This window comes from Rhodoferax sp. (assembly GCF_030653815.1).
Taxonomy (GTDB): domain Bacteria; phylum Pseudomonadota; class Gammaproteobacteria; order Burkholderiales; family Burkholderiaceae_C; genus Rhodoferax.
Map to the genome: position 1 here is coordinate 1 of NZ_JAURYQ010000029.1, position 113,418 is coordinate 113,418.

106 protein-coding genes and 1 tRNA gene (1 of these 107 only partly in view) are annotated in these 113,418 nt (G+C 60.9%); 47 read left to right on the forward strand and 60 right to left on the reverse strand.

Translation table 11 applies throughout. From position 1 onward, the window contains the following. Positions 1-90 precede the first annotated feature (90 nt). The 4 genes from Q7U49_RS09835 to Q7U49_RS09850 all read left to right on the forward strand — a co-directional run bounded on the left by Q7U49_RS09835 (position 91) and on the right by Q7U49_RS09850 (position 3,258). Positions 91-1,125, forward strand: coding sequence for a porin (locus Q7U49_RS09835; protein ID WP_304764091.1), 1,035 nt, complete (start codon positions 91-93; stop codon positions 1,123-1,125). Between the two features lie 289 nt (positions 1,126-1,414). Further along, positions 1,415-2,413 (forward strand): porin, encoded by a 999-nt coding sequence (locus tag Q7U49_RS09840; protein WP_304764092.1) that lies wholly within the window; start codon positions 1,415-1,417, stop codon positions 2,411-2,413. A 291-nt stretch (positions 2,414-2,704) separates the two neighbouring features. Beyond that, positions 2,705-2,983 (forward strand): coiled-coil domain-containing protein, encoded by a 279-nt coding sequence (locus tag Q7U49_RS09845; protein ID WP_304764093.1) that lies wholly within the window; start codon positions 2,705-2,707, stop codon positions 2,981-2,983. Further along, positions 2,980-3,258 carry a HigA family addiction module antitoxin gene (locus Q7U49_RS09850; protein WP_304764094.1) on the forward strand — a complete coding sequence of 93 codons (279 nt, stop codon included), beginning with the start codon at positions 2,980-2,982 and terminating at the stop codon, positions 3,256-3,258. Before Q7U49_RS09845 ends, Q7U49_RS09850 begins: the two co-directional genes overlap by 4 nt. A gap of 109 nt (positions 3,259-3,367) precedes the next feature. Here Q7U49_RS09850 and Q7U49_RS09855 read toward each other — a convergent pair whose 3' ends face one another. The 4 genes from Q7U49_RS09855 to Q7U49_RS09870 are packed head-to-tail and all read right to left on the reverse strand — an operon-like array spanning position 3,368 to position 6,449. Beyond that, positions 3,368-4,612, reverse strand: a complete 1,245-nt coding sequence (locus Q7U49_RS09855) for a multidrug effflux MFS transporter (protein WP_304764095.1) — start codon at positions 4,610-4,612, stop codon at positions 3,368-3,370. 8 nt (positions 4,613-4,620) lie between these two features. Beyond that, on the reverse strand, positions 4,621-5,097 hold the full coding sequence (locus tag Q7U49_RS09860) for a CopD family protein (RefSeq protein WP_304764096.1): 477 nt from the start codon (positions 5,095-5,097) through the stop codon (positions 4,621-4,623). 51 nt (positions 5,098-5,148) lie between these two features. Further along, the gene (locus Q7U49_RS09865; protein ID WP_304764097.1) at positions 5,149-5,478 is read right to left on the reverse strand and encodes a hypothetical protein; all 330 of its coding nucleotides are present in this window, start codon (positions 5,476-5,478) and stop codon (positions 5,149-5,151) included. Then, the gene (locus Q7U49_RS09870; protein ID WP_304764098.1) at positions 5,433-6,449 is read right to left on the reverse strand and encodes a hypothetical protein; all 1,017 of its coding nucleotides are present in this window, start codon (positions 6,447-6,449) and stop codon (positions 5,433-5,435) included. Before Q7U49_RS09870 ends, Q7U49_RS09865 begins: the two co-directional genes overlap by 46 nt. 245 nt (positions 6,450-6,694) lie before the next feature. Here Q7U49_RS09870 and groES point away from each other — a divergent pair, with 245 nt between their 5' ends. Both groES and groL read left to right on the forward strand, forming a co-directional pair. Further along, a complete protein-coding gene (gene groES, locus Q7U49_RS09875; RefSeq protein WP_296159662.1) occupies positions 6,695-6,985 on the forward strand; it encodes a co-chaperone GroES in 291 nt (96 codons plus the stop codon). 27 nt (positions 6,986-7,012) lie between these two features. Further along, on the forward strand, positions 7,013-8,665 hold the full coding sequence (gene groL / locus Q7U49_RS09880) for a chaperonin GroEL (protein WP_304764099.1): 1,653 nt from the start codon (positions 7,013-7,015) through the stop codon (positions 8,663-8,665). A gap of 66 nt (positions 8,666-8,731) precedes the next feature. Here the strand turns inward: groL and Q7U49_RS09885 are convergent, their stop codons facing one another. The 3 genes from Q7U49_RS09885 to tal are packed head-to-tail and all read right to left on the reverse strand — an operon-like array spanning position 8,732 to position 11,946. Then, positions 8,732-9,382 carry an HAD family phosphatase gene (locus Q7U49_RS09885; RefSeq protein ID WP_304764100.1) on the reverse strand — a complete coding sequence of 217 codons (651 nt, stop codon included), beginning with the start codon at positions 9,380-9,382 and terminating at the stop codon, positions 8,732-8,734. Between the two features lie 3 nt (positions 9,383-9,385). Beyond that, positions 9,386-10,954 carry a glucose-6-phosphate isomerase gene (gene pgi / locus Q7U49_RS09890; protein WP_304764101.1) on the reverse strand — a complete coding sequence of 523 codons (1,569 nt, stop codon included), beginning with the start codon at positions 10,952-10,954 and terminating at the stop codon, positions 9,386-9,388. Positions 10,955-10,998: 44 nt separating this feature from the next. After that, a complete protein-coding gene (tal, locus tag Q7U49_RS09895) occupies positions 10,999-11,946 on the reverse strand; it encodes a transaldolase (RefSeq protein WP_304764102.1) in 948 nt (315 codons plus the stop codon). 132 nt (positions 11,947-12,078) lie between these two features. Between tal and zwf the strand changes: the two genes are divergently transcribed. From zwf to Q7U49_RS09910, 3 genes are all read left to right on the forward strand, one after another. Further along, positions 12,079-13,533, forward strand: coding sequence for a glucose-6-phosphate dehydrogenase (zwf, locus tag Q7U49_RS09900; protein ID WP_304764103.1), 1,455 nt, complete (start codon positions 12,079-12,081; stop codon positions 13,531-13,533). Further along, positions 13,527-14,375, forward strand: coding sequence for a MurR/RpiR family transcriptional regulator (locus Q7U49_RS09905; RefSeq protein ID WP_304764104.1), 849 nt, complete (start codon positions 13,527-13,529; stop codon positions 14,373-14,375). Before zwf ends, Q7U49_RS09905 begins: the two co-directional genes overlap by 7 nt. 147 nt (positions 14,376-14,522) lie before the next feature. Then, entirely contained in the window at positions 14,523-15,446 is a 924-nt protein-coding gene (locus Q7U49_RS09910; protein WP_304764192.1) for a LysR family transcriptional regulator, read from the forward strand. An 11-nt stretch (positions 15,447-15,457) separates the two neighbouring features. On the opposite strand, the gene Q7U49_RS09915 is transcribed toward Q7U49_RS09910, so the two are convergent. The 18 genes from Q7U49_RS09915 to hpf form a co-directional block, all read right to left on the reverse strand. Beyond that, positions 15,458-16,927, reverse strand: a complete 1,470-nt coding sequence (locus tag Q7U49_RS09915; protein WP_304764105.1) for a HAMP domain-containing sensor histidine kinase — start codon at positions 16,925-16,927, stop codon at positions 15,458-15,460. Next, positions 16,924-17,586 carry a response regulator transcription factor gene (locus Q7U49_RS09920; protein WP_304764106.1) on the reverse strand — a complete coding sequence of 221 codons (663 nt, stop codon included), beginning with the start codon at positions 17,584-17,586 and terminating at the stop codon, positions 16,924-16,926. Before Q7U49_RS09920 ends, Q7U49_RS09915 begins: the two co-directional genes overlap by 4 nt. 24 nt (positions 17,587-17,610) lie before the next feature. Then, positions 17,611-18,258 carry a tetratricopeptide repeat protein gene (locus tag Q7U49_RS09925; protein WP_304764107.1) on the reverse strand — a complete coding sequence of 216 codons (648 nt, stop codon included), beginning with the start codon at positions 18,256-18,258 and terminating at the stop codon, positions 17,611-17,613. A 16-nt stretch (positions 18,259-18,274) separates the two neighbouring features. Further along, positions 18,275-19,066, reverse strand: coding sequence for an SDR family oxidoreductase (locus Q7U49_RS09930; RefSeq protein ID WP_304764108.1), 792 nt, complete (start codon positions 19,064-19,066; stop codon positions 18,275-18,277). Between the two features lie 10 nt (positions 19,067-19,076). After that, complete coding sequence (locus Q7U49_RS09935) at positions 19,077-19,730, reverse strand: TenA family transcriptional regulator (protein ID WP_304764109.1); 654 nt, start codon at positions 19,728-19,730, stop codon at positions 19,077-19,079. A gap of 13 nt (positions 19,731-19,743) precedes the next feature. After that, complete coding sequence (locus tag Q7U49_RS09940) at positions 19,744-21,198, reverse strand: AMP-binding protein (protein WP_304764110.1); 1,455 nt, start codon at positions 21,196-21,198, stop codon at positions 19,744-19,746. Further along, on the reverse strand, positions 21,188-21,844 hold the full coding sequence (locus Q7U49_RS09945; RefSeq protein ID WP_304764111.1) for a thermostable hemolysin: 657 nt from the start codon (positions 21,842-21,844) through the stop codon (positions 21,188-21,190). Before Q7U49_RS09945 ends, Q7U49_RS09940 begins: the two co-directional genes overlap by 11 nt. 120 nt (positions 21,845-21,964) lie before the next feature. Then, positions 21,965-22,204, reverse strand: coding sequence for a PsiF family protein (locus Q7U49_RS09950; RefSeq protein WP_322306537.1), 240 nt, complete (start codon positions 22,202-22,204; stop codon positions 21,965-21,967). A 98-nt stretch (positions 22,205-22,302) separates the two neighbouring features. After that, on the reverse strand, positions 22,303-23,370 hold the full coding sequence (holA, locus tag Q7U49_RS09955; RefSeq protein WP_304764112.1) for a DNA polymerase III subunit delta: 1,068 nt from the start codon (positions 23,368-23,370) through the stop codon (positions 22,303-22,305). A gap of 9 nt (positions 23,371-23,379) precedes the next feature. Continuing rightward, positions 23,380-23,922, reverse strand: coding sequence for an LPS assembly lipoprotein LptE (gene lptE / locus Q7U49_RS09960; RefSeq protein ID WP_304764113.1), 543 nt, complete (start codon positions 23,920-23,922; stop codon positions 23,380-23,382). A 9-nt stretch (positions 23,923-23,931) separates the two neighbouring features. Then, entirely contained in the window at positions 23,932-26,631 is a 2,700-nt protein-coding gene (leuS, locus tag Q7U49_RS09965) for a leucine--tRNA ligase (protein WP_304764114.1), read from the reverse strand. A gap of 54 nt (positions 26,632-26,685) precedes the next feature. Beyond that, a complete protein-coding gene (locus Q7U49_RS09970) occupies positions 26,686-27,117 on the reverse strand; it encodes a biopolymer transporter ExbD (protein WP_304764115.1) in 432 nt (143 codons plus the stop codon). 8 nt (positions 27,118-27,125) lie between these two features. Then, positions 27,126-27,776: a MotA/TolQ/ExbB proton channel family protein gene (locus tag Q7U49_RS09975; RefSeq protein ID WP_304764116.1), complete on the reverse strand. Its 651-nt coding sequence runs from the start codon at positions 27,774-27,776 to the stop codon at positions 27,126-27,128. Continuing rightward, the gene (gene dapB / locus Q7U49_RS09980; protein ID WP_304764117.1) at positions 27,773-28,588 is read right to left on the reverse strand and encodes a 4-hydroxy-tetrahydrodipicolinate reductase; all 816 of its coding nucleotides are present in this window, start codon (positions 28,586-28,588) and stop codon (positions 27,773-27,775) included. Before dapB ends, Q7U49_RS09975 begins: the two co-directional genes overlap by 4 nt. An 8-nt stretch (positions 28,589-28,596) precedes the next feature. Next, positions 28,597-29,136, reverse strand: a complete 540-nt coding sequence (locus Q7U49_RS09985; protein ID WP_304764118.1) for an outer membrane protein assembly factor BamE — start codon at positions 29,134-29,136, stop codon at positions 28,597-28,599. Positions 29,137-29,224: 88 nt separating this feature from the next. Further along, the gene (gene hprK / locus Q7U49_RS09990; protein ID WP_304764119.1) at positions 29,225-30,175 is read right to left on the reverse strand and encodes an HPr(Ser) kinase/phosphatase; all 951 of its coding nucleotides are present in this window, start codon (positions 30,173-30,175) and stop codon (positions 29,225-29,227) included. Between the two features lie 45 nt (positions 30,176-30,220). Continuing rightward, positions 30,221-30,679 carry a PTS sugar transporter subunit IIA gene (locus Q7U49_RS09995; RefSeq protein ID WP_304764120.1) on the reverse strand — a complete coding sequence of 153 codons (459 nt, stop codon included), beginning with the start codon at positions 30,677-30,679 and terminating at the stop codon, positions 30,221-30,223. An 80-nt stretch (positions 30,680-30,759) separates the two neighbouring features. Then, positions 30,760-31,089, reverse strand: coding sequence for a ribosome hibernation-promoting factor, HPF/YfiA family (hpf, locus tag Q7U49_RS10000; protein WP_304764121.1), 330 nt, complete (start codon positions 31,087-31,089; stop codon positions 30,760-30,762). Positions 31,090-31,393: 304 nt separating this feature from the next. On the opposite strand from hpf, the gene corA reads away from it, so the two are divergent. After that, entirely contained in the window at positions 31,394-32,380 is a 987-nt protein-coding gene (gene corA / locus Q7U49_RS10005) for a magnesium/cobalt transporter CorA (protein ID WP_304764122.1), read from the forward strand. On the opposite strand, the gene Q7U49_RS10010 is transcribed toward corA, so the two are convergent. The 4 genes from Q7U49_RS10010 to Q7U49_RS10025 all read right to left on the reverse strand — a co-directional run bounded on the left by Q7U49_RS10010 (position 32,381) and on the right by Q7U49_RS10025 (position 38,126). Then, positions 32,381-33,139, reverse strand: coding sequence for a 5'-methylthioadenosine/adenosylhomocysteine nucleosidase (locus tag Q7U49_RS10010; protein WP_304764123.1), 759 nt, complete (start codon positions 33,137-33,139; stop codon positions 32,381-32,383). It lies immediately after the preceding gene. Between the two features lie 21 nt (positions 33,140-33,160). Next, complete coding sequence (locus tag Q7U49_RS10015; RefSeq protein WP_304764124.1) at positions 33,161-34,834, reverse strand: long-chain-fatty-acid--CoA ligase; 1,674 nt, start codon at positions 34,832-34,834, stop codon at positions 33,161-33,163. A 166-nt stretch (positions 34,835-35,000) separates the two neighbouring features. Further along, complete coding sequence (pntB, locus tag Q7U49_RS10020) at positions 35,001-36,443, reverse strand: Re/Si-specific NAD(P)(+) transhydrogenase subunit beta (protein WP_304764125.1); 1,443 nt, start codon at positions 36,441-36,443, stop codon at positions 35,001-35,003. 18 nt (positions 36,444-36,461) lie between these two features. Further along, positions 36,462-38,126, reverse strand: a complete 1,665-nt coding sequence (locus tag Q7U49_RS10025) for a Re/Si-specific NAD(P)(+) transhydrogenase subunit alpha (protein ID WP_304764126.1) — start codon at positions 38,124-38,126, stop codon at positions 36,462-36,464. 162 nt (positions 38,127-38,288) lie between these two features. Here Q7U49_RS10025 and Q7U49_RS10030 point away from each other — a divergent pair, with 162 nt between their 5' ends. Next, positions 38,289-38,807, forward strand: a complete 519-nt coding sequence (locus Q7U49_RS10030) for an NUDIX hydrolase (RefSeq protein ID WP_304764127.1) — start codon at positions 38,289-38,291, stop codon at positions 38,805-38,807. After that, positions 38,804-39,928, forward strand: a complete 1,125-nt coding sequence (mnmA, locus tag Q7U49_RS10035) for a tRNA 2-thiouridine(34) synthase MnmA (protein WP_304764128.1) — start codon at positions 38,804-38,806, stop codon at positions 39,926-39,928. Before Q7U49_RS10030 ends, mnmA begins: the two co-directional genes overlap by 4 nt. Here the strand turns inward: mnmA and Q7U49_RS10040 are convergent. From Q7U49_RS10040 to Q7U49_RS10060, 5 genes are read right to left on the reverse strand one after another with little or no spacing between them, the layout of a single operon-like run. Continuing rightward, on the reverse strand, positions 39,925-40,215 hold the full coding sequence (locus Q7U49_RS10040) for a metal-sensing transcriptional repressor (RefSeq protein ID WP_304764129.1): 291 nt from the start codon (positions 40,213-40,215) through the stop codon (positions 39,925-39,927). The genes mnmA and Q7U49_RS10040 overlap by 4 nt on opposite strands. 29 nt (positions 40,216-40,244) lie before the next feature. Beyond that, the gene (locus Q7U49_RS10045) at positions 40,245-40,469 is read right to left on the reverse strand and encodes a DUF2892 domain-containing protein (protein ID WP_304764130.1); all 225 of its coding nucleotides are present in this window, start codon (positions 40,467-40,469) and stop codon (positions 40,245-40,247) included. A gap of 17 nt (positions 40,470-40,486) precedes the next feature. Continuing rightward, a complete protein-coding gene (locus tag Q7U49_RS10050) occupies positions 40,487-41,773 on the reverse strand; it encodes an NAD(P)/FAD-dependent oxidoreductase (RefSeq protein ID WP_304764131.1) in 1,287 nt (428 codons plus the stop codon). A 24-nt stretch (positions 41,774-41,797) separates the two neighbouring features. Continuing rightward, on the reverse strand, positions 41,798-45,076 hold the full coding sequence (locus Q7U49_RS10055) for an efflux RND transporter permease subunit (protein ID WP_370653991.1): 3,279 nt from the start codon (positions 45,074-45,076) through the stop codon (positions 41,798-41,800). A gap of 7 nt (positions 45,077-45,083) precedes the next feature. After that, complete coding sequence (locus Q7U49_RS10060; RefSeq protein WP_304764133.1) at positions 45,084-46,181, reverse strand: efflux RND transporter periplasmic adaptor subunit; 1,098 nt, start codon at positions 46,179-46,181, stop codon at positions 45,084-45,086. 575 nt (positions 46,182-46,756) lie between these two features. Between Q7U49_RS10060 and Q7U49_RS10065 the strand changes: the two genes are divergently transcribed. Then, entirely contained in the window at positions 46,757-47,563 is an 807-nt protein-coding gene (locus Q7U49_RS10065; protein WP_304764134.1) for an HNH endonuclease, read from the forward strand. 120 nt (positions 47,564-47,683) lie between these two features. On the opposite strand, the gene Q7U49_RS10070 is transcribed toward Q7U49_RS10065, so the two are convergent. Then, complete coding sequence (locus Q7U49_RS10070) at positions 47,684-48,514, reverse strand: DUF4344 domain-containing metallopeptidase (RefSeq protein ID WP_304764135.1); 831 nt, start codon at positions 48,512-48,514, stop codon at positions 47,684-47,686. A 94-nt stretch (positions 48,515-48,608) separates the two neighbouring features. Here Q7U49_RS10070 and Q7U49_RS10075 point away from each other — a divergent pair, with 94 nt between their 5' ends. Beyond that, positions 48,609-48,974, forward strand: a complete 366-nt coding sequence (locus Q7U49_RS10075; RefSeq protein ID WP_304764136.1) for a hypothetical protein — start codon at positions 48,609-48,611, stop codon at positions 48,972-48,974. Positions 48,975-49,149: 175 nt separating this feature from the next. Here Q7U49_RS10075 and Q7U49_RS10080 read toward each other — a convergent pair whose 3' ends face one another. The 9 genes from Q7U49_RS10080 to Q7U49_RS10120 all read right to left on the reverse strand — a co-directional run bounded on the left by Q7U49_RS10080 (position 49,150) and on the right by Q7U49_RS10120 (position 59,095). Next, on the reverse strand, positions 49,150-50,439 hold the full coding sequence (locus tag Q7U49_RS10080; RefSeq protein WP_304764137.1) for an ATP-dependent RecD-like DNA helicase: 1,290 nt from the start codon (positions 50,437-50,439) through the stop codon (positions 49,150-49,152). Between the two features lie 66 nt (positions 50,440-50,505). Beyond that, positions 50,506-51,435, reverse strand: a complete 930-nt coding sequence (locus tag Q7U49_RS10085; RefSeq protein WP_304764138.1) for a helix-hairpin-helix domain-containing protein — start codon at positions 51,433-51,435, stop codon at positions 50,506-50,508. Next, on the reverse strand, positions 51,432-51,860 hold the full coding sequence (locus Q7U49_RS10090; RefSeq protein WP_304764139.1) for a hypothetical protein: 429 nt from the start codon (positions 51,858-51,860) through the stop codon (positions 51,432-51,434). The genes Q7U49_RS10085 and Q7U49_RS10090 overlap by 4 nt, the downstream gene beginning before the upstream one ends. Beyond that, positions 51,857-52,282 (reverse strand): hypothetical protein, encoded by a 426-nt coding sequence (locus tag Q7U49_RS10095; protein WP_304764140.1) that lies wholly within the window; start codon positions 52,280-52,282, stop codon positions 51,857-51,859. Before Q7U49_RS10095 ends, Q7U49_RS10090 begins: the two co-directional genes overlap by 4 nt. Beyond that, positions 52,275-54,359, reverse strand: a complete 2,085-nt coding sequence (locus Q7U49_RS10100; RefSeq protein ID WP_304764141.1) for a hypothetical protein — start codon at positions 54,357-54,359, stop codon at positions 52,275-52,277. Before Q7U49_RS10100 ends, Q7U49_RS10095 begins: the two co-directional genes overlap by 8 nt. Continuing rightward, positions 54,352-55,923, reverse strand: a complete 1,572-nt coding sequence (locus Q7U49_RS10105) for a site-specific integrase (RefSeq protein ID WP_304764142.1) — start codon at positions 55,921-55,923, stop codon at positions 54,352-54,354. Before Q7U49_RS10105 ends, Q7U49_RS10100 begins: the two co-directional genes overlap by 8 nt. After that, the gene (locus Q7U49_RS10110) at positions 55,916-57,226 is read right to left on the reverse strand and encodes a site-specific integrase (RefSeq protein ID WP_304764143.1); all 1,311 of its coding nucleotides are present in this window, start codon (positions 57,224-57,226) and stop codon (positions 55,916-55,918) included. The genes Q7U49_RS10105 and Q7U49_RS10110 overlap by 8 nt, the downstream gene beginning before the upstream one ends. A 150-nt stretch (positions 57,227-57,376) precedes the next feature. Next, complete coding sequence (ssb, locus tag Q7U49_RS10115; protein WP_304764144.1) at positions 57,377-57,874, reverse strand: single-stranded DNA-binding protein; 498 nt, start codon at positions 57,872-57,874, stop codon at positions 57,377-57,379. Positions 57,875-57,919: 45 nt separating this feature from the next. After that, a complete protein-coding gene (locus Q7U49_RS10120; protein WP_304764193.1) occupies positions 57,920-59,095 on the reverse strand; it encodes an MFS transporter in 1,176 nt (391 codons plus the stop codon). Between the two features lie 218 nt (positions 59,096-59,313). Between Q7U49_RS10120 and uvrA the strand changes: the two genes are divergently transcribed. Then, the gene (gene uvrA, locus Q7U49_RS10125) at positions 59,314-62,391 is read left to right on the forward strand and encodes an excinuclease ABC subunit UvrA (protein WP_370653992.1); all 3,078 of its coding nucleotides are present in this window, start codon (positions 59,314-59,316) and stop codon (positions 62,389-62,391) included. An 80-nt stretch (positions 62,392-62,471) separates the two neighbouring features. Beyond that, entirely contained in the window at positions 62,472-64,406 is a 1,935-nt protein-coding gene (locus tag Q7U49_RS10130) for an acyl CoA:acetate/3-ketoacid CoA transferase (RefSeq protein WP_304764145.1), read from the forward strand. Between the two features lie 68 nt (positions 64,407-64,474). On the opposite strand, the gene pyrF is transcribed toward Q7U49_RS10130, so the two are convergent. Continuing rightward, a complete protein-coding gene (gene pyrF, locus Q7U49_RS10135; RefSeq protein ID WP_304764146.1) occupies positions 64,475-65,299 on the reverse strand; it encodes an orotidine-5'-phosphate decarboxylase in 825 nt (274 codons plus the stop codon). Positions 65,300-65,385: 86 nt separating this feature from the next. Here pyrF and Q7U49_RS10140 point away from each other — a divergent pair, with 86 nt between their 5' ends. Further along, a complete protein-coding gene (locus Q7U49_RS10140) occupies positions 65,386-66,345 on the forward strand; it encodes a cation diffusion facilitator family transporter (protein WP_304764147.1) in 960 nt (319 codons plus the stop codon). 6 nt (positions 66,346-66,351) lie between these two features. On the opposite strand, the gene Q7U49_RS10145 is transcribed toward Q7U49_RS10140, so the two are convergent. From Q7U49_RS10145 to Q7U49_RS10175, 7 genes are all read right to left on the reverse strand, one after another. After that, entirely contained in the window at positions 66,352-69,024 is a 2,673-nt protein-coding gene (locus tag Q7U49_RS10145) for a carboxypeptidase-like regulatory domain-containing protein (RefSeq protein WP_304764148.1), read from the reverse strand. A 95-nt stretch (positions 69,025-69,119) separates the two neighbouring features. Further along, positions 69,120-69,959, reverse strand: a complete 840-nt coding sequence (locus tag Q7U49_RS10150) for a molecular chaperone (RefSeq protein ID WP_304764149.1) — start codon at positions 69,957-69,959, stop codon at positions 69,120-69,122. A 48-nt stretch (positions 69,960-70,007) separates the two neighbouring features. Then, a complete protein-coding gene (locus Q7U49_RS10155) occupies positions 70,008-70,493 on the reverse strand; it encodes a DUF4402 domain-containing protein (RefSeq protein WP_304764150.1) in 486 nt (161 codons plus the stop codon). A 6-nt stretch (positions 70,494-70,499) separates the two neighbouring features. Beyond that, positions 70,500-70,805, reverse strand: coding sequence for a hypothetical protein (locus Q7U49_RS10160; protein WP_304764151.1), 306 nt, complete (start codon positions 70,803-70,805; stop codon positions 70,500-70,502). Positions 70,806-70,949: 144 nt separating this feature from the next. Then, complete coding sequence (locus Q7U49_RS10165; RefSeq protein WP_304764152.1) at positions 70,950-71,450, reverse strand: DUF4402 domain-containing protein; 501 nt, start codon at positions 71,448-71,450, stop codon at positions 70,950-70,952. A 206-nt stretch (positions 71,451-71,656) separates the two neighbouring features. Further along, entirely contained in the window at positions 71,657-72,307 is a 651-nt protein-coding gene (locus Q7U49_RS10170; RefSeq protein ID WP_304764153.1) for a response regulator transcription factor, read from the reverse strand. Beyond that, positions 72,304-73,884, reverse strand: coding sequence for a PAS domain-containing sensor histidine kinase (locus tag Q7U49_RS10175; protein WP_304764154.1), 1,581 nt, complete (start codon positions 73,882-73,884; stop codon positions 72,304-72,306). The genes Q7U49_RS10170 and Q7U49_RS10175 overlap by 4 nt, the downstream gene beginning before the upstream one ends. A gap of 99 nt (positions 73,885-73,983) precedes the next feature. Between Q7U49_RS10175 and pta the strand changes: the two genes are divergently transcribed. Then, the gene (pta, locus tag Q7U49_RS10180) at positions 73,984-76,035 is read left to right on the forward strand and encodes a phosphate acetyltransferase (RefSeq protein ID WP_304764155.1); all 2,052 of its coding nucleotides are present in this window, start codon (positions 73,984-73,986) and stop codon (positions 76,033-76,035) included. A gap of 36 nt (positions 76,036-76,071) precedes the next feature. Here pta and Q7U49_RS10185 read toward each other — a convergent pair whose 3' ends face one another. From Q7U49_RS10185 to Q7U49_RS10205, 5 genes are all read right to left on the reverse strand, one after another. Continuing rightward, positions 76,072-76,701, reverse strand: coding sequence for a DUF2894 domain-containing protein (locus Q7U49_RS10185; protein ID WP_304764156.1), 630 nt, complete (start codon positions 76,699-76,701; stop codon positions 76,072-76,074). Then, entirely contained in the window at positions 76,698-77,336 is a 639-nt protein-coding gene (locus Q7U49_RS10190) for an OmpA family protein (RefSeq protein ID WP_304764157.1), read from the reverse strand. The genes Q7U49_RS10185 and Q7U49_RS10190 overlap by 4 nt, the downstream gene beginning before the upstream one ends. Beyond that, positions 77,336-79,231: a hypothetical protein gene (locus tag Q7U49_RS10195; protein WP_304764158.1), complete on the reverse strand. Its 1,896-nt coding sequence runs from the start codon at positions 79,229-79,231 to the stop codon at positions 77,336-77,338. Before Q7U49_RS10195 ends, Q7U49_RS10190 begins: the two co-directional genes overlap by 1 nt. Beyond that, complete coding sequence (locus tag Q7U49_RS10200) at positions 79,224-79,940, reverse strand: DUF3348 family protein (RefSeq protein WP_304764159.1); 717 nt, start codon at positions 79,938-79,940, stop codon at positions 79,224-79,226. Before Q7U49_RS10200 ends, Q7U49_RS10195 begins: the two co-directional genes overlap by 8 nt. Before the next feature lie 121 nt (positions 79,941-80,061). Beyond that, a tRNA-Leu gene (locus Q7U49_RS10205) sits at positions 80,062-80,146 on the reverse strand. A gap of 37 nt (positions 80,147-80,183) precedes the next feature. On the opposite strand from Q7U49_RS10205, the gene cysM reads away from it, so the two are divergent. From cysM to serA, 11 genes are all read left to right on the forward strand, one after another. Further along, positions 80,184-81,086 (forward strand): cysteine synthase CysM, encoded by a 903-nt coding sequence (gene cysM, locus Q7U49_RS10210; RefSeq protein ID WP_304764160.1) that lies wholly within the window; start codon positions 80,184-80,186, stop codon positions 81,084-81,086. 35 nt (positions 81,087-81,121) lie between these two features. Next, positions 81,122-81,349, forward strand: a complete 228-nt coding sequence (locus Q7U49_RS10215) for a sulfurtransferase TusA family protein (RefSeq protein WP_304764161.1) — start codon at positions 81,122-81,124, stop codon at positions 81,347-81,349. 112 nt (positions 81,350-81,461) lie between these two features. Beyond that, positions 81,462-81,809 (forward strand): iron-sulfur cluster assembly accessory protein, encoded by a 348-nt coding sequence (locus Q7U49_RS10220; RefSeq protein ID WP_304764162.1) that lies wholly within the window; start codon positions 81,462-81,464, stop codon positions 81,807-81,809. After that, on the forward strand, positions 81,806-83,242 hold the full coding sequence (sufB, locus tag Q7U49_RS10225) for a Fe-S cluster assembly protein SufB (protein ID WP_304764163.1): 1,437 nt from the start codon (positions 81,806-81,808) through the stop codon (positions 83,240-83,242). Before Q7U49_RS10220 ends, sufB begins: the two co-directional genes overlap by 4 nt. After that, positions 83,239-84,024 (forward strand): Fe-S cluster assembly ATPase SufC, encoded by a 786-nt coding sequence (sufC, locus tag Q7U49_RS10230; protein ID WP_370653993.1) that lies wholly within the window; start codon positions 83,239-83,241, stop codon positions 84,022-84,024. Before sufB ends, sufC begins: the two co-directional genes overlap by 4 nt. After that, entirely contained in the window at positions 84,021-85,346 is a 1,326-nt protein-coding gene (gene sufD / locus Q7U49_RS10235) for a Fe-S cluster assembly protein SufD (protein WP_304764164.1), read from the forward strand. The genes sufC and sufD overlap by 4 nt, the downstream gene beginning before the upstream one ends. Beyond that, positions 85,343-86,593 (forward strand): cysteine desulfurase, encoded by a 1,251-nt coding sequence (locus tag Q7U49_RS10240; protein WP_304764165.1) that lies wholly within the window; start codon positions 85,343-85,345, stop codon positions 86,591-86,593. Before sufD ends, Q7U49_RS10240 begins: the two co-directional genes overlap by 4 nt. After that, a complete protein-coding gene (gene sufU / locus Q7U49_RS10245) occupies positions 86,590-87,078 on the forward strand; it encodes a Fe-S cluster assembly sulfur transfer protein SufU (RefSeq protein ID WP_304764166.1) in 489 nt (162 codons plus the stop codon). Before Q7U49_RS10240 ends, sufU begins: the two co-directional genes overlap by 4 nt. Before the next feature lie 33 nt (positions 87,079-87,111). Continuing rightward, complete coding sequence (locus Q7U49_RS10250) at positions 87,112-87,672, forward strand: NifU family protein (RefSeq protein WP_304764167.1); 561 nt, start codon at positions 87,112-87,114, stop codon at positions 87,670-87,672. Between the two features lie 37 nt (positions 87,673-87,709). Then, on the forward strand, positions 87,710-88,174 hold the full coding sequence (locus tag Q7U49_RS10255; protein WP_304764168.1) for an Rrf2 family transcriptional regulator: 465 nt from the start codon (positions 87,710-87,712) through the stop codon (positions 88,172-88,174). Positions 88,175-88,207: 33 nt separating this feature from the next. Beyond that, entirely contained in the window at positions 88,208-89,446 is a 1,239-nt protein-coding gene (serA, locus tag Q7U49_RS10260; RefSeq protein WP_304764169.1) for a phosphoglycerate dehydrogenase, read from the forward strand. 25 nt (positions 89,447-89,471) lie between these two features. Here the strand turns inward: serA and Q7U49_RS10265 are convergent, their stop codons facing one another. The 3 genes from Q7U49_RS10265 to ahpC form a co-directional block, all read right to left on the reverse strand. Beyond that, positions 89,472-92,543 (reverse strand): valine--tRNA ligase, encoded by a 3,072-nt coding sequence (locus Q7U49_RS10265; RefSeq protein WP_304764170.1) that lies wholly within the window; start codon positions 92,541-92,543, stop codon positions 89,472-89,474. Between the two features lie 102 nt (positions 92,544-92,645). Continuing rightward, complete coding sequence (gene ahpF / locus Q7U49_RS10270) at positions 92,646-94,253, reverse strand: alkyl hydroperoxide reductase subunit F (protein WP_304764171.1); 1,608 nt, start codon at positions 94,251-94,253, stop codon at positions 92,646-92,648. Between the two features lie 167 nt (positions 94,254-94,420). Then, entirely contained in the window at positions 94,421-94,984 is a 564-nt protein-coding gene (gene ahpC, locus Q7U49_RS10275) for an alkyl hydroperoxide reductase subunit C (protein ID WP_304764172.1), read from the reverse strand. Positions 94,985-95,199: 215 nt separating this feature from the next. Between ahpC and yaaA the strand changes: the two genes are divergently transcribed. The 18 genes from yaaA to Q7U49_RS10365 form a co-directional block, all read left to right on the forward strand. Next, positions 95,200-95,979, forward strand: coding sequence for a peroxide stress protein YaaA (gene yaaA / locus Q7U49_RS10280; protein WP_304764173.1), 780 nt, complete (start codon positions 95,200-95,202; stop codon positions 95,977-95,979). After that, positions 95,976-96,821 (forward strand): NADPH-dependent 7-cyano-7-deazaguanine reductase QueF, encoded by an 846-nt coding sequence (gene queF / locus Q7U49_RS10285; protein ID WP_304764174.1) that lies wholly within the window; start codon positions 95,976-95,978, stop codon positions 96,819-96,821. Before yaaA ends, queF begins: the two co-directional genes overlap by 4 nt. Before the next feature lie 67 nt (positions 96,822-96,888). Beyond that, entirely contained in the window at positions 96,889-99,123 is a 2,235-nt protein-coding gene (locus tag Q7U49_RS10290) for a CHASE2 domain-containing protein (RefSeq protein ID WP_304764175.1), read from the forward strand. 4 nt (positions 99,124-99,127) lie between these two features. After that, entirely contained in the window at positions 99,128-100,774 is a 1,647-nt protein-coding gene (locus tag Q7U49_RS10295; RefSeq protein WP_304764176.1) for an HD family phosphohydrolase, read from the forward strand. A 7-nt stretch (positions 100,775-100,781) separates the two neighbouring features. Next, positions 100,782-101,810, forward strand: coding sequence for a DMT family transporter (locus tag Q7U49_RS10300; RefSeq protein ID WP_304764177.1), 1,029 nt, complete (start codon positions 100,782-100,784; stop codon positions 101,808-101,810). Between the two features lie 23 nt (positions 101,811-101,833). After that, a complete protein-coding gene (gene tsaB, locus Q7U49_RS10305; RefSeq protein ID WP_304764178.1) occupies positions 101,834-102,547 on the forward strand; it encodes a tRNA (adenosine(37)-N6)-threonylcarbamoyltransferase complex dimerization subunit type 1 TsaB in 714 nt (237 codons plus the stop codon). Then, positions 102,544-103,041, forward strand: a complete 498-nt coding sequence (rimI, locus tag Q7U49_RS10310) for a ribosomal protein S18-alanine N-acetyltransferase (RefSeq protein ID WP_304764179.1) — start codon at positions 102,544-102,546, stop codon at positions 103,039-103,041. The genes tsaB and rimI overlap by 4 nt, the downstream gene beginning before the upstream one ends. Continuing rightward, positions 103,038-103,916: a uracil-DNA glycosylase gene (locus Q7U49_RS10315; protein WP_304764180.1), complete on the forward strand. Its 879-nt coding sequence runs from the start codon at positions 103,038-103,040 to the stop codon at positions 103,914-103,916. Before rimI ends, Q7U49_RS10315 begins: the two co-directional genes overlap by 4 nt. A gap of 9 nt (positions 103,917-103,925) precedes the next feature. Beyond that, a complete protein-coding gene (gene argS, locus Q7U49_RS10320; RefSeq protein WP_304764181.1) occupies positions 103,926-105,623 on the forward strand; it encodes an arginine--tRNA ligase in 1,698 nt (565 codons plus the stop codon). Between the two features lie 38 nt (positions 105,624-105,661). Continuing rightward, entirely contained in the window at positions 105,662-106,261 is a 600-nt protein-coding gene (locus tag Q7U49_RS10325; RefSeq protein ID WP_304764182.1) for an SPOR domain-containing protein, read from the forward strand. Positions 106,262-106,320: 59 nt separating this feature from the next. Continuing rightward, entirely contained in the window at positions 106,321-106,980 is a 660-nt protein-coding gene (locus Q7U49_RS10330; protein ID WP_304764183.1) for a thiol:disulfide interchange protein DsbA/DsbL, read from the forward strand. A 106-nt stretch (positions 106,981-107,086) separates the two neighbouring features. Continuing rightward, positions 107,087-107,719, forward strand: a complete 633-nt coding sequence (gene lptA / locus Q7U49_RS10335; protein ID WP_304764184.1) for a lipopolysaccharide transport periplasmic protein LptA — start codon at positions 107,087-107,089, stop codon at positions 107,717-107,719. 15 nt (positions 107,720-107,734) lie between these two features. Further along, the gene (lptB, locus tag Q7U49_RS10340) at positions 107,735-108,508 is read left to right on the forward strand and encodes an LPS export ABC transporter ATP-binding protein (RefSeq protein WP_304764185.1); all 774 of its coding nucleotides are present in this window, start codon (positions 107,735-107,737) and stop codon (positions 108,506-108,508) included. Positions 108,509-108,527: 19 nt separating this feature from the next. Then, positions 108,528-110,117 carry an RNA polymerase factor sigma-54 gene (gene rpoN / locus Q7U49_RS10345; RefSeq protein WP_304764186.1) on the forward strand — a complete coding sequence of 530 codons (1,590 nt, stop codon included), beginning with the start codon at positions 108,528-108,530 and terminating at the stop codon, positions 110,115-110,117. Further along, positions 110,114-111,403, forward strand: coding sequence for a class I SAM-dependent RNA methyltransferase (locus Q7U49_RS10350; protein WP_304764187.1), 1,290 nt, complete (start codon positions 110,114-110,116; stop codon positions 111,401-111,403). Before rpoN ends, Q7U49_RS10350 begins: the two co-directional genes overlap by 4 nt. Beyond that, positions 111,400-111,804, forward strand: a complete 405-nt coding sequence (locus Q7U49_RS10355; RefSeq protein WP_304764188.1) for a putative toxin-antitoxin system toxin component, PIN family — start codon at positions 111,400-111,402, stop codon at positions 111,802-111,804. The genes Q7U49_RS10350 and Q7U49_RS10355 overlap by 4 nt, the downstream gene beginning before the upstream one ends. Before the next feature lie 118 nt (positions 111,805-111,922). Continuing rightward, the gene (locus Q7U49_RS10360; RefSeq protein WP_304764189.1) at positions 111,923-112,705 is read left to right on the forward strand and encodes a hypothetical protein; all 783 of its coding nucleotides are present in this window, start codon (positions 111,923-111,925) and stop codon (positions 112,703-112,705) included. A gap of 125 nt (positions 112,706-112,830) precedes the next feature. Continuing rightward, a protein-coding gene (locus Q7U49_RS10365) for an EAL domain-containing protein (RefSeq protein WP_304764190.1) crosses the window boundary here: on the forward strand, positions 112,831-113,418 show its beginning. Its footprint extends 2,391 nt past the window's final position; only the first 588 of its 2,979 coding nucleotides appear in the window; its start codon is at positions 112,831-112,833; the stop codon falls past the right edge of the window.

Genomic DNA, 113,418 nt, shown 5'->3' on the forward strand with positions numbered 1-113,418 from the left:
TTCATGGTGAAATAAATCTTGTGATGATTAGTTCGTCGCCTCAAAACAAGCTCTCAAGCGCGTTTTGATTTTTTAACTTAAGGAGTTTTCATGAAAAAAAGTCTTATTGCCTTGGCAGTGCTCGCAGCTTCCGGCGCCGCAATGGCCCAATCTTCCGTGACCCTGTATGGTGTTGCTGACATCTGGTTTGGCAGCACCCGCAGCGAAGTTACCGTTGGTGGCGTTACCTTCAAGGATCCTTCGCAAACCGTTCTGCAAGACGGTGGCGTGAGCAATAGCCGCTTTGGCTTCAAGGGTTCCGAAGACCTGGGTGGCGGTCTGAAAGCCAACTTCCAACTGGAACAAGGTTTCAGCATTGATACCGGCAAGAGCGACTCTGCTGGTTTTAACCGTCAAGCTTGGGTTGGTTTCTCTGGCGGCTTCGGTGAAGTGCAATTGGGCAAAGCTTACAACGCATTTGACGATGTGAGCGCTTTGGCCGCTTCGACCTTTGACTCGGATTTGGCACCTATCAACAATGTGTTTGTATCAACAGCATTTGCCAATGCCTATAGCAACACCATCAAGTACGCCACGCCCAACTTCGGCGGCTTCAGCGGTGCTGTGAGCATGTCTTTGGGCGAGAACAAAGACCTGCCAACAACTGGTCCCAAGCACAGTGCGGACAGCATCTACTCCATCAGCGGCAAGTATGAGAATGGCCCATTGGCTGTTGGCATTGGTTACGCCAAGGAAAAGTCTGAAGTTGCACCAGCTTATGACGCTAAAGCAACCCGCTTGGCTGGCTCCTACGACCTGGGCGTTGCCAAGCTGCTGGGCACTTATGGCCGCGTGACCGAAGGTGACGCACGGGTTACCGAGTACGAAATCGGCGCTGATGTGCCACTGTCTGCAGCGATGACACTGTCTGGTGGTTATGCCCGTACGAAACTCACAGTGCCTGGTGCTGAAGGTACGCTCAAGAGCTTTGGTGTTGCAGTGGCTTACAGCTTGTCCAAGCGCACGACTGCTTACGCTGGCTTGAATCGCACCACTGGTAACGGTGGTGTAACTGATGACACCGTGGCTCTCAATGTTGAAGGCAAGGCCACAATTTACGCCATCGGCGTCAAGCACACGTTCTAATCCAACGCTGGCGCAAGTCAGCTAAAGGTTAAACCCCCAAACTCCGTCAGGGTAACCCGGCGGAGTTTTTTTATTGGGCTCACGAACCCCAACACCTTTTCTCACCAGGAATAATTTGTTGTCGAATCACAACAGATGCACCAAGCCGGGTCAGTTTCTTAGGCTCCGAAAGACCTAAAGCGCCAGGCATCTGTTTCAATAGCATCAACTTCCTGCAAAAGGAGGTTGGCTCTGGGTTCTGAAACAAGTTGGTTTCGGAGCCCCATGTTTAACCTTGGAGAAATTTGAAATGAAAAAATCCCTGATCGCATTGGCAGTGTTGGCTGCTTCCGGCGCCGCAATGGCTCAATCTTCCGTGACTTTGTACGGCCGTCTTGACGCCAGCATTGGTCAAAAAACTACAGAAAAAACTGGCGTTGGTGCCGTTGCAAAGCTTAGGCAAACTGCTGTTGATCACAGTAACCTGAATACGACTTTTTGGGGTCTCAAAGGTACTGAGGATTTGGGCGGTGGATTGACAGCTAATTTTAAAATGGAGGCCGGTTTTGCTTTAGACACCGGTGCCTCTACAGGTACTATGTTTGAGCGTGAAGCCAACGTTGGCCTGACCGGCGGTTTTGGTACCGTAACTTTGGGTCGTCAATACCCTGCGTATGACTCGTTCTACGGCGCGACCAATAACATGTACAACAGCAATTTGGCAACAACCGGTGACGTGTGGAAAACAGGTGTGGCTCCCTACGTTAGTCGCGTGAACAATGGCATTGGGTATGTTTCGCCGGTCTTCGGTGGATTTAGTGGTGCATTGACAATTGGTCTGGGTGAAGACAAAACTGCTACGGATAGTGCATCCAGAAACACCAGTGTGTATTTGAAATACGCAGCTGGTCCTTTGGTTGTTGGCATTGCCCACCAAGTTGACAAAACAGTGGCGGTTGCTGATGATGTCAAAAACACGTTGGTGGCAGGCTCGTACGACTTCGGTGTCGCAAAGCTGAATGCGGGCTACAACTTGGCTGACAAAGGTACAATGGAAGACAAAGAATACCAAGTGGGTGTGAGCGTACCTTTTGGTGCAGCTGCAGTTGCATTGGGTTACAGCAACTCTAGTAGCGAAGCGCCTGGCAACAACAACGATGGCAGCGGTTACAGCTTGGTCGGCACCTACAACTTGTCAAAGCGTACAACACTGTACGCAGGTTTCGAATCGACAAAAGTTGAAACTGCTAACGGCGCGACGACAACAAAGGCTTCTACTACGGCAGCTGGCGTTCGCCACCTGTTCTAATCCAACGCTGACGCAAGTCAGCTGACGGTTAAAACCTTAAAACCCCGCCTGGGCAACCCGGCGGGGTTTTTTAATGCCATAACGCCAGGATGGCCATGCGGTGATCTTGTTGCATTTCCGGATTCCGTCGCGCTGCATCCGGGCTAAGGGCCTGTATTGACGACACGGTTTTCCAACGCTGATGGAAGTCCGCTGACGGCTAAAGCCTGAAACCCCGCCTAAACAACACGTCAGGGGGTTTAATCGGCACCAATTGACCCAAATGCGCGGTCGAATGTTAAGCTTCAAGTCATGACATGGATCACCTTCGACACGCATAAATTCGTCCGCAAGTTGCAAGAGGCCGGCTTTGAGGAAAAGCAGGCTGAGGGTTTGACGGAGGCGATGCGCGCTGCCATTGACGAGTCAGAATTGGTGACAAAAAAAGATCTGCAACTTGCAGATCTCCCCCATCAAAGCAGATTTGAATTTATTGAACTGGATGATGGGCGCCCTGATTGCGATAGCGGTGGCCAATTTTTCCAAGCAGTTTTTTTGACTCCACATTCCCCGGCTTTCATCACGCCATGACGACCCCGCATAACCCCCCTCATCCAGGTGAAGTATTGCGCGAATATTTGCCTGTTGAGATGTCCGTGACAGAAGTCGCGCTGCGCCTTGGTGTTTCGCGCCAAACTTTTTCAAAACTTCTCAACGGCAAAGCCGGCGTGAGCGCGGAAATGGCCTGTCGGCTGGCTGCTGCGTTCCAGACCAGTGCTGAATTCTGGCTGAGCCTGCAGCAAGCGTTTGACCTGTGGCAGGTTCGCCAGACCGGCCTGCCCAAGGTGCAGCGCCTGGCGGCTTGAACTGCGTCACGTGGGCGTCGTTTTACGCGGTAATCGCTTTGCCCGCACGGTGCGCTTGACTTGGTGACGGCTGCTGCGTTCGCGGCCAGCGGCCCGTCTTCACCCTGACTTAAGTGGTGCCCTCCGGATGCTCTATGAACCGGCCAATCTCTGGCCAGCGGCGGTGCAGCCACAGCCAGGCCAGCAGGCCCACCGACAGCATGGCCAGCGACGTGGCGGCCAGGCCCACGGTGGAGTGCATCACCAGCGGGGCGATCACACCGGCCACCAGGCCGTTGGCACTGGCGCCAATGAAGGCCTGCAGGCTCGACGCCATGCCACGCCGCTCGGGGTGCAGGTCGAGCACCAGCAACGTAATGACCGGCACCATCATGGCCCAACCGAAGGCAAACAAGGCGATCGGCAGCATCGCCCAGGACACATGCGCGCTGAACAAGGTATTGGCCAGCAGGTTGACAAGCGCCATGCCGAGCATGATCAAAAACCCGTACTTGATTTGCTGCTTGGGGGCCCGGCGCCCCGCCATGCGGCCGCTAACCCAGGCGCCACCCATGATGCCACTGATGGTGAGCACAAAAAACCAGAAGAATTGAGTGGGTGCCAGAGCCAGGTGCTCACCCAGGAACACCGGCGCCGACAGCACATACAGAAACATGCCATTGAAGGGCACGCCACTGGCAAAGGCCAGCAGCACAAAACGCGGGTCCAGCCCCAGCTTCCAGTATCCCTGCAGCAGGTTGCGGACATTGAGCGGCTGGCGTTGTGTAATGTGCAGGGTTTCGGGCAGCAGTTTGTAATTGGCCGTCCACAGCGCCACACCCACCAGCGCCAAAAACCAGAACACGCTGTGCCAGCCCAGCAGCGCAAACAGCACGCCACCCATCATGGGAGCCACCGCAGGGGCCACGCCAAAATAAATGGTGATCTGGCTCATGACGCGTTGCGCCTGCGCCGGCGGGAACATGTCGCGCACCACGGCACGCGACACCACAATGCCGGCACCGGTGGTGAGGCCCTGCACCGCCCGGAAAAACACCAGTTGCCCAATGCTTTGCGACAGCGCGCAGCCCACCGAGGCCAGGGTGAACGCCGCCAACCCCCACAGCACCACCGGCCGGCGCCCCACGCTGTCAGACAGGGCGCCATGAAACAGGCTCATGAAGGCAAAACCAAACAGGTAGGCCGACAGCGTTTGCTGCATCTGCAGGGGCGTGGCGTCAAGCGAACTGGCAATGCCGGCAAACGCCGGGATGTAGGTGTCGATGGAAAACGGCCCGAGCATGCCGAGCGTGGCCAGCAGCACCGCCAGCGCCCAGCGCGGCGCGCGCCACAAATGGTGTGCGTCAGGATTCACCAACAACCTTAGCGCGGAATGCCCAGCAGGGTCACCAGCACAATCAGCACGCCCAAGCCCAGGTTTAGCAACACCCAGAAGCGGATTTTCCCCAGCGCGGCCGCACCCGCAGGCCAGTCAGCGGCCTGGGCCGCGCGGCTCAGGCGCTTGTAGAGCATAAAGCGAATGTGGCCGAAGATCAGCATCATCAAAATGCCCAGCGCGGCCATGACCGTCCACTCCAGCGGCATGCTGAATCGCGAGCCGGCCTGCACCACCTGTTTGGCCACGTTGCCAATCATCCATACCCCGGTGACCAGCGTGATGGCAATGGCAGACAACACGGCGCTGAAAAACCGGCCGAGTACCGCGTGCATCAGGTGCACCCGCACGGCTGGCTCAAAATTGCCCAGCACCGGGCGCAAAAAGAAATGGGCAAACACCATGCCGCCGATCCAGACAATGATGGCCAGCAGGTGCAGGGTTTTAAGGGTGGCGTAGAGCATGTTCAGGAGTTTTCATGTGGTCAGGTGCCAGAGTGTGCCTGATTTGCCAAATTATTTCCGGATGACAAACTGGTCGTGCACCCGGCTGGCCAGGGGCCGGTCGGTGGGCACCCAGACCGGTTGCGGCTTTTCATTCATGGCCCAGACCTTGGGGACCTGGTCAATGGCCACAAAATAAGCCTGCAGGGCGCCATCAGCGCCGATGCGAAAGCGCAAGAAGCCTTTGAAGTCCTGCAGCGCCAACGCGGAAAAGCCGTTGGTGGCCAGAAAACCGAGGCGCGACATCAGCGCCAGGTAGGCACCAAAAATGAACGTGCCCAGCACCGCCCCGCCGGTCAGCAAGCCCAGCAGCCAAACCAGGGCGCTGCCCGCCTCGCCCACGGGCGGGACCAGTGCCAGCTTGCGACTCTGGCTGATGGGCGGGTAGTCAGCGCCGTTGACCTTGCTGAATGGCCGGCTTTGCGCAGGCGCACGGCAATGCGCGACTGCAACAGGCCTTCGAGCAGCTGGTAGCGTTTGGCACCACCCGGGTGCACACCAGCCGCCACCGGCGTGGTCCAGATGGGCTCGGGGTAAAGCAGAATCACGCGGTCTTCGGGACCGATGCGCTGGGTGACCGGCTGGCCGTTCACCTCGGGCTGCAAGCCCTGCGGTGAGGCCAGACTCTTGAATTGCTCGTACTGGTCACGGTCGATGTCATCATGCAGGGAAAAGTCCAGGCCCAGCAGCCACCAGCCTTGCGGCAGACGCACGCAAAAATACGATTGCTGTTGCGGAATCTCGGCGGCCAGCAAGGCACTGGAGTTTTTGCTGCGCAAAAAATAGCGCCCAAAGGTCGAGGCCGAGTCCATCCAGTCGTGGTTTTGCGGCAGCGCCGCCAGGGTGAACGGCTGGCCGCGTACCAGCGCCGTGCCGGCCTCGTTGTAGCTGGCTTCGTCGGGCAAGGCTGCCTCGAACAGCTCGGTAAAGCGGTAACGGTAGTCCAGCGTGCTGGCACTGGGGTAAGCCAGGTCACCCCCCAGCACCAACAGCTCGCCGCGCGGCAGCACTTGCCCACCTTCAGCCACCACCTGGTCCGCCAGCACGGTGTGTGCCACGGCGTAGGTGGCGTTGCCGCCATCACCGGTGTCGGCAATGAAGTCAAACCAGAAGTCACCCAGCTCAGCTGGGCGCTGGCTGCGGTCAATGACCGTCAACGGCAGGGGAAAATTTTCACGTTCGTCGCGGTTTCGGAACTGGTTGAGCGACGACAACACGTCGCGCGCCGCCAGCAACAGCACGGCCGGGTGGTACCAGCAAACCGCCGGACGGTCGTTGGGCTTGACATTGCGTCCAAAGCGGAAATCAGTCATGACCGTACCTTTTGCTTGTTCATTGCATGGTAGAACAATTCAGATCTGCAAGCCAGGATGCGCTGGAAAACACAAAATTAAGCCCCCAACTCTTGAAAGTTTGGCAAACGGCCTTATCATTAGCACTCGAAAGAGATGAGTGCTAACAACTTGGTTGGCATTCGCTCAGACAGTTATTAGTCACCAGAATGCTGATTGTGGTGACTTTTTTGTTAACCCTTGTTTCAAACTTTATAGGAGTCCCCATGAAACTTCGTCCCCTGCACGACCGCGTGATTGTCAAACGCGTTGAAAACGAAACTCGCACCGCTTCCGGCATCGTCATTCCTGACAGCGCTGCAGAAAAGCCTGATCAAGGCGAAGTACTGGCCGTTGGCCCAGGCAAAAAGAACGACAAGGGCGAAGTCAGCCCGATGGCTGTCAAGGTCGGTGACCGCGTGTTGTTTGGCAAGTACAGCGGCCAGACCGTCAAGGTCGATGGCGACGAGTTGCTCGTCATGAAAGAAGACGACCTGTTCGCAGTTGTCGAGAAGTAATTAATTAACTGAATTCGGAGAATACACATGGCAGCAAAAGACGTAATTTTCGGCGGCGAAGCCCGCGCTCGTATGGTTGAAGGCGTGAACATTTTGGCCAATGCGGTCAAGGTCACGCTGGGCCCCAAAGGTCGTAACGTGGTGTTGGAGCGCTCGTTCGGCGCCCCCACCGTGACCAAGGACGGTGTGTCCGTGGCCAAGGAAATCGAACTCAAAGACAAGCTGCAAAACATGGGTGCGCAGATGGTCAAGGAAGTTGCTTCCAAGACTTCTGACATCGCTGGCGACGGCACCACCACCGCCACCGTGCTGGCACAAGCCATCGTGCGCGAAGGCATGAAGTATGTGGCCGCCGGCATGAACCCGATGGACCTGAAGCGCGGCATCGACAAGGCTGTGACCGTGTTGATCGGCGAGTTGAAGAAAGCCTCCAAGGCCACCACCACCTACAAGGAAATCGCTCAAGTTGGCTCGATCTCGGCCAACTCGGATGAGACCATTGGCAAGATCATTGCCGATGCCATGGACAAAGTGGGCAAAGAAGGCGTGATCACCGTCGAAGACGGCAAGTCACTCGAATCCGAACTCGACGTGGTTGAAGGCATGCAGTTCGACCGTGGCTACCTGTCACCCTACTTCATCAACAACCCGGAAAAGCAGTCAGCCCTGCTGGACAACCCGTTTGTGTTGTTGTTTGACAAGAAGATCAGCAACATCCGTGACCTGCTGCCCACGCTGGAGCAAGTCGCCAAGTCGGGCCGTCCGCTGCTGATCATTGCCGAAGATGTCGATGGCGAAGCCCTGGCAACTTTGGTGGTGAACACCATCCGTGGCATTCTGAAAGTCGTGGCAGTCAAGGCCCCAGGCTTTGGCGACCGTCGCAAGGCCATGCTGGAAGACATCGCCATCCTGACCGGCGGCAAGGTCATTGCTGAAGAAGTTGGCCTGACCCTGGAAAAGGTGACTTTGGCTGATTTGGGTTCTGCCAAGCGCATCGAAGTGGGCAAGGAAAACACCATCATCATCGACGGTGCCGGCCCGGCGGCTGACATCGAAGCCCGCGTGAAACAAGTGCGCGTGCAAATCGAAGAAGCCACCAGCGACTACGACCGCGAAAAACTGCAAGAGCGCGTGGCCAAGCTGGCCGGCGGTGTTGCCGTGATCAAGGTGGGCGCTGCCACCGAAGTCGAAATGAAAGAGAAGAAAGCCCGTGTTGAAGACGCCCTGCACGCCACCCGCGCTGCTGTGGAAGAAGGCATTGTGGCTGGTGGTGGCGTGGCGCTGTTGCGCGCCAAGCAAACCGCTGGTGTCATCAAGGGCGACAACGCCGACCAAGACCACGGCATTGCCCTGGTGCTGAAAGCCATCGAAGCGCCGCTGCGCGAGATCGTTTACAACGCCGGTGGCGAAGCCTCTGTGGTGGTGAACGCTGTCATGGCTGGCAAGGGCAACTACGGCTTCAACGCTGCCAACGACACCTATGGCGACATGATCGAAATGGGTATCCTGGACCCCACCAAAGTGACCCGCACCGCACTGCAAAACGCAGCGTCTGTGGCGTCCCTGATGTTGACCACCGAGTGCATGGTGGCTGAGTCGCCAAAAGACGACGCAGCTGGCGGCGGCATGGGTGGCGGCGACATGGGCGGCATGGGTGGTATGGGCGGCATGGGCATGTAACAGCCCGGCTGGCTACCAAGCCTCCAAATCAAAAACCCCGCAGGGCGCGAACCCTGCGGGGTTTTTTTACGCCAGCGGGTGGTGCGTGATGTAGGGCAGCAGTTCTGCCCGCAGTTGGTCTGCAGACTCGAACCGAATGCCACGCCAGCCGCGTGCTTCGGCGCACGCCACATTGGCCGCCAGGTCATCGATGAAGAGCGTGTGACTTGGCTCCAGCGCATAGCGGCTCTCAAGCAGCGCGTAGATCTCGGCCTCGGGCTTGATGCGCTGCACATCACCCGAAAAAATGCCGCCATCAAACCAATCCAGGAATGCGTGCTTTCGCTCCAGCACCCGCGCATAGGGGGTTGGCATGTTGGACAAATAATACAGGCGCAGCGCGGGCTGCCGCTGGCGCAAGTCGCGCAACTCGGCCAGCAAAGCCACGCTGTCGTGGATCGGGCGCAAGTGCTCGGCAATGCCTTCAACCAAAGCCAGCAGCGCGGGCTCATGCAGCCCAAGACGCGCCGCCGTGCGTTGGCTCACAGCATCCACCGACAGCACGCCACGGTCAAAATTGTGCCAATCGGCGTGTCCAAACACCGCCTGCGCCAGTGCAAGCGTATTTTCAGGCGTGGCCGCGTGCTCGGGAAAGTGGGTCTTGATCAACACGCCCGGCTGCCAGGTGAACAGCACGGCGCCAAAGTCAAACACCACGTTATGAACGGGTGAACGCATCAATCAGGCCCGCAGACGCGCCAGCAAACCGGCTGTGGAACCGTCCAATCCCTGGGTGTTACCACTTTTCAAACGCACTTCGACCTCTTTGGCCAGCACCTTGCCGAGTTCCACACCCCACTGGTCAAAGCTGTTGATGCCCCAGACCGCGCCGCTGACAAAGACGCGGTGCTCCTGCAAGGCGATCAGGGCGCCCAGGCTGGCGGGCTTCAGTTCATCGAGCAGCAACAAGGTGCTGGGGCGATTGCCGGTGAAATGCTTGTGCCCGCCGTCGTCGGTCTTGCCCAGCATCAGCGCCTGCGCCTGCGCCAACACGTTGGCCAGCAGCAGCGTGTGGTGACCGGGCAGCATGTGCTTGGCCTGCTTGACCGCGACAAACTCCACCGGCACCACGTCCGTGCCCTGGTGCAACATCTGAAAATAGGCGTGCTGGCCGTTGGTGCCGGGCTCGCCCCAGATCACTGGTGAGGTGCCGTAGGGCAAGGCTTCGCCGCTGGCATCAACCCGCTTGCCATTGCTCTCCATTTCCAGCTGCTGCAGGTAGGCCGGGTAACGCTTGAGCGCGCTGTGGTAAGGCGCCACCGAGCGGCTCGAAAAACCGTGAAAGTTGCGGTACCAGACGTCGAGCAGGCCCAGGCGCACCGGCAGGTTGTGCGCCAGCGGTGCGTTGCGGAAGTGCTCGTCCATGGCGTGGGCACCCGCCAAAAATTCCTTGAAGCCCTGGGCGCCAATGGCAATCGCCAGCGGCAGGCCGATGGCCGACCACATCGAATAACGCCCGCCCACCCAGTCCCAAAAGCCGAAGGTGGTGCTGATGCCGAAGGCCCGGGCGGCCGCCACATGGGTGGTGAGCGCGGCAAAATGCCGGGCGATGTCGGTGCCGCCATGCGCCTCGAACCAGCGCTTGGCCGATTGCGCGTTGGTCATGGTCTCGATGGTGGTGAAGGTTTTGCTGGCTACCAAAAACAGCGTGCTCTCAGGCTTGAGCTTTTTGAGCACGGCATTGAGCTCGTGGCCATCCACATTCGAGACAAAGTGGAAACGTTTGCCCGGCAGCACAAATTCATCGAGCGCCAGCACTGCCATTTGCGGCCCCAGGTCGGAGCCGCCAATGCCGATGTTGACGATGTCGGTGATGGCTTCATCGGCGCGCACCTTTTCTGCAAACGCCAGCATGGCATCGAGCGTGGTGTGCACCTCGTGCAGCGTCTCGGCCATGTGCCGGTGCACCGACTGCGCCGGCATGGCGGGGTCCAGCGGCGGCGTTCTCAGCAGCCAATGCATCACGGCGCGCTGCTCGGTGTTGTTGATGGCTTCCCCGGAAAACATGGCATCGCGGTGGGCGATCAGCCCGGTCTGCTGCGCCAGATCCAGCAACAGGGCTTCAGCTTCTGCGTCGATCCGATTTTTGGACAGGTCCGCAAAAACATGGGGCGCGCTTTGGCTGAAGGCCTCGAAACGTGCGGGGTCCGCGGCAAACGCCTGGCGCACATCGAAGCTACGGCCAGTGGCCTCAAACGCGGCCTGCAGTTGGCCCCAGGCAGGGGTGCGGTCACAACGGGTACGGTTCATTCATCACCTCATGGGTTAAAAGCCGGGTCTCTTTATGGCTGGCCTCATGCAGCCAGCAACATCTGATCGAGCTTGCCGGCATCGGCACAAAACGCGCGAATACCCTCGGCCAGCTTTTCGGTGCCCATGGCATCCTGGTTCAAGGCAAAACGGAAACCGGCTTCGTCGTAGTTCACACGCGGCAGGTCGAGCGCCTGGGCGGCTTGGGCGTCGAGCGCGCGGGAAAGCGGTGCCTTGCTGTCCGCCAACTGGGCCAGCAAGTCCGGGCTGATGGTCAGCAGGTCGCAGCCTGCCAACGCCGTGATCTGGCCGACGTTGCGAAAGCTTGCGCCCATGACCTCGGTGGCGACGCCATGTTTTTTGTAATAGTTGAAGATTTGCGTCACCGACTGGACGCCGGGATCATTGGCGCCGGCATGGTCGGCTTCGACCCAGGTCGCACCGGCAGACTTTTTGTACCAGTCGTAGATGCGCCCGACAAAGGGCGAGATCAATTGCACTTTGGCCTGGCCGCAAGCCACGGCCTGACAGAACGAAAAGAGCAAGGTCAGGTTGGTGTGGATGCCGCGCTGCTCCAGCCGACTCGCCGCCTGGATGCCTTCCCAGGTGGCGGCCACCTTGATCAACACGCGGTCGATGTGAATGCCCTGCGCTTGGTACAGCTCGATCAGCCGTTCGGCGCGGGTGTAGGTGGCGCTGGCATCAAAGCTCAAACGGGCGTCGACCTCGGTGGAGACCCGCCCCGGAATGAGCGACAAAATCTCGCAGCCAAAACGCACCAGCAGCCGGTCGGTGACCTCGTCGAGGGCACGGCCACGGTACTGGGCCACGGTCTCATCCAGCAGCGAGCGGTACTCGGGCTTTTGCACCGCTTTCAGGATCAGCGACGGGTTGGTGGTGGCGTCCGTGGGCTGGAAGGCTTCAATTTGCCGGAAGTCGCCGGTGTCAGCGACCACGGTGGTGAATTGTTTGAGGGCGTCGAGTTGGTTCATCTGCGCATTATCCGGTGACAAATGGCTGCGACGGTACCGAACGGTTACATGATTTTATGAAATTGATGAAACTAAGTTACATTACGGTGTCAATTTTCGCACCCATCCCTCAACCCACGTCTGATTTTTCACATGAGTTTTGACCTTGTCCTTTTTGGTGGTACCGGCGACCTGTCCTGGCGCAAATTGATGCCCGCACTGTTCCAGGCCTTCAAGCACGGCACGCTGCCGGACGGCGCCCGCATCATCGGTGTCGGCCGTGACGACCTCAGTGACGAGCGTTACCGGGCACTCATCCTGAGCCGCTTTGACCAGGTGGACCTGGCCAAACGGCCGAGCCCAGCCGAGTTCGAACGCTTTTCCCAATTGCTCGAATTTGTCAGCATGGACCTGTCCCAACCCGCGCACTACGCCTACCTGGCGACCAAGCTGGCGCAGCGCCCGGCCGACACCGTGGTGATGTACCTGGCCACCGCGCCCACGCTGTTCACCACCATCGTCGAGCAACTGGCTGCGGCGGGGCTGAACACGCCGCAGACCCGCGTGGTGCTGGAAAAACCGCTGGGCCACGACCTCGCCAGCAACCGCGCCATCAACCACAGCGTGCGCCAGGTGTTCAGCGAAAACCAGGTCTTTCGCATTGACCACTACCTGGGCAAGCCTGCCGTGCAAAACCTGTTTGCGCTGCGCTTTGGCAACGCGCTGTTCGAGCCCTTGTGGCGGCGTGAGCACATTGCCAACATCCAGATCACCATTGCCGAAGAACTGGGCGTGGAAAAGCGCGGGGCCTTTTACGAGACCACCGGCGCGTTGCGCGACATGGTGCAAAACCACGCGCTGCAACTGCTGTGCGCCATCGGCATGGAGCCGCCGATCAACTCGCACGCCGATGCCATTCGCGACGAAAAGCTCAAGGTGTTGCGATCGCTGAAACCCTGGACCCCCGAGACCCTGGCGCAGGATGTGATTCGCGGCCAGTACGGTGCTGGCGCCATCGGCGGCGTGGCGGTGCCCGGCTACCGCGAAGAACTCGGTGTCAGTCCGGCCAGCCACACCGAGACCTTTGTCGCGCTGCGCACGGAAATATCGAACTGGCGCTGGGCTGGCGTGCCGTTTTACATTCGCACCGGCAAACGCCTGGCCGGACGCGATGCGCGCATCGTGGTCAACTTCAGGCCCACACCGCACGCCATTTTCAACTCGCAAATCGACCTGGCCAACCGGCTGGTGATCAACCTGCAACCCAAGGACGGGCTGGAGCTGCACCTGCTGGCTCAGGGCCAGGACAACCGCAAGACCTCCAACACGCTGGCACCGGTGCAACTGGACCTCGACTTTGACAAGCGTTTTGGTGGCGAGCGCGTGGGCGCCTACGAGCGCTTGTTGCTCGACGTGATCGACGGACGCCTGAACCTGTTTGTGCGCAGCGACGAGCAGGAAGAAGCCTGGCGCTGGGTCGAGCCCATGCTGACCCACTGGCAGGCCGATGCCCTCGGTCCGCGCCCCTACGCCGCCGGCACCTGGGGACCCAGCGCCACCAGTGCCATGATTGCCCGCGACGGTTTTTGCTGGAGCGAAGAATGCTAGACAGAATCAAGGCCTGCCTGCCCTCGCTGGCGCCCGCCGAACAGCGCGTGGCCAAGCTGGTGCTGAGCGACCCGCGCAGCTTTGCCCTGCTGCCGGTGAGTGAACTGGCCGACCGGGCCCATGTGAGCAAACCGACCGTGGTGCGTTTTTGCCGCAGCGTGGGCTATGACGGCCTGAGCGACTTCAAGCTCAAGCTGGCTGGCAGCGTGAGCGAAGGCGTGCCCTTCATCCACCGCAGTGTGGACGTCGACGACAAGACCAGCGATGTCATGGTCAAGGTCATCGACAACACCGTGGCGGCTTTCCTGAAATACCGCAACGACGCCTCGGCCAGCGCCATTGAAAAGGCGGTCAATGCCCTGCTGAAGGCCTACCACGCGGGTCGCCGCATCGAGTTTTTCGGGGTGGGCAACTCGGGTGTCGTGGCGCAGGATGCGCAGCACAAGTTTTTCCGGCTCGGCATCAACGGCGTGGCTTACAGCGACGGCCACATGCAGGTGATGAGCGCCTCGCTGCTGCAGCCGGGCGACTGTGTGCTGGTGATCTCCAACTCGGGGCGCACGCGCGACCTGATGGACGCCTGTGACATCGCGCGCAAGAACGGCGCCACCACCATCGTCATCACCACCAGTGGCTCGCCGCTCGCTTCGGCGGGCGACATCCACGTGGTGGCCGACCACCCCGAGGGTTATGACCGCTATAGCCCGATGGTGTCGCGCCTGCTGCACCTGATGATCATCGACATCCTGGCCACCTGCATGGCGCTGCGCATTGGCAGCGACAAACTGCAGCCGCTGCTGCGTCAAATGAAGAACAACCTGCGCAGCAAGCGTTACGCCTGACAACCCTTGGGAGGCCCGCCCTCGGGCTGATGGCTATTGGGGTTCAATCGCGGCGAGGGCGCCGCTCCCTACAGAGCGCCGCTCTTACAGGATGCCCGTTAACATACGGCATCTGCGATGGTGCCCTTGCAGCGCCCGCACAAAACCATGAGCAAGCTCAAACAACTCGAAACCTTTGTGGCCGTGGCAACGCGCGGCGGCCTGACGGCAGCCGCCAAGGCTGAAGGCGTGGCGCCGGCCATCATCGGCCGTCGGCTCGATGCGCTGGAAGAACGCCTGGGCGTCAAGCTGCTGGTGCGCACCACCCGGCGTGTCAGTCTGACGCATGAGGGCGGCGCCTTTCTGGAAGACTGCCAGCGTCTGCTGGCCGACTTGGCCAATGCCGAGGCCAGTGTCTCGGCGGGCGGCCTCAAGGCCAACGGCCATTTGAGCCTGACCGCGCCGGCCGGTTTTGGCCGCCGCCATGTGGCGCCGCTGGTGCCGCGCTTTCGCGAGGACCACCCGGAGGTGAGCATTTCCCTGAACCTGAGCGACCGCGTGACGGATCTGGCAGGCGAAGGTTTTGACTGTGCCGTGCGTGTCGGCGAAATGCCCGACTCGTCGCTGGTGAGCGTGTGCCTGGCCGACAACCGCCGCCTGTGCGTGGCCACCCCCGGCTACCTCAAACGCCACGGCACGCCGCAGCATCCGCATGACCTGACCCGCTTTGACTGTCTGACGCTGTCCAGCGAAGCCTCGCAAAACCGGGGCTGGGCTTTTTCCGTGCCACAGAAAAGCGGCCCGGAGGTGGTCCACCTCAAACCCGGTGGTCCGCTCAGTTGCTCCGATGGCGAGGTACTGTTCAACTGGTGTCTGGCCGGCTACGGCATCGCCTGGCGCAGCACCTGGGAAGTGCAGGCCGAGATTGCCTCGGGTGCATTGGTTGCGGTGCTGGAAGATTTTGCCGCGCCACCCAACGGTATTTATGCCGTGTTTCCACAGCGCAAGCATTTGCCACTGCGGGTTCGGCTGTGGGTGGACTACCTGAAAGAACAGTACGCCCGCCCCGGTTTCTGGCTGTCGCACCGCTGAAGCCTGGCCCGTCAAGGCGCCACGGTGCGCCCTCTGGGCCAGCGCACACAGACCTGCAAGCCACCCTGCGGGCTGTCACCCAGGGTGATGCGTGCCGCGTGCAACTCAACAATGCGCGCCACAATGGCCAGGCCAAGCCCGGCCCCCTGTGCCGGTCCCTGACGAAAGAAAGGCTCGAAGACCTGGCTGCGCTGCTCGGCCGGCACGCCGGGTCCGCTGTCTTGCACGCACAGGGTCACCGCATCGGGCTCGGCTTGCAGGCACACCACCACCTGACCGCCCTCGGGCGTGTGCTGAACAGCATTGCTGACCAGGTTCTGCAGCAGCACATCCAGGCAGTGCGCGTCAACCAGCAACTGCCAATCGTCCTGTCCGGACGCCTCCAGCGTCAGCTCCTGCTGGCGCCCCAGCGCCAGCGGCGTCAATTCGGCGAGTTGTTCGCGTACCCGTACCAGCATGTTGATGGGCTGCAGGTCCAGTTCGGCCGCGCCGGGCTCCAAGCGCGCCAGCGTCAGCAGTTGTTCCACCACGCGGGTGGCGCGCAACACACTGCTGTCGAGCTGTTTCAGGGCCACACCGCGGTCGGCAGCATCGGGTGCATGGGCCGCGTTATGGGCCTGGATGCGCAGCACCGTGAGCGGTGTGCGCAACTCGTGCGCGGCGTAAGCCAGGAAGCGCCGTTCCCGGGCCAGCAATTCGTTGGCCTGCACCATCAGGCGGTTGATGGATGCCACCATGGCCTCCAGTTCAATGGGCACCGGCCCCACCACCAGCGGCGACAGGCTGTCGGGTGCCCGAGATTTCAGCAAGCGCACCATGCTTTCCAACGGGCTCAGGCCCCAGCCCACGGCCAGCCACACCAGCAGCGCCACCAGCGGCAGGCCCAACAGGTCGGGCACCAGGCTGCGCAGCGCAATTTTGGCCGCCAGCTCGCCGCGCACGTCGGCGCGCTCACCCACCAGGATCCAGAGGTCATCGGCGCGGTCGTGCAGCAAAAACAGGCGCCAGGCATGCTGGCTCAGCTCGGCATCATGAAAGCCCGCTGAAACGCCAGCCAGGGTCGGCACCGCGGCACCTGCGGCCGAAAGGGGGGGCGCTACCGCCCTGAATTGCGCCAGCGGCAACTGGTCAAAAGCGCTCACCGGTGAACTGGCCGAATGCAGCAGCGCAGCACCCTGCCCGTCCATCACCAGCAAACCCAGTTTGCCTTCGTACTGGTGTGCTTCAACCCCCGCCAGGCCCACCGTGTCCTGGCCACTGATGGCCTCGTCCAGGGTGGCCTGCAATGCTTGACGTTCTGCACTGGGCATGTCGCGCCCCACCAAGCCAGCCACCAGCCGCGCGGTTTGCAGCAACTCGGCGTCGAACACTTCTTCGACTTCATGGCGGGCGTCGCTGTAGCTCCAATAGGAAATGAGCGACAGGGTCAGCCCCAGCAAGCCCAGCACCAGCAACAAGGTGCGCCGGCGGATCGAGTTCATGGCGCCTTGTCCACGATGTAGCCCACGCCGCGCACCGTGCGAATCAGGTCGGGATGCAGCTTCTTGCGCAGGTGGTGAATGTGCACATCCAGCGCATTGCTCTCCACCTCCTCGTCCCAGCCGTAAAGCACCTGCACCAGCTTGTCACGCGTGTGCACCTTGCCCGGCTGGCACAGCATCTGGTGCAGCAGCAGGTACTCCTTGCGTTGCAACACCACCGGCTGCCCTTGATAAGACACCTCGTGGCTGGCCGGGTCCAGGCTGACCTCGCCATGGACGATGAGCGGCTGGGAGCGCTGAAAGCTGCGCCGCAACAGGGCCCGCATGCGGGCCTGAAGTTCGTCCACATCAAAGGGTTTGACCAGGTAATCGTCGGCGCCGGCGTCGAGTCCGGCAATGCGGTCGCTGGTGCTGTCACGCGCGGTGAGCACCAGCACCGGAATCGGATTGTGCGCAGAACGCAGCGCCTTGAGCACCTCCAGACCTTCCATGCGGGGCAGTCCGAGGTCAAGCACCGCCAGATCGAAGCTCTCGTGCGTCAAGGCGTGCAAGGCGCTCACGCCGTCCTGCAGCCAGTCCACGGTGTAGCCCTCGGGCTTGAGGGCGATGCGGATGCCCTCGCCCAGGGCGACATCATCTTCCACCAGCAAAATGCGCATGCGATTCCGTTCTATGAAGGGACTTTAGAGCTTTTCCTGAACCACCTTGAGCAGTGCGCGAGTTTCGGCGCGACGACCTTCATCGGCAATGGCCCGGCCGGGCCGGTCGGCTGCGGTCAGGGTGTTATCCAGGAAGATCTTGGCCTCTTTATACCGCTTCTGGCGCAACAGAAAGTCGCCATAGAAATAATTGGGGTCGATGCCGTTGGGATTGAGCGCGAGTGCCTGCTTGAGCAGGGCCTCGGCCTTGGCGTCGTCACCAAAGCCCAGTGGCCAACCCGGCACCTGGTAGTACAGGCTGCCCAGACTGGTGTAGGCCGACCCGCCAAGCACCTTGGCATCCAGCGTGATGGCCTGCTCCAGCTCGGCTTTGGCCTGCTTGACCAGATCGAGCGCGCCCAAGCCCCCCTTGGCGCCCGCATAGGTGCCCAGCACAATGCCGTGCCAGACCCGCAGTTCGGCGGCCGCGGGCTCGGCGCTCACGGCACTGGCCGCCAGTTGCGCCAGGTCGGCAAAGGCGCTTTCGCGCTGTTTGGCCGGGAGCTGGTAGTTGACCTCGGCCCAGCGGCTCTGGATGTGTTCGAGCCTGCTGCGGCTGGCGTCACTGAGCGCCAGCGCTGGCAGGCTGCCCAGGGCGAACAGGGACAGAAGAAGACGGTGGCTTAATTTCATGATGGTTTCCTTGAGCTTAGGGTTTGATACGGGCGAAGCGCTGGATCAGCGGCAACTGCTTGCGCAGCGCCTGATCGACCATGCGCGGCAACAGGCTGTTGAGACGCACGAAAAGTTTCTCGGGCCAGCCGAGGTACAGCTCTTCGCGCTCGCACTCAATGGCCCGCACAATCTGGCGTGCCACCGCCTGCGGGTCGTCCATGCTGACCTTGAGCTGGCGGTTGAGTTCGACCACTGCCGCGGCGTTCATGCTGGTCTGGGTGGCGCGCGGTGCCACATAAAGCACCTTCACGTGCGTGTCGGCCAACTCGCGGCGCAAGGCCTCGGTAAAGCCCCGCAGCGCAAACTTGGTGGCGCAATACGCGGCAAAGCCCGGATAGCCGATCGAGCCAAAGGTGGAACCCACGTTGACGAGCAAGGCGTTCGCTTGCTGCCGCAGCAACGGCAACACGCGGCGGGTCAGTTGCAGGGTGGCCGTGACATTGAGCGCCACCATGTCGGCGATGGCCTCGTCGTCCTGGTGTTCAAGCAGGGCGAACTGGTTGACCCCGGCCAGGTTGATCAGGCCATTCAAGTCACCAAAATCGCGGGCCGCCGCCAGCACGGCGTCGCGACCCTGCCGTTCGCGCAGGTCGGCAAAAGCCAGCTGAATCTGGCCCGGAAACTTTTGCGCCAATGCCTGCAACGCCGCGCTTTGCCGACCCACCAGCAGTAACTTGGCGCCACCAGCGCAAAGCTGCGCCACCATGGCCTGACCAATGCCACCACTGGCACCCGTCATCAAAAATCGGGAGGTACTCAATTGCATGAAGGGCCTTTCAGTGTGACACGGACAGCGTGCGAAACATGTCGCCATAGAGACGGTAGACGACCCGTGCCGTGTGCAGCACGGCCGTCTTGTCGTCTTCCTGGTCAAGTTGGTTCATCAGGTTTTCATACGTCTTGATGTGCGCCAGGTCGAGGCTGCCATGCGAAGCCAGGTAGCTGAAAGCCTTGTTCGGCAGCCCCAGGCTGCTCTGAAGCGTGCCGGCCGCGCGGGTGGCCAGGGCGATGCTGGTGCCCTCCAGCACATTGACCATGCCAAAGAAGCTGACCGGGTTGTGCCGCGCAATGCGGTCGTAGACATAGCTCACCATCAGCTCGGTGGGCAGGGCCGGCAGACTGCGACGCACCGCGTCGGCATCGGCACCGCAGGCGGCAATGTCGTTGAGGATCCACTCGTCGTGGCCGTACTCCTCGTCGATGTACTCGGCCACGGCCGCGCGCAGCCATTCGAGTCGGTTCGGCAAGCGTGCACCGCAGGCCATGAGCAGGGGCACGGTGTGCTTGACGTGATGGTAGGCCTGGGTCAGGAAGGCCACATAGTGTTCAAGGCTGACCTGGCCGCTGATGGCTTGCGCAATGATGGGGGCGGCAAGCAGGTACTCACGTTCCGTGGTGGATTGGGTCTGGATTTGATCGAAAAATTTCATGAATTTCAGGGGGTTAATGGGTGACAGGTGGGACGGCAAATTGCCCCTCGTAGTGCGCCCAGAGTGCGGTACGGCGCAAGCGGCCGTTGGTGGTGGCAAAGCCATTGGCCGGGCTGAAAGCGTGGTCGGCGCGCCGCCAATGCTGCACCCGGGCATAGTCCGGCAGGCCAACATTCACCCGTGCGACCACAGCGGCAACTTCGGCGTCGCTGAGCGCAGCATCACGCAGCACGAGCACCGCAAGGTTACCGGGAAGCGCCTCGCCATGAACCCAGGCCTGGGCGATGGGGGCTTGCTGCGTCAGCTCGGCTTCGACCCATTCCGGGTTCACGTTGCGGCCATAGGCGGTAATGAACTGATGCTTCTTGCGCCCGTGCAGCACCAGAAAACCTTCTTCGAAATGCCCCAGGTCGCCGGTGGCCAGCCAGTCATTTTTCAGGGCGGCGTCCCCCAGGTAACCGAGCATGCGCGCGCCACGCACCAGCACTTCGCCGTCCAACGCCAGACTGATTTGCAGGTGCGGCAAGGGTCGCCCCACGGCCCCGATGCGTCGGTGTTGCGGCGTATTGAGGCAGACCACCGAGGCACATTCCGACAAGCCATAACCCTCGAACACCGGCAAGCCCAGGGCATCGGCACGCTGCAGCAGTTGCGGTGCGACCCGGCCGCCGCCCACCGCGACGAAGCGCAGGCTGGGGGGTAAGGCCATGCCGCGCTCGGCCGCACTGACCAGCGCCATCAGCAACTGCGGCACAAGAATCAGGCTGCTTGGCGCGATGGTCAACACATGACCCAGCAAACGCGGCAAGTCCAGACCGCTGGCGCCTTGCAGTCCGATGTCGGTCATGCCCCGCAGCTCAATGCGTGCACCGGCCAGCAGCGGGGTGTATATGCCGGCAATGTTTTCCAGCAGCGTGGCCAGCGGCAACACACACAGATGGCGATCAGACGCGCAAGCGCCGGTGGCCTGCAGCAGACTTTGGGCCACGGCAAGTTGCACCCCGTCATCCAGGCAAACGCCCTTGGGCTGGCCGGTGGTGCCCGAGGTGTAGGTGATTTTTTGGGTGCCGTCGGGCAGCACCGGCACCGCGGTCAGTGCGCGCTGCGCGATGTCCAGGCCGCAGCCGACAAAGCCGCAACGGCTGGCCAGGACCGAGGGCCCGCCGATCAAGGTGTCAACGCCAGCGCTGTCCAGCACATGCACCTTTTGACGGTCAGAAAAAAAGTCGGGCACCGGCACGCAGACCCGCTCGGAAAACAGCAAGGCCAGGTCCCACAGCACCCATTCGATGCTGTTGTCCAGACACAGCGCCACGCGCTGCGCCTGGAGCCCGGTCAGCTGCGCCGTGCGTTGCTCAACCTCAACCAGCAGTTCGGCATAAGTCAGCGTGCGGCTGCCGTTGGACAAGGCGACCCGGCTGCCGTGGGCCGCCAGGGCTTGCCAGAAGGCGCCGAGTTCAGGCCGCATGTTGCAGCCCTCGTGAGGTGGCATGGAACCGGGACAAGTCTGCGGCCGGCTGCACTTCAGCGAGTTGCCGATGCGCCGGCAAGATCTCACCAAACACCACTTGGGGTGCGCTATCGTAGTAGCGACCCCACTCGGCCAGCGACTCCCCCATGCGCGCCGGGTCGGCCAGCCCCAGGGATTGGGGCGCCAGTCCAAGTCGGTGAAAGCTGTTGAGCACTTCCTGGGTGCCGGTAAAAGTGACCCAACGGAAACCCTGCAGCGCCAACTGGCGCGTCAGCTTGACGATCAGGGTGCGGGCCGTGCCCAGCCCTGATGCCGCCAGGTTGCCCACCTCGACGATCTGATGGCGCGCCACCTCGACGCCACTGCGCTCAAAAATGGCCTGCTCGATCGGGACATCCAGGTAGCGCTCGAGAAACAGCGGGCCACTGTCGGCCCGACGGCACCCCGCGGCACCGTGCAAACTGCCGTCCTCAGACTGCAAGCCAAACAGCTGCGGCATGAAGTGCGACACCTGCGCCCGGTGCGCCTGGCTGAAACGGCGCCGGATGAAGTCGGTCGCAGCCCGCTGGCCCGCCGCGTCGCGCAGTGGCACCAGTTCAAGGCGTCGCCGCGCCAGATTTGAAAAGTCAGAAATGAATGTCATGGCGCCAATGTTGGCAGGCCAGCATTAGCGGAAGATTAACCCGGACAAAATAAAAGCCCCCTGAACCTTCCGGGTCGAGGGGGCTGCGTGCCGATTTATTTAAAGTCTTGAAACCAGGTTTCAGCCCTTGTTGCTGAGACAGGACTTCATGAAAACCTTGCGCTCGTCGCCCTTGAGCTTTTTATCAGCGGCTTCCTTGTTGCAGGTTTTCATCTTGTTTTGCTGGGCGCTTTTGGCCGCGGGAACCGCCGGGGTGGCCGGAGTTGCCGCACTGGCCGCCTTGGCCGGGGTGGCCGGACTGGCAGCCTGGGCCAGACCCAGTGACAGGGTTAAGCCCAATAATGTCAAAAACTTTCTCATATTGCCTCCTTTGGATGTGAACAACAAACCCCCGACGGGAGCTCCAATTCACGGCGCATCTTGGAACTTGTTGGTTGACACGACGCTGACAGGCCGCATCACGCGGACGAAACGGGCTTTTGCGTAGCGCAGGCACGACACAGGCGCAAAGCCAGCAGTTGCAAGGCCTGCCAGGGTGCTGCCGGCCAGTCGGGCCGCTTGAGACCCTTGACCACGCCATCGACCTGGTGGGCATCCTGCAAAAATCCTGCCAGTGTGGCGGCGCTCAGGCGTGGCACGACGCGCTCGAACAGGCGCTCCTTGTTGCCCCATACCCGCAGTTCGCGCAAGGCCATGGGCAGCGGGCTGCCGCGGTTGATGGCGTCCTTGACCCGTTTCAGGGCACGGATGTCCTCGGCCAGGGTGTAGTGGACAAGCACCTCGGCCTCGCCCTCGGCTTGCAGGCCATCAAGCATGCGTTGCACACGCGCGGGCTGACCCGCCAGCACCGCCTCGCTGAGCTTGAAGACATCAAAGCGGGCCACGTTGAGCACCGCGCCCTCGATCTGCTCAAAACCGAGTTCGCCGGCCGGATGCAGCAGCGCCAGCTTCTGGATTTCCTGGTGCGCGGCCAGCAGGTTGCCCTCGACCCGGTCGGCAAAAAACTGCAGCGTGCGCTGGCCTTCCACACCAGCCACCACGCGCTGGCCCTGGACCGCCAGGCGCTGGGCAATCCACTGCGGCAGCGCAGCGCGCTCCACCGGACTGACCTCGAGCGTGACACCGGCTTCGAGCGCCAGGAACCAGGCCGCAGCCTTGGTCGCGCGGTCCAGCCGCGGCAGGATCACCACGGTCAGCACGCTGTCGTTGCCCTGCGCGGCTTGCGCCAGCTGCTGCAAGGCGACACTGCCGTCCTTGCCAGGTTTACCGGACGGAATGCGCAACTCCAGAATTTGTTTGTCCGAAAACAGGCTGAGCGATCCGCCAGCCGCCAGCACCTCGCTCCAGTCGAAATGCGCGCCCGACACGGTATGGGAACTGCGCTCGGAAAAACCCTGGGCGCGGGCGGCCATACGAATGGCATCCAGCGCCTCCTGGATCAGTAGCGGCTCGTCACCATGCAGCGTGTAGAGGCTTTTCAGGCCTTTTTGCAGGTGCGCGGCCAGCGTGGCCGTCTGGATCTGCATGGGCGCGCGTCAGTCCAGCTGACCCGCCTGGATGGCGGCCAGGCGGCGCAGGATTTGTTGCACGATGTCGGACTGCATGTCGCGGTACAGCAGCGCTTCCTCGGCTTCCTTGGCCAGCGCAGCGGACTCACTGTAGCTGATGTCGCGCTGCTGAACGATCTCGTCGCCTTCGATGATGCCCTTGCCCTGGGCCGTGCGCAGCTGCAACAGCACCCGGATGCGCAGCTGCAATTCACGCACCTGACCTGAAGAATTCACGCCGACCACCACTTTTTCGCGGGCTTCGTTGGTCACGGTCAAGACCAGTTGCGCTTGCGTGAGTGGTTCATTGGCGGCCAGCACCTGCACCGCCGAGCCAAAGCTTCGGCGCAGCTCCTGGGCCACCGCACCACCCGGCTGGGGCCCGATGGCGATGCGCTGAAAGGCAAAGGCCTGGCTGCCACGCAAGCGAAAGCCACAGCCTGCCAGGCCGGTGCTGGCCAGCGCCAGACCCGCCCATTGCAGTGCGGCACGACGGGTCGTGCCGGTCGTAAGGGAGGTAGGGGTGGACATCAGCATGATTTACAGCACCAGATTGACCAGACGACCGGGCACCACAATCACTTTCTTGGGGGGCGCGCCGTTGGCGAACTTTTGAAACATCTCGTGCGCCAGCGCCGCTTGCTCGATGGCGGCCTTGTCGGCACCAGCGGGCACCACAATCGCGCCGCGCAACTTGCCATTGACCTGCAGCATGAGCTCGATTTCGTCCTGCACCAGGGCATCGGGGTCGACCTGGGGCCAGGGCGCATCGAGCAAATCGCCCAGCGCACCGGCATAACCGAGCCCGGACCACAGGCTGTGGGCAATGTGCGGCGTGGCCGGGTACAGGCAGCGCAGCAAAATACCAAAACCCTCAACCAGTGCGACCTGAGCGCCTGCCGCGTCGAGCGCCTTGAAGTCCTCCAGCGCATTGATCATCTTCATGGCGCCGCTGACCACGGTGTTGTACTGCATGCGCTGGTAGTCGTAGTCCACCTGTTTGAGCACCGTGTGAATCTCCAGGCGCAGGGCCTTGGCCTCCTTGCCAAAGGCCACCGTTGCCAGGCTGTCCGCCGACGTCAGGCTGGCGCTGAGGGTGTTCGCAGGCGTGGCCGACAGCTTGACGCCAAAGTTCCAGACGCGGCGCAAAAAGCGGTAACTGCCTTCCACGGCGGCGTCGTTCCACTCCAGCGTGGCCTCGGGTGGCGCGGTGAACATGGTGTAGAGGCGCGCCGTGTCAGCGCCGTACTTTTCAATCAGGTCCTGCGGATCAACGCCGTTGTTCTTGGACTTGGACATGGTGCCCACGCCCTCGTAGTCGATGGCCGTGCCCACGGGCAGCTCGCCCACCGCCTTGATCAGGCGCGCGCCGGTGACCTTGCCGGCCTCGTCAAACACGTGTTCGACATCCTGCGGCCAGAAGTAGTCCTTGCCGCCCTTGTCGGTACGGCGCGAATAAATGTGGTTCAGCACCATGCCCTGGGTCAGCAGCTTGGTGAAGGGCTCGTCAACCTTGACCAGACCCAGGTCGCGCATCACCTTGGTCCAGAAGCGCGCATACAGCAGGTGCAGGATGGCGTGCTCGATGCCGCCAATGTACTGGTCCATCGGCATCCAGTAGTCGGCACCGTCGGCCACCATGGCGTCGGCGTTCTTCGGGTCGCAGTAGCGCATGAAATACCAGGAACTGTCGACAAAAGTGTCCATGGTGTCGGTCTCGCGCCGCGCCGCCTTGCCGCAGATCGGGCAGGTGACTCCGGCGTGGAAACCTTCGTGCTTGTGCAAGGGGTTGCCCGAACCGTCAGGAATGCAGTCCTGCGGCAAGACCACCGGCAGGTCTTGCACCGGCACCGGCACGGCGCCGTGCTCGGGACAATGGATGATGGGAATGGGCGTGCCCCAGTAGCGCTGGCGGCTCACACCCCAGTCGCGCAGGCGCCAGGTGACTTTTTTCTCGCCCAGACCCAATCCCACCAGGTCGGCAGCCACGGCATCCACACAATCCCTGAATTTCAGGCCGTCGTACTTGCCCGAGTTGACGGCACTGCCGTTGCCCTTTTCGGCATACCAGTCGTGCCAAACGGTGGCATCGAAGACCTCGGCGTTCAGCGCCACCACCGGCTTGATCGGCAAGGCGTATTTGAGGGCGAAGGCAAAGTCGCGCTCATCGTGTGCCGGCACTCCCATCACGGCGCCGTCGCCATAACTCATCAGCACGTAGTTGCCGACCCAGACCTCGACCTTGTCGCCGGTCAGTGGATGGATGACAAACAGGCCGGTGGCCATGCCCTTCTTTTCCTGCGTGGCAAGCTCGGCCTCGGTGGTGCCGCCGTGCGCGCATTCCTGGATAAACGCCGCCAGGCCTTGGTTGCCGGCTGCGGCATGGGTGGCCAGCGGGTGCTCGGCTGCCACGGCGCAAAAGGTGACGCCCATGATGGTGTCGACGCGGGTGGTGAACACGTACATGCGGCCATCGCCGATCAAGGCACCGGTGGCGTCCTTGATGTCATGGGTGAAGGCGAAACGCACACCCTCGCTCTTGCCGATCCAGTTCTCCTGCATCAGCTTGACGCGCTCAGGCCAGCCCGGCATGCGATCGCCGGTCACGTTGGCCAGCAACTCTTCGGCGTAATCCGTGATCTTGAGGTAGTAGCCCGGAATCTCGCGCTTTTCGACCACGGCACCGGTACGCCAGCCCTTGCCGTCGATCACCTGCTCGTTGGCCAGCACGGTCAGGTCGACCGGGTCCCAGTTGACGATCTGGGTCTTGCGGTAGGCAATGCCTTTCTCCAGCATCTTCAGGAACAGCCACTGGTTCCACTTGTAGTACTCGGGGGTGCAGGTGGCGACTTCGCGGCTCCAGTCGATGGCCAGGCCCATGGCCTGCATCTGCTGCTTCATGTAGGCGATGTTCTCAAATGTCCACTGCGCCGGCGGTACGCCGTTTTTCAAAGCCGCGTTTTCTGCGGGCAGGCCAAAGGCATCCCAGCCCATGGGCATCAGCACGTTGTACCCCTGCATGCGCAGTTGGCGCGTCAGCATGTCGTTGATGGTGTAGTTGCGCACGTGACCCATGTGCAGTTTGCCGCTGGGGTAAGGCAGCATGGAGCAGGCGTAAAACTTTTTCTTGGGCTGGCCGTTGACGTCGACCGCGTTTTCAGTCACGCGGTAGGCGTCGGCGGCGCCCCAATGGGCCTGGGCCGCGGCTTCAACTTCAAGGTGCTGGTATTTGTCTTGCATAAGGGTCTGAGAAGGCGGCGAGAGGGCCGCAATGGCGTGAAATAGGGCTTGATTTTAGGGTTTGGCCGCCGCTGCCGGCGCATCCGCCACGAAGCCGATGCGGTTCAAGCCGGCCGTCTGGGCGGCGCCCATGACTTCGACGATGCGACCATAGGGCACGGCCTTGTCGGCACGCAACAGGACTTCAGTCTGCGGGTTGACCCGGGCCGACAATTGAAGCTGACGCAGCAGTTCATCCTGGGCGACCACCCGGTCTTGCAGATAAGTCAGGCCGGCCGCATCCACCACCACGGTCACCGACTGGGGCGCATCACTCGCCGTGGCGGCCTCGGTGGTAGGCAAATCGAGCTTGATGGAGCTCGCCAGCAGCGGCGCGGTGATGATGAAGATCACCACCAGCACCAGCATCACGTCGATCAGTGGCGTCATGTTGATGTCGCTCATGGGCTGATCGCCCAGGGAACGGTCCAAGCGGCCAAATGCCATGGCCGTGCCTAGAGCGCAACCGCGCCGGTGCTGCCGAGTTCGCGCAGGTCACGGGCAAAGCCTTCAAGCTCGGCCTCCAGACGCGCCACCGCACGGCCCAGCACGTTGTAAGCCAGTACAGCCGGAATGGCCACCATCAGACCCGCAGCCGTCATGATCAGCGACTCACCCACCGGGCCGGAAATTTTGTCAATGGTGACCTGGCCCGCGCTGGCGATGCCGATGAGCGCATGGTAGATGCCCCACACCGTGCCCAGCAAGCCGACAAAAGGTGCCGTGGCGCCAATGGTGGCCAACAAAACCTGGCCATGCTGAAGCTTGGCGAGCGCGGCGTGCAAGGCGTTGCGCAGCACGCGGGTGAGTTGGTGGGCGCGGTCGCCAGCGCTGGCCAGGGTCTGGCTGGCTTCCAGGCGAGACGCCTGCACCAGCGGCAACACCAGCAGCTCGCGGTCAAAAGCACTTATTTTCTGCATGGCCTCGGCGACCGAGCCTGATTGCCAGAAGGCCGCAATGCAACGCGCCACGTCGCCATTGGCGCGACGCAACAGCCATGTTTTCCAGAGGATGACGACCCAGCTGGCCACGGACATGACCAACAACAGCAGCGCGACACCGCGCGCCAGCGCATCGCCTTGCAAAAAAAGCTGGGCCAGGTTCATTTCAGGTCGAGCACGTCAGCCATGTCGAACAACCCGCTCTTGCGGCCACGCAGGAAACGCACAGCCCGCAGGCTGCCTTGAACATAGGACACCCGGCTGGACGACTTGTGGCTGATCTCGATGCGCTCGCCGGTGCCGGCGAACAGCACGGTGTGGTCGCCCACGATGTCGCCACCGCGGATGGTGGCAAAACCGATGCTGGACGGGTCGCGCTCGCCGGTCACGCCCTGGCGCGCATACACGGCACAGTCTTTCAGGTCGCGGTTCAGTGCCGTGGCGATGACTTCGCCCATTTTCAGGGCGGTGCCCGAGGGCGCATCGACCTTGTGGCGGTGATGCGCCTCGATGATTTCTATGTCATAACCGGTATGCAGGGCCTTGGCCGCCATTTCGAGAAGCTTAAGCGTGACGTTGACACCCACACTCATGTTGGGCGCCATGACGATGGCGATGTCCTTGGCAAGTTCGACAATCTGCTGCTTTTGCGCGTCACTGAAACCGGTGGTGCCAATGACCGCGTTGACACCCAACTCACGACAAACCTGCAAATGCGCCATCGTGCCTTCGGGGCGGGTGAAATCGATCAGGGCCTGGGCATGGCTCAAGCCGGTGTGCAGGTCCGCGCTGATGGCAATACCGCTGCTCGAGCCCATGGCGGCCGCCGGGTCCAGACCGACAGCCGGACTGCTGGCCACATCGAGCGCGCCGCTGAGCTGGCAATCGTCCGCGAGAGAAATGGCCTCGATCAGCATGCGCCCCATGCGGCCGCTGGCGCCCGCCACGCAAATGCGGTGAAGAGAAGAATCAGTCATGTCAGGATTCAATTGGCACCGTTTTCCAGCGGTGGATAGCTGGCGGGCAAGGGCGGCAGGGGCTTGGCCACGGGTGCCGCGGTCACGGCGGTGGCCTTGAGGCTCTCCTCGGACATTTCCAGCACCGGCACCTTGCCCGCCTTGCGGCCGGAGTCCAGCGAAGCCACGAACTCTGCCTCGCTTGGCAGGGGGTCAGCTTCCACACGGGTCAGGCTGTTGCCCGCGAAAAACACGGTAACACGACGTGCCTGCGGCTCAACACCCTGACGCTGGAAGGTAAAGACATAGTCCCAACGGTCGGCATGAAAAATACTGACCAGCAAAGGCGTGCCAAGGATGTCGCGCACCTGCACGCGACTCATGCCTTGCTTGAGCGCCTCGGCCTGCTCACGCGAGACAAAATTGCCTTGGACAATGTCTATCTTGTAGGGCGTCACCACGCTGATCATGCGATTGCTGGCCTGGTCCAGGCTGCCACACGCGGTCAGGCTGACAAGCGACAAGCCGGTCAAACTCAAGCAAAAAAAACGAGGCAGAGACTTGGACATGGGGCTAGGTGGGTAGCAAAGGAGGAGTGGATTGTACCGTTTACCCCCATCGGCCCGTCCGCGCCGGGCAGGCCCGTGCGCCCCCTCGTCAGCCGGGCTCGTTCATCGCCACACGATGGCGTTCGACAAAGTCCTTGTAGGTGTCCACGCCGCGCATTTGCAGGATGGTATTGCGTACGGCGGCCTCGACCAGCACGGCAATATTGCGCCCCGCCACCACCTGGATCACCACCTTGCGTACCGGGACATCGAGCACATCCTGCATCAGCGGCTCGTAAGGGATGCGCTCGTAGTCACGTTCCATGGTCTCGCGTCGCACCAAATGCACGATGAGCTGCAGGCGCTTTTTGCGGCGCACCGCGGTCTCGCCAAAGATGCCGCGAATATCGAGCAAGCCAATGCCGCGCACCTCGAGTAAATTAAGCAGGAGCTCGGGGCAGCGTCCCTCGATCGTGTCCTGGTTGATGCGGTACAGGTCGACGGCATCATCCGCCACCAAGCCGTTGCCGCGCGAAATGAGTTCCAGCCCGAGCTCACTTTTGCCCAGGCCGGACTCGCCGGTGATCAGCACGCCCAGGCCCAGAATATCCATGAACACGCCGTGCATGGTGCAACGGTCAGCAAAATGCTTGGACAAATAGGCGCGCAGCACGTCAATGACAAAAGCCGATGAGCCCTCGGTGGCAAACATCGGAATCTGGGCGCGCTCACACATCGAGGTCAGGCCCTCCGGCGCCGATTGGCCATCGGCCAACACCAGCACCGGTGGCTCGAGCGTGACGATGCGGGCGATACGGCGTGCGCAATCGTCCGGCGTGGCGTTGACCATGTAGGCCACCTCGCGTTCGCCCAGAATCTGCACCCGGTAGGGATGAATGTAATTCAGGTAGCCCACCAGGTCGGCACCTGATCGCGCAGCACGCACCGCCACTTCGTCAAAGCGGCGCTCAGACGCGCCCAGGCCGGCCACCCACTCCCAGCGCAGACTGGCACGAAATGATTCGAACAGCACGTCGGCGCTGATGACATTGGGCTTCATGGCAGGCGCTCCGGCTCAAATGGATCGGGAGAAAGCAAGAAAATCTCAGGTCGATTGCCAGTTGGCAATGCGTTGGTAGAGTTCTGTGGCGTCCTGAATCGTCAAAAGTTGTTCGCGCAAGGCGACATCACTGAGCATTTCGGCAATTTCAGACAAGATTTCCAGGTGCTTCTGGGTGGCGGCTTCGGGCACCAGCAAGAAAATCATCAGGCCCACCGCCTGCTCGTCCGGGGAATCAAAGCCGATGGGATTGGCCAGCTGGATCACGGCCGCCATAGGCGCCTTGAGTCCCTTGATGCGACCATGCGGAATGGCCACGCCATGCCCCAGACCGGTGGACCCCAGACGCTCTCTTGAAAAAAGGCTGTCGGTCACCAGCGCACGGCTCAGGCCATGCAGATTTTCGAACAACAAGCCCACCTCTTCAAAAGCTCTTTTCTTGCTGGAAACGTCCACTTGGACCAGTACCTGTTCGGCCGAGAGGATGGAAGCGAGTCGATTCATGATGGTCTTTGAAGGTGCACAGTAAAAATTTGGCACAAAAAAAGCCGCACGCACTTGCGAGCGGCTTGTCAGATTTTAAATTACATCAGGCGCTTGGCCGCATCATGATGATGGGATTGCAAACGGTCCTTGTGACGCACCACCTGACGGTCGAGTTTGTCGACCAGTTCATCCACGGCGGCGTACAGGTCGGCATGCGCGCTTTCGGCAAACAACTCGATGCCCTTGATGTGGATATTGCACTCTGCTTTTTGCCGACGCTCCTTTTCCTTCATGTTTTCCAGGGTCAACAGTACCTTGACATCGACCACCTGGTCAAAATGCCGCTTGATCCGGTCCAGCTTGCTGGTCACATAACTGCGCAAGGCGGGGGTAACTTCCAAATGGTGACCACTGATTGTCAAGTTCATAAAAGCCTCCTAAAGCTCTTGGGGGAAAAAGCTGCCAGCCAGGCTGGCAAGCGGAAAAACAAATCGTGAAACCATGGTACTGACTATGCCCCGGCTTGGGGCAATTTGCAATTATTTTTTAATGATGCAATGCAGCATGCTGCGGTCTTGCGAGTGACTTCACGGGCGCAAAGGCGGCTGCAATGCGATAATCCGGGCGATCAAATGATTGCATTTTGACCGGATCCGTGGCCCACGAACGCCTCCCGGTCAGCCACCCTGCCGACCCAACGCATCATGACCTACCTCTTTTGGGAGTGAGCGCATGCTCAACATCTTCACCCTCGCCAACGGTCGCCTGTTTCAGGAAGAGATCGAATCCCTTGAGGAACTGTCGCGTTTTCAGCCGATCTGGGTTGACCTGGAGTCGCCCACGCTCGAAGAAAAACGCTGGATCAAGCAGTATTTTGGTCTTTCCATCCCGGAAGATGCGATGGACGAGGACATCGAGGAATCGGCCCGCTTTTACAAGGAAGACAACGGCGAACTGCACATTCGCAGCGACTTTCTGGTGGCCGACGAAGATGACCCGCACACCGTGCGGGTGGCCTTTATTCTGAACCTGGTCAACGACGAGCTCAAAAGCAAAGGCGTGCTGTTCTCGATCCACGACGAGGACGTGCCGGTGTTCCGGCTCTTGCGCATGCGGGCCCGGCGCGCGCCCGGCCTGATTGAAGATGCCAAGGAGGTGCTGCTCAAGTTGTTCGACGCCGACGCCGAATATTCGGCCGACACGCTCGAGGAAATTTACGATGAACTGGAAAAAGCCAGCGCCAAGGTGCTGTCGGGCGACGTGACCGATGCGCTGGCCGGTGAAGTGCTGGGCGCCATTGCGCGCCACGAAGACATGAACGGCCGCATCCGGCGCAACGCCATGGACACGCGGCGCGCGGTCAGCTTCATGATGCGCACCAAAATGCTCAACAGCGAGCAGTTCGAGGATGCGCGGCAAATCCTGCGCGACATCGATTCGCTCGACTCGCACACCGCCTTTTTGTTTGACAAAATCAACTTTTTGATGGATGCCACCGTCGGTTTCATCAACATCAACCAGAACAAGATCATCAAGATCTTTTCGGTGGCCAGCGTGGCCTTGCTGCCGCCGACCTTGATTGCCAGCCTGTATGGCATGAATTTCAAGTTCATGCCGGAACTTGACTGGGCCATGGGCTACCCCTATGCCCTGGGTTTGATGCTGGCCAGCGCCCTGGTACCCATGTGGTACTTCAGAAAACGCGGCTGGCTCAAGTAATTATTTTCCTGAACGCAACTGGATGAACTGGCTGACCACGGCCAGCGCATAAGGACTGGCCACCTGGGTGACAAAAGCCGAGAAATCCAGATGCGCCTGGGCATCGGCGCGGTCTGAAATGGTGCGCATGGCGGCAAAGGGCACGCCGTAATCGTGGCACACCTGGGCCACCGCAGCGCCTTCCATTTCGACCGCCAGCGGCTCATGACCGGCCGCCTGCAAGTCAGCGCGCATGAGGGCGGCAGCCACAGGGTCGCAGACAAACTGGTCGCCGCTGGCAATCAGGCCGCGGTGCACCTGGGGCGACGCCAGCGGCAAGTCGCGATGACAATGATCACCCACGCCCGCCAGTCCCCGCTGCGCGGCTTCCAGCAACAGCGCCGACAAGCGCGGGTCGCAGTCGAATGTTGCGCGCCCGTAGAGCGGGATCTCGTAGCGCGGAAAAAGCGGTGCCGAGTTCAGGTCATGCTGGATGAAGGCATCGGCCACCACGACATCACCCACCTGGACGCCGCAGCCAACGCCCCCTGCCACGCCGGTAAAAAGCACGCTTTTGACATCAAAAGCCTCCATCAGCACGGTGGTGGTGGTGGCTGCGGCCACCTTGCCGACCTTGGTCAGCACCAGCACCACGTCCTGCCCGGCCCACTGGCCGCACCAAAAGGTACGCCCGGCACGCTTGACACGCTGCGGCTTGTCCAGCCGTTCCAGCAGGCCCCGCTGCTCGTCGAGCAGGGCACTCATGATGGCCAGCGTCAAATGCGCACCCCTGCCAATCGATTATTTGCCGCGCAGTTCACGCCGCAGAATCTTGCCGACTGGCGTTTTGGGCAACTCATCGCGGAACTCGACAACTTTGGGCTGTTTGTAGCCGGTGAGGTTTTCCTTGCAATAGTCGCGTACCTGCGCTTCGGTGATGGCCGCGTCTTTCCTGACGATGACCAGCTTGACCCCCTCGCCGGTTTTGTCATCGGGCATGCCGACACAGGCGCACTCGAGGATGCCGTCCATTTGCGAGACCACGTCTTCGAGTTCGGTGGGGAAGACGTTGAAGCCGCTGACCAGGATCATGTCTTTCTTGCGATCGACAATTTTGAAGTAGCCGCGCTCGTCCATCAGGCCGATGTCACCCGACTTGAAGTAACCGTCAGCCGTCATGACCTTGGCGGTCTCATCAGGGCGCTGCCAATAACCGGCCATCACTTGCGGCCCCTTGATGGCGATCTCGCCCGACTGACCGATGGGCACCTCATTGCCGCTGTCGTCCAGCAACTTGAGCCAGGTGCTGGGCACCGGCAGGCCGATCATGCCGGAAAATTCGGCGCCGATCACCGGGTTGGCCGTGGCGATCGGTGAGGTCTCGCTCAGGCCATAGCCTTCCACAATGCTGCAGCCCGTTTTTTCCAGCCAGAGTTTGGCCACGGCACTTTGCACCGCCGTGCCACCCCCGGCCGACACCAGCAGGTGGCTCCAGTTCACCTTGCCAAAATCGGGGTGATTGGCCAAGGCGTTGAACAGCGTATTGACCGCCGGGAAGAAATGAACCTTGTGCTTGGCCAGCTCGGACAGCACCGCCGGGAAATCGCGCGGGTTGGGGATCAGGATCAGCTTGCCGCCCGCGCGCAGCGACAGCATCATGGCCACGGTAAAGGCAAAGATATGGTACAGCGGCAAGGCACAGACCGTATTCAGTTGCTCACCCTGCGGTACTTTTTGCAAGGCCGGGGCAAACCAATCGTCAGTCTGCAGCAGATTCGCCACCAGGTTGCGCTGCAACAGCACCGCCCCTTTGGAGACGCCGGTGGTGCCGCCGGTGTACTGCAACACCGCCACATCATCTGGCTTGATGACCGGTTTTTTCAGGCTGCCGCTGCTGGCCTTGGCAATGGCTGCATTGAACCGCACCGCGGTCGGCAAATTGAACACCGGCACCATCTTCTTGACATTGCGCACCACGTAGTTCACCAGGGTGCCTTTGAGCAGGCCCAACTGGTCACCCATGGCACACAACACAATGTGCTTGACCGGCGTGGCTGCCAGGCATTTTTCGAGCGTGGCCGCAAAATTTTCCAGGATCACGATGGCCTTGGCGCCCGAGTCTTTCAGCTGGTGTTCCAGTTCGCGTGCCGTGTACAGCGGGTTGACGTTGACCAGGGTGTAACCGGCGCGCAGGATACCGGCCACGGCGATGGGGTACTGCAGCACATTGGGCATCATGACCGCCACGCGGTCGCCCTTGGCCAGCCCCAGACTTTGCAGATAGACGCCGAAGGTCTGGCTCAGTTCATCGACCTGCTTGTAGCTTTGCTCCTTGCCCATGAAGCTGTAAGCGGGCCGGTCGGCAAATTTCTTGAAACTTTCCTCCATCATGGCCACCATGGAGGCATATCGGGTCACATCAATATCGGACGCAACGCCCGGTGGATAGCTTTTAAGCCAGATGCGATCAGTCATGGTGAAAACTCCAGGGTGTGAATGTGAGGGTGAATTTTCACCCGTTTGTCAGTTTCTGTAAGCTGTGTTTTCCCTAATTAGGCAGGAAACTCCAGAGTGGTGTCCTGGATGGAAAACCTCAAAAAAAGAGGCCCGAGGGCCTCTTCATCTTGGTTTGACGGACCACTCACGCCTTCAAGGCCGTCAGCACCTCGTCGAGCATCTTCTTGGCATCGCCAAACAGCATGCGGTTGTTGTCTTTGTAGAACAGCGGGTTGTCCACGCCCGCGTAGCCGCTGGCCATGCTGCGCTTCATGACGATGGAGGTCTTGGCCTTCCAGACTTCGAGCACCGGCATACCGGCAATCGGGCTGCTGGGGTCGTCCTGGGCACCCGGGTTGACGATGTCGTTGGCACCGATCACCATCACCACGTCGGTCTTGGGGAAGTCGTCATTGAGCTCGTCCATCTCGAACACGATGTCGTAGGGCACCTTGGCCTCGGCCAGCAACACGTTCATGTGGCCCGGCATGCGCCCGGCCACCGGGTGAATGCCAAAGCGCACATTGACGCCTTTTTCACGCAGGTGCTTGGTGATTTCGAACACCGTGTGCTGGGCCTGGGCCACCGCCATGCCGTAGCCTGGAACAATGACCACGCTCTTGGCTTCACGCAGCAGCTCGGCCGTCTCGGGGGCGCTGATCGGCGTCACTTCGCCGGCCGGCTGCGCGCCATCACCGGCAGGTTTCGGTGCGGCACTGGCGGTGCCAAAGCCACCGGCGATCACGCTGATGAAACTGCGCGCCATGGCCTTGCACATGATGTAGGACAGGATCGCGCCGCTGGAGCCCACCAGGGCACCGGTGACGATCAGCAAGTCGTTGGACAGCATGAAACCGGTGGCCGCAGCGGCCCAGCCCGAGTAGCTGTTGAGCATGGACACCACCACCGGCATGTCAGCGCCGCCAATGGCCATCACCATGTGAATGCCAAACAGCAGGGCGATCACCGTCATCACGATCAGGGGCAGCATGCCGTCAGCGATGGTGTGGGCGTTGACGAACTCGCGACCGAACCAGATCACCACCAGCAACCCGGTCAGGTTGAGCCAATGGCGACCCGGCAACAGCATCGGGTTGCCACTGATGCGACCGGAGAGCTTGCCAAACGCCACCACAGAACCAGAAAAAGTCACCGCACCAATCAAAATGCCGATATAGATTTCGATCTTGTGGATAGACTCTTCAGCGGAGGTCAAGGGGGTGCTCTGACCATCGACCCAGTGGAAGGACGCCGTCGGATCGATGAAGGTGGCAACACCGACCAGCATCGCTGCCAGACCCACCATGCTGTGCATCAAGGCCACCAGCTCGGGCATTTGCGTCATCTGAACCGTGCGCGCGGCATACAGGCCGACCGAGCCGCCGACCAGCATGGCACCAACAATCCAGGGCAGTCCAGCCCAGGTCACCTGGGGGCCGAACACCGTGGCCAACACCGCCAGCGTCATGCCGATCATGCCGTAGAGGTTGCCGCGCAAGGCGGTTTGCTGGTTGGACAGGCCGCCCAGGCTCAGAATAAACAAAATGGTTGCGCCGATGTATGCAACCGTGGCCAGACTTGAAGACATGCTCTTGGCTCCTTCTTCTTATTTACGGAACATGGCCAGCATGCGCTGGGTGACGGCAAAGCCGCCGAACATATTGATGGCGGTGAGCACGATCGCCGCGGCAGCCACCCAGCTGATCAGGTCGTTGGGTCGATCAGCGGCATTGGCCCAGGGCGAGACCTGCACCAGGGCGCCAATGGCAATGATGCTGCTGATGGCGTTGGTCACGCTCATGAGCGGTGTGTGCAAGGCCGGTTTGACGTTCCAGACCACCATGTAGCCGACAAAACACGCCAGCACGAACACGGTGAAGTGCGACAGAAAGGCCGGCGGCGCGCTGGAGCCGATCAGCCAGAACAGGGCAGCCGCCACGCCGAACATGATGGCCAGCTTGCTGCCAGCCATGGGTTCGGCCTCGCCCCCGCCATGACCATGACCCTTTTTGGCAGCGGCTGCTGCCGCTGGTTTGGCAGCAGCCGGGGCAGGCGCCGCCGCCTGCTTGGGTGCCGGCGCGGGCCAGGTAACTTCGCCGTTCTTGATGACGGTCAGGCCGCGGATGGCGTCGTCCTCCATGTTGACGTTAACAACACCGTCCTTGGTCTTGCACAACTCCTCGGTCAGGCGGAACAGGTTGGTGGCGTACAGGGTGGACGACTGCTTGGCCAGGCGGCTGACCAGGTCGGTGTAGCCGACGATGGTGACGCCGTGCTTGACCACGACCTGGCCGGGTTCGGTCAGTTCGCAGTTGCCACCTTGCTCGGCCGCCATGTCGACAATCACGCTGCCGGGCTTCATGCTCTGCACCATCTCGGCCGTGATGAGTTTGGGCGCGGGCTTGCCGGGAATCAGCGCGGTGGTGATGATGATGTCGACTTCGCGGGCCTGCTTGGCGTACATGGCGCGCTGGGCCTGCTGGAAACCTTCGCTCATGACCTTGGCGTAACCGCCGCCGCCGGAGCCCTCTTCCTCGTAGTCCACCTTGACGAATTCACCGCCCAGCGACACCACCTGATCGGCCACTTCGGCCCGGGTGTCGTTGGCACGCACGATGGCGCCCAGGCCAGCAGCGGTACCAATGGCGGCCAGACCGGCCACACCCGCACCGGCGATGAAGACCTTGGCGGGGGGCACCTTGCCCGCAGCCGTGATCTGGCCATTGAAGAAGCGGCCAAAGGCATTGGCGGCCTCGATGACGGCACGGTAACCGGCCACGCCGGCCTGCGAGGTCAGGGCGTCCATTTTCTGGGCCCGGCTGAGCATGCGCGGCAGCGCATCGATGGCCAGCACGGTGACCTTCTTGGCGCTAAGTTGCTGCATCAGGTCAGGGTTTTGCGCCGGCCAGATAAAGCCGATCAGCACTTGCCCGGCGCGCATCTGCGCGACTTCGTCAGCAGACGGGGGGCGCACCTTGAACACAATGTCAGAGCCGGACCACAAGGCAGCGGCGGATTCGGCCACCGTGGCGCCGGCAGCGCGGTAGGTGTCATCGGAGCAATTGGCCGCATCGCCCGCACCCGCTTCGACAGCGACGGAGAAGCCCAGTTTGATCAGCTTTTCCACTGCCTCGGGCACCGTGGCCACGCGCTTTTCACCTGGAAAAATCTCTCGCGGCACGCCAATGCGCTGCGCAGTTTGTGCAGGTGACGGAGCGGAGGCAAGGGCAGATTTGTCCGATGCGTCTTGAGTGGTAGCGCCAGCTTGCATGAAGCGTCTCCTCGTATATTGATTGGCAAGTTCTATGATCCGCTGGAGCTTACATCAGTTTTTACAGGTTTTTCTTGACGACCTGCCCACTCCTTGATCCATCTCAAACGAACGAGGCTGGCGCGGTCGAACCGCAAATCGGCGTTTACCGATAATCCGGCCATGACAAACCGATGGAAACCCAGCGCCACCGTGGCCGCAATCATTGAGCACCAGGGCAAGTTCCTGCTGGTGGAAGAACACACACCCGAGGGCCTGCGCCTGAACAACCCGGCTGGCCACCTTGACGCAGGCGAGAGCCTGGTCGGGGCTTGCGCCCGCGAGGCGCTCGAAGAAACCATGCACGTGTTTACGCCGACGCATTTGCTGGGTGTTTACATGGCGCGCTTTCAACGCCCGGCCACTGCCGACCAAGCGGATCAGGACATCACTTACCTGCGCTTTGCCTTTTGTGGCCAGCTGGGTGACTTGCAGGCGGGCCGCAGCCTTGACACCGGCATTGTGCGCACCCTGTGGCTCAGCCCGGACGAGCTGCGGGCCAGTGCGCTGCGCCACCGCAGTCCGCTGGTGTTGCAGTGCACGGAAGACTATTTGCGTGGCCAGCGTTTTCCGCTGGCACTGATCCATACCGACCCCACCATCATCGACCCACGCCCCATCGTCTCGGGTGACAAGTCATGAGCAAGCTGCAACGCGTGGTGGTGGGCTTGAGCGGTGGCGTGGACTCGGCAGTGACCGCCTGGCTGCTCAAGCAGCAGGGCCATGAGGTGATTGGCATCTTCATGAAGAACTGGGAAGAGGATGACCGGAGCTCGGACGAAGACAGCCGCTACTGCTCGTCCAACATCGACTTTGTCGACGCCGCAGCGGTGGCGGACGTGATCGGCATCGAGATCGAGCATGTCAACTTTGCCGCCGAGTACAAGGACCGGGTGTTTGCCGAGTTTCTTCGCGAGTACAGCGCCGGGCGCACGCCCAACCCCGACATTTTGTGCAACGCGGAGATCAAATTCAAGGCGTTCCTGGACCACGCCATGCGCCTGGGGGCCGAGAAAATTGCCACCGGACATTACGCCCGCGTGCGCTTCAATGCCGCCACCGAAAAGCATGAGTTGCTCAAGGGCTTGGACCCGACCAAGGACCAGAGCTATTTCCTGCACCGGCTCAATCAGAAACAATTGGCCAACACCCTGTTTCCCGTGGGCGAGTTGCTGAAAACCGAGGTGCGTCGCCTGGCGCTGGAGATTGGCCTGCCCAACGCCCAAAAGAAGGACTCCACCGGCATCTGTTTCATTGGCGAGCGGCCGTTTCGCGAATTCTTGAACCGCTTCATTGCCAAAGCGCCCGGCCCGATCAAGAACGACCGGGGTCACACCATTGGCGAGCATGTCGGTTTGAGCTTTTACACCCTGGGGCAACGCCAGGGACTCGGCATTGGCGGCCTCAAGGCCAAAGGCGCACCGCGCGGTGGCGGTGAGCACGCGCCCTGGTTTGTGGCGCGCAAGGACATGGCTCACAACACGCTGTGGGTGGTGCAAGGCCACGATCACCCGTGGCTGTTGTCCAATGAGCTCACGGCGCAGGACGCCAGTTGGGTCGCAGGCGCGCCGCCCGGCACCCAGGCGTTGGCGGCCAAAACCCGCTACCGCCAGCTGGACGCGCCCTGTCACCTCGCCGTGCAGGCGGCAGACGCGTTCAAACTGGCATTTTCAGAGCAGCAATGGGCGGTGACGCCCGGACAATCCGCCGTGCTTTACAACGGCGAGGTCTGCCTGGGCGGCGGCATCATCACCGCCCCCTAACCCATGCGCGAGAGCAGGCTTTCCATGTCCTTGAGCATGGTGTCCATGTTTTCTTTTTGGGTGGCATCGGGCTGGACGCAAGTGGCGAGCTCCTGCGCCATGAAGCACATGGTCATGCGCAGGTAAGTGCTGTCAAGGGCCTTGCGCACGGCAGAGAACTGCTGCCCGATCTTCAGGCAGCTTTCGCCCTCTTCAATCATGCGCTGGACACCCCGGATCTGGCCTTCGGCACGTCGCAGGCGGTTGAGCACCTCGGTACGGGCGGCTTCGTCGGTCAAGACAGTCATGCGGCAGTCCAGTTAAAAACGGCTGCCAATCAGTTGGCGCAACCAACTTTTGACTCGGGCACACCCAGCTTTTTCAGGATGATGCCCAGCGGACAAAAATTAGTGAAGCCGGATTGAAACAAATTGGCGCCGACAAAAGCCGTGAAGGCAAGCGCCCACTTGCTGACAAACAGCGGGCTGCCCTCGACCCCCAAGGCCAGCGAGATCATGATGAACATGCCGGCGAAAACCAAAATATAACGTTGTACGGTCATGGTGAAAAACTCCTTGTTTACTTGTTGAGACGATTGATGCCCAGCAAGCCCATGATGTATTTCTCATAGATGGGCTCGGAAGTGCCTTTTTTCAGCTTGCGCATGAAATATTTTTCGTAGGCAATTTTGGCCAGATGGACCCACTTGCCTTTCTTGAACCAGTTCACATTGCGCGGCGGGATTTGTGGCAGGGCCACAAAAGCAGCGCCGGTGTCACCCATGTCGGCCAGGCAGACGGCATTCCAGGTGCCCTTGGCGGTGGCCGGTTGGCCCGCCAGGTCGTTGGCGATGTTGTGGCAGATGGCGGTCATCATGCTCTCGATCATGTAGCCGGTCTTGGGCGTGCCGGTGGGCACCGGGGTCACTTCCACCGGCGGAATGGCGACACACACGCCAGCCGAATAGATGTTGCGGTACGCCTTGCTGCGCTGGAATTCGTCGATCAGGACCATGCCACGCGGGTTGCACAAGTTGGGCACGGCCGCCACGGCGTCGACGCCCTTGAAGGCTGGCAGCATCATGGACATTTTGAACGGCACCTCATGGTCCTTGACCGGGTTGCCATGGTCGTCCAGTTGGGTCACGAACATCTTGCCTTGCTCGACCTTGGTGGTCTTGGCGTTGGTGATCCACTTCATGTCGCGGCCACGCAATTCAGATTCGAGCATCGATTTGCTGTCGCCAACACCGCCCAGGCCGAGGTGGCCAATGTAGGGTTCACTGGTGACAAAGGTCATGGGCACCTTGTTGCGCAATTTGCGACGGCGCAGGTCGGTGTCCAGGATCATGGCGAACTCGTAAGCCGGGCCAAAACAGCTGGCGCCCGGCATGGCGCCAATCACGAGGGGGCCCGGGTTCTTCAAAAACTCTTCGTAGTCGGCAAAGAACGCCTGCGCATGGTCCACATGGCAAATGGAATGGGTGAAGCCGCCGCCACCCGACTTCACCGGGCCGGCGCCCGCCACTTCGTCAAAAGCCAGCTTCGGGCCGGTGGCGATCAGCAGGTAGTCGTAATCCAGCGTCTGCCCGTCCAGCAGCGTCAGCTTGCTGGCGTCGGCGTCGATGTGGGTCACCGCCTTGCCAATGAAGCCGATTTTTTTGCGCGCCAGATACGGCGCAATCGGCAGGGTGACCGCCTCGCGCTCGCGCCAGCCCACCGCGACCCACGGGTTGCTGGGCACAAACTGGAAGTAGTCGGTGCTGTTGACCACCGTGATGCGGTGCTCCTGGGGCAGCATTTCACGCAATTCGTAGGCAGCGGGCATGCCGCCAATGCCTGCACCCATGATGACGATATGAGCCATGTCTTGTCTCCTGTTATTTGAACGTTAGTGAGCTTGACCGAGAGAACCCGGCGCTTCTGCGAGCGCCTTGTTACGGCGCCAGTACAGCGCGTAATACAACACCGGAATCACCACCAGCGTGAGCAGGGTGGACACCAGAATGCCAAAAATCAGGGAAATGGCGAGCCCGTTGAAAATGGGATCGTCCAGAATGAAGAAAGCACCGATCATGGCCGCCAGACCGGTCAGGGCAATGGGTTGCGCGCGCACCGCCGCAGACTGCACCACCGCTTCCTTGAAGGCCATGCCTTGCGCCACCTGCAGCTCGATGAAGTCGACCAGCAAGATGGAGTTGCGCACGATGATGCCCGCCAGCGCAATCATGCCAATCATCGAGGTGGCCGTGAACTGGGCATTCAACAAGGCGTGCCCGGGCATGACGCCAATGATGGTCAACGGAATGGGCGCCATGATCACCAGCGGGGTCAGGTAGCTCTTAAACTGCGCCACCACCAGCAGGTAAATCAAAATCAGCCCCACGCCATAAGCGGCCCCCATGTCACGGAAGGTGTCATAGGTGATCTGCCACTCGCCGTCCCACTTGACCGAGTATTGACGATAGGGGTCGCTGGGCTGGTTGATCCAGTACTCGCCCAATTCACCCGTGTCCGGCAAGGCTGCGGCCTGCAATTTGTCACGGATGGCAAACAGGCCATACAGCGGCGAGTCGAGCTTGCCCGCCATGTCACCAAAGACGTAGCTGACGCCTTGCAGGTCCTTGGTGAAGAAGGGCTTGTCAATGACACCCTGCTCAACCTGCACCAACTCCGACAGTGGCACCATCTGGCCATTGGCCGCACGCAAAGGCATGGCCAGAATCGCATCCAGACCCACCTGGTCACCCAAGGGCAACTGCAGGCGCACCGGCACTGGGTATTTGGCGTGGCCATCGTGCAGGTAGGCCGCATCGACCCCGCTGAGCGCCATGGCCGCCGTCTGTGACACCACGGCCACAGGAATACCCAGCGACTCGGCGCGCTGGCGGCGCACCCGCAGGTAAGCGCGCGGCGCATCTTCTTTCAGCGAGGTATCAACGCCCACAATGTCGGGGGTGGCTATGAAGGCCTGCGCCACGCGGCGTGCCAGCTCCTGGCGTCCGGCCTCGTCAGGACCGTAGATTTCAGCCACCAGCGGTGACATCACGGGCGGGCCCGGCGGCACTTCAACCACCTTGACCAGGGCGTGGTGGCGCGCGCCAATTTTCTCCAGCGCGGGACGCAGTCGCTGCGCAATCACATGGCTCTGGTCGTCGCGGTGCTGCTTGTCCACCAGGTTGATCTGCAAGTCGCCCTGCTCGGCATCGGCGCGCAGGTAATACTGACGCACCAGACCATTGAAGGTGATCGGCGAGGCCGTACCCGCATAGGCTTGCAGGTTCAAGACCTCAGGTTGCTGAGCCAGGTAAGCGCCCAGCTCATGCAGCGCCGCAGCGGTGTTTTCCAGCGGCGTGCCCGCCGGCATTTCGATCACCACCTGAAACTCGCTCTTGTTGTCAAAAGGCAGCATCTTGAGCACCACCCATTGCACCAGGGTCAGCCCGACCGAGAGCAGCAAGGCCACCAGAATGCCCGCGAGCAGCAGCCAGCGCTTTTTGGCACTCTCCAAAAACGGGGTCAGCACCCAGGTGAACAGGCGCTGCAATTTGGGGCCCAGACCCTTGGGCTGCGCCGCAGCATCAGCATGGGTGTGCTGGCGCATCACTTTAAGCGCCAGCCAAGGCGTGACCGTGAAGGCAATGACCAGAGAAATGGCCATGCCCAGGCTGGCGTTGATCGGAATCGGGCTCATGTAGGGGCCCATCAAGCCACTGACAAAGGCCATCGGCAGCAAGGCCGCGATCACCGTCAGCGTGGCCAGAATGGTGGGGCCACCCACTTCATCCACCGCGGTGGGAATGATCTCGCGCAGACTGCGCTCCGGGTACAGGTTTTGATGGCGGTGGATGTTCTCCACCACCACGATCGCATCGTCAACCAAGATACCAATGGAAAAGATCAGCGCAAACAAGGACACCCGGTTCAGGGTGAAACCCCAGGCCCAGGAGGCAAACAAGGTCGCCATCAAGGTCAAAATGACAGCAGCACCGACGATGACAGCCTCGCGCCGGCCCAGCGCAAAACCCACCAGCAAAATCACCGAGCCGGTGGCAAAGGCCAGTTTCTGGATCAGCTTGTTGGCTTTTTCGGCTGCCGTTTCACCATAGTCCCGGGTGATGGTGGTTTGCATGTTGCTGGGAATCACGGTGTTGCCGAGTTCCTGCACCCGCTGGCGCACCGCTCTGGCCACGTCGACCGCGTTGGTCCCCGGTTTCTTGGTCACCGTCAGTGTCAGTGCCGGGTAGACACCGCCCGAAACCACCGCCTGGTCAGCGGCACCCGCGGCAGCCACCCCTGGCGTGTACCAGACATAGCGCTGTGGCAATTGCGCGCCGGTCTCGATGCGCGCCACTTCACGCAGGTACACCGGCAGGCCCTTGTGGACGCCCACCACCACGTCGCCGACATCTTGCGCCGAGCGCAAAAACTCACCCGTTTCCACGCTCAACATCTGACCGCCGGGCACTTCCGGGTCGAGCACCGCACCCGAGGGCATGCTGGCATTGGCGGCGGCCAGCGTGGCCTTGAGCGACAGCACATCGACCCCGCGCTCGCGCAGGCGCGCCGGATCCAGCCACACATGCACTGCGCGCTCCGGACCACCGATGGTTTGCACCTCCCGGGTTCCCGGCACGCGCTTCAATTCGGCCTCAACCGTGTGCGCCACCCGCTCAAGATCCACGGCCGGCAGGGCGTCCTTGCTCCACAAGGTCACCGCCAGCACCGGCACATCGTCAATCCCCTTGGGTTTGACGATGGGCGCGAGCGTGCCCAGGTCGCGCGGCAGCCAGTCCTGGTTGGCGTTGAGCACGTCGTACAGGCGAACCAGTGCATCAGTGCGCGGCACCCCCACCTTGAATTGGACGGTCATCACGGCCATGCCGGGCCGGGCCACGGAGTAGGTGTGTTCAATACCCGCGATCTGGCTCAGCACCTGTTCGGCCGGGCGTGCCACCATGTTGTGCACATCGACACTGCTGGCACCGGGAAAGGGGATCAGCACATTGGCCATGGTGACATTGATTTGCGGCTCTTCTTCGCGCGGCGTCACCAGCACGGCAAACAGCCCGAGCAACAAGGCCACCAAAGCCAGCAGGGGCGTGATGGCGTTGAGCTTGAAAGCCCGCGCCATGCGCCCGGAAATACCCAATTGGTCTTGGTTCGACATGCTCATCTCACTTGGCCGCACTGCCAGCCGCCTGGGCACCGGCCAGACCGGCGCGCACCGGATCCAGCGCGACACGGTCCATGTCACTCAAACCCGCCAATACTTCAACGCCTTGCGAACCATGCTCGGCCCCCAGGCGAATCGCCTTGAGCGCAAAGCCCTGGTTGGACACCACATAAACCGCAGTCAGCTCCCCCCGGCGCAACACGGCAGCCGTGGGGATCACCAGCCGCTGGGACTGCCCGGCGGCAAAACGCACCCGAACCTGCTGTCCCGGCAGCAAGCCCTTGCTCGCGCCGGCCGGCAATTCGAGCCGCCACTCAATGGTCTGCGACACCGCATCGGCCGTGGGCAAATGGCTGGTCTGGCTGGGGCGAACCCATTGGGGCGCCCCGTCTGCCGCCCGCACCTGCACTTCTACCGCCGTACTGCCCTGCACCAGGCTGGAACGCGACACCGGCACCTGCACCACGGCGCGCAGCGGCAAGGGCGCGTAAATCGTCAACAACGGCTTACCCGGAAAAGCCAGGTCACCCGACTCCGCCAGCGTTTGCAGCACAAAGGCATCGAACGGCGCCGTCACACGCGTGAAGCCCTGCGACAAACCAGACTGTTTTTCACCGGCGCTGGCCTGGTCACGACCGGCTTGCGCCGATTTGAGCTGGGCATCGGCGGTGTCCATGGCGGCCTTGCTGACAAAACCCTGGGCCTGCAGCTCACGGGTGCGCTCAAAGTGGGCCTGGGCATTGCGCAGCTCGGCCTGCGCCTGCGCGGCCTGGGCCCGACTGAGTTGCACGCCGGTCTGGGTTTCACGGTCATCGATGGTGGCCAACAACTGGCCGGCGCGCACCGGGTCGCCCGCCTTGACCGCCAGCGTGACCAAGCGCCCCGAAGCTTGCGCCGACACCGTGCTTTGTTTGACCGGTTGCACCACGCCATCCATTTCAAAACCACTGCCCACGGCTTTGAGCTGCACCGCTGCCACGTTCACTTGCGGCTGGGTCTGAGCCAGCACCGGAAGCGCCGCCAGCGACACAAGTACGAGCAATGCCCGCCCGACCTGAGCAGGCTGAACCAGGGCGCGCGCCAAAAACGACTGTTGCATAAAGCTTCCTTCAAAAATACTGTGCCTAGTATATTTGAATACCCCCGGCAGTACACAGACGATGCCACAAGTCCATAAAAAAACCCCGAACAGTCCAGGACTTTTCGGGGTTTTTCAAATGATCAGGAACTCGGGTTAGAAGGGTAATTAGTACGTTTCCACAAACATGGGTGAGTGAATGATACATTTTCTATTTGTTTTCAGTAAGTTAGATTATTGTAACGAAAATAATATCAACATTTTTATTAAAAATGTTGATATAGAGCTATTTTTACGACTAAAGCACATCTAAATCAACATTCTTGTGCTGTAGAACAAGCAACTTGGCGAACTTCCCATTCACTTAGGAGGACCTAGGTAACGGATGAAGGACTGCCGATGAGCATCAACATTCGAACCATGCGCACTATTACGTATCCATCTTATTGCTGTTGGACCGCACTTTGGGGCGACGGATGTCTATATTAAGGTAAAGGCGTTTGAGCGCCCCTGGACTGTGCTCCGAGCTCTTATGCAGTGGATGGATAGTGGTCGAGTACAGTCGACGTAAACCGATCCGTTACGCAGGGAAAAATATGATTGAATCAAAGTACATTGAGGGCGAAGTCGTTCCTGTATTCGATGAGGCCGTTACCGCAGCGGTAAAGTCATACCGAAACAAGGGCGGAGGCAATTCCATGCGGATAGCCATCGAGAATTTTGACGGAAAGGCATATCGAGTAATCGAATGCACTGGGCTTGGTGCTTTCATGCATGCAATCGGCAGATTACAGGAAATCGGCTTGAAGGATATTTTGGAGGGAGAAGACAGCATGAAAAGGGGCTGTGATTGCTGGTTCGTTACAACTCCAGAAATGTTGAACTCTGCAAGCTCACCTGATGCATCCTCAGCCACCCTACCGCTCGCAGCTGCAACTTCAGCAGAGCCTCATGCAGCAGATGCTGCCAGTGAAATTCTTAGCCAACTCGAAAGCCTTAGCACCCTGCCCGAAACAGAGAGGCAATCCATTATCCAGAGTCGAGTTGGTCAGGGCTTATTTCGTTCCAAGCTAGTGCTCTATTGGAAGGGCTGCGCGGTCACTGAGGCCACATGCATTCCATTGCTCAAGGCATCACACATCAAGCCATGGCGGGATTCAAACAACAAGGAACGGCTTGATTCTTTCAATGGGTTGTTGCTCTCTCCCAATCTTGATGCAGCCTTCGATTCTGGACTCATAACATTTGATCCACAGGGAAAAATCATGTTATCCAGTGAAATCACAGGGGCGCCTGCCTATCATCTGCACATTAATGGGAAGATGCGAATCAACCAAAAACTCTTAACAGAAGCGCACCAAGATTACTTAGAGCACCACCGCACTCATGTATTCAGAGCATAGTTTTGACACAATAATGTGCCATCGCATCCTGCGTGTATTGATCGTAGACAATACCCAAAAGTAAAGATCAGCACACCGATGTTGTTGAAGCAGCCATCTTTAAGCTGGTAGGCCTGCCGGTTAACGGGGTAAAAAATACTTCTTAAAACGGCTTTTTATGCCGTAGTCCAACTTTGCATATTCCGCCGCGCAGCGATCGCCACGTTCTTGAGGAAGTCCAACGTAATCTGCTGCAAAAGTACCCCACTTGGATTTTCCACCTATTGCCCAACAGGCCAAGTTGTAAATGCGCTGATCGTTTAAGCTGTGCTCATCAGCCATCAACATCTTCACATGCTCAGTATTTTCTGCGTCGATGACGCTGCTCTTGGCCAAGCGGTTGAAGAACCAGATCGTCGGAAGCACGACTGATATGTTCCTTGGTTCAAGAAAATTTATTGCATAGTAAACGGCGAATTGGTCTGCAACATCCTCTTCCCGTCCTGTTATCGCTATGCGATTAAGACTAATGACTGCGTGCCCAAGCTCATGCAAAAAAATACCCCAGATCACACCATCGAACGTACGCGCGAATTGCTCACGATTCCATTTCGCCGCGACTTCAGTGTCGCCACGTGCTTGTTCCATCATTAGTTCAATCATCTCCACGCAAAAAACGATCGCTGCTCGATTAGAGTCAAAGAAAGCATTCGGCTTCCCGCATGATTCAAAGCCAATGTTCAAATTTGTCCGAAGTCTGATGGTTCCTTGCGTCAACTGGGCCATTCGCTCTGCCAATTTTGAGCTTTTGAATAATTGAAGGACTTGCGCGTGCTTGGGTGTGTCGGTTTCTCCATAAAAGGCCACGGCTCGACCTTTATAAAAAAGCTCTTCAAAGGGCACAGGTCCCAGAGCAAAAACAGGTGTAAGTCCAACCAAAAAGCAGAAAAAAACAACGGTACGCAACATCATTTTCTAATCCCTTTTTTTGGCTACTCATGGAGAAAGATGGGCAAATCAAGCTATCCTGTACTGCTATTATCAGCCATCAAAATGGGAGTAAAAAATGCATAAATTTTTAGTTGTCTGTTTGGCAGGCGTTGCAGTTCTAAGCGGGTGTGCGGCATCCCCAAAAATGGGAAACATCATCCCGCAATCTGGTGGTAAATATCAAGTTATTACCAGCGGACCATCGAGAGACGAAGCCCTGAAATCAGCACTTTTCTCAGCCGAATCAACCTGTAAAGAACGGAATATGCGACACATCGTCTCTGCACAGAGCACAAGCTATAAAGGTGTGGTTTCCGAGGACGCCAACAAGACGATGGACCGTGCCGCCAGCCTTGTTGCTGCTGTCACTGGCACCTGGATTCCGACGTTGTCAGATGATGAAGACTACCAAATGACCCTGGGGTTTTCTTGTGAAAATTAGAAAATCGAAGAAAGTTTCGGGCTGAAGAAGCATGAAACTGGGCTGAAAAACAACTTTCGGCCAACTTGTGAATAGACTGTTTTTTCACGGCTAAATATGCTGGTCTGTCTGACGCTCTTGCAGGTACGTGCGCCCAACTCACCCACCTTCCTTCTGCTTCCGAAAGTGATGGGCATCACTGCAAATTTTCAGCAGTTAATATTCTCTCCCGCAAGCAGGTTCGTCGTTCCAGCGCGATCGAACCGCGCCTGACAGCCTGCACGACCACGGCCTCATCACCAAACAAAACCAGCCGATCTGTCGGACGAGTTACAGCCGTGTAGATCAACGTCTGATCGATCATCCTGGAAGCCTCGGTCGGCAACATAACAAAGCAAGTCGCCCACTGCGATCCCTGAGATTTGTGAATGGTTACCGCATATCCGAGTTGGAGCTTCATTAAAATTCCAGGCGTGATAAAGATTGCCGCGTCATTGACCTCCATGACGCCGACGGCCCCTGATTGTTCGTCTGCCTTTTGAAACACCTCGGTGATGATGCCAAGATCACCGTTTCTCAGATCTGCATCCTCTTCATAGTTGTTGGCCACCACGAGCACAGGATCGCCTTCCAGTAGACGCGCACCGCTCGGGGTTATCCAGGGTATCCAGCCCCGCATTTCATCCCTGTAGTACAACGCCTGACGATCCAGTCCAACGGCCTGCTGCAACTGGGTGTTTATGTTCTCCACGCCCAAGAGCCCCTTCCTTACTGGTGACAAAACAATGTTGCCAATGCCGCCAGCCTCTTTCCACAGACCAATTAACCTTGGCATGTTCGAGTTTGCTTCAATCGAGCAATCATCGCTTTCTGCGAGGGTGCTCTGCGTTTGGTTCGGCATCTCAAGTTCTGAATTTCGGATTGACGTGGCGAACTTGTGTATGCCACTTTGATCACTCTGGCGCTTCACTTGCGAGAGGTTAAAGAACTGTATCGGCGTGTCCACGAGCGCATGAAAAACAAGACCGTCGCCCACTGGTGGGAGCTGCGAAGTGTCCCCTACAAACAGAATGCGCGTTGCCATGGGCAACATGGAAACCAGTCTGTACATTGACAGCAAGTCGACCATCGAAGCCTCGTCAATAACGAGCAGCAAATGCGTTGGAAGATCCGGCTTTTTTTCACCGAGATGATTGGCAATGAGCTTTGCAATGGTCTGTGCCGCCCCGCCTGTGCTCATAGCCATCTTTTGTGCAGCACGACCCGAAAGAGCCACTTGGTAACAGGGAATACCGTCAGCGATTGCATCGTAAACGCCAAGAATCGCCTTCAAGATGGTTGTTTTTCCAGTCCCTGCTCCGCCCGAGATGCAACAAACTGGTGCCATCACTGCACCAACAACGGCATCCCGCTGCTCATCAGTCAAGGTAAACCCAAGGGACGATTCGTAGTCGATCAACGCAGTTTCAACGGAGGGCCTGTTCATGTCCTTTTCCCATGCCGCCAGGAGCGCATGATCACCTGGGCGCCGCTTGTATGCATCAACGAGGAACTAAGCCACGACTGACTCCATCACTGCTTTTCCGTACACCTGATAGGCATTTCCAACCTTAACCAGTAAGCCTTCCTCCGCAGCAATGTCGCCTATGGTCACCGGCGCGGTTGACTTCATGACATCTGAGCACAGCCGTACAAGATTTTTGGCATCAATGACCGTCGATCCAGTTTCAGCTGAATGCCTGACGGCGACGTGCAAAGCCACGCCGGCCATTACACAGTTATCAGTCATGGACAGCTTCAAATCGCTCGCGACCACCATGGTCTTTTGAAATGAAACTCCCATCGCCATAAGAAGGAATGGGTGCGATTTAACTTTCTCAATCGCGTCAGCTCCAAAGATTCCAACAAGCTTGTTACCCAAGTTCAGAGGCAATTGCTGTTCTTCAAGCCATTCGATCGTTTTGTACAAATTGGGAGCCGGCCACTGTTCAAACAGGCGCTGTACACGCTCTTCGGACATGCCCGCGATTTCTAGCAGCGCATCATTGTCACGACTCTCAATGAGATCGTTCAAGTTCCTGACACGCACCAATCTTTTGGCAATCACTGAACCAATGCCCTTGATATTGCTACTCAACCAGCGCGCCAGTATCTTTCCCGAAGGACGCAAAAACTTGATTTCATCGGCATCAATCGTGTACTCATTGACGACAAATCCGTTGACTGAAAACTTCTTGAGGTACTCTTTACCTGAAACTTCCCACAAAGACCCTTCCGTTGCCACTTCCAGTGCATGCTCCGGAAATTTGACGACAAGAGTCTTATCGCGGCTCGTGACGGAGCCATCCTTGTTCACCAAATCAACAGTTGCATATCCCCATGCGCGACATTTTCTTACCTGTACGACCTGCCGCAAATGGACGATGTTGCTCGCAACTTTGTCTGGACGTACCAGACGCACAGGAGATGGTGTTGCATTCATAACTTGAATCCAGGAACGCCATCAAGTACCAGCGCTTGCTGCTTCTTAAAAGCCTTGATCTCTTGCCTCATTCGCTGGTTTTCAGCTTCCAGCTCGGCAAGGCGCTTTAACAAAATGCTGTTGTCAGACGTCACTCGACTTGATTGGATTTGCGCCCGTTCACGGGCTGCATCATGTGCAGCCTTGTCAATCACTTCGTTATTGAACCATTGAGCGTCAGCGTCATCAAGAAGCTTTCTGACAGCACTGTTTTGTGTGCAAACAGACTTTGCGAAGCTGAGTTCTTCGGCAATCACTCGGCGATTGATTCGATTGTTGTAGGCGTACTCATGCCAGTCCCTGAGACGGTTTCGCTCCGCGATCCACACCGCCACTGATGCGACGTTTTCCGTGGCCTTCTGCTGACCATTTTTACCTTTTGTCATTGTCGTCTGATGCCAGGCAATGGCTTATCCAGTTGGGCATTGAGTTTTTCCATGTCAACGCCTGGCATCATGTAGAGGTTGTGTTGCCATCGCACAAACTGCTCTCGAAACAGATTGAGCTGAGTTTCAAGACGCGCCAACTTCGATTCGAGAGTGGCAATCTGCTCCTTCGCAAAATCCAAAGTGAAGTCACTGTCACTATCGCGAACATTCTGGATTGCATCCCGTAAGACATCTTTCTTTGCATTGAACGCCTGAACCAAGGGAGGATAGGACATTAGGGTGTATCGACTTATGCGCTCCTCTCCAAGGACGGAGGCCAGCCGTGCTGCATATAGCTCCCACGTCAGCTTGCCAGACCACTGATCGATCTCATGTAATGCAACTGGCAATGTTTTTTCGGTGATGATTGTTTTAGGCATCAGTCATCCCCATAAAAGCGATCACCGTTGGTGCATCAATAAGCCCAACCGTGTCTGGCTTCACTTTGAATTTTTTTTGTTCTAAAGCTCTTCTGATGGGGCTTGGGTCATGTTCTGGCGGAATCCACAGAATTGCTCCCACCGGAGTTTCATCAGATTCCAACAACTGGCGCTGAGTGCGAATATGCGCAAGTTTCCAGCCAAGGTGTGTTGCCCAACGATCAGCACCAAAGGCGCCTTCCAATGCATCTGCCTGCGCCTTCTCAAATTGAGAAGCCACTCGTTCTTCAAGGCGTTTAATCGCGTCGAGCGTCTTGGGCATTCCTTTAATGCAAACGTGCTCTTTGCAAGTCATGCACTCACCAGCTTTTGCGCACGGGGACATCGCGTAATCATGTGTGCACATGCCGTACTCGGTCACATCAGCAATTCCAAAGCGATTCAACCCTAAGTCTTGATATGAGACCGGCAAATTGACTTTTATTGCTTCCAACGCGGTTGGTCTTTCGGTGAACAACACAATTGCTCGCAACTGTTCCTCGCGTTCACTTTGAGTGCGCAGATCGTAATGACGATTGTCCTCAATGCGCGCACGACCAGCCCATTTCGCGAGCTGCCAACTGTCCATGCCGCCCCGCTCTGCATTGGTGGACAACCACACCCGCAGTTGGTGCGATGTCAATTCAATGTCGGTCCCATCTTCGTCGACGATTTCGAAGCGTTGAAATATGCTTTTGATTGGATTTTTGACATCGCGTCTGGATGTTAACTGGCCGTTAATCTGATCAACGCTTGGAAGAGTCCAACTAAAGGCATAGGGCTCAAAGTCATTATGAAATTCACGATCACGCACTAGAAGTAGTGCCTCCGAAACGGGACGGCCAACGCGCGACATCAGAGGCCAATCCTGCCCTTGATATTTATCATTGATGAACTTGGCTAATCGTCGGTAGGTCGGATTTCCATCCGTTCGAAGTTGCCGAATCCATTTCGAATTGTCAAACACGCTCCATCGCACATCATCTTCACGTTTTGCGCCACCAGCCTCAAGCAAATCGATTTTTGCACCGCTAAAGTTCATGGCTTTTGCAAATGCTAGTGCAGACAACGCATGATCTTCTGGAAAACCTGGCGGAGTGATGCAACTTTCGTGACGATAAAAGATACCGGGGTTGTCATGTGCGAATTTAGCGGCAGTGCGTGCGAATTCACCGATTTTGAGCAATCGATCATGCGCTTCTATTACCGTCGGGCGCATCACTTCGGGAACCCACTTGATCGTATCGCCGAAGCCCTTTTCACCGTACCACCGTACGCCCAGTGCGCCGCCATCCGCGTGGTGCAGGCAGTCGATAGTTAGAGACCCCAACTCACCACCCCTTGATGGAGCGAACATCAAAAAGGTCAGCACACTAGACCAATACTGATCTTCTCTTGTCGTTGCTCTGGAAAAGCAATCCGCAATCGCTATCATTTGATGCAAGCTAGGGCATCTTGTTTCTTGCCACTTACGTGATTCCGAGTCTGTTCTTTCCGCTTTTGATTTCCCGCGACGCCATGGGTTGACCCATACTGGCAATGTCGGTACAAAGCCCTTGTCCCGCAAAAATCCGTAAAGTTGCTCCAACTTCTGTCCAAACTGATAGCGCTTATCAGAAGTTGAATAACGCAGGTCGACCAATTCCCTGACTTTCTGTAGCACCAGACCATCTGTTTTAAGGATGTCCACTTGATCATGGATTATCAGCAGAGCGTCGTGTAAAAGCCGCAAAACGACCATATTGCTCCCAACGCTCTTTATCTCACCAAGACTTTGGGTATATCGCACATGAGCCTTTGCAAAGGTCAGAAAGGGCTCATCCAGCGGGTTAATTAAATATGGATTATTTTTTTCACTGTACTTGGAGAATGCCATTGCATAGGATCGGTCAGCACTTTTAAAGTACCATTTGTTAACTGTGAAACCGCCCTGATCTTCATAAAGCGTTAGGTTGACACGACAATGATTTATGAAGTCCGCCAAGTTTCGTTTGGCATCAAGATCGGCACGGGGTTGGAAGAAAATGACTTCAGACATGCTTGTCCCCCGTGGATTGCTTTGCTTGTGCGTCTTTGCAGAGCAGCACTACTTGCTGTACTGCAAGCAACAGCCGATCAGTTGACTGAATTACATTTGGGGAAATCCCCAATTCAGCTTGACGACTTCGCTCCTCTTGTATCTCCTGAAGTACGTCCTCATGTGGGGCATCGCGCCAAGGCTGAAAGTTACAACATGTATAGCAAGCCCTGTAACCGGAAGCACAAAAAGCATGCGTCCCACAGTTGCCGATCGCTTTTGAGCGGCTATTTTTTACTCGACTGTGGGGATCTTTTGCACGGAGTGCGTCACGCTCTGAGTCGATGAGGACACCGGCAAAGGCTTGTGCAAGCGGCGCCAAGAATGGAGCCATGATGAGGTCAATTTGAGCTGCCATTTCCTCAGTATTTGCGGTGTAAACATCAATGTTTTGAGTGTCGGTGTGATCCAGTGCATGTGCGAGGGCAACACCGGTTATGCCGCGGCGCGCCAGATTCGTGCCTTTTGTGTAACGAAAGCGGCGTGAGGTGAAGTTGATGAACTCACCAGTTCGCTCGGAACGTGCCATGTTTTTAACAGAGACGTGATGCAGAACATCGGCTGCTTGTAAGTTCGTCATGTGCAAAAAATCGGGTGTTTCATCCAGCCGTTTCTCCAGGTCTTGGATGTCTTTGAGTGAATCAACTCGATCATTCGCCAAGAACACCGGTATTTTTTTTCGTATCGCGGATGGCAGCTTTTTTCCAAGCGCACGTTCAACATACTCCTGGGAGGCCCTTGCTTGATTGTCGAGCACCAAGTACGGATCCTCTGTCACGGACAACGGATTAAAGTCCTTACGAAAACCACTGTGTTGCTGTTTCGCTCGTGGGAATCTGATGATGTAGTCATGGCCGTTGGCGTCTTCACGAAAGCTGAGATCACCTGATCGCAATGAGCGAATTTGTACAGAACGTCGCCCAGTAAAAACCAATGTCAGGAAGTAGGCATACTGGGTCAAGTCAAGGATATCCTCTGCAAAGGCGTTTGACGCCCATTCAAGCAAGGCTCCAAGCTCAATCTGTGACAAAGGTCCAGAGTACGGGCAGGCACGTTTAACAGCCTTACCTTTCACATTACCTCTTAACGATAGCTCATCTAGATACTTGACGATATCACTTTCAACGCCCGGAAACCCCCATTCGTTCCAAGCAATCAGAAAGCTCTTCAAAGCACCTAACTTGTACTCATTTTCGCGGTCTAGTGAGGCTCGCCAATTAGATAAGTCAGCAACTGTGACGGATCTAGCTCTGCCGTGATCACAGTACATATTGAAGTAGCCAAGCGCCATTTCGGTGGTTGGAGCCGCGAGTTCCTCGGCATACCGACAAAGCGCATTTCTCAGCCCTTCTGCGGTTGTGCCGTTCAAATCTCTCATACGACCAAGATTGATGGTCTTTGACCCGTCAAGTCTCCAAATATCAGATCGCCGGTCAAACTTGTAACCCATCTTTGAGGTTCTCCATTCCGCTACCTGTGCATGACCGAATGGGGATTCGGAACTCAGTTTTGAAGCGTTACTCATGTTTTTTCTTTCCCTTCTTCAAATGCGTCGCCAATTCTTCTCCGTCCGCTCGCATTACTTTTTTTACTATTTCACGTGTATGCCGGACGTTGTATGTTTGTGCTGTTTGTTCTGATGACCAGCCATATTGAAGCATTCGCGCATCGCTCTCGGCTTTTTTGCCAATTGACGCCACAGCCGGATTGATTTTTGAAAGTGCATTGTTGTCATCAACATTTTTCGAAAACCGATAGTTATGGTTGTGACGAAATCCGTGTCGAGTGATCTCCTCAAACATTTCGGAATTGGTAGAAATTACAGGACCCAGAATGCGATTTCGGAACGCGGTATCAGAGATCGGCTGTCCTTGATACCGCCCCCGCTTCAGTGTTACGAACAATAATGGGGGGGACTTGGCCGTGACCACTTGTGAGCGAATTTCCATTACGTAGGCACGGATTCGCCTAGCCAGATCGATGGGAATATCAAGATTCCGCGCCAAAGTTTTGGCTACGGGCTGTAGTTTTCTGGGATCAAGTAGATCATCATGGCGCCGCAAGATGCTTATCTTGCCTGCGTTGAAATCCACGTCGCCGACTCTGAGTGCGAGAACTTCACCTGATCGCATCCCTGTTTCATACAAAATGTCGAACATCAGAGCATTGCGCGTTCTCACAGCAATATTTTTGTAGGGGTTGTCTGGTGAGTCCACCCTGACCACACTCATGAATTTCTCAAACACTTCTGGCGGAGGCGCTTTCGAGTCAGGGTCATATGCCATCCCTTTGTTTCCTTGACCTTCTGGTTTTTGAGCGAGTATCAACTTCTTCATGTCGTTGATAGCTGGCACGATCGATGTGAAATTGGGCCTCCGTCGTAGCAGTGCACTGGCTGTGAAACTCAGGAATTTGGCAATCTCGGCCAAACGATTGGCAGCATGCAGTTTTGATACTGAATCAAGATGTCGAATGCTGGAGGGATTGCTTGCGGACAATTTCGCCACGTTTTTTTTGCTCTTGAGCAGGCTCCATGCTCTTAAATCGCGTGTGCTTAGTAAGCAATGGTCCCGGAGTGAATAAACGTCCGCATCGGACAAAAATTGACCCTGACTGGCCTCCAAAATTAAGTCACGCTCATTGAGTTGCTCCCACAACCTCAAATGGAGGATGTGACGAATGGAGTTCACAATCGTGGTCTGCATTAAGGAGGTCCGCAGCTCTTCAGTCACATAAAGCGTGATCCAGAAGTCTGGCATCCCATCGGCATCCAACACCATGGGGTATCTCTCCCCCTGCGCAAATATCAAGTGATTCAGTTTTCCCATGCTGCTTATCTCCCCATCTTTTTATCAACAGAAAAACAAGTATACACACTAAGAAATTATAATCAACACTTATTTTGATTAAGAATGCAGAAAGGCCCGTATTTACGGGCCTTTCTTGTTTTTAATCAACGTTTTCTAAAAACGTACTGGTCAGAAGGGAATGTCGTCATCCATGTCATCAAAACCGCTCGGCGGGCGGGCCGCTGGCGCTGCGGAAGCTGCCGCGCGCGCAGGCGCAGCCGCTGGACGGCCAACAGGTGCCGCACGACCATAGCCACCATCATCGTCACCATGGCTGGGCTCACCCCTGCCCTCGCGGCTGCCCAGCATTTGCATCTGGTCGGCGCGGATTTCGGTGGTGTATTTCTCGATGCCGTCCTTGTCGGTCCATTTGCGCGTGCGCAGGCTGCCCTCCACATAAATCTGGGCACCCTTGCGCAGGTACTGCTCGACAATTTCCGCCAGGCGGCCATTGAAAACAATGCGGTGCCATTCGGTGGCTTCGCGCATTTCGTTGCTTTGTTTGTCCTTCCACTTGTCCGTGGTGGCAATGGTGACATTGGCCACGCGGTCGCCATTGGGAAAGGTGCGCACCTCCGGATCGCGTCCGAGGTTGCCGACAAGAATTACTTTATTGACTGAGGCCATGCCTGCTCCTTTGAATATTTCAGTTTAGCCGCCTTTTGCCGGATTTCAATGGCCGCGCGCCGCCGGCGCCTGCATCGGCCAGGCCACCACCAGCCACAAAACCATCAAACCAGCACAGACCGCAAACAAGTTACTGGCGCCGCCCTGCTTCATGAGCCAACCGCCGCCCATGCCACCGGCAAAGAAGCCGAGCGACTGCAGCGTGTTGTAGACCCCAATGGCTGCGCCCCGGCTAGCTTGGGGCGCCAGACGCGACACGATGCTGGGCTGGCTGGCCTCCAACACATTGAAGCCATAAAAAAAGACAAACAGCAGGCCGCCCAGCAGTGCCAGGCTGGGCATGGAGTCCACCTGCCACCAAAGTCCAAATTGCACCAGGGCCGTCAAACCAATCGAGGTCAAAAATACAGCGCGCAAATAACCCCTTTTTTCCAGCTGAAACAGGCTGCCACCCATCACCACAAACGAGCCCAGCACCGCAGGCAAGTACACCTGCCAATGGTCTTCATGCGCCAAACCGGCCTGCACCAGCATGGCCGGCAGGGCCAGCCACATGGCCAGTTGCACCGCGTGCAGCACAAAAACACCAAAATTCAGCCGCAGCAGTGCCGTCGAATGCAGCACGTCGGCCACGCGGCCGCGCGGCTGGTCCTTGTGCTGCAAGGGCTCGGCCGGCACCCACCAGATCACCGCGGCCACGCCCAGCAAAGCCAGCACCCCGGTCAGGGCAAAAATACCCACCAGCCCGATCCAGCCTGCCAACACCGGCGCCGCCACCAGCGACAAGGCGAACATCAGGCCGATGCTGGCCCCGACCATCGCCATCGACTTGGTGCGCACCACGTCGCGCGTCTGGTCGGCCAGCAAGGCCGTGACGGCAGCCGACACCGCACCAGCCCCTTGCACCGCCCGGCCAATGGCCAGCCAGGTGAGCGACGGCGCCCAGGCTGCCAGCAAACTACCAGCGGCAAACACCAATAGGCCAAAAATGATCACGGGTTTGCGACCGACCCGGTCAGAGGCCAGGCCATACAAGAACTGCAACATGGCCTGCGTCAAACCGTAAACACCCATGGTCAACCCGACCATGGCGGCGTCGTCGCCGCCCGGGTAGCGCGCCGCCTCGATGGCAAACACCGGCAAAATCAGGAACAGGCCCAACATGCGCAGGGCAAAGATGGACGCCAATGAAGAACTGGCGCGCAATTCCAGCGCCGTCATGGCGGTCCCGGTTTTGGCGCTGGCAGACACCAGTGGCGCGTTCATATCTGACAAAGGCTTCTCCGACATCTCAAGCTCAACCCGGATGGGCTACAAGCGCTGCATTGTCCCTGATTCCGGGCAATTGCCCGACCGGCCTGGGCCAGCCGAACGCTGCCACTGGCTATCATGGTGGGTTGTCCGGTGCATTTTTACCGTAATTTTTGAGTCTCTCCACCTTGAACACTTCCGACGTCGGCACCCTGACCCATGCCACAGATGGCAAATACCTGGGCGCAGCCCTGCAAGCGCAGAGCATCAGCATCCGTGGCGCGCGCACCCACAACCTGAAAAACATCGACCTCGACATTCCACGCAACCAGCTGGTGGTGATCACCGGGCTGTCGGGTTCGGGCAAGTCCAGCCTGGCCTTTGACACGCTGTATGCCGAAGGCCAGCGCCGTTATGTGGAAAGCCTGTCGACCTATGCCCGGCAGTTTTTGCAATTGATGGACAAGCCTGATGTGGATGTGATTGAAGGCCTGTCGCCAGCGATCTCGATCGAGCAAAAAGCCACCAGCCACAACCCGCGCTCGACCGTGGGCACGGTGACCGAAATTCACGACTACCTGCGCCTGCTGTTCGCCCGCGCGGGCACGCCCTACTGCCCCGAACACCAGCAGCCCCTGCAGTCGCAAACGGTGAGCCAGATGGTGGACGCCGTGCTGGCCCTGCCGGTGGATACCCGGCTGATGATCCTGGCGCCGATGGCACGCGAGAAAAAGGGCGAGTTCCTGGACGTCTTTGCCGACATGCAGGCGCAAGGCTATGTGCGTTTTCGGGTCAACGGAAAAACCTATGAGTTCGACCAGCTGCCGGCGCTCAAGAAAACCGAGAAGCACGACATCGACGTGGTCATTGACCGCGTCAAGGTGCGCCATGCGGATGCCGACCCGAGCGCCGACCGCAGCGACCATGACAACCTGAAACAGCGCCTGGCCGAGAGCTTCGAGGCGGCGTTGCGGGTGGCCAGCGGGCGCGCCATTGCGCTGGAAATGGACAGTGCGGCAGAGCACCTGTTCAATGCCAAGTTTGCCTGCCCGGTGTGCAGCTACTCGATCGCCGAACTCGAGCCGCGCCTGTTCTCGTTCAACTCACCGGTCGGCGCCTGCCCCAGCTGTGACGGTCTGGGCTTGCAGGAGTTTTTTGACCCGGCGCGCGTGGTCGCGTTCCCCTCCCTGAGCCTGGCCAGTGGCGCCATCAAGGGCTGGGACCGGCGCAATGCCTATTACTTTGCCATGCTGGAGAGCCTGGCCGCGCACTACAAGTTCGACATCGAGCAGCCGTTCGAGTCCCTGCCCACCACCGTGCAACAGGCGGTTCTCCAAGGCTCGGACGACGAGGAAATCAAGTTCAGCTACGTCATGGACTCAGGGCTGTCGAGCGGCAAAAAGCTCAGCAAGAAACACCCGTTCGAGGGCATCATTCCCAACATGCAGCGGCGTTACCGCGAGACCGATTCCAACGTGGTGCGCGAGGACCTGGCGCGCTTGCGCAGCATCCAGCCCTGCCCGGACTGCGCGGGCAGCCGCCTCAAGCGCGAGGCGCGCCATGTCCGCATTGGAGAAGGTGCGCAAGCGCGGGCGATTTTCGAGCTCAGCCACTACACGCTGGCCGACTGTTTGGCCTACTTCAAAACGCTCATCATGCACGGTGCCAAGGGCGACATTGCCGCCAAAGTGGTGCGCGAGATCAGCCTGCGCCTGAAGTTTTTGAACGACGTCGGCCTGACCTACCTGAGCCTGGACCGCAGCGCCGAGACCCTGAGCGGCGGCGAAGCGCAGCGCATCCGGCTGGCCAGCCAGATTGGTTCCGGCCTCACCGGCGTCATGTATGTGCTGGATGAGCCCAGCATCGGACTGCACCAGCGCGACAACGACCGCCTGATCGACACCCTGAAACACCTGCGCGACATTGGCAACAGCGTGCTGGTGGTCGAGCACGACGAAGACATGATGCGCGCCGCCGACCACATCATCGACATGGGTCCCGGTGCCGGCCTGCACGGCGGGCGCGTGATGGCGCAGGGCAACTTTGACCAGGTCAAGGCCACGCCCGGTTCGCTCACCGGCCAGTACCTGAGCGGCGCGCGTTGTATTGCCGTTCCCAAACACCGCACCGCCTGGCTGCCCACGCAAGCCCCGGTGCCGTTCAACAAAGGCAAGACCAGCCGCTTTGCACCCAGCCCGGCCGCGCTGAAGCGTGCTGAGCGCGAGGCGCAGCACAACGCCACCCTGGGCGAGTTGCAGGCGCTCAAGGTGATCGGCGCCAGTGGCCACAACCTGAAACAGGTCGATGTCGCTTTTCCGGTGGGCCTGCTGACCTGTGTCACCGGCGTGTCGGGCTCGGGCAAATCGACGCTGGTGAATGACACCCTGTACAAAGCCGTGGCGCGCACCCTGTACCGCGCCCATGACGAAGCGGCAGAACACAGTGCGATCGAGGGCATCGAGTACTTCGACAAGGTCATCAACGTCGACCAGTCGCCCATTGGTCGCACGCCGCGCTCCAACCCGGCCACCTACACCGGCCTGTTCACCCCGATCCGCGAACTCATGGCCGAGGTGCCGACCGCGCGCGAGCGCGGTTACGGTCCGGGACGCTTCAGCTTCAACGTGGCCGGTGGCCGCTGCGAAGCCTGCGAAGGTGACGGCATGGTCAAGGTCGAGATGCACTTTTTGCCGGACGTGTACGTGCCCTGCGATGTCTGCGCGGGCAAGCGCTACAACCGCGAAACCCTGGAAGTGCTGTACAAGGGCAAGAACATTGCCCAAATCCTGGACCTCACGGTCGATGTCGCGCATGAGTTCTTCAAGGCGGTGCCCACCATCGAGCGCAAGCTGCACACCCTGCTGGACGTTGGCCTGAGTTACATCCGCCTCGGGCAGGCGGCCACCACCTTGTCGGGCGGCGAAGCCCAGCGCGTCAAGCTGGCGCTGGAACTCAGCAAGCGCGATACCGGGCGAACGCTCTACATTCTGGACGAGCCCACCACCGGCCTGCACTTTGCCGACATCGACTTGCTGCTGAAAGTCTTGCACCAGTTGCGCGACGCGGGCAACACCATCGTGGTGATCGAGCACAATCTGGACGTGATCAAAACCGCCGACTGGCTGATCGACATGGGTCCCGAGGGCGGCAGCGGCGGCGGCACCGTGGTGGGTGTGGGCACGCCTGAAGCTTTAGCCGCCAACCCGGCCAGCCACACCGGGCGTTATTTGGCCAAGGTGCTTGGACAAAAAGGCGGGAAGGCATGAGCCAACGGGTTTAGACTGCCGGGCAGATGCCGCGATGATTGCGTGGCACAAATAAGAATCGTGCCTTGAGGAGACAAGCCATGCACACCCAGTTCAACGAGCAGCAAGTCACCGGCGCGCGTCGCAACAAGGTGGTCAGCGCCGCCGAGGCGGTGCGCCTGATCCATGACGGCGACACGGTGGCCACCGGTGGCTTTGTCGGCATCGGATTTGCCGAAGAAATTGCCGTGGCGCTGGAGGCGCGCTTTGTCCAGACGCGCGAGGAAACCGGACAGGGTGCGCCGCGAAGTCTGACGCTGGTTTATGCGGCCGGTCAGGGCGACGGCCAGACCCGCGGCCTGAACCACTTCGGCCATGACGGTCTGGTGCGCCGCGTCATCGGCGGCCATTGGGGACTGGTGCCCACGCTGCAACAGATGGCGATTGATAACAAAATCGAAGCCTACAACCTGCCCCAGGGCGTCATCACCCACCTGTTTCGGGACATTGCCGCCGGCAAGCCGGGCACGCTCACCCATGTCGGGATCGACACTTTTGTCGATCCCGTGCACGGCGGCGGCAAGCTCAACGCCGTGACCACAACCGACATCGTGCAGCGCATGGCGATTGACGGCCGGGATTACCTGTTCTACAAGGCCTTCCCCATTCATGTCGGCATCATCCGCGCCACCACCGCCGACCCCGACGGCAACCTGAGCATGGAGCGCGAAGCCCTCACACTGGAGGCACTGGCGATTGCCATGGCGGCGCGCAACAGCGGCGGCATTGTGATTGCCCAGGTGGAGCGGCTGGCCGAGCGCAACACCCTGCACCCGCGCAGCGTCAAGGTGCCGGGCGTGCTGGTCGACGCAGTGGTGCTGGCCACCGACCCCGCGCACCACATGCAAACTTTTTCCGAGGCCTACAACCCGGCCTATTCGGGCGAGATCCGCGTGCCCATGGACCTGATATCGCCCATGGCGCTGACCGAGCGCAAGGTCATTGCCCGGCGTGCTGCGCTGGAGCTCAAACCCAACAACGTGGTCAACCTGGGGATCGGCATGCCCGAGGGCGTGGCCACCGTGGCCGCCGAAGAAAGCGTATTCGACCTGTTGACCCTGACCGCCGAGCCCGGCGTGATTGGCGGCATACCAGCGGGTGGCATGAGCTTTGGCGCGGCCATCAACGCCCAGGCTGTGATCGATCAACCCAGCCAGTTTGACTTTTACGACGGCGGCGGACTCGACGTGGCCGTGCTCGGGCTGGCCCAGGCCGATGCCGAGGGCAACCTCAACGTGAGCAAATTTGGCCCCAAACTGGCGGGCGCCGGCGGCTTCATCAACATCAGCCAGAACGCCAAGACCGTCGTCTTTGTCGGCACCTTCACCGCCGGCGACCTGCAGCTCGGCATCAAGGACGGCCGCCTGCACATTGACAGCGAAGGCACCCAGCGCAAGTTTGTCCGGCAGGTGGATCACCGAACCTTCAGTGCGCGCGAATCGCGCCGGCGCGGCCAGCGCGTGCTGTACGTGACCGAGCGCTGTGTGTTCCAGCTCGCCGGTACCCCTGAAGCCCCGGCGCTGGAACTGATCGAGTTGGCACCCGGCGTCGATTTGCAGCGCGATGTGCTGGCACACATGGACTTCCGCCCGCAAATCAGCCCGCAACTCAAGGTGATGGACGCGGCCCTGTTCGCCGACCAGGCCATGGGCCTGCGCCAGCGCCTGCTGGCCACGCCGCTGGCCGAGCGGCTGGAGCTCGATGCCGCGCACCGGCTGCTGTTCATCAACTTCGAGGGGCTGGCGGTGGACGACATCAACGATGTCAACACCATCGAAGCCCAGATCACGGCGCTGTTGGCACCCCTGAAAGAACGCGTGGCCGTGGTGGTGAACTACGACAGCTTCACCATTGCACCGGCGCTGATCGACGCCTACTCCGCCATGGTGCAGCAACTCAAGCGCCGTTTTTACAGCCGCGTGACGCGCTACGGCACTGGCGGCTTTCTGAAAGCCCGGCTGGAAGCGCGGTTTTAATCAGTTGGGGTCAGAGCACGTCGCTTCGCGAGTGGTCTGACCCGCAAAGTCAACCATTGACCCGGCAGTTACCTGCGAGCCGCCTGCAACATGTCTCGTGTCCTCAGGGCTTCCTGACGCGCTGCCTGCGCAAAATCGGCCCGACTGGAAGCATACAAAATGGCGCGCGATGAATTCACGATGATCGGCCCGTTGTCACGCCAACCCGCCTTGACCGTGGCCAGCGCATCACCCCCCTGCGCACCCACACCCGGTATCAACAGCGGCAGCGTTGGCGCCAGGGCGCGTACGCGCTCGATCTCGGCCGGGTAAGTGGCACCCACCACCAGCCCCAGTTGGCCATTGAGGTTCCACGGCCCCTGCGCCAGTTGCGCAATGTGCTCGTACAAAAGCGGCTCGCCCGCCACGCTGCTCAGACGCTGGTTCTGAAAATCATCGCCGCCCGGGTTGGAGGTGCGGCACAGCAGAAAGGCGCCTTTGCCGTGGTACTTGAGGTAGGGCTGGATGGTATCGAACCCCATGAACGGCGACAGCGTGACCGCGTCGGCACCGTAACGCTCAAAGGCCTCCTTGGCATATTGCTCGGCGGTGCTGCCAATGTCACCGCGCTTGGCATCCAGAATGACGGGCACACCCGGTGCCGTGCGGCGCATGTGCGCCATCAGGCGCTCCAACTGCTCCTCGGCGCGGTGCGCGGCGAAATAGGCGATTTGTGGCTTGAAGGCGCACACCAGGTCCGCCGTGGCGTCCACAACGGCCGCGCAAAAATCGTAAATTTTGCGGGCATCGCCCTGCATGGCCGCAGGAAATTTGGCCGGCTCGGGGTCCAGCCCGACGCACAACATGGAACCGTTTTGGCGCTCGGCATTGCGCAACATGTCTAGAAAATTCATGGCGCCATTGTAAGAAGCGTGGCCGCCAGCCAAACCAAACGTCAGGTGGCCTAAACTTCAGGCCCATCATCTGGTGAATTGACCCCATGCGCTCCAACCAATTTCCCGATAACGACGAAGACAGCCAATTCAGCCCCGCCGAGCGTGCCGCGGCGGCGTCGCGCTCGACCTGGGTCAGCGTGGCCGTGAATCTGGTCCTGAGTGTTGCCCAGATCGCAGTGGGCATTCTGGCCAAATCGCAAGCCCTGATCGCCGACGGCATTCACACCCTGTCGGACCTGGTGGCCGACTTTGTCGTGCTGTTTGCCAACCACCACAGCCAGAAGGACGCCGACGAGGACCACCCCTACGGCCACCAGCGCTTCGAGACCGCCGCCTCGCTGGTGCTCGGGGTGCTGCTGCTGGCAGTCGGTGTCGGCATGCTCTGGTCGGCTGCCGCCAAATTGCAGGATCCGGCCTCGATCGCCACGGTGCACATCATTGCCCTGTGGGTGGCGGGGGGCGCATTGGTCGCCAAGGAGCTGCTGTTTCGCTACATGCTGGCGGTGGCCAAGAAGGTCAAAAGCAGCATGCTGGTGGCCAACGCCTGGCACGCCCGCTCGGATGCGGCGTCGTCATTGGTGGTGGGCCTGGGCATCATCGGCAATCTGCTGGGCTACCCCATCCTGGACCCGATCGCCGCCGCCATCGTGGGCTTCATGGTGACCAAAATGGGCTGGGGTTTTGGTTGGGACGCCCTGCATGACCTGATGGACCGCGCGGTGGATGTGGCCGAGGTTCAGGCCATTCGGAAAACCCTGATGGAGACCCCCGGCATCAGCAATGTGCACGACGTGCGCACCCGCAAAATGGGCGACATGATCGTGGTCGATGCCCACCTGGAAGTCGATGCCACCCTGAGCGTGGAGCAAGGCCACGACATTGCCGTGGAAGCCCGGGACCGCGTCATGCAGCGCCATCGCGTCATCAACATGATGACCCATGTGGACCCCTACAAGCGCCCCGACCGGGACCACGCCAAGCCCGGCCACGTCGCAGGGAAATAAGTTTCCTCACGGCACCTTGCGCTGCACCGTGAAGTCAAGTCCATTGACAAAGCTGCCGTCGGCCTTGATCTCGACCGCGACCTCCTTGTCGCTGAACAGCCCGAGCTTGGCCAGCTGCGCCGGGGCGATGCGCGCCTGGTAGCGACCCGGGCGCACCGCCTGCACAATGTAATAACCATCCGACGAACTGGTGGTGCGCGCCGCCACCTGGCCACGGACATCGACCAGCTCCACCTCGGCCGCACCAATGCCACGCGCCTTGCCCTTGTCCAGCAGGTACACCACACCGTCGACCTCGCCGGTCATCACCACCGGGAAATCCAGCACCTGGGTCTTGCCCGGGCGCGGCAGGATGCGCAGGCCCGGCAGTGCCGGCAGCCACTGCGGGTCTTCCAGCGTCGCAGTGTCGAGCGCGATGTCGGTGTACTGGTGCGGCGTCAGGCGGCTCAGGTAAGCCAGGCCGTCAGGCCCGGTGCGCACCGCCGGACGGCTACCGCCATTGAGCAGAAAGCCAGCGTTCTCAATGGCGTCCTCGCCCTTGTCAAAAATGCCATTCTGGTTGGCATCGAGAAAGGCACGCGCCGACACCGCGCCGGTACCGGCCATCGGCTGCCAGTCGGCCACGAGGCGCTTGCTGCGCGGGTCACGCCCCAGCGACATGAACAGCTGCAGACCGACTGCGCGCTCACCCGTGCTGGTGTAACGCCCGCTTAAGGAAAGGCCAAAACGGCCGAAATTGCGCGTCCAGCCCACGCCCAGGCTCGTCACCCGCGTGTCGAGCATGCGCAACACATCCGCCGTGAGCCGCTGGTGGGCGTCAACTTCCTTGCTCAGTGACAGCGCCAGGCTCGACAACTGGCGCTCAGGCTGGACCTGGTAGGCCAGCTGCCCGCTCACACCCAAGCCGGCCACCCGGCTGCTGACCTGCAAGCTGCCGCTGGCGCTCCGGCCGTTGGGGTCCGAATGCCAGTTCAGGCTGTTGGTGAAGCTGGTGGCCCACACATTGGCCGAGATCCGCGCCGCCACGTCCTGGCTCACCACCCCGGCCAGCGTCACGTCGCGCGACACATCCAGCCCCATCGGCAAACGCAGTTTCTGGCCCAGAGGCAGGCTGCCGCTCAGGCGCAACTTGTCGCGGGTTTTGAGCGGGTCGGTGCTGGGTGCAAAGAAGTCGCTGACAAAGTCATCCAGTGACGTGTGGCTCAGATTGACAGCCATCTTTCCCAGGCTGGTGCGCAGGCCCAGGTTGGTCAGCTTGCCACCGTTGCCGGCATGCACGATGTCGGCAGTGAGCAACGCACCCCCCACCGAAGTGCGCAAACCCAGGTTTTGGTACTGCAGCAGTGGCGTGTCGGCGTTGATGACGCCGCCCGGTGTGGGCAGGCTCACCAGGCCGCCCACCATCGCCAGCTTGTCGGCCAGACCCAGGTCAAACTGCAGCGTCTGGCGGGTGGCGCCGTCGGGCCCACGGCTGCCACCGAGGGTGTAATAAAACTCGCCGGGTTTGGTCAGCGTCTGGTCGAGCAAAAACAGCTGGCGTTCCACGCGGGTCTGGCCCAGCGGGCCGTTGAACACCAGGCGGAACTCGTTCTCGCCAAACACCAGCGTCTGGTCGGCAAACTCGTACAGGCCGTCGGCACGTGACTGCTGGAAGCCGATCAGCGCATCGTTGAAATACAGCGTCACGTCCCAGCCCGGCGGCAGGTCACCGCGCAGGGTGTGCAGGCCAAAACTGCTGGGCTGGGACAGCATTCGGTTGCTCAGCACCAAGCCGTCTCCGCCGCCGCCGCGCAAGGTGTTGTCCAGCGCCGGCAAGCCAATGTTGCCCGCCATCACCGAACGCGCCCGCAGCGGCCCCAGCAAGCCGGCGTCGGGGTCGTGGCGGCTCAGGGTCATGCGCAGCTCAGGCTGGGGTTTGCTATTGCTACTGCTGAGGTAGGCCGACATCTCGGCGCCCAGCAGGTCGCCGGTGACAAAGGCCGAATACGCCACGCTGTGGCTGCCCTGGCCGCTGCCGCGGCTGGCGCTGATGCCCAGGGTCTGGTCCACCGTCGGCATGCTGATGAGCGCGTAGTCATTGGGCGCGAGTGCGAAGCCGCGCTCACCGACACCAGCAACGCGCCTGCCCAGGCTTTTGGCCAGGCGCTCGCGCTCGAGCCGGGCCTGCAAGGGCAGCTTTTCGCGCGGCAAGACTTCGAGGGTCAGCGTCGACAGGCTGAGCTTGAAGTCCAGCGGCAGCCAGCGCTGCAACAGCGCGCTGGCCACATACAGATCGTCGTCAAGCCACTGCACCTGGTGCGGCTCGAACGGCACGGTGCCGTCTTGCAGCGTCACGGTGCCTGCGCCCAGGTCGAGCCGGAAACCGCGCTCTTCGGTCAGGATGAAGCCACTGGCCACTTGGCTGCCGGCGTCCACGGTGATGCCCAAGGTCAGCAGCCTGGCCAGCTCGCCCAGCGGCAACAACACGTCGTTGCCACTCTCGTAGGCATAGAAGCTGTCGGCCAGGGTAGCCTGGTCCAGGCTCAGTTCAAGCAGCAGCACATTGGCACTGGAGAAGACTGAGGTGGTAGTGGCCGGGGCATTGGTCCGTGGCAACGGCGGGCCAGCCGCCAGACTGGTGCCGCAAAACGTCAGCGCGGTCAGCAAGGCCACAAAGGTCCAAACCCCGCGCAAGGTCACGCCGGAACTCTGTAAGGCGGCCTTCAGTCCGCCTGGTCGACGCAAGTCGACCCCACAACACGCCAAACACGGCACTCGCAGTGATGGGATCAGGTTCAGGGCAGTGCCAGCGTGGCCTGTGCCAGCAGCTTGGCGCCGGCATCGGGTCGGGTGCTGAAGCGCAGCGTGAGCGTGCCGTTTTTCAGCGCCAGACCGTCGGGCAGCGTCAAGGGCATGCGCGCCAGTCGCTGGATATTAGGCACGTAAACGGCGACACCGGCCACGCGCGCCAGCGCCACCGGCCGGGCACCAGCCGCAGCAAATTCGACCACCAGGTCGCCATAGACCGAGCGGTTGCCATCCCGGCGAATGGCAAACACCAGCACCGGAGTCTTGACCTTCTCGTTGGCCGGCTCGACTTTCAGGTCCTCCAGCATGGCGGTCACAGCGGTGTCGCCGTGGCGCACGATGACCGGGATGCTGGCACCCACCAAGGCCTGCAGCACAATGGCAATCTGGCCTTCTTCGGGCTCGGTCACGGCCTCCAGACTGGACTGGCCCTCGGCGTCTGCCACGCGGTCAAACTGCAGATGCGAGCGGTACTCACCCGTGGCCAGGTCGGCCGGCTTGCGCACCGAAATACGCACCGTCTGGCCCACGCCGGGCTGCAGCGTGACTTGGCGCGGCGAGTAGCTCAACATCGGGCTGGCGAACTGCTCACCGGGCTGGGCCTCCTTGGCCTCGACAATCTCGCCGGTCTCGGTCATGCGCCGGTTCACGATGCTGATGCGGTAGGTCTCAGACTTGGTGCCGCGGTTGACCAGTTCCACTTGGGCGGCACGCTGGTTTTTTTCCAGTTCGACCCGGGTCGGGTAGAGCATCAGGTCGGCCCGGGCCGACTGGGCACCGAGCAGCAGGGCCAGCGCCAGCGCGCCCGTGGAGACGATGTTTTTCATTGCGGGATATCCATGGGGGATCATAAGGGCTGAGAGATGGCAGACCAGTCAGGGACAGGTCACCGACACGGAGAAATTGCTCAGATACGGGCCAGCGACTTGAACACCACCGACGCTCAGCGTGCCGCCCACGTAAATCGTGCCAGCACCCGCGCTGTTGAGCGTGATGCTGCCACTGGGCAAACTGGTAAAACTGTTGAGCCCCATGGCGCGGCCGTCACCGGTGAGGGCGATGAGCCCGTCGGCGGGCAAAACGATGATGCACGAGGTGTTCACCGGACCGCTAAGGACCGTATATTCAGCCCGGCTGCCGCTTGCCCCCACCCCTTGCGTGAACAGAATCACGCCGGAAGCCGAGCGCACCCCGGCCGGACTCATCGTCACAGAGCCCGCCATACCGCCCGGCACGAACTTGCCAAAGGCCAGATCCACTGTTTTGGTGACCGTCACGGTCGCCAGTGCCGGCAGCGCCAGCACAGCCCAAAAGGCCACCAGGACGGCAGCCTTTTGGGCGAGGCGAAAGTTGGAAAACATACCGGTTCAGTTGTAGGTGACGATGGCCGTGACGGTACCACGACCACCCGCCGGCGCTGGCAGCACCACAATCTGCACGCCGCTGCCACTCAAGGCACCACTGGTCGACAGGGTACCGCCCGACGTGGCGATCTGCGTGATGACGGCAGCCAGGCCAGCGTTGTCGCTCACGGAAAAGACCGCCGACGCGTCCGATCCGCCGGCGGTCAGTGTCATCGTCGATGGTGCTGAACCACTTGAACCACCCGGGATGCTCAGTGTGAGCACGCCAGCGGTCGAGCTGACCAGCAACTGGGTGCTGGCGTCAGCCACTGCGTGGGCCGGGGATCGGATCGTTGCTTCAACTTTGCCCGTTGCGGTGGCTGCCTTCGTCGCTGCAACTGCTAACAAGCCCCCAATCAGCAACAAAGATACCGACGACGCTGCTTGCTTAGCTTGCATAAGCCATTGACAGCTTTATTGGTATGCAACAGTAACGGTATACGTTCCCGTGTACGCGCCAGAATTTTGATTTGCCGCGACAGCCAAACTGCCACCCACAAAAAATGCATCCGTACCAGCCACCAGACTGCCGCTCGTCTTACTTTGAGTCAATGTGACCGTCATATCAGCTGCGTCGTTTGAACTGGTCGAAGCCAAAGTTGCAGCTTCAGGAACCGTGATCGTGTAGCTATTTGAGTCACCACCCAAGACCGTGAATTTGCCTGACTGTTGTGTCCCCGTCGAACTCACCGTCGTGTCTGTCTTTACAGCCTCATCGACCGCGGTCAACGCAACTGTTCCAGCCGTAGTCACACTCGCGGTCACTGAACCGAAGGCGAGCGCCCGTGCTTCAGAAACGGTGATTGGATTGATCACAGTTGCTGATGCTGTTCCAGTTGCATCCGCAGCCATCACCCCGCCCGCCATCACCATTGCGCCAATGGCCAAAGCCAGCTTTGTCATCTTCGTGCTCATGATCAACTCCTAAGTTTCCGCTCCAACGTGAGCGGCTTGTTTGGCCGTCTTCATTGGTAGACGGCCAGACCAGGACTCACCGGGACTTTCCCGATTTCGTGACTCCATGGTATGAGTGGCAAGCACTTGTGACCATCGGCTCTCGCCTGAAAACGACCCCGACATCGCCCTAATTCAGGCTAGGGGTTTTGCCTAGAAATTTGAGTTCAGTGGTCCTGCTGGACCCACTGGATGGCAAAGTGCGCCAAGGCGGCGCTGTTGGGCAGATCGAGCTTGCGGCGGATGTTGCTGCGGTGGGTTTCGATGGTTTTCAGGCTGCGCTTGAGCTGATCGGCAATGTCGCGCGTGCCGGCGCCCGCCCCGATCATTTGCAGCACCACCATTTCGGTGCTGGTGAGTCGCCCGACGCCGGTGCTGGTACTGGCCGGTGTGCCCTGCACCATGTCCTGCAACATCTGGTTGCGCATGCGGTCGCTCACATACAACTGGCCGCCGAGCACGGTGCGCATGGCGGCCAGCAGGGTGTCGATGTCCGAGCCTTTCATAAGGTAGCCGTGGGCGCCAGCTTTGAGCGCACGCGCGGCAAAAATCTCTTCGTCGTGCATGGACAGGGCCAGCACGCGCAGCCCGGGCCGGTACTGCAGCAACCGTTGAAACAGCGGGATTGCTGAGGCCGTTCCCAGTGTCATGTCAACAATGGCCAGGTCGGGCTGCTGCGCCCGCACCGCTGCCACGGCCTCGTCAGCCGTGCCACATTCGGCACAGACCACCAGGCTGGGGTCTTGCCCAATCACGGCCGCCAGGCCGGCGCGCACGATGGGGTGGTCGTCAACAATGATGACTTTGGTGAGCTTCATGGCGGATTCAATTCTTCTGGTGTGGCGCTGGCCTTCTCATGAGCGGCCAGCGGTAGCATGATTTCAATGCGGGTGCCACCGCCCGGCGGCGTCAGCGTGCGCAGGCTGGCGCCGATTTGCCCGGCCCGCGCGGCCATGGTGCGCAGGCCAATGCCCTGGCCCGAGCGATTGCGGCGCTCGCGCTGGATGCCGAAGCCATTGTCGGTGACGCTGATGACGAGCCCCCGACTCCGGCTGGCATAAGCAATGGTCATGCGCTTGGCCCCGCTGTGCCGGATGACGTTGCTGGTGGCTTCCTGAACGATACGGTAAATGTGCAGGGATTGCTCGGCACTGAGTTGCGGCTGGCTATGGTCATGCTGGAGCCGGGCATCAATCGCGGTGCTGGAGCGCACCTGTTTCACCAGCGATTCCAGCATGGCTTGAAGACCGGCAGATTCGAGATCGACCGGAAACAGGCCATGAGAGATACCGCGCAATTTGTCCACCGCTTCATTGAGCAGCCCGGCCAGTTGGCGCGCCAGCCCCGATTCGGCGCGTTCGGCCTTCGCCAAAGTGGCCGCCATGGTGCCGGCCAGCATGGCGGCGCCGGTCAGAATCTGGCCGACATCGTCGTGCAGATCCTGACCCACCTGGCGCAAGGTGGTCTCGCTGATATGGACCAGCATGCCATAAACATCGTCGGTGAGTTGCTGGCTTTTCACGTTGGATTGCTGCAGCCGGTAAAGTTCCTCGACGGTGGCTTGCTGCTCGCTGAGGTCGTTGCAAAAGAAAAACAGCCTGTCACCCAACTCGGGGGCCTGGGTGGCGGCGATTTGCAGCGAAAGGATCGACCCGTCCTTACGGCGCTGGCTGGCCACAAAACTGAGCTTGCCCAGGCGCCGGATGTCGGTGATGCGGACGACAATGCTGGCGGGATTTTCGTAGGCGTCTAATTCAGCGACGTTCATGCCCAGCAGCTCCGCGCGGCTGAAGCCGGTCATGGCGCAGTAGGCGTCGTTGACTTCGAGCAGTTTGCCGGTGAAGTCGATCAGGCCGAACCCCTGGGCAGTGGCTGCAAGCACCGTGCGGTATTTTTCCTCGTTGCGGGCCAGTTCCTGGCGCAAGGCCTTGCGTTCGCTGATGTTCTCGAAAGTGGCAATGAAATACTGCGGCCAGCCGCTGGGTCCGGGCCAACTGGCCACGCTGATGCTCACCCACAAGGCATGACCGGCCGCGTGGCGGCAACGCCTTTCGATGAAGATGCGGTTGGTCTCAAGCACATTCAGGCGGCGCAGCCACTCCTGGCTGCTCGATTGGTCCCGATCCCAAAAAAAGTCGGAAAAATGATGCCCGAGCAGTTGTTCTGGCTCATAGCCCAGCAAGGCACACAGGCTGGGATTCACGTCCAGCAGAGTTCCCTCGATGGCAATGCGTGCCATGCCGAGCGGTGCTTCCAGATAGATGCTGCGGTAGTACGCGTTGTCCTGCGCCTCGGCAGTCGCTTGCGTCTGGCCGGCAACCCGTGGCGAGATCAAATCCATGGCCGCATGATAAGCCGCCGCGTCGCACACGCCGTCGACAACAAAAACCCACACCACTCACCTAGGGTTAACCCTAGGTCGAGTTATGATGCAGTGCACAATTTATACGTCAGTTGACTGGCGGATTGGCACCCATCAGCGGAGTTTTTCCTCATGCGTTCGTATTTCGTCGCGGCGACACAGCCCAATGTCGGCCTCACTTCGGTTTCACTGGGTCTCTTGCGGGCACTGCAACGGCGCGGACTGAAGGTTGCATTTGTCAAACCCGTCACCAAGCGCACGCCAGACACCGAGCCGTCGGTGCTGTTCGCACGCGACATTTGCAAGGTCGCGAACACGCCCAACCCCATGCCCATGAGCTTGGTGACACACTACGTCACCACGGGAAAAGCCGACGACTTACTCGAAGAGATGGTCAGCCTGGCGATGTCCTGCACCGACGGGGCCGATGTGCTGGTGGTCGAGGGGATTCATGCCGATCCGATGCTGGCGTTCATTCCGCGGCTGTCAGCGGACATCGCCAGAAGCCTGCAGGCGGACGTGTTGCTCGCTGCCAGTGGTGCCGACGCCGAGGGCATTGCACAGACCCGCTACATGATTGCCCAAGTGCGCCAGGCGGGACGCAAGGTGGTGGGCGTGATCTTCAACCGCGCGGCGGCCGACTTTGATCAAGCCGCCGTCGCCGGGCAGCTGGACGGCGTGCCGATCTGGGGCGTCATACAGAACAATCCGGCGCTGTCGGCACCGCGCACCCTCGACGTGGCCCGCTTCCTGGGCGCCGAGGTGATGATCGAGGGCCAGATCGCGACCCGGCGCGTGCTCGACACCGTGCTGGCGGCGCGCTCGGTCACCGAAGTCATTCCGCGCCTGACACCGGGCGCACTGGTGATCAGTGCCGGTGACCGCGACGACGTCATCCTGGCCACGGCGCTGGCCGAAAGCAACGGCATCGAACTGGCCGGTCTGGTGCTGACGCATCACAGCTTCATCAGTCCGCGCATCGAGCGCTTTGGCTCACGCGCCTTTCACAGTGGCTTGCCGGTGTTGCGCACCGATGGCGACAGTTTCGAGACCGCCGCGCGCATCAGCCGTTTGCCGCTCGCGGTCCCGCTGGACGATTTGGACCGCATGGACACCGTCATCGACAGCCTGGCCGAACAACTGGACGGTGACGCCATCTGTGCCGGCCTGGAGCTTGCTGCCTCGACCCGCATGTCGCCGCCGGCCTTCCGTTACCAACTGATCCAGAAGGCACGCGCCGCCAACAAACGCATCGTGCTGCCCGAAGGCGATGAGCCGCGCACGATTCGCGCCGCGGTGATTTGCACACAAAAGGGCATCGCGCGCTGCGTGCTATTGGGCAAGCGCACGGTGATCCAGTCGGTCGCCGACTCGCTCGGCATCGAATTACCGCCGGGGCTGGAGATCCTGGAACCCCATCTGGTGGCTGAACGTTATGTAGCACCGATGGTGGAGTTGCGCAAAAGCAAGGCGCTCACGCCGGGGCAAGCCCTGCTGGCACTGGAAGACAGCGTGGTGCTGGGCACCATGATGCTGGCGCTGGACGAAGTCGACGGTCTGGTCAGCGGCGCGGTGCACACCACGGCCAGCACGATTCGCCCCGCCCTGCAATTGATCAAGACAGCCCCGGGTTCGAGCATTGTTTCGTCGTGCTTCTTCATGCTCATGCCGGAGCAGGTGCTGGTTTACGCCGATTGCGCGGTCAACCCCGACCCGACGGCCCGGGAACTGGCCGAGATCGCCAAGCAGAGCGCCGACAGCGCGCGCGCCTTTGGCATCGAGCCCAAGGTCGCCATGATCAGCTACAGCACCGGGGTTTCGGGCGCAGGTGACGACGTGGAAAAAGTCCGCGTGGCCACCGGGCTGGCGCGAACCCAGTGGCCCGAGCTGGTGATTGACGGCCCGATGCAGTACGACGCCGCCACGGTGCGCGAAGTGGCTGCGCAAAAGGCACCTGGCAGCGCAGTGGCCGGCCAGGCCACCGTGTTTGTGTTCCCCGACCTCAACACCGGCAACACCACCTACAAAGCGGTTCAGCGCTCGGCCAACGTGGTGTCGGTGGGCCCGATGCTGCAGGGCTTGCGCAAGCCGGTGAATGATTTGTCGCGCGGCGCCTTGGTGGACGATATTGTTTTCACCATCGCCTTGACAGCCATCCAGGCGCAGGCCATGGCGCAAGCATGAGGCGGGTGCGCTCAGTGGCCTGACCCGGCTCACCGCTTATTTTTTGACTGCTTTCGCCCGCGACGATTTTTTGGCCGGGGCCGGCCTGGCTTGGCCACTTTGATCAAGGCACAGCAGGGCGTCCGCGTAACACATGAAGCGGTTGAGGTAATCAGGCGAGATCTCGCGCATCAAGGCCAACGACGCCAGCACCAGCCGATGCGAATTGATGGGGCCGGCATTCTGAGGCCCCTGCCTGAGCGCCTTGGCCACTTGCCTGTCGACACTGAGTTTGGACCAGGTATTGCGGAACTGGCGCACGCTTTTGAGCTCGGGTCGTGAGCGGGTCGCGCTCTGCAGCACACCGCTCTGGCTGGTATCAGCCTGCTGCTGCGCGTGTTGTGCGATATACCGGGTCAGCTCGCGCAGCGACGCGCCCGGCGCACGGCTTTCCTGACCCACGCTGGCCGGAGATGCCTCGCGCTGCGCCAGCTCAAAGCGCCTTTGAAAAGTCTGCAGCGCTTGTCCCAGCCGGACATCCAGCAGACGCCTGACCTCACCCTGGTGCCTGCCGGCGCGCTCCAGCAGCGCCTGCAGGTAATGGCAAGTCACCGGGTCATGCTGCGCCGCGCCGGCCAGGCACAGGTCAGCCAGTTGCGCTTGGAAGTCCCGCGCCGGCGCACTCATGGCTTGGCAGGGGCGACAGGCGTGGTTTTGGGCACGGGCGCCATTTCAACGCGCCGGTTCTGCTGGCGCGCTGCCTCGTCGCTGTTGGGGGTGACCGGTTGCTCGGCACCAAAGGCGGCGGCAAACACCATGGACGAGGGCATGCCCTCATCGATCAAGGCGCGTGTGACCGTCAGGGCGCGTTGGGCCGACAGTTCCCAGTTGTCGACAAAACGCGAGTTGCCTTCGCGGATCGACCGGTCATCGGTGAAGCCACTGACCATCAGCAGTTCATCGCGCGAGGCCAGGTAAGCCCGCAGCGGCATCACCAGGCTGTTGAGCAGTTGCCGCCCCTCGGGCTGCAACTGGTCGGAATTGAGCGCAAACAGCACGCGGCCACTGATGCCGATGCGCCCGTTGTTCAAGGTGATGCGCCCCGCAGCCAGCGGAATCGCCAGGGCTTTCTCCAGCGTCATGCGGCGTTGCTCCTCGACCTTGCGTTTGTTGATTTCGGTTTCCAGGCTGGTGGCCAACTCCAATTGAACCCCCAACACGGCCACCAGAATCAGCACAAACGCGCCCAGCAGGCCCGACATCAGGTCGCCAAAAACGGCCCAGACCGGCGCGGTTTGCTCAATGCCTTCGCTGTTGTCCATCAGCTCACCGCTTCAGCCGCCAAAGCCTGGCGGGCCGGGAACTGGCGCAGTTCGTCAAAAATTTCCTTTTGCGACATCAGGCTCAGATCGATGATTTCACGGGCCTGGGCCACGTAGTAGGCGAGCTGGTCGTCGCTGCGCGCCATGGATTTGTCCAGCGCAGCTTCAATGCGTTGCAGTTGGCCCACCAGCTTGGCGTTGGCCTCACTGAAGGCGCTCACTGCAAAACCCAGGGCATCGCTGAGGCTGGCCACGTCCACCGCGCTGCTGCCGACCTGGGCGGCCACGTTTGAGAGCTTGGCGGTCTGCTGGCCGACCTGCGCGGCGAACTGGTCGCCGGTTTGCTGCAGCGCCCCAGCCGAAGAGGCCACCAGCGAATCGATCACCGCGCGCTGCTCAAGCGACGCATGGTTGATGCCCTCAAGCAAGGCATTCAGGGTAGCCATGATGCGGCTGCGCTCCTCCAGCAGTTCGTTGTCACGCGCCACGCTGTTTGAGATCTCCTGGCGCAATTGGCCGATGACAGCGGCCGCGGCGCGTGGTGCTTCCGAGGCGGTTTCAATGAGGTGTTTGATCGGGTCTTCGAGCGCCGTGCCCAGCGTGCTCAGGTGGCTGGTCAGTGCGGTCTGCAAGTCGCCCAGGCGCGCCACGGCGGCATCGCCACGTTGCGCCTCCTCGATCCGCAGTGCACCCAGTTCGGTCTGCAACAAGCTGGCCAGCTGGTCCATGCGCGCGCCATGCTGCGCCAGCCATTGCGCCTCCGCGTCGATGCGGGAGCGCGCCAGCGCCTCGGCACTGTTGGTCAGACGCTGGAGGTCACTCAGCGTGCTGCCGGCGCTGGCTTGCGCGTTGGCGGTGACCTGCTGGGCGGTCTGGGCCAGCACCGTGCAGATGGCCTGCTGCTGCGCCAGCGCCTGCGCGCCAAACCGCTCAGACAAGCCGTCGAGTTGCATTTGCGCGGTGGTGATCACGCGTTCGTGCAACGCCCTTGCCTCGCGGGCCATGCCCGACAAGGCGGCCTCGACCACCGGTTGGATGCGCTCGCCAGCCACGTGGGCGCTTTGCATCAGGCTGTCCTTGAGCGATTGGTCCACCGAAGCGGCCAGCTCGCGGTACATGGCCTTGACCTCGCCGTGAAAACCTTCCTGATTGCTCAGCAGGCGCTGGTTCAGTTGCTGGCTCAGCTGGTCCATCTGCGCCATCATCAGCTGCAATTGGTCCACCACTGCAGGCAGGGCGTGGGCCTGATATTGCAGCGCCTGGTAGGCTTCTTGGCGCTGATGGGTCAGTGAAAAACCGCGCAAGACGGTCGCAATTTTGCCGTCCAGCAGCTGGCTCGTCAGCATTCTTTCGCGCCGGCTCAGCGCCGACATCAGGCCCAGCATGGCCGACGCCGCGACACCCGCCACCGAGGTGCCAAACGCCAGCCCCAGGCCCTGAATGGGTGCCGCCAGCGCGCTGCGGATAGCCTGCAGGTCGGTGGTGCCCTGCAGCGAAAACGCGGCGCCATTGAGCGTCACGACCATGCCCAAAAACGTGCCCAACATGCCCAGCATCACCAGCAAACCCACCAGATAAGGTGTCAGTGCGGGGCCGGGCAAACCGATGCGTTCGCCCTCAACGCGCAGCCGTACCGGGTTCTGCAGCGAAGGATGCAGGTGCTTGAGCCAGTCACCCAGGTTCGGTAGTGACTCCGGAATGGCTGCCAGCGCCTCCGACAAACGGGTCGTGGCCTGGCGAAATTGGCGTAGCTCCAGGGCGCCGAAGCCATAAACCACGGCAATCAGCGCCGTCACGGTCAGCGCCAAGGGATGTGCCAGCACAAACCCGACGCCAACCCAGACGATGGCCATGGCGCCCGACAAAAAGGCGCCTGTGAACAGATATTTATTCATTGATCTTGTGTTGTCCCGTGATTGATTCCAGCTGGCAAGCCTCGATGAGGCCCAGCACCGGTTGCATGCGAAGGTCCAGTTCAGCGCGCAGCAGCGTTTGCAGTTCCTGGCAAAAGTCGGCCAGCCACTCCGTTGCTTGCTCACGCCCTTGGCGCAAATGCTTGAAGCGTTTTTCGAGCAGCGAGGGCAGTTTCTGGAGCAACCGGCCCTCGCGCTCGCAGAGAATGCCGTCGAGGGCGGCGTCCAGTGCGGCCAGTTTTCGGAGCCTGGGCGAGGACTGACCCAGGACCTCCCGCACATGGACGCGCAGGGGCGACAGCTTTAATTCGATCTCGCGTTGCTGCGCCTGGTAGTGGCGACGGTAGGGCTCGTAGGCAAACGCAGGGTCATTGAGCGTATCGACTTCTGGCGCGGACAGTTCTTTGGGTAGCCGCCCGATCGAACTCACCAAACCAGCCTGCACGCGCTCAAACGCCTTGTCCAGTGCCAGGCGCTGGCCGGATGTCACGCCTTCGGGCATCCCGGACGGGCCGGACGTGCTGGCGTTGTGCACCGCCGACAGGGTGATGGCGTCGGTAAAGCTGACCCACTGGCCCAGCTTTTCAGCAAATGCGTCACCTTGCTCGACCGTGTCCAGCAAAGACAGTTCGGCGAGCACACGAACGAGTTCGGCGCTGTGAAAGCTGGTACGCGTCAGGGCTCGCGTCATGGGCAGGTTCGATAAAACATGAAATTTTTTGGGGCAAGAACCCAAACGCTTGGTTTGGTTGCCAGCTTGCGATCCATGGGTGGCTACGACAACGCAGCGAATCAGGGAGATGTCGCAATCATGGTGCCCGGGGCCGGAATCGAACCGGCACTCCTTTCGGAGGGGGATTTTGAGTCCCCTGCGTCTACCAATTTCACCACCCGGGCAACGCTTTGAGGCCCGAATTATGGCACAGTGCGGGTTATGAAATATTCCACCATCGAAGATTTGATCGGCAAAACCCCTCTGGTGCGCCTGCAGCGGATTGGGGCCGCGGAAAATGCCGCGCGGGGCAACGTCATTCTGGGCAAACTGGAAGGCAACAACCCGGCAGGGTCGGTCAAGGACCGGGCTGCCATGTCAATGATCCAGCGCGCCCAGGAGCGCGGTGAGATCACCCCGGGTGACACGCTGATCGAGGCGACCTCGGGCAACACCGGCATCGCGCTGGCCATGGCGGCAGCCATCAAGGGTTACCGCATGGTGTTGATCATGCCCGAAGACCTGTCGATCGAGCGCGCGCAGACCATGAAGGCGTTCGGCGCCGAGCTGATCCTGACGCCCAAAAGCGGCGGCATGGAATACTCGCGCGACCTGGCCGACCAGATGGCGATTGAGGGCAAGGGCCACGTGCTGGACCAGTTCTCCAACGCCGACAACCCGCGCATCCACATCGAGACCACCGGGCCGGAAATATGGTCAGCCACCAAGGGCAAGATCACCCATTTTGTCAGTGCCATGGGTACCACCGGCACCATCACCGGGGTCTCGCAGTACCTCAAAAAGAAGAACCCGGCCATCAAAATCATTGGCGTGCAGCCCACCGAAGGCTCACGCATTCCGGGCATACGCAAGTGGCCGCAAGCCTATTTGCCCAAGATTTACGACCCCACCCATGTCGATGAACTGCTCTATGTGAGCCAGGAAAATGCCGAGGAAATGTGCCGTCAACTGGCCCGCGAAGAAGGCATCTTTGCCGGAATTTCAGCGGCTGGGGCCTGCTGGGTGGCACGGGAAATAGCCCAGCGGGAGAAGCATGCGACCATTGTCTTCATCGTCTGCGACCGGGGCGACCGCTATCTTTCTACCGGCGTCTTTCCGGCCTGAGGCCGCGCAGCGCCACAAAATTTCAGGAATCCAGCATGCACATCGACAAAGAAATTGACACCCGTGGGCTGAATTGCCCGCTGCCCATTTTGAAAGCCAAGAAGGCCCTGGCCGAGCTGGAAAGCGGTCAGGTGCTCAAGGTGATCGCCACCGACAGCGGCTCGCTGCGCGACTTCCAGGCCTTTGCCAAACAAACCGGCAACGAGTTGCTGGACCAGCAGACCGTGGGCGTGGAATTCATCCACGTGATGCGCCGACGCTGACGCGCCGGTTGCGGGGCTGACCGCCTCTTCCCCCTATTCCCATTGCTGGATTTCAGAGGACATGGTGCATTTTCTATAAGGTGTATTTAAAATACATCTAAAGGAGAATCTCATGACCTCAATCACCTTGACACCGGCGGCGGCCGCGCAAATTCGCAAGCAGATTGCCAAGCACGGCAGCGGCAGGGGTTTGCGCGTGGGCATCAAGCCCGTGGGTTGCTCAGGCTATGCCTACACCTACGCGCTGGCCGAAGACATCCGCGATGACGAGCAACGCATCGAAGCTTTTGGCGCCACGCTACTGGTCGCCACCGAGCATCTGGCAAGTCTGGAAGGCGCGTGCCTCGACTTTGTCACCGAGGGGCTGAAGCAGACTTTCCAGTTTGACAACCCCAACGTCGGCATCACCTGCGGCTGCGGCGAGAGCTTCAGCCTCAACACCAAGAAGGTCGCCGTATGAGCGCCATCCTTGACAAGCTGGTCAACCAGCCCTACCAACATGGCTTTGTCACCGACATTGCATCGGACGTAGCCGCCAAGGGTCTGAGCGAAGACACCATCCGGCTGATCTCTACCAAGAAGAACGAGCCGGACTGGCTGCTGGAATTCCGCCTGAAGGCGTATCGCCACTGGCTGACCATGACCGAGCCCGAGTGGGCCAACGTCAAGTACCCGAAGATCGATTTCCAGGCCATCAGCTACTACGCCGCACCCAAACCCAAGGCCAAACTCAAGAGCCTGGACGAAGTGGATCCAGAGTTGCTGCGCACCTTCGAGAAGCTCGGTGTGCCAATGCACGAACGCGCGGCGCTGGCCGGTGTGGCCGTGGATGTGATCTTTGACAGCGTCTCGGTCACCACCACCTACAAGGCCAAACTGGCTGCGGTCGGCATCATTTTTGGCTCAATCTCCGAGGCGGTGCAAACCCACCCGGAGCTGGTCAAAAAGTACCTTGGCACGGTGGTGCCGTCGGCCGACAACTATTACGCAGCGCTCAATTCGGCGGTGTTCACCGACGGCTCGTTTTGCTACATCCCCAAGGGCGTCAAGTGCCCGATGGACCTGTCCACCTACTTTCGCATCAACACCCAGGACACCGGCCAGTTTGAGCGCACCCTGATCGTGGCCGAAGAAGGCGCGTCGGTGTCGTACCTGGAAGGCTGCACCGCGCCGCAATTCGACACCAACCAGCTGCACGCGGCCGTGGTGGAACTGGTGGCGCTGGACAACGCCGACATCAAATACTCCACCGTGCAAAACTGGTATGCCGGAGATGAGAATGGCATTGGCGGCATCTACAACTTTGTCACCAAGCGCGGCGTGTGCAAGGGCGTCAACTCGCGCATTTCATGGACCCAGGTGGAGACCGGCTCGGCCATCACCTGGAAGTACCCGTCGTGCATTTTGCTGGGCGACAACTCGGTGGGCGAGTTCTATTCGGTGGCGGTCACCAACCACCACCAGCAGGCCGACACCGGCACCAAAATGATCCACATCGGCAAAAACACGCGCAGCACCATTGTCAGCAAGGGCATCTCGGCGGGCCAATCGAGCAACAGCTACCGGGGTCTGGTCAAGGTGATGCCAGGGGCCACCAACGCACGCAACTACTCGCAATGCGACTCGATGCTGGTGGGGGCCAAGTGCAGCGCCAACACCTTCCCCTACATCCAGGTGCGCAACCCCAGCGCCCGCGTGGAGCACGAAGCCTCAACGTCCAAAATTGGCGAAGACCAGATGTTCTATTTTGCCCAGCGCGGCATTGGCGCCGAAGAAGCGGTGTCGATGATCATCAATGGTTTTTGCAAGGACGTGTTTCAACAACTGCCGATGGAGTTCGCGGTTGAAGCCACCAAATTACTCGGATTCAAACTGGAAGGGAGCGTCGGATGATGATTCAAAATAGCCCAACTCTGCTGGAGGTGCGCGGCCTGCGCGCCAGCATCAATGGCACCGAAATACTCAAAGGCCTGGACTTCACCGTCAAGCGCGGCGAAGTGCACGCCATCATGGGGCCCAACGGCTCGGGCAAGAGCACGTTTGCCAAGGTGCTGGCGGGCCACACGGCCTACGACGTGACGGGTGGCGAGGTGCTGTTCGAGGGCAAGAACCTGCTCGAGATGGCCCCTGAAATGCGGGCCCGTGCCGGCGTGTTTCTGGCCTTTCAGTACCCGATCGAAATCCCCGGTGTTGGCAACAGCCAGTTTTTGCGCTTGGCCTACAACACGGTGCAGGCCGAGCGCGGCCAAGAGGAGCTGGACCCGCTGGAGTTTGATGACCTGGTGCGCGAGAAGATGAAATTGCTCGAAATGAGCCCCGATTTTCTGCAACGCAGCGTCAACGAAGGCTTCTCCGGCGGCGAGAAAAAACGCAACGAGATTCTGCAAATGGCACTGCTGGCGCCCAGCCTGGCCATCCTTGATGAGACCGATTCGGGACTGGACATTGACGCGCTGCGCGTGGTCTCTCAAGGTGTGAACCACCTGGCCAGCAAGGACAACGCCATGGTGCTGGTCACGCATTACCAGCGCCTGCTGAACTACATCGTGCCCGACTTTGTGCATGTGATGAGCGCGGGGCGCATCATCCGCACCGGCGGCAAGGAACTGGCGCTCGAACTGGAAGAACGCGGCTACGACTGGATTGAAGCCGAGGCCGCCGGAGTGCTGGCATGAGCAGCGGCACCGCATTGGCCACCGACGAAGGTGTGTTGGGACGCCTGCTCGCCAGCCTGACACTGCCGCCGGGCAGCGCCGCCCCGAGCCAGCCGGACTGGCTCAAGACCCTGCGCAGCCAAGCGCTGGAGCGCGCAGGCACACTCAGGCTGCCCAACACCCATGACGAGGCTTGGCGCTTTACCCCGCTGGCCAAGTTTTCCAGCCAGTCGTTTCAGCCGCTGCGCGCACCCACCGTCTTGCAGCCCGACGACATCGCCCATCTGACCCTTCCGGAAGCCACAACGCGGCTGGTGTTTGTCGACGGTCTCTATGCGCCACAGCTCTCCAGCACCCGCCCCGAGACAGGTCTGGTGCTTGGCACGCTGGATGCCATGCTGGTCACCCAGGCGCCTAGCCTGGAAGCGCATCTGGGTCAGCACGCCAATGCGGACACCTTGTTTGCCGCACTCAACACCGCTTTTCTGCAAGACGCTGCCGTGCTGGTCGTGCCGCGTGACAGCGTGCTGGCCGCCCCCGTGCATGTGCAGTTCATTTCGACCCAGCCCGGGGTCGCCAGCCACCCGCGCCTGTTGCTGGTGGCCGGTGCCTGCAGCCAGCTAACCGTGATTGAAGACTACGTGGCACTGCACGCCGGCAGTTATTTCACCAACGCTGTGGCCGAAGTGGTACTGCAAGCCCATGCACAAGTCACCCATGTGCGCCTGCAGCGCGAGAGTGCGCAGGCCTTTCACCTGGCCAGCTGCGCGGTGTCGCTCGGCGCTGCCAGCCGCTACCAATCGGTCGGCATCAGCCTGGGCGCTCAGATTTCGCGGCTCGATCTCAGCGTGCGGCACACCGCCGAGGGCGCGCAGTGCACCCTCAACGGCCTGGCGCTGATCAGCGGCGAACAGCTGGCAGACACCCACAGCTTTATCGACCACGCCAAGCCGCACGGCACCAGCCGCCAGTTGCACAAATGCATTGTGGGTGGCACGGCGCACGCGGTGTTCAATGGCCAGGTGATGGTGCGCCCCGGCGCGCAACAGACCGATTCGGCGCAGTCCAGCCGCAACCTGCTGCTCTCGAAACAAGCGCAGGTCAACACCCAGCCGCAGCTCGAAATTTTTGCCGACGACGTGAAGTGCACCCACGGTGCCACCGTGGGCCAGCTTGACAGCGAAGAAGTGTTTTACCTGCAAAGCCGCGGCCTCTCAGAAGGGGTGGCGCGCAATCTGCTCACCTATGCCTTTGGCGCCGAAATCATCAACCACATTCCGGTCGCTTCACTGCGCCAGCAGCTGGAGCAAACGGTGCTGGAACAAACCACGGGCCAGCCATGAGCCACCCACCCACCCCCGTTGCGCCCGTCGCCTTTGACGTGGCCCGCATTCGCGCCGACTTTCCCATCCTCCAATTGGCCGTGGCGGGCAAGCCGCTGGTCTACCTGGACAACGCGGCCTCGAGCCAGATGCCGCAAGCGGTGATCGACCGGCTGGTGCGTTACCAGACCCATGAGCACGCCAACATCCACCGCGCGGTGCATTATTTGTCCGAGACCGCGACGGCCGCCTACGAGGCGGCGCGTGTCACGCTGCAGCGCTTCATCAACGCGGCCGAGGCGCGCGAGGTGATCTTCACCAGCGGCACCACCGAGGGCATCAACCTGGTGGCGCAGAGCTGGGGCCGCCAGAACATCAAGGCGGGCGACGAAATCATCTTGACCGTGCTGGAGCACCACTCGAACATCGTGCCCTGGCAAATGCTGGCGACTGACAAAGGCGCCACGATCCGCGTGGTACCGATGAACGACGCCGGCGAGCTACAACTGGATGCCTATGAGGCGCTGTTCAACGAACACACCCGCCTGGTCAGCGTCGGCCATGTCTCGAACGCGCTGGGCAGCATCCACCCGGTGAAAGAAATGATTGCCTTCGCCCACGCCCACGGTGTGCCGGTGCTGGTCGACGGCGCGCAGGCCGCGCCGCACCTGGCGGTGGACGTGCAGGAGCTGGATTGTGATTTTTATGTGTTCTCGGGCCACAAGCTGTGCGGGCCGACCGGCATCGGCATCTTGTACGGCCGCGCCGCGCTACTGGAAGCCATGCCGCCATTCAAGGGCGGTGGCGACATGATTCACACCGTGAGCTTTGAGAAAACCACCTACGCCCCGATCCCGAACAAGTTCGAGGCCGGCACGCCGCCGATTGCCGCCGCCATCGGGCTGGGCGCCGCCGTGGACTACCTCAACACCATCGGCATGGCCACCATTGCTGCGCATGAGCATGCCCTGCTGCGTGATGCCACCGAGCAACTGGCCGCAACGCCCGGCGTGCGCCTGCTGGGCACGGCGCAGCACAAGGCGGCGGTGCTGTCCTTTGTGCTGCAGGGCATTCACCCGCACGACGTCGGCACCCTGCTCAACCAGGAAGGTGTGGCGGTGCGCACCGGCCACCATTGCGCCCAGCCGCTGATGGCGCGCCTGGGTGTGGCCGCCACCTCGCGCGCATCGTTTGCGTTTTACAACACCCACGCCGATGTCGACGCCCTGGTGGCCGGCATCCGCACGGTTCAAAAGGTGTTCGCATGAGCGCAGATCCCAAAGCCCTGTACCAGGAGGTGATCCTGGACCACAACCGCAAACCGCGCAACTACGGCGAGCTGAGCGACGCCAGCCACCATGCCGAAGGTGTCAATCCGCTGTGTGGCGACCACATCCACCTGGCACTCGACATCCAGGACGACACCATCACGCGCATCGCCTTTCACGGTGAATCGTGCGCCATTTGCAAGGCCTCGGCGTCGATGATGACCACGATGGTCAAAGGCAAACACACGGACCAGGCCAAGACCCTGATCCACGAATTTGTCGACATGGCCACCGGCCGCATGGCCGCCGAGGCCAGCCCGCACATCGGCCGGCTGGCGGTGTTTTCAGGCATCAGCGCGCTGCCGATGCGCGTCAAATGCGCGATCCTGCCATGGCACACCTTGCAGGCGGCTTTTCATGCCGAGGCCCGCACCTCGACCGAGGCCGACGCCGACCCGATGCAGACCCCGCTGGGCGATGCCTGAGGCGCACGGCCCAACCCACCGGACCCCACCACCATGCCCAAAATTGTTGACATCGATGCAACCCCCAACCCGAATGCGCGCAAATTTTTGTTGCGCGAACCGCTGAGCTGGGGCATTGCGCATTCGTATGAAAACGCCGAGCAGGCGCAGGGTGATGCACTGGCCAGCGCGCTGTTTGCCATTCCCCATGTGTCCAACGTTTTCTATATCGACAGCTGGCTCACGGTCACGCAAGACGGCCAGGCTGACTGGGACCCGTTGTTGCGCGAGATTGCCGTACCGGTGCGTGCCGCACCCGCCGCCACTGCGCAGTCGGCGGCCGCTGTGTTTGCCGCACGCGCCAGCGTGGCCGACCTGAGCCCGGAGGACAAACAGCGCCTGGACGACATCGAGCTGCTGCTCGACCAGCAGATCCGGCCCTACCTGCAAAGTGATGGCGGCGACCTGCATGTGCTGTCCTTGTCGGGCAATCAACTCGTGGTGCATTACCAGGGGGCGTGCGGCACCTGCCCGAGTTCGATTTCCGGCACGCTGCAGGGCATTCAGAATCTGCTGCACACGCTGGAGCCCGACCTCGAAGTGATTGCCGCCTGATGCCACACGGCCCCACACGGACTACCGGAAGACCCCTATGCGCCTGACCACCATGAGCGACTACGCGATGCGCCTGCTGATGCACGTCGGACAGCACCCCGGGCGCCTGTGCACCATTGCGGAGGTGGCACGCGCGCATGACATTTCCGAGGCGCACCTGACCAAGATCACGCACCAGCTGGCGCTGGCGGGGTGGCTTGCGACCGTGCGCGGCAAGGGCGGCGGCATGCGCCTGGCGGCACCGCCTCAACACATCGGGCTGGGTGCCGTGGTGCGCAGCATCGAGCCGGATTTCAACCTGGTGGCGTGTCTGGCCCCGGACAGCAGCTGCCAGTTGGCCAGCAGTTGCCACCTGACCGGCATCATCAACGGCGCGCTGCAGAGCTTCATGCAATACCTGGACCGTTACACGCTGGCAGACCTGCTGGCACCCGTTGCCCCGGCCGGCGACCAGGTGCTGCCGCTGAACTTTCACAAACACACCAAGCTGGCCACACCGTGATGCCATTTCTTGGCACTCCCATTTCCTTTCCCCATGATCCAAAAATCCATTGCCCTGTCGGTCCCGAAAAGTGCGCTCAAAGCCGTTTTGCTGGAGGGTGTTCACCCCTCCGCCGTGGAGTCGCTGCAACAGGCCGGCTACACCCGCATCGTGACCCACGCCAAGGCGCTCGCGGGCGACGAACTGCAGGCAGCGCTGCTTGACGCCCACTTTGTCGGCATCCGCTCACGCACCCAGCTCAGCGCCGACGTGCTGCAACAGGCGCAGCAACTGGTGGCCATTGGCTGTTTTTGCATCGGCACCAACCAGGTCGACCTGAAAGCCGCCACGCGCCTGGGGCTGCCAGTTTTCAACGCGCCGTTTTCCAACACCCGCAGCGTGGCCGAACTGGTGCTGGCGCAGATCATCATGCTGATGCGTGGCATCCCTGAAAAAAACGCCATCCTGCACCGCGGCGGCTGGGTCAAGAGCGCGGCCGACTCGTATGAAGTGCGCGGCAAGACGCTGGGCATCATCGGCTACGGCCACATTGGCACGCAGATTGGTGTGCTGGCCGAACAGCTGGGCATGCGCGTGTTGTTTACCGACATCGAGGCCAAGCTGCCGCTGGGCAATGCGCAGGCCATGAGCCTGGAGGCGCTGCTGGGGGCGGCCGACGTGGTCAGCCTGCATGTGCCGGAAACCCCCGAGACCGCGGGCATGATCGGCGCGGCGCAACTGGCCGCCATGAAACCCGGCAGCCACCTGATCAATGCCTCGCGCGGCAGCGTGGTCGACATCGACGCGCTGGCCGCGGCGCTGCAAAGCCGCCATCTGCACGGCGCCGCGATCGACGTTTTTCCAGTCGAGCCGCGAGGCAACGATTCGGCCTTTGTCTCGCCGCTCACGCGTTTTGACAACGTGATCCTGACGCCGCACATTGGCGGCTCGACGCTGGAGGCGCAAGTCAACATCGGCACCGAAGTTGCTGCCAAGCTGATTCGCTACAGCAGCAACGGCTCCACCACCTCGGCCGTCAATTTTCCTGAAGTGGCGCTGCCAGCGCACACCGGGCGCAGCCGCTTGCTGCACATTCACCGCAACGTGCCCGGCGTGCTGGCGCAGGTCAACGAGCGGCTCTCGAAGGCGGGCATCAACATTGCCGCGCAATACCTCAGCACCAACGAAACCGTGGGCTACGTGGTGATCGACGTCGACAGCACCGCCAGCCGGGCCGCGCTGGATCAGCTTTGTGCCGTGCCAGACACCATTCGCTGCCGCGTTCTTTACTGAGGCAGACCGCAGCGAGCCAGCCGCGTCAGCCCAGCCGCGCCAGCTGGTCCCCGACCTTGGCCACGGTGGCCTCAAAGTCGGCCAGGCGCTTGCGCTCCTGCTCGATCACGGCGGCGGGCGCACGCGCCACAAAGGATTCGTTGCCGAGCTTGCCGTGGGCCTTGACGATTTCGCCCTCCAGCCGCGCGAGCTCCTTGCCCAGGCGCGCTTTTTCGGCGGCCACGTCGATCTCCATGAACAGGCAGATGCGCGCCTCGCCCACCACGGCCACCGGCGCGGCTTGCGCGGCGGCGGCCCAGGCGGCCTCGTCTTCGAACACACGCACTTCGCTGAGCTTGGCCAGCGCCTGCAGCACCGGCGCGGCTTGTGTCATGAACGCCGCCTCGGCGGCAGAGCCGGCAATGGCAAACAGCGGCAGGCGCGTGGCCGGTGACACACTCATTTCACCGCGCAGGTTGCGACACGCGTCCACCAATTGCTTGAGTTTGGCCACATGGGCAATCGCCGCTTCGTCAATGCGCTCGGGCTGACTCACCGGGTAGGCGGCAATGGCCACCGAGGGGCCGGCACGACCCGCCACCGGGGCAATCTTTTGCCACAGTTCTTCGGTCACAAACGGGATGATCGGGTGCGCCAGGCGCTGGATGGTCTCCAGGGTGCGGATCAACGTGCGGCGCGTGGCGCGTTGCTGTGCTTCATTGCCCTGCTGGATCTGCACCTTGGCGATTTCCAGGTACCAGTCGCAGAACTCGTTCCAGACAAAGTCGTAAAGGGTGCTGGCCACGTTGTCGAGGCGGTAGTCGGCAAAACCCTGGGCCACCTGGGCTTCGACCTTTTGCAGCAGGGAGACGATCCAGCGGTCGGCCGCGCTAAAACTCAGGTAACTGGTGCCCGCTTCGCACTCGGCTGCCGTGTGCTCTTTCAAGCCGCAGTCCTGCCCTTCGCAGTTCATCAGCACAAAGCGGCTGGCGTTCCAGAGCTTGTTGCAGAAGTTGCGGTAGCCTTCGCAGCGTTTGGCGTCGAAGTTGATGGAGCGGCCGAGCGAGGCCAGCGAGGCAAAGGTGAAGCGCAGCGCGTCTGCGCCAAAGGCCGGAATGCCCGCCGGGAATTCCTTTTCGGTGTTCTTGCGCACCTGGGGCGCGGTCTCGGGCTTGCGCAGGCCCTCGGCGCGCTTGACCAGCAGTTCGGGCAGGCCGATGCCGTCGATCAGGTCGACCGGGTCCAGCACATTGCCCTCGCTCTTGCTCATCTTGTGGCCCTGGGCGTCGCGCACCAGGCCGTGGATGTAAACGTGTTTGAACGGCACCTGGCCGGTGAAATGGGTAGTCATCATGATCATCCGGGCGACCCAGAAGAAGATGATGTCGTAGCCGGTGACGAGAACGCTGCTGGGCAGGTAGAGGTCAATGTCGTTCAGGCTGTTGGTGTTGGCCCCGCTTCCGGCCGAGCCGGAACCGCCCTTGCTCATACTCGCTGCGCTCGCCAAATCGCTGCGTCCGGTCCCGACTCGCCCGGAAGCTGCATCGTCGCGCCCGAGCCCGCCTTGCCCCAGCGCTGCGTTGCTGGTTTCGGGCCAGCCCATGGTGCTGAACGGCACCAGTGCGCTGGAGTACCAGGTGTCGAGCACATCCTCGTCGCGCTTGAGGGTTTTGCCAGGGGCTTGCGCCTGCGCGTCCGCCTCGTTGCGCGCCACGTAAACCTTGCCGTCTTCGTCGTACCAGGCCGGAATCTGGTGGCCCCACCAGAGCTGGCGGCTGATGCACCAGTCCTGGATGTTGTTCATCCACTGGTTGTAGGTGTTGACCCAGTTCTCGGGCACGAACTTGACCTGGCCGGACTGCACCGCGTCGATGGCTTTTTGGGTGATGGATTTGCCGGTGGGGTCTTGTTCAGACACTTTCGACATCGCCACAAACCACTGGTCGGTCAGCATCGGCTCGATGACCTGGCCGGTGCGGGCGCAGCGCGGCACCATCAGTTTGTGCTTCTTGATCTCGACCATCAGTTCGAGCGCCTGCAGGTCCTTGACGATCTGCTTGCGCGCTGCAAAACGGTCCATGCCGACATAGGCTGCTGGTGCATTGGCTTCAATCTTGGCGTCCAGCGTCAGCACACAGATCATCGGCAACTTGTGGCGCTGGCCCACCGCGTAGTCGTTCTGGTCGTGCGCGGGGGTCACTTTCACCACACCGGTGCCAAAGGCCTTGTCGACATAGTCGTCGGCGATGATCGGAATGGTGCGGTCACACAGCGGCAGCGTGACGTGTTGGCCGATCAGGTGGGCGTAACGCTCGTCCTCGGGGTGCACCATGGCCGCCACGTCGCCGAGCATGGTCTCCGGGCGCGTGGTGGCCACCACCAGACCGGGCGCCAGTTCGCCATTGACCAGCTGCGGACCATCGGCAAACGGGTACAGGATGTGCCACAGACTGCCGTCTTCCTCTTCGCTTTCCACTTCCAGGTCAGACACGGCGCTCATCAGCACCGGGTCCCAATTCACCAGGCGCTTGCCACGGTAAATCAGGCCTTGCTCGTACAGACGCACAAAGGTTTCGGTCACCGTTTTGGACAGCTTGGGGTCCATCGTGAAGTACTCGCGGCTCCAGTCCACGCTGTCGCCCATGCGGCGCATTTGGGTGGTGATGGTGTTGCCTGACTTTTCTTTCCACTCCCAGACCTTGCTCACGAAGTTTTTGCGTGCTTCCGCCGGGGTCGGGCCCATATCGTGGCGGCTGATGCCTGCGGCTTGCAGCTGGCGTTCCACCACGATCTGCGTGGCAATGCCGGCATGGTCGGTGCCCGGAATCCATGCCGTGTTGAAGCCCTTCATGCGGTGGTAACGCGTCAGGCTGTCCATGATGGTCTGGTTGAACGCGTGCCCCATGTGCAGCGTGCCAGTCACATTGGGCGGCGGCAGCTGGATGCAGAAATTGTCGCCGCGCGCGGCAGCCTCCGCGCTAGGCTGGCCGGTACCGCGTGCACCGGCGATGCCGTAACCGCGCTTTTCCCACTCGGGCCCCCAATGCGCCTCCAGCGCGGCGGGTTCAAACGATTTGGACAGGCTGCTGAGGCCGGGTTGCTGAATGGAGTCGGTCATGGGAGAGGTCAATCAATGACGAACGGCGCCCAACAGGCGCCGCTCAAGGTAAAAGGAGGGGCTGGTCGGGATTTTACCGAGCCAGCCTCAGGCCACTCGAGTTCAGGCCATGGCCGCTTCGGCTGGGGTGGCTGCCGCTGGCATTGCCACCGCGGGCATGCGCATCAGGTGATCAAACGCGCCCAGCGCCGCCTTGGCGCCGTCGCCGGTGGCAATGATGATCTGCTTGAACGGCACGGTGGTGGCGTCGCCGGCGGCAAACACACCCGGCAGCGAGGTCTGACCGCGCGCATCGACCACAATTTCGCCGTGGCGTGAAAGCTCCAGCGTGCCCTTGAGCCATTCGGTGTTGGGCACCAGGCCGATTTGCACGAAAACGCCTTCAAGCTCGATGTGGTGGCTGGCCTCCGTGGCCCGGTCCTTGTAGCTCAAGCCGTTCACTTTTTGCCCGTCACCAGTGATCTCGGTGGTTTGCGCGTTGGTGTGAATGATCACATTGGGCAGGCTCTTGAGCTTGTTGACCAGCACCGCATCGGCGCGCAGCTTGGTGTCGAACTCGATCAGGGTCACATGGGCCACGACACCGGCCAGGTCGATGGCCGCCTCGACGCCCGAGTTGCCGCCACCGATCACCGCCACGCGCTTGCCCTTGAACAGCGGACCATCGCAGTGCGGGCAATAGGCCACGCCTTTGTTCTTGTACTGTTCTTCACCTGGCACGTTGACGTTACGCCAGCGCGCACCGGTGCTCAGAATCACCGTTTTGCTCTTGAGGCTGCCACCATTGGCCAGCTGCACTTCAATCACGCCGTTGGGCTCGGCCGCCGCAATCAGCTTATCGACGCGCTGCAGGTTCATGATGTTGACGTCGTAGGCGCGCACATGGGCTTCAAGGGCCGCGGCAAACTTGGGACCGTCGGTTTCCAGCACCGAGACGTAGTTCTCGATCGCCAGGGTGTCATTGACCTGACCGCCAAATCGTTCGGCCACGATACCGGTGCGAATGCCTTTGCGCGCGGCATACACACCCGCGGCGGCACCGGCCGGGCCACCACCCACGATCAACACGTCATAAGGCGCCTGGGCGCTCAGTTTGGCCGCATCGCGGGCGGCCGCACCGCTGTCGAGCTTGGCGACCACTTCTTCCAGAAGCATGCGGCCCGAGCCAAACACCTGGCCGTTCAAAAACACCATCGGCACGGCCATCACCTGGCGCTCATTGACCTCGGCCTGGAATGCACCGCCTTCAATCACCACGGTCTTGACCTTGGGGTTGAGCACCGCCATCAGCGCCAGCGCCTGCACCACGTCGGGGCAATTGTGGCAGCTCAGCGACATGTAGACCTCGAAATTGAAGTCGCCGTCGAGTGCCTTGATCTGGTCAATCAGGTCCTGTTCGACCTTGGGCGGGTGGCCACCAGTCCAGAGCAGCGCCAGCACCAGCGAGGTGAATTCATGACCCAGCGGCAGGCCGGCAAAACGCAGGCTGTTGTTGGCACCCACACGTTGCAGGCTGAAGGACGGTTTGCGCGCGTCATTGCCATCGGTTTTGAGCGTGATCTTGTCGCTGCGCAGGCCCTGGATGGTCTGCAACAGACTCAGCGTGTCGCGCGAGTTCTCGGAGTCGTCTAAGGAGGCGGTGATCTCGAAGGGTTGTTGTACGCGCTCCAGGTAGGCGCCGAGTTGTGTCTTGAGGGCTTCGTCCAACATGTCTTTCGTTCTTTCGTAATGAAGCGACTTTGAGAACCGGCCTCAGCCAAATGAATGGGCGACTGAGGCCAGAAATGCGCTGGCGAACCTTGTGAGTTCGCCAGCGGGGTGAATATGGTCTTGCAGGGCCGACCAAAGTCGGCCCTGCAAGGCAAGGTCCGGAAACCTTAGATCTTGCCAACCAGTTCCAGCGACGGAGCAATGGTCTTGGCGCCTTCGTTCCACTTGGCGGGGCACACTTCACCCGGGTGCGCGGCGGTGTACTGGGCAGCTTTCAGCTTGCGCAGGGTTTCCTTGACGTCACGGGCAATTTCGTTGGAATGGATTTCGAGGGTCTTGATGATGCCGTCAGGGTTGACGACAAAGGTACCACGGTAAGCCAGGCCGTCCGCGTCGATGTGCACGTCAAAACCACGGGTCAGGGTGTGGGTGGGGTCACCCACCAGCGGGAACTTGGCCTTTCCCACGGCGGGCGAGGTCTCGTGCCAGACTTTGTGCGAGAAGTGGGTGTCGGTGGTCACGATGTAGACCTCTGCGCCCATTTTCTGGAATTCAGCATAGTTGTCGGCTGCGTCCTCGACTTCGGTGGGGCAGTTGAAAGTGAAGGCCGCCGGCATGAAAATCACAACCGACCATTTACCTTTCATGCTTTCGTTGCTGACTTCAACGAACTTGCCGTTGTGAAATGCTTGGGCTTTGAATTCGGGGACTTGCGTATTGATCAAGGACATGAGGGACTCCAGTTTGTGTTGAAAAAATGGTCGCTGCAAGATGTGTCTCACGGCGATGGGGTGAATCATAGCGCGCTGCTATCGCATTCGTGATGCATTGTTTATAAGCTATCGATAGCCAAACTGTATGAGGCAGGCAGCGCGCTAGCCCACGCCAAGCTGCGTATCATCCGGACATTCTTGCGAACATTTTTTTGCGTCAAGCCTTGTCAACCATGCTGTTTTTACTCTCACCCGCCAAATCGCTCGACTTCGATCCGCCCGCCGCTGGCGTGCCGCACAGCCAGCCGCTGTTTGTGCCGCAGGCCCGTGCCTTGATTGACATCCTGCAACAAAAATCACCGCAGGAGATTGCCAGCCTGATGAGCCTGAGTGACAGCCTGGCGGGCCTGAACGTGGCGCGCTACCAGGCCTGGTCACCCAAATTCACGGCTAAAAATGCCAAGCAGGCGCTGCTGGCGTTCAATGGCGATGTCTACGACGGTCTCAACGCCAAGACCCTGACGCCTGACGACCTGGCCTGGGCGCAGGGCCATCTCTGCATTTTGAGCGGCCTGTATGGTGTGTTGCGCCCGCTCGACTACATGCAGCCCTACCGGCTGGAGATGGGCACCCGGCTGGCCAACCCGGGCGGCAAAGACCTGTACCAATTCTGGGGGTCGCAGATCGCCGACTACCTCAACACCCGCTTGGCCGCGGACACCAGCCCGGTCGTGATCAACCTGGCCAGCCAGGAGTATTTCAAGGCAGTCGACCAGAAAGTACTCAAGGCACGGGTGGTCGACTGCGTGTTCGAGGACTTCAAGGACGGCCAGTACAAGATCATCAGCTTTTACGCCAAGCGCGCACGGGGTTTGATGGCCCGTTTTGCGGCCACCCAGCGCCTGAACTTGCCTGAGCAGCTCAAGGGTTTTGACCTCGATGGGTATTCGTTTGCTGCCGCCGAGTCCAGCATCGATCGCCTGGTGTTTCGCCGTCGCCTGGCCCACGTATGAACACGCCCGTCCACTCCCAGCTCGGCCAGCCCACCGTTTATGCCGACCAATACGACGCCTCGCTGCTGTTCCCGATTGCCCGCGCCCCGCAACGCGCCGAGCTGGGCCTGGGCACCCGACTGCCTTTCCTGGGCGCGGACCTCTGGACCGCCTTTGAGCTGAGCTGGCTCAATGCGCGCGGCAAGCCGCAGGTGGCGCTGGCACACATCACAGTGCCCTGCGAGTCGGTCAACATCATCGAGAGCAAATCGTTCAAGCTGTATCTGGGCAGCTTCAACAACACCCGTTTCACCGACGCCGCCGATGTGCTCACCCGCCTGCGCACCGATTTGACCGAGGCCGCCTGGCGCGGCGCTGTGGTGCAGTCCCGCGTTGGCGTCAAGCTGGTGGCCGCCGAATTGTTTGACCGCGAACCGATCGAGGAGCTCGACGGCCTGAGCCTGGACCGGCTTGACCTGGACTGTGATCGCTACACACCCGCCCCCGAATTGCTGAGCTCGGCCACCCTTGAAGCTCCGGTGTCCGAGGTCCTCACCAGCAACTTGCTGCGCAGCAACTGCCCGGTCACCGGTCAACCTGACTGGGGCAGTGTGCAAGTCAGCTACTTCGGTCCGCAGATCGACCAGGCCGGTCTGTTGCGCTACATCATCAGCTTTCGCCAGCACAACGGCTTTCACGAAGACTGCGTGGAACGCATGTTCATGGACATCCTGGCCCGTTGCCAGCCGCACAAGCTGGCCGTGTATGCCCGCTACACGCGCCGTGGCGGGCTCGACATCAACCCGTTTCGCACCAGTTACCCGCAAGCCCTGCCGGCCAACCGCCGCAACGCCCGGCAGTAGCCAGCGCGGGTGCTCACGGCAATAATGCGTTCGGGCAGCTGGAATTGACGCAACTTCGGGTGGCAACATGAAAAAGACCGGTTTTCTGAAGCTTCATGCCATGCGCATCAGCCTGGGTTTGGCCATCGTGTTGCTGATGCTGCTCAACGCGGCGGGCGTGATCCCGCTCGGTTTTGTGCAACGGCTTGAGAACTACGCCTATGACCAGCGCCTGCAGTGGACCATGCCCGACACGGTGGACCCGCGCATCGTGATCGTCGACATTGACGAGCGCAGCCTGCAGGAGCAAGGCCACTGGCCCTGGCCACGCCATCAGATTGCCAAGATGATGGATGTGCTGTTCGACACCTACCAGATCGATGTGCTGGGTTTTGACGTGCTGTTTGCCGAGCCCGATGGCAGCTCGGGCCTGGGCCAGCTGGAACAACTGGCACGCACCGACCTCAAGGACAATCCGGCTTTCAATGAGGCGCTGGCGCGCCTGCGCCCGTCCCTGCGCTATGACCAGGTTTTTGCCGACGCGCTGAAAAACCGGCGCATTGCCCTGGGCTATTACTTTCGCCATGACGGGCAAGCCGACAGCCGGGTCGGCAGTCTGCCCAAGCCTGCGCTGGCGGCTGGCAGCTTTGATGCGGCACAAGTGGGTGCGGTCCAGGCCACCGGCTACGCCGCCAACCTCGAGGTGTTGCAGCAGGCGGCCGCCAGCGGCGGGTTTTTCAATGCCAGTCCGCTGGTGGACACTGACGGCGTGTTGCGGCGCATTTCCCTGCTGCAAATGCTCGATGGCGCGCTCTATGAAACGCTGAGCCTGGCGGTCACGCGGCTGGCCATGCAGGGGCCGGAGCCTGGGCTGAACTATGCCGACGGTGACAACAGCGCGCTGGCTCTGGAGTCGCTGCAACTGGGCAACCGGCGCATACCCGTCGATCAGGACATGGCGGCGTTGGTGCCTTACCGCGGCAAGCAGGGCAGCTTTGTCTATGTGTCGGCCAGCGACGTGCTACAGAAGAAAGTGGCCCCCGACGTGCTGTTTGGCGCCATTGTGCTGGTGGGGACCACCGCCCCCGGGCTGCTCGACCTGCGCTCGGCGCCCATGCAGGAGTCCTATGCCGGGGTCGAGCTCCATGCCAACATGGTTGCCGGCATGCTTGACGGCAACATCAAGGAGCGCCCGGCCTACGTGCTGGGGCTGAATCTGGTTTTCATCTTGCTCATGGGCGGTTTTTTGGCACTGTCCCTGCCCGCCCTCAGCCCGCTGGCCGCCACGGCACTGACCGCTGGCACGACACTGGCCATGCTGGCTGGCAACCTGTATTTCTGGCAGCTTCAGAACCTGATCCTGCCACTGGCCTCCAGCTTGGTGCTGATCAGCGCCTTGTTCATTTTCAACATGTCCTACGGCTACTTTGTCGACGCGCGCGGCAAGCGCATGCTGGCGCGCCTGTTTGGGCAATACGTGCCGCCGGAGCTGGTCGATGAAATGGCGAAAGACCCAGGCGCCTACAGCCTGGAGGGCAGCAGCCGCAACATGACCGTGCTGTTCTCGGACGTGCGCGGCTTCACCACCATCTCGGAAGGGCTCGACCCCAGGCAGCTAACCCAGCTCATGAACGAGTTCCTGACGCCCATGACCCACGTGATTCACCACCACCGCGGCACCATCGACAAGTACATGGGCGACGCCATCATGGCTTTCTGGGGTGCGCCGGTGCCTGACCCCCATCATGCGCGCAACGCCTTGCTGGCGGCCATGGAAATGGTCGCCAAACTCGACAGCCTGCAGGACCATTTCAAGTCCAGGGGCTGGCCCCCGGTCAAGGTCGGCGTGGGCCTCAACACCGGTGACATGACGGTGGGCAACATGGGCTCGGCATTTCGACTGGCCTACACCGTCATGGGTGATGCCGTGAACCTGGGCTCCCGGCTGGAGAGCCTGACCAAGAACTATGGCGTGGACATCATGGTGAGCGAATTCACCAGCGCCCGCGTGCCCGACTTCGCCTTCCGGGAGCTGGACTGCGTGCGCGTCAAGGGCAAGGACAAGCCCGTCAAAATTTACGAGCCCGTCGGACCTGAGAGCGATCTCAAGCCTGACGAACGTGAGGAGCTGGCGCTCTACAACGAGGCCCTCACGCGGTACCGTTCGCAACAGTGGGGACCAGCCAGGGAAGCGCTTGCACGCCTGCAACAGCTGGCACCCAAGCGCGCGCTTTACGCCCTGTACCTGGCGCGTATTGCGCACTTTGAGCAGCAACCCCCGCCCGCGGACTGGGATGGCACCTACACCTTTTTGACAAAATAGCGCCATGACAAGCATTTCAAAAAATACCGACCCGAACACGGTTGAGGGTTTGCTGGGGCGACTCGAACAGCTCAACGACATCGGCGTGGCGCTGTCCCGGGAGCGCGACATCACGAGCCTGCTCGAGTACATCCTGCTGGCGGCCAAGGGCATCACCCGGGCCGACGGCGGCACCATCTACAGCAAGGTCGTGGGCGCGAACAGCCTGCGTTTCGAGATCCTGCGCACCGATTCGCTCAACATCGCCATGGGCGGCAGCGCCAGCCAGCCGATCAACTTCCCGGACTTGCCGCTGGTCAATGCCAACGGCGAAGCCAACGACTCACTGGTGGCAGCCTACGCCGCGATTCACCGTGTCACCGTCAACATTGAGGACGCCTACAGCGAGCCGAACTTCGACTTTTCAGGCACCCGCAAGTTTGACCAGAACACCGGCTACCGCTCGCAATCCTTCCTGACCGTGCCCATGTGCAACCAGGACGGCGACGTGATTGGCGTGCTGCAATTGCTCAACGCCCAGAAGCCCGACAGCACCGAGGTCACCACGTTTTCCAAGGCCGACCAGCAACTGGTCGAGTCACTGGCATCCCAGGCTGCCATAGCGCTGAGCAACCGGCTGCTGATGAAGCAGCTGGAAGACCTGTTCGAATCCTTCATTGACATGATCAACATGGCCATTGACGAAAAATCACCCTACACCGGTGGCCACTGCCAGCGCGTGCCGGCCCTGACCATGATGCTGGCCGAAGCCACGGCACAGCACCAGGATGGCCCGCTGGCGGGGTTTTCCATGACCGAAATGGACCGCTACGAGCTCAAGATTGCCGGTCTGCTGCACGATTGCGGCAAGATCACCACGCCGGTCCACGTGGTCGACAAGGGCACCAAGCTGCAGACTTTGTTTGACCGCATTGCGCTGGTGGACACCCGTTTCGAAGTGCTCAAGCGCGACGCCGAAATCGAAGCGCTGCGCCGCCAACTGGCGTTGCGCCCTTGTGCAGATGAAGCCGCCGAGCGTGCGAGCATGGTCGAGCTGTACAACCAACTCGGCAAGCTGGACGATGAACGCAGCTTTTTGCGCACCGCCAACTCGGGTGGCGAGTTCATGAGTGATGCCGCCGTGGCGCGGGTGCATCACATTGGCAGCCATTACCAGTGGCGCAACCCGGACGGCCTGCCAACCAACTTCCTGTCAGCCGACGAAGTCGACAACCTGAGCATCCGCAAAGGCACGCTGACGCTGGCCGAGCGCGACACCATCAACTACCACATCGTCGCCACCATCAAGATGCTGGAGAAGCTGCCCTGGCCCAAGCACCTGCAAAACGTGCCCGAGTTTGCCGGCGGCCACCATGAGCGCATGGACGGCAAAGGTTACCCCAAGGGACTGACGCGCGAACAGATGTCGGTGCAGGCGCGCATCATGGGCATCGCCGACATCTTCGAAGCCCTGACCGCCTCGGACCGGCCCTACAAGCTGGGCATGAAGCTGTCGCAAGCCATCCGCATCATGGTCAAGATGAAAGAAGACGGCCACATTGACCCGGATTTGTTCGATGTCTTCATCCAGCAAGGGATTTACCTGCGCTACGCCCAGCAGTTCGTTGACCCGAACCAGATTGACGAGGTGCCGTTGGCGCACCACGGATAATTCGGGCATGCCAACGCCATCCGCTCCCGTCTCCCGCCTCTCGCCGCGAACCATTGGCACGTCCGCGGCCGTGATCACGGTGCTGAGCTGGACCTCGTTCATTCTGGTTGCCCGCGCCTCGGCCGACCCGGCACGTGGCGGCTTGCTGACACCGCTGGACCTGGCATATTGCCGCATTGTGGGCGCGGCCCTGATCCTGCTGCCCTGGGGGGCTTACCTGGTGCGCCAGGACCGGGCTCGCGGCCTGACAGGCTCTTCCTGGCTGGGCTTGTCGCCGCTGTCACGGCGCGTCACCGTCTCGGTGGGCCTCTTTGGCGGCTTGCTCTACGCCATGCTGGCTTACAGCGGCTTTGCCTACGCCCCGGCGCTGCATGCCTCGGTGCTGATGCCGGGCAGTTTGCCGCTGTGGACGGCGTTGCTGGCGGCCTGGCTGCTACGCGACCACATCACACCGGCACGCGCCACGGGTTTGGCATTGATCGTGCTGGGTGACTTGCTGGTGGGCGGTTTGAGCCTGTTGCGTGCTTTTGAGGGCGGTCAGGTCTGGTTGGGCGACCTGCTGTTCATGAGCGCAGCCCTGTGCTGGGCCACCTACAGCGTGCTGGCGCGCCACCATGGGCTGGATGCCGTGCGCGCCACCATTGCCATCACCACCTTTGCTGCCGTCACCTATGTGCCGGTGTACAGTGCGCTGGCCCTGACCGGCGTGGTGCAGGCCCAGATCTTTACCGCGCCGCTGCGCGAGGTCTTGTTTCAGGCCAGCTTCCAGGGCTGGGGATCCGTGGTGATTTCGGGCATCACGTTCACACAGATGATCCGTTACTTCGGGCCCGTGCGCTCGACCATGATCACGGCACTGGTACCCGGCCTGTCGGCCATTGGCGCCGTGCTGATCCTGGGCGAGCCCCTGCACTGGAACCTGGTGGCCGGTCTGCTGCTGGTCACGGCCGGCATTTTGTTCGGAGTCCGGGCCACGCGGCTGACCGCCACGCCGGGCACGGTGTTGCCGAACTTGCAAACCAGCACGGGACGCTGACGCATGAAGCGCGAGGTCACCCCATGAATTTGTTGGCATTCGACACCAGCACCGACACCCTGTCCATCGCCGTGCAGCATGGCGCCCTGGGCGCAGCCGGGCTCTACCAACACACAGCCGCCGGTGGCGCGCAAACCTCGACCCACCTGATTCCCGAGATCCGGCGCCTCATGGCATTGGCGCAGATGCGCTTGCAGGATCTGGACGCCATCGTCTTTGGCGCCGGTCCGGGCTCGTTTACCGGTTTGCGCACGGCCTGTGCCGTGGCGCAGGGACTGGCGTTTGGCGCGGCGGTGCCGGTTTTGCCCGTCGACACCCTGCTGGCCGTGGCCGAAGAGGCGCGCTGGCAGTGCGGTGACGCGCAAAACTTCACTGTCACCGCCCTGCTGGATGCCCGCATGGACGAGCTCTACACGGCGGATTACGGGTTTGCATCCGACCACTGGACCCAAAGCAGCCAGCAGCGCCTGATCAAGCCCGAAAACCTGGACTGGAACGGCATCCATGTGCTGGCCGGCAATGTGTTTGAGGGCTATGGTGCGCGACTGCCTGCGCCGGCTGCGCGCACCTTCGCGCTGCCAACTGCCACCGCGTTGTTGCGCCTGGCGCCTGGCCTGTTGGCCGCCGGCGCTGGCGTGTCAGCCGAGCACGCGCTGCCGACCTACATTCGCGACAAGGTGGCACAAACCACGCTGGAGCGCAACGCCAGCAAGGCGCTGGCCGGGCTGGCCCCATGAACGCCGCCGTCCCGACCCGGCAGGTCCGTTTTGAGGCCATGACCGAGAGCCAGCTGGAGGCCGTCACGGCGCTGGAACAACAGGCCCACCCCCATCCCTGGCAGAAAAGCCACTTTGCCGACTGCCTGGCCAGTGCCTACCCAACCCAGCTGCTCATGGCTGAGGACACCTTGCTGGGCTATTTTGTGGCCATGAAGGGCGTTGACGAAGTGCACTTGCTCAACCTGACCGTGGCGCCAGCCTACCAGCACCAGGGCTGGGCCAGGCTCATGCTCGACGCATTGGCCCTGTGGTCAAGCGGCCAGGGCGCGCAGTGGCTGTGGCTGGAAGCACGCCAAAGCAACACCCGCGCCATTCACGTTTACAAAGCCCACGGTTTTCGCACCGTCGGCGTGCGTCGCCAGTATTACCCGGCAGCATCGGGCGCACGAGAAGATGCCGTGGTCATGAGCCTGCCACTGAAAGCCGCGCCCGCGCAGGTGCCCGCGCCATGAGCCTAAGTCTGGATGCACGCCAGCGCGCCATGTTGCAGGAGATGGGCGTGCGCGTGTGGGCGCCGCTCACTGCACCGGAATCGCCAGCCGAGTTGATTGCCCCTGCCAAGCCCCAGCGCGCATCGGAGCCCGAGCCAGCGGCGTTGCCTGACGCGCCGCCGCCCGTCGTTGACGTGCGCCCCAGCGTCCCGTCACAAACCCTGCCAAGCCCGAGCCGGGTGACCGAGTTGGCCAGCGGCATTGCCCACATGGACTGGCCCGCCCTGACCGAGGCCGTGCACCACTGCCAGGCCTGCGCCATGTGTCTGGGCCGGCGCGCGCCCAGCCTGGCCGCGCCGCCGCAAACCACACCCTGCGACTGGATGGTGGTCGGCGACCCACCGGATGAAGCGCAGGAGCGTGCCGGCCAGCCTTTTGTGGACGACGCCGGGCTGCTACTCGACAACATGTTGCGCGCGGTGGCCGTGCAGCGCTGGAACCCTGAAGCCGACGCAGGCCCGAACCAGGCCGCCGCGTCGCGCGCCTACCTGACCCATGTGCTCAAGTGCCGCCCGGCCCTGATGCGCGCGCCCAACGCCGCGGAACTCGGCACCTGCGCTCACTTTCTGCGCCGTGAAATCGCCCTGACGCAACCCAAGGTGATCCTGGCCATGGGGCGTTTTGCCATGCAATTGCTGCTCAGCGACACCCCGCCCGAGCAGGCTCGGCTGCCGCTGGGCAAGTTGCGCGGTCAGGTCTGGCGCTTTGCCGATGTGCCGGTGGTGGTGAGCTACCCGCCGGCTTACCTGTTGCGCAACGGCCCTGACAAGGCCCGCGCCTGGGCCGACCTGTGCCTGGCCCGCGCGGTGGCCACCGGCCAGCTGACCAACCCGTAAAATCCGGGCATGTTGATCGTTAAAACCCAATTACTTGATGCCCTGCGTGACGCGCTGGAAGCCATCCAGCCCGGCGCCGGCGTCAAAGCCGCCTTTGAGTCGCCCAAGGTGGCCGCCCACGGTGACCTGGCCACCACGGCCGCCATGCAGCTGGCCAAGCCACTCAAACAAAACCCGCGGCAACTGGCCGAGAACCTGTGCGCCGCGCTGCGCAACACCCTGCCCTACCAGACCTGGGTCGAGTCGCTCGACATTGCCGGACCCGGCTTCATCAACATCAAGCTCAAACCCGAGGCCAAGCAGCAGGTGGTGCGCGCGGTGTTGTCGCAAGGCAAGCGCTACGGCGCCCAGGCCGACAACGGCCAGCGCATGCTGGTCGAATTTGTCTCGGCCAACCCGACCGGCCCCCTGCATGTGGGCCACGGCCGCCAAGCGGCGCTGGGCGACGCCATTTGCAACCTGTTTGACAGCCAGGGCTGGCAGGTTTACCGCGAGTTTTACTACAACGACGCCGGCGTGCAAATTGCCACGCTGGCCACCAGCACGCAACTGCGCGCCCAGGGCTTCAAGCCGGGCGACGCCTGCTGGCCCACCGACCCCGACAACCCGGTGAGCAAAAACTTTTACAACGGCGAGTACATTGCCGACATTGCCACCGACTTCCTGGCAAAAAAAACCGTCAGCTCGGATGACCGCGCCTTCACCGCCTCCGGCGACGCGGCTGACGTTGAGAGCATCCGCCAGTTTGCCGTGGCCTATTTGCGCCACGAGCAGGACCTCGACCTGTCGGCCTTTGCCGTCAAGTTCGACAACTACTACCTGGAAAGCAGCCTCTACACCAGCGGCCGGGTGGATGCCACGGTGAAGCGCCTGGTCGAGGCCGGCAAGACCTACGAGCAGGACGGCGCGCTGTGGCTCAAGTCGACCGACTACGGCGACGACAAGGACCGCGTGATGCGCAAGCAGGATGGCAGCTACACCTATTTTGTGCCTGATGTGGCCTACCACATCAGTAAATGGGAGCGTGGCTTCCAGAAGGTCATCAACATCCAGGGCACTGACCACCACGGCACCATTGCCCGCGTGCGCGCCGGCTTGCAGGCCGCCAATGTCGGCATTCCGCAAGGCTACCCCGACTACGTCCTGCACACCATGGTGCGGGTCGTCAAGGGCGGCCAGGAGGTCAAGATCAGCAAGCGCGCCGGCAGTTACGTGACCTTGCGCGACCTGATCGAGTGGACCAGCAAGGACGCGGTGCGCTTCTTCCTGCTGAGCCGCAAGCCCGACACCGAATACACCTTCGACGTTGACCTGGCGGTGGCCAAAAACAACGACAACCCGGTCTATTACGTGCAGTACGCCCATGCCCGCATTTGCTCGGTACTGGCCAGCTGGGGCGGTGATGTGGCCAGCCTGGGCCACGCCGAGTTGGCGCCACTGCAAAGCCCGCAGGCGCAAGCCTTGATGCTGCTGCTGGCCAAATACCCCGACATGCTGAGCGCCGCAGCCGAGGGGTTTGCACCGCACGACGTGACGTTCTACCTGCGCGAACTGGCCGCCTGCTACCACAGCTACTACGATGCCGAGCGCATTCTGGTCGACGACGAGGCCCTCAAACTGGCCCGGCTGGCGCTGGTGGCGGCCACGGCCCAGGTGTTGCGCAATGGCCTGGCCATGCTGGGTGTCAGTGCGCCGGAAAAAATGTAAACCTTGATTCACTCACCGACGACGAGCATAGACAGCACATGAAACAACAACGCGGCGGCACTTTTTTGGGATTCATCCTTGGCCTATTGGTCGGCCTCGGCCTGGCGCTGGCTGTGGCGGTCTACGTGACCAAGGTACCCATGGTATTTTTCAACAAGGCCGCCAGCAGCAACGCCACCCAGGATGCCAACGAGCTTGAAAAGAACAAGAACTGGGACCCCAATGCGCCGCTGTATGGCAAAAATCCGGCCAAGCCAGCGGTTCCGGCTGACATTGCCGTGACCCCACCTGCCGCCAATGCGCCAGAGAACAAGCCGGCTGTCAGCGCGGACCCCTTGGGCGACCTGGTCAAGGCCCGCGCCAAGGGCAGCGCTGCCTCAACCCCGGCCAACACACCCGATCCCTTCACCTATTTCATTCAGGTCGGCGCCTTCCGCACACCCGAAGATGCCCAGGCGCAGCGTGCCAAGCTGTCCCTGAGCGGCATCGAGACCCGAATTTCCGAGCGTGAGCAATCCGGCCGCACGGTGTACCGTGTCCGCATGGGCCCATTTGACAAACGCGAAGAAGCCGACGCCGCCAAAGCCCGACTCGACGGCGCAGGCATCGAGACCGCTCTGGTGCGCGTGCAACGCTGAACTTTGTCGCCGTTGCACGCTCTGACCTGGTCCCCAACCCAGCTACAAGGAACATCCGCATGCAACGTCGTCGCTTTGTCGCCCAGACCGGATCACTCGCCATCAGCGCCGCACTGCTGAGCCCCGGCGTTTCGCAAGCCCAGGCGCAAGCCAATACCCCGCGCGCCGGCACAGATTTCAACGCCCTGAGTCGGCCAGCCCCGGTCGAGGCACCTGCCGGTCAGATCGAACTGGTTGAATTTTTCTGGTACAACTGCCCGCACTGCAATGCGTTTGAGCCGGTGTTGGCCGAGTGGGTTAAAAAACTGCCCACGGACATTGTTTTCAAGCGTGTTCCGGTCGCCTTTCGCGATGACTTCGTGCCCCAACAGCGCTTGTATTACGCGCTTGAGGCGCTCAATTTGCTTGACAGCCTGCATGCGCGCGTTTTTGCCGCCATTCACGTCGAAAAGAAAAACCTGAGCCAGCCGCCCGCCATCGTCGACTGGGTGGTCAAACAAGGCGTTGACGCCAGCAAATTCATCGAGCAGTTCAATTCGTTTTCCACCACCACCAAGGCCACGCGCGCCCGCCAGTTGCAGACGGCCTATCAGGTCGAAGGCGTGCCTGCGCTGGGCGTGGCCGGGCGTTATTACACCGACGGCGCACTGGCCAAGAGCATGGGCCGGGTGTTGCAGGTGGTTGAGCATTTGATCGACCAGATTCGACGCGGCAGCTGAGTCCGGCTGCGTCGCGTGACGGCGCCGACAGAATTGGCAGGCCAGGCCGTTTGAAGCGGCCCTGGCCGCTACAATCTTGCAAACTTCACGCAAGAATCATGCCTTTATGAAAAACCGACTCCCCTCCTGGTTTGTACTTTGTGCGCTGGTGCTGTCCGCCGGGATGGTCCAGGCTGAAAAAGCCGATCGGGACAAGCCCATGAACATCGAGGCCGATGCGCTGCGTTACGACGAGGTCAAACAGCTGAGCATCTTCACCGGCCAGGTGGTCTTGACGAAAGGCACCATCCTGATCCGCGGCGCCCGACTGGAAGTGCGTCAGGACCCCGAGGGCAACCAGTATGGGGTGGTCACGGCAGAACCCGGAAAACGTGCGTTTTTCAAGCAAAAACGCGAGGGGCTGGACGAAACCATCGAGGGTGAAGGTGAAACCATCGATTACGACAGCCGTCAGGACACGGTCAAATTCATTGGCCAGGCCCAATTGCGGCGCTACCAGGGCGCCAAACTCAACGACGATTTCAATGGCGGCATCATCGTTTACAACAACCTGACCGATGTTTTCACGCTCGACGGCGCGCCAGCGTCGGGCGCCAAGACCAGCACCGGCCAACCCGGTGCGCCAGCGGGCCGGGTGCGGGCCATGTTGACACCCAAGACGGGGCCGGCACTTGCGCCGGCGCCCGCAGCGTCGACGCCGCTGCGCAGCAGCCCCGAATTGAACGATGCCAAGCGCTAAGCGGGTCGCGCTGCCATGACGACGCCCCTGCCTGACGCCGCCGCCTCCGAGAGTCGCCTGGAGGCGCACCACCTGCAAAAATTCTACGGTAGCCGCAAGGTTGTCAAGGACGTGTCGCTGACCGTGCGCAAGGGCGAAGTGGTCGGTTTGCTGGGCCCCAACGGCGCCGGAAAAACCACCTCGTTCTACATGATCGTCGGGCTGGTGCGGGCCAGCGCGGGAGACATCACCATTGACGGCCAGTCGGTCGAGCACATGCCGATTCACCGGCGCGCACGCCTGGGCCTGAGCTATTTGCCACAGGAAGCTTCCATTTTCCGCAAGCTCAACGTGGCCGACAACGTGCGCGCCGTGCTCGAACTGCAACTGGATGCACAAGGCAAGGCCCTGAGCGGGGCCGAGATTGAAAAACGTCTGACCGCGCTGCTGCAGGACTTGCGGGTCGACCATCTGCGCGACTCGTCCGCCCTGGCGCTGTCCGGTGGCGAGCGCCGGCGGGTGGAGATTGCCCGCGCCTTGGCCACCCAGCCCCGTTTCATTTTGCTCGACGAGCCTTTTGCCGGCATTGACCCGATTGCCGTGATCGAGATCCAGCGCATCATCTCCTTCCTGAAAAGCCGGGGCATTGGCGTGCTGATCACCGACCACAATGTGCGTGAAACCCTGGGTATTTGCGACCACGCCTTCATCATCAGCGACGGCAGCGTGCTGGCCAGCGGAACTCCCGCCGAGATCATCAATAACGTCGATGTGCGCCGGGTCTACCTGGGCGAGCACTTCCGGATGTAACGATGACCCACACACACCCATGAAACAGGGCCTCTCGTTACGCACCTCCCAGCACCTGGCGCTCACGCCGCAGTTGCAACAATCCATCCGTTTGCTGCAGCTGTCCACCATGGAGCTGAGCAGCGAGGTGAATCAGATGCTCGACGAAAACCCGTTCCTGGAACGCTCGGAGGAAGAAGCGGACCGGGAATCCTTCGGCTTGGCACAAGCCGATACCGCCATCTGCCGTAATGACCGCGAGCAGGAATCTGCCGCCTATACCGGTGTTGATGACCATTACACATCGCGGGTGAGTACCGAGACAGCCTCCGAAGAACCCGTCACCACGATGGAAGAAGCGCCGAGCTGGGACGGCGATGGCAGTGTCAGCCTGAGTCCGGACGACAGCGAATGGGGTGGCGAGGCCAAGGCGCGTGGCAACAACCTCAGCGGTGACGACGAGCTGGATGCCACCGAGCTGGCGCGCAGCCAGGAGACCTTGCAAAGCTTTTTGCAGCGCCAGGCGCTGTCCCTGCGCCTGGGCACCGAAGACCGGGCGGCACTTTACTTTTTGATCGAGTCGCTCAACGACGAGGGCTACCTGGAAGACGATCTGACCGAGCTGGCGCGCGGACTGGCCGGTGATGACGCCGAGCAGGTCGAAGACCTGGTGCATCACTTTACGGTGGCACTGGGCTTGCTGCAAAGCCTGGAGCCTGCGGGTGTTGGCGCCAGGGGTCTGGCCGAATGTCTGCGCCTGCAACTGCAGGCGCTCAAACTCAACCCTGCGTTCGAGGCCGACACGGTGCAGGTGGCCTTGCGCATCTGTGCCCAACCCATGGACTTGCTGGCGCGACGCGACATCAAGCACCTGATGCCGCTGTGCGATGCCAGCGATACCCAGGTGCGCGCCGCCATCACCCTGATAGGACGGCTGGAGCCCAAACCGGGCCGCCGCTTTGTCGATGTGGAGCGCAACATTGTGGTGCCCGACGTGTTGGTGACTGCGGTGGGGCAAGGTCCGATGGTGAAGTTTCTGGTGCGTCTGAACCCCGAGGTCATGCCACGCCTGCGCGTGCACGACATATATGCCAACGCGCTCAAAGGCCACAAGGCTGTCGGCAACGACGCCGCCAACTTTGCCGCACTGCAGCAGCGCCTGCAGGAGGCGCGCTGGTTCATCAAGAACATCCAGCAGCGTTTTGACACCATCCTGCGCGTCAGCAGCGCCATCGTGGAACGTCAGAAAAGCTTTTTTGTGCATGGTGAACTGGCCATGCGCCCGCTGGTGCTGCGCGAAATTGCCGACGAATTGGGCCTGCACGAGTCCACCATCAGCCGGGTCACCACCGCCAAGTACATGGCCACCCCGTTCGGCACTTTTGAGTTGAAATACTTTTTTGGCTCGGGCCTGGGCACCGACTCGGGTGGCAACGCATCGAGCACCGCCGTGCGCGCCCTGATCAAGCAATTTGTCGCCGCCGAAAGCCCGAAAAAACCGCTCAGCGACAACCAGTTGTCCGACATGCTGAAAGAGCAAGGCATTGAATGCGCGCGCCGCACCGTGGCCAAATACCGCGAAGGCCTGCGCATTGCGCCGGCCTCACTCAGAAAATCCCTATCCTTATGAACCAGCTCCAACTCTTTCTCCCCTGCGCCGCCGGCGTCGAGGACTACCTGGCCCCCGAAGTGCTGCGCATCACCGGCTTGCCGCCGGGCTGCATCACCAAACAACGCGGTGGCGTGGCGGTGCGCACTTCGCTGGCGCAGGCCATGCTGCTGAACCTGCACAGCCGGCTGGCCCAGCGTGTTCTGGTGCTGCTGAGTTACACCGAATACCGGGGCGAACAGGACCTGTACCGTGCGGCCTCTGAAGTGGCCTGGGAGCGCTGGTTCACGCCGCGCGAATCCATCAAGGTCGAGATCACCGCGCAGCACAGCCCGTTGACCTCGCTGAACTTTGCCGCGCTCAAGATCAAGGACGCGGTGTGCGACCGCTTTCGTGCCGTGGCCAATGGCGTGCGCCCGGATGTCAACACCCAGTGGCCCGACGTGCGCATTTACGCCCACCTGACCACCGACAGTTGTTCGCTCTACATCGACACCTCGGGCGAACCGCTGTTCAAACGCGGCTGGCGCGAGGACAAGGGCGACGCGCCCCTGAAGGAAACCCTGGCTGCGGCCATGCTGGCCGCCAGCGGCTGGCTTGAGGGCGACGCCGATTTGCTGCCGCTGTATGACCCCTGTTGCGGCAGCGGCACCATCGTCATTGAAGCGGCGCAGATGGCCTGCAACATTGCGGCTGGCAGCCGCCGCCGTTTTGCCTTCGAGAAGTACGTGCCGTTTCAAAAGCAGGTCTGGGACACCCTCAAGCGGGAGGCCGTGGCGGCCGAGGTGGTGCGGTCGCCCGACCAGAAACCCATCATCTTTGGCAGCGACGTGGCACACCGCATGGTCGATTTTGCGCAGCGCAACGCGGCGCGCGCCGGGGTCGCCGATGTGATCGAGTTTCGCGGCGGCGATGCCCTGCAACGCCTGCCCCCCATTGATGTCAGCAGCACCGGCGGTGGCGTCATGGTGCTGAATCCACCCTATGGCGAGCGCATTGACGTGGGTGGCGTCGCCAAAGGCGGGCCGCGCGATGCAGGTGGCTTTGAAGACGAAGCCAATGTGCCGCGCTTTGGCGCCCGTGAACTGCCGCAAACCGAGGGCGCGGGTGAATTCTTCAACCAGCTCGCCAGCCACTGGAAGAAAAACTATTCGGGCTGGACCGCCTGGGTGCTGACGCCCGACCTGAAACTACCCGGCAAAATGCGCCTGAAAGAAGCCCGCCGTGTGCCAATGTGGAACGGCCCCATCGAATGCAGGTTGTTCCGCTTTGACATGGTGGCGGGAAAAATGGCTGGAAAAGCATGACACCGGTGGTGCTCGACACCAACATCGTGCTCGACGCCTTTGTTTTTGACGACCCCGCGGCGCGCGCGCTCAAGTCGGCGCTGGCCGCACGGCAGCTCGAATGGATCGCCACCAAAGCCATGCGCGACGAGCTGGCGCGTGTCCTGTGTTATCCCAAAATCGTGCCGCGCATGGCCTTTTACCAAGTCACGGCCCAGCATGTCCTGGCCCAGTTTGATGGCCAAGCCACGCTGGTCGACACCGCGCCCAAGGCCAGCGTCACCTGTCGCGACGCCGATGACCAGAAGTTTATCGACCTGGCCGTCAGCCATCAGGCCCTGCTGCTGAGCAAGGACCAGGCGGTGTTGTGCATGAGAAAAAGGTTGTCAGCATTTTTTGTAACAACGCAATCAGCCTTGTAACAAATCGCATCGAATCATGGGTATGCATATTCTTGCCGCCTAAGTAAACTTTGACGCGTCGAACGGACCATCCTGGTCCGTAAGGCTTGTTCAACTTAACTTTTGCGAGGAAATCATCATGATTCACCATGCCATGTCAGAAATCTCCAAGGCCCACCACTTCAACACGCTGTCGTCACCTTACGGCGCACCCCTGGCAGCGAGCCTGCCTGAAGAGTTGCTGCCTTTTACCGTCCGGCTGGTTCGCAACAAAGAAGACCTGAACAAGGCGGTCGAAATTCGTCATGCAGCCTATGCACGGCACCTGCCCATGTTCGCGGAAACGCTCAAAACAGCCGAAACCGATGATGCCGAAAAAGGTGTGGTGATATTGCTGGCTGAATCCAAGTTGGATGGCTCGCCGCTGGGCACCATGCGCATCCAGACCAACCAGTACCAGCCGCTGTGTCTGGAACAATCGATCGACTTACCAGAATGGCTCAAGTCACGGTCCCTGGCAGAGGCCACCCGCCTGGGCGTCACGAATGAAAAAGGCGGGCGACTCGTCACCACCGTGCTGTTCAAAGCCTACTACCAATATTGTCTGCAAACCGACGTGGAATGGATGGTCGTCACTGCGCGCGCACCGGTTGACCGGACGTATGACCGTTTGCTGTTCAACGATGTCTTTCCGGATGCGGGCTACATCCCGATTCACCACGTTGGCAACCTGCCGCACCGGGTGATGTCATTCAATGTCAACACCGCCAAAGATCGCTGGACCCAAGTCAAGCACCCCTTGCTAGGCTTCATGTGCAGCACCTTTCATCCAGACATTGACCTCAGCAGTCAACGCCAGCCCTGCACCCCGTCAATGACCTTGTCCACATTCCCACTTGGTGATGCCATGCTGCCCATGTGAGCAGCCAGGGCCGGGAACCCGACCAGCGGGGCAGCACCCGGCCCTCTTCTTGCTCCAGGCATGCACAATAATCGAAGACGGCCTTATCATCTCAAGGTCGAAATTGGAAAAAAGCAAAGAACCAAATGGTCAAACAAGCCACGTTGTACCGCAAGCGGATGGATCAACTTCACCAAGGCCTGGATCTGCTGCTGTATGCCCTTTCAACCTACGCGCTGCCCGTTGTGATCGGACTACTGTCTTTGCTGGCACTTTTTAGCTGGAAATCACAATACGCCGTCACCGCCCCACAACAATTGCGAATCCAGGTGGTTCAAGCGTCGGCCAACATTCAGGAACCGGCACAAGCGCTGGCGCAGTTGCAGAATCGCCCCTTGAGCCCGTTCCACGACACCCGACTTTCAGAGGCCCCCGTCTGGCTTTCTTTCGTGGTGCCCAAAAATGTCGGAAATGCGCCACTGATGGTCGAATTCCCGTCGCGGCATGCCATGGACGTAACGTGCTGGGATGCCGGCACGCTGAGTTCGCTGGGCAGCGGCAGCCGCCATGGCACGGCAGGCAGCATCTCCGCAGTTAAGGCGGGGTTTGCACTTGAAGTCGATCCTGCGTTGACCGACCGGGCCGTGGTATGTCGCAGCAGCGCCACGGGCCCAGCCCGGCTTTCGGTCTTGCGGTGGCAGGCCGCTGATCTTGAAATTTCTGCCCTGGAGTTC

What these genes read in the sequence shown, in the direction of transcription:
- Q7U49_RS10255 (WP_304764168.1), top strand. Translation starts at nt 87,710, where the DNA reads ATGCGCCTGACCACCATGAGCGACTACGCGATGCGCCTGCTGATGCAC.
- Q7U49_RS09935 (WP_304764109.1), bottom strand. Translation starts at nt 19,730, where the DNA reads ATGAAATTTTTCGATCAAATCCAGACCCAATCCACCACGGAACGTGAG.
- rimI (WP_304764179.1), top strand. Translation starts at nt 102,544, where the DNA reads ATGAACGCCGCCGTCCCGACCCGGCAGGTCCGTTTTGAGGCCATGACC.
- Q7U49_RS10025 (WP_304764126.1), bottom strand. Translation starts at nt 38,126, where the DNA reads ATGCAAGCTGGCGCTACCACTCAAGACGCATCGGACAAATCTGCCCTT.
- Q7U49_RS10015 (WP_304764124.1), bottom strand. Translation starts at nt 34,834, where the DNA reads ATGACTGATCGCATCTGGCTTAAAAGCTATCCACCGGGCGTTGCGTCC.
- Q7U49_RS09985 (WP_304764118.1), bottom strand. Translation starts at nt 29,136, where the DNA reads ATGTCCAAGTCTCTGCCTCGTTTTTTTTGCTTGAGTTTGACCGGCTTG.
- Q7U49_RS10355 (WP_304764188.1), top strand. Translation starts at nt 111,400, where the DNA reads ATGACACCGGTGGTGCTCGACACCAACATCGTGCTCGACGCCTTTGTT.
- Q7U49_RS10325 (WP_304764182.1), top strand. Translation starts at nt 105,662, where the DNA reads ATGAAACAACAACGCGGCGGCACTTTTTTGGGATTCATCCTTGGCCTA.
- Q7U49_RS09950 (WP_322306537.1), bottom strand. Translation starts at nt 22,204, where the DNA reads ATGAGAAAGTTTTTGACATTATTGGGCTTAACCCTGTCACTGGGTCTG.
- Q7U49_RS09845 (WP_304764093.1), top strand. Translation starts at nt 2,705, where the DNA reads ATGACATGGATCACCTTCGACACGCATAAATTCGTCCGCAAGTTGCAA.
- Q7U49_RS10110 (WP_304764143.1), bottom strand. Translation starts at nt 57,226, where the DNA reads ATGGGAAAACTGAATCACTTGATATTTGCGCAGGGGGAGAGATACCCC.
- Q7U49_RS09925 (WP_304764107.1), bottom strand. Translation starts at nt 18,258, where the DNA reads ATGAAATTAAGCCACCGTCTTCTTCTGTCCCTGTTCGCCCTGGGCAGC.
- Q7U49_RS10130 (WP_304764145.1), top strand. Translation starts at nt 62,472, where the DNA reads ATGCACACCCAGTTCAACGAGCAGCAAGTCACCGGCGCGCGTCGCAAC.
- pntB (WP_304764125.1), bottom strand. Translation starts at nt 36,443, where the DNA reads ATGTCTTCAAGTCTGGCCACGGTTGCATACATCGGCGCAACCATTTTG.
- Q7U49_RS10240 (WP_304764165.1), top strand. Translation starts at nt 85,343, where the DNA reads ATGAGCCACCCACCCACCCCCGTTGCGCCCGTCGCCTTTGACGTGGCC.
- zwf (WP_304764103.1), top strand. Translation starts at nt 12,079, where the DNA reads ATGAGTTTTGACCTTGTCCTTTTTGGTGGTACCGGCGACCTGTCCTGG.
- Q7U49_RS10065 (WP_304764134.1), top strand. Translation starts at nt 46,757, where the DNA reads ATGATTGAATCAAAGTACATTGAGGGCGAAGTCGTTCCTGTATTCGAT.
- pta (WP_304764155.1), top strand. Translation starts at nt 73,984, where the DNA reads ATGCGTTCGTATTTCGTCGCGGCGACACAGCCCAATGTCGGCCTCACT.
- sufB (WP_304764163.1), top strand. Translation starts at nt 81,806, where the DNA reads ATGAGCGCCATCCTTGACAAGCTGGTCAACCAGCCCTACCAACATGGC.
- Q7U49_RS10055 (WP_370653991.1), bottom strand. Translation starts at nt 45,076, where the DNA reads ATGTCGAACCAAGACCAATTGGGTATTTCCGGGCGCATGGCGCGGGCT.
- Q7U49_RS09995 (WP_304764120.1), bottom strand. Translation starts at nt 30,679, where the DNA reads ATGAATCGACTCGCTTCCATCCTCTCGGCCGAACAGGTACTGGTCCAA.
- Q7U49_RS10150 (WP_304764149.1), bottom strand. Translation starts at nt 69,959, where the DNA reads ATGAAAAACATCGTCTCCACGGGCGCGCTGGCGCTGGCCCTGCTGCTC.
- Q7U49_RS10265 (WP_304764170.1), bottom strand. Translation starts at nt 92,543, where the DNA reads ATGACCGACTCCATTCAGCAACCCGGCCTCAGCAGCCTGTCCAAATCG.
- Q7U49_RS10195 (WP_304764158.1), bottom strand. Translation starts at nt 79,231, where the DNA reads ATGAATAAATATCTGTTCACAGGCGCCTTTTTGTCGGGCGCCATGGCC.
- Q7U49_RS10330 (WP_304764183.1), top strand. Translation starts at nt 106,321, where the DNA reads ATGCAACGTCGTCGCTTTGTCGCCCAGACCGGATCACTCGCCATCAGC.
- tsaB (WP_304764178.1), top strand. Translation starts at nt 101,834, where the DNA reads ATGAATTTGTTGGCATTCGACACCAGCACCGACACCCTGTCCATCGCC.
- Q7U49_RS10090 (WP_304764139.1), bottom strand. Translation starts at nt 51,860, where the DNA reads ATGACAAAAGGTAAAAATGGTCAGCAGAAGGCCACGGAAAACGTCGCA.
- Q7U49_RS10165 (WP_304764152.1), bottom strand. Translation starts at nt 71,450, where the DNA reads ATGAGCACGAAGATGACAAAGCTGGCTTTGGCCATTGGCGCAATGGTG.
- Q7U49_RS09970 (WP_304764115.1), bottom strand. Translation starts at nt 27,117, where the DNA reads ATGGCATTTGGCCGCTTGGACCGTTCCCTGGGCGATCAGCCCATGAGC.
- serA (WP_304764169.1), top strand. Translation starts at nt 88,208, where the DNA reads ATGATCCAAAAATCCATTGCCCTGTCGGTCCCGAAAAGTGCGCTCAAA.
- Q7U49_RS10030 (WP_304764127.1), top strand. Translation starts at nt 38,289, where the DNA reads ATGACAAACCGATGGAAACCCAGCGCCACCGTGGCCGCAATCATTGAG.
- groL (WP_304764099.1), top strand. Translation starts at nt 7,013, where the DNA reads ATGGCAGCAAAAGACGTAATTTTCGGCGGCGAAGCCCGCGCTCGTATG.
- corA (WP_304764122.1), top strand. Translation starts at nt 31,394, where the DNA reads ATGCTCAACATCTTCACCCTCGCCAACGGTCGCCTGTTTCAGGAAGAG.
- Q7U49_RS10095 (WP_304764140.1), bottom strand. Translation starts at nt 52,282, where the DNA reads ATGCCTAAAACAATCATCACCGAAAAAACATTGCCAGTTGCATTACAT.
- cysM (WP_304764160.1), top strand. Translation starts at nt 80,184, where the DNA reads ATGAAATATTCCACCATCGAAGATTTGATCGGCAAAACCCCTCTGGTG.
- tal (WP_304764102.1), bottom strand. Translation starts at nt 11,946, where the DNA reads ATGAACCAACTCGACGCCCTCAAACAATTCACCACCGTGGTCGCTGAC.
- Q7U49_RS10215 (WP_304764161.1), top strand. Translation starts at nt 81,122, where the DNA reads ATGCACATCGACAAAGAAATTGACACCCGTGGGCTGAATTGCCCGCTG.
- hpf (WP_304764121.1), bottom strand. Translation starts at nt 31,089, where the DNA reads ATGAACTTGACAATCAGTGGTCACCATTTGGAAGTTACCCCCGCCTTG.
- Q7U49_RS10295 (WP_304764176.1), top strand. Translation starts at nt 99,128, where the DNA reads ATGACAAGCATTTCAAAAAATACCGACCCGAACACGGTTGAGGGTTTG.
- Q7U49_RS09945 (WP_304764111.1), bottom strand. Translation starts at nt 21,844, where the DNA reads ATGACATTCATTTCTGACTTTTCAAATCTGGCGCGGCGACGCCTTGAA.
- Q7U49_RS10075 (WP_304764136.1), top strand. Translation starts at nt 48,609, where the DNA reads ATGCATAAATTTTTAGTTGTCTGTTTGGCAGGCGTTGCAGTTCTAAGC.
- hprK (WP_304764119.1), bottom strand. Translation starts at nt 30,175, where the DNA reads ATGAAGCCCAATGTCATCAGCGCCGACGTGCTGTTCGAATCATTTCGT.
- Q7U49_RS10140 (WP_304764147.1), top strand. Translation starts at nt 65,386, where the DNA reads ATGCGCTCCAACCAATTTCCCGATAACGACGAAGACAGCCAATTCAGC.
- queF (WP_304764174.1), top strand. Translation starts at nt 95,976, where the DNA reads ATGAACACGCCCGTCCACTCCCAGCTCGGCCAGCCCACCGTTTATGCC.
- Q7U49_RS09940 (WP_304764110.1), bottom strand. Translation starts at nt 21,198, where the DNA reads ATGCGGCCTGAACTCGGCGCCTTCTGGCAAGCCCTGGCGGCCCACGGC.
- Q7U49_RS09975 (WP_304764116.1), bottom strand. Translation starts at nt 27,776, where the DNA reads ATGAACCTGGCCCAGCTTTTTTTGCAAGGCGATGCGCTGGCGCGCGGT.
- pgi (WP_304764101.1), bottom strand. Translation starts at nt 10,954, where the DNA reads ATGAACCGTACCCGTTGTGACCGCACCCCTGCCTGGGGCCAACTGCAG.
- Q7U49_RS09910 (WP_304764192.1), top strand. Translation starts at nt 14,523, where the DNA reads ATGAGCAAGCTCAAACAACTCGAAACCTTTGTGGCCGTGGCAACGCGC.
- Q7U49_RS10200 (WP_304764159.1), bottom strand. Translation starts at nt 79,940, where the DNA reads ATGACGCGAGCCCTGACGCGTACCAGCTTTCACAGCGCCGAACTCGTT.
- lptA (WP_304764184.1), top strand. Translation starts at nt 107,087, where the DNA reads ATGAAAAACCGACTCCCCTCCTGGTTTGTACTTTGTGCGCTGGTGCTG.
- rpoN (WP_304764186.1), top strand. Translation starts at nt 108,528, where the DNA reads ATGAAACAGGGCCTCTCGTTACGCACCTCCCAGCACCTGGCGCTCACG.
- pyrF (WP_304764146.1), bottom strand. Translation starts at nt 65,299, where the DNA reads ATGAATTTTCTAGACATGTTGCGCAATGCCGAGCGCCAAAACGGTTCC.
- Q7U49_RS10050 (WP_304764131.1), bottom strand. Translation starts at nt 41,773, where the DNA reads ATGGCTCATATCGTCATCATGGGTGCAGGCATTGGCGGCATGCCCGCT.
- Q7U49_RS09930 (WP_304764108.1), bottom strand. Translation starts at nt 19,066, where the DNA reads ATGCAATTGAGTACCTCCCGATTTTTGATGACGGGTGCCAGTGGTGGC.
- Q7U49_RS10315 (WP_304764180.1), top strand. Translation starts at nt 103,038, where the DNA reads ATGAGCCTAAGTCTGGATGCACGCCAGCGCGCCATGTTGCAGGAGATG.
- Q7U49_RS10360 (WP_304764189.1), top strand. Translation starts at nt 111,923, where the DNA reads ATGATTCACCATGCCATGTCAGAAATCTCCAAGGCCCACCACTTCAAC.
- Q7U49_RS09905 (WP_304764104.1), top strand. Translation starts at nt 13,527, where the DNA reads ATGCTAGACAGAATCAAGGCCTGCCTGCCCTCGCTGGCGCCCGCCGAA.
- Q7U49_RS10220 (WP_304764162.1), top strand. Translation starts at nt 81,462, where the DNA reads ATGACCTCAATCACCTTGACACCGGCGGCGGCCGCGCAAATTCGCAAG.
- ahpF (WP_304764171.1), bottom strand. Translation starts at nt 94,253, where the DNA reads ATGTTGGACGAAGCCCTCAAGACACAACTCGGCGCCTACCTGGAGCGC.
- groES (WP_296159662.1), top strand. Translation starts at nt 6,695, where the DNA reads ATGAAACTTCGTCCCCTGCACGACCGCGTGATTGTCAAACGCGTTGAA.
- Q7U49_RS09840 (WP_304764092.1), top strand. Translation starts at nt 1,415, where the DNA reads ATGAAAAAATCCCTGATCGCATTGGCAGTGTTGGCTGCTTCCGGCGCC.
- Q7U49_RS09920 (WP_304764106.1), bottom strand. Translation starts at nt 17,586, where the DNA reads ATGCGCATTTTGCTGGTGGAAGATGATGTCGCCCTGGGCGAGGGCATC.
- dapB (WP_304764117.1), bottom strand. Translation starts at nt 28,588, where the DNA reads ATGACTGATTCTTCTCTTCACCGCATTTGCGTGGCGGGCGCCAGCGGC.
- Q7U49_RS10045 (WP_304764130.1), bottom strand. Translation starts at nt 40,469, where the DNA reads ATGACCGTACAACGTTATATTTTGGTTTTCGCCGGCATGTTCATCATG.
- Q7U49_RS10085 (WP_304764138.1), bottom strand. Translation starts at nt 51,435, where the DNA reads ATGAATGCAACACCATCTCCTGTGCGTCTGGTACGTCCAGACAAAGTT.
- Q7U49_RS10155 (WP_304764150.1), bottom strand. Translation starts at nt 70,493, where the DNA reads ATGTTTTCCAACTTTCGCCTCGCCCAAAAGGCTGCCGTCCTGGTGGCC.
- Q7U49_RS09850 (WP_304764094.1), top strand. Translation starts at nt 2,980, where the DNA reads ATGACGACCCCGCATAACCCCCCTCATCCAGGTGAAGTATTGCGCGAA.
- ahpC (WP_304764172.1), bottom strand. Translation starts at nt 94,984, where the DNA reads ATGTCCTTGATCAATACGCAAGTCCCCGAATTCAAAGCCCAAGCATTT.
- leuS (WP_304764114.1), bottom strand. Translation starts at nt 26,631, where the DNA reads ATGCAAGACAAATACCAGCACCTTGAAGTTGAAGCCGCGGCCCAGGCC.
- Q7U49_RS10185 (WP_304764156.1), bottom strand. Translation starts at nt 76,701, where the DNA reads ATGAGTGCGCCGGCGCGGGACTTCCAAGCGCAACTGGCTGACCTGTGC.
- lptE (WP_304764113.1), bottom strand. Translation starts at nt 23,922, where the DNA reads ATGTCCACCCCTACCTCCCTTACGACCGGCACGACCCGTCGTGCCGCA.
- sufC (WP_370653993.1), top strand. Translation starts at nt 83,239, where the DNA reads ATGATGATTCAAAATAGCCCAACTCTGCTGGAGGTGCGCGGCCTGCGC.
- Q7U49_RS09860 (WP_304764096.1), bottom strand. Translation starts at nt 5,097, where the DNA reads ATGCTCTACGCCACCCTTAAAACCCTGCACCTGCTGGCCATCATTGTC.
- Q7U49_RS10120 (WP_304764193.1), bottom strand. Translation starts at nt 59,095, where the DNA reads ATGACGGCGCTGGAATTGCGCGCCAGTTCTTCATTGGCGTCCATCTTT.
- Q7U49_RS10100 (WP_304764141.1), bottom strand. Translation starts at nt 54,359, where the DNA reads ATGTCTGAAGTCATTTTCTTCCAACCCCGTGCCGATCTTGATGCCAAA.
- Q7U49_RS10350 (WP_304764187.1), top strand. Translation starts at nt 110,114, where the DNA reads ATGAACCAGCTCCAACTCTTTCTCCCCTGCGCCGCCGGCGTCGAGGAC.
- Q7U49_RS10060 (WP_304764133.1), bottom strand. Translation starts at nt 46,181, where the DNA reads ATGCAACAGTCGTTTTTGGCGCGCGCCCTGGTTCAGCCTGCTCAGGTC.
- lptB (WP_304764185.1), top strand. Translation starts at nt 107,735, where the DNA reads ATGACGACGCCCCTGCCTGACGCCGCCGCCTCCGAGAGTCGCCTGGAG.
- holA (WP_304764112.1), bottom strand. Translation starts at nt 23,370, where the DNA reads ATGCAGATCCAGACGGCCACGCTGGCCGCGCACCTGCAAAAAGGCCTG.
- Q7U49_RS10190 (WP_304764157.1), bottom strand. Translation starts at nt 77,336, where the DNA reads ATGGACAACAGCGAAGGCATTGAGCAAACCGCGCCGGTCTGGGCCGTT.
- Q7U49_RS10300 (WP_304764177.1), top strand. Translation starts at nt 100,782, where the DNA reads ATGCCAACGCCATCCGCTCCCGTCTCCCGCCTCTCGCCGCGAACCATT.
- Q7U49_RS09885 (WP_304764100.1), bottom strand. Translation starts at nt 9,382, where the DNA reads ATGCGTTCACCCGTTCATAACGTGGTGTTTGACTTTGGCGCCGTGCTG.
- Q7U49_RS09870 (WP_304764098.1), bottom strand. Translation starts at nt 6,449, where the DNA reads ATGACTGATTTCCGCTTTGGACGCAATGTCAAGCCCAACGACCGTCCG.
- yaaA (WP_304764173.1), top strand. Translation starts at nt 95,200, where the DNA reads ATGCTGTTTTTACTCTCACCCGCCAAATCGCTCGACTTCGATCCGCCC.
- Q7U49_RS09915 (WP_304764105.1), bottom strand. Translation starts at nt 16,927, where the DNA reads ATGAACTCGATCCGCCGGCGCACCTTGTTGCTGGTGCTGGGCTTGCTG.
- argS (WP_304764181.1), top strand. Translation starts at nt 103,926, where the DNA reads ATGTTGATCGTTAAAACCCAATTACTTGATGCCCTGCGTGACGCGCTG.
- Q7U49_RS10290 (WP_304764175.1), top strand. Translation starts at nt 96,889, where the DNA reads ATGAAAAAGACCGGTTTTCTGAAGCTTCATGCCATGCGCATCAGCCTG.
- Q7U49_RS10070 (WP_304764135.1), bottom strand. Translation starts at nt 48,514, where the DNA reads ATGATGTTGCGTACCGTTGTTTTTTTCTGCTTTTTGGTTGGACTTACA.
- Q7U49_RS09835 (WP_304764091.1), top strand. Translation starts at nt 91, where the DNA reads ATGAAAAAAAGTCTTATTGCCTTGGCAGTGCTCGCAGCTTCCGGCGCC.
- Q7U49_RS10105 (WP_304764142.1), bottom strand. Translation starts at nt 55,923, where the DNA reads ATGAGTAACGCTTCAAAACTGAGTTCCGAATCCCCATTCGGTCATGCA.
- Q7U49_RS10040 (WP_304764129.1), bottom strand. Translation starts at nt 40,215, where the DNA reads ATGACTGTCTTGACCGACGAAGCCGCCCGTACCGAGGTGCTCAACCGC.
- Q7U49_RS10080 (WP_304764137.1), bottom strand. Translation starts at nt 50,439, where the DNA reads ATGAACAGGCCCTCCGTTGAAACTGCGTTGATCGACTACGAATCGTCC.
- Q7U49_RS10170 (WP_304764153.1), bottom strand. Translation starts at nt 72,307, where the DNA reads ATGAAGCTCACCAAAGTCATCATTGTTGACGACCACCCCATCGTGCGC.
- Q7U49_RS10250 (WP_304764167.1), top strand. Translation starts at nt 87,112, where the DNA reads ATGCCCAAAATTGTTGACATCGATGCAACCCCCAACCCGAATGCGCGC.
- sufD (WP_304764164.1), top strand. Translation starts at nt 84,021, where the DNA reads ATGAGCAGCGGCACCGCATTGGCCACCGACGAAGGTGTGTTGGGACGC.
- mnmA (WP_304764128.1), top strand. Translation starts at nt 38,804, where the DNA reads ATGAGCAAGCTGCAACGCGTGGTGGTGGGCTTGAGCGGTGGCGTGGAC.
- sufU (WP_304764166.1), top strand. Translation starts at nt 86,590, where the DNA reads ATGAGCGCAGATCCCAAAGCCCTGTACCAGGAGGTGATCCTGGACCAC.
- ssb (WP_304764144.1), bottom strand. Translation starts at nt 57,874, where the DNA reads ATGGCCTCAGTCAATAAAGTAATTCTTGTCGGCAACCTCGGACGCGAT.